This is a genomic window from Amycolatopsis saalfeldensis (genome assembly GCF_900110575.1).
Lineage (GTDB): Bacteria > Actinomycetota > Actinomycetes > Mycobacteriales > Pseudonocardiaceae > Amycolatopsis > Amycolatopsis saalfeldensis.
In genome coordinates, this window is record NZ_FOEF01000028.1 from 1 (window position 1) to 105,093 (window position 105,093).

The following is a 105,093-nucleotide window of genomic DNA, read 5'->3' on the forward strand; positions in this document are numbered from 1 at the left end:
CTTCACCCCGTTCCTCGACTATCCACCCGAACTCCGCAGGATCGTCTACACCACAAACCTGATCGAGAACATCAACTTCCAGCTCCGCAAAATCACCAAGAACCGCGGCCACTTCGACAGCGACACCGCCGCGGCAAAACTGCTCTACCTCGGACTCCGCAACATCACCAGCAACCGAGGCGGACCATCGGGAACCGGCACCCGAGGCTGGAAACAAGCACTAAACACCCTCGCCGCACTCTTCCCAGACCGACTCCCACTCCACTAGAATAGAAGAAGAAATCGTCCGTGGCTTACACGGAAATCATGACAGGGCCCGACGCCTGGGCTCCCTACGACACCTACACCCAGGTGACGCACGCGTTGTGCAACAGTCATCTGCTCCGCGAGCTGCAGGCCGTCGCCGACCTCGCGCCTGACGGTGAGCCGTGGTGCTGGGCCACGCAGGTCGCGGACGCGCTCCGCGAGCTCAAAGGACTTGTCGAGGCGGCGAATGAAGCGAACCTGCCGCAGGTCGATGCCGCTCTGGCGGCCGAACAGACCCGCTTGCTGCGCTCGGCGGCGCGCCTCGGTGTCCGCCAGAACAAGGCTCGTTCCACGAAGATCATGGCCACCCACCACGCCCTGGCTCGCCGCATACTCGACCGTCACGATGACTACCTGCGGTTCTCGACAGATTTCCGGGTTCCGTTCGACAATAATGCGGCAGAGCGGGAAATCCGGATGGTCAAACTCCGGCAAAAAGTATCCGGATGCGCCAGAACCCTTACCGGAGCCCGACAGTTCACCGCGATCCGATCCTACCTCGCCACAGCGGCCAAACATGGGATCACGTTCTTCCACGCCCTCGTCCAACTGGCCGAAGGCCGCGCCTGGCTGCCCACTACCTAACAACCTGACCAGTTACGCATCGGTCAGCAAGGAGACGGTTTCAATGATCACTGACAAAGTGGTCACGGAGACGCAGGACTGGTCCAGCAAGCCCCTCGACCCGACCCGAGTTCAACCGGTCGTCGCAACAGCTTATTGAAATGACAATAGCAGCTCGTTGAGCGCTTCAGCTGGCGTCTTCCAGTCGAGTGCCTTGCGTGGGCATCCGTTGATTCGCATCCCTTGCCGCAGTGGCACTCGGCCGGGCCTGCGTCCTCCCAAATGGACGGCAAGCGCCGGATCGACCGAGCCAGTTCCCGATCTCCACACCACGAAAGCCAGGTCGTCGGCGAACATGCCGGCCTGCCGTTGCCACCCGACCGGAACCAAGGCGACCCGCCGCGTGGAACCACCTGCACGGCCGTTTGCCACCACCGCGAACGATCTCGTACGGAGCGGGCATATCGCGGCGCGGATCTCAGCCGGCCCGTCGAGACACCCGGGCGAGTGGCGCACCAACTGTCGGCGGCGATGACGGCGTCCAAGCCGCCGTCATGCAACACCGAGCGGGTGACTACTGGTCGGGCTTGCGGCGACGCCGGAGTGCAACGACCACCTGCCGTGCGCGCAGGAGGAACCGACCTTGAACGGCAAATGCCGCAGCTTCCCCTAGTAGAGCAGAACATCATGCTACTATTTTCCCTAGTTTACGCGGGCGCCTCGGACGGAGTCGTCGCGCGACCAGGAGGGAGCCGGTGGATGACTGGCAAGCCCGCTCCTCACGACAGTGGCAGTCGCGCTGTCGCGCGTCTCGGTGCCGATCGGTCGTGGCACACCGAGCGGGAACATCTGGTCCGCGCGCAGTTCGACGACCGCTCCCGAGCCGCAGAGTACGCGGCATCGCACGAGGAGCCGGGACCGTCCGGACGGTACTTCTCTTCTCGAATGCATGCGGTCCTGGAGGCACTCGGCCATTGCCCTGGCGGCGACCTGGTCGATGTCGGTTGCGGTCCGGGGGTCTTCGCGCGACAGCTCGCCGATGCACGGCCTGACGAGTTCCAGGTCACGCTGGTCGACTCATCGCCTGCGATGATCGCCGAAGCGTCCCGAAGCCTCCGCGGCACCAATACGCGACTCGCGGTCGGCGACGCTGTCAACCTGCCGTTTCCCGAATCGAGCTTCGGCGTAGCGGTTGCCATGGGCGTACTCGAGTACTGCGCCGTATCCACGGTCCTCGAGGAATGCGCGCGCGTCGTGCAGCGGAATGGATTGGTCCTGGTAACCATGCTGAACCCGCTCAGCCCATACAGAATATTCGAGTGGGTTGTGTATTGGCCACTACTGCGCCTGCTCGGAAAAATCGAAGGCATGCTCGGCCGAGCTCCGGAAGCGCGCCACGGACCGCGCCCAAGCGGCATCCGCGCAGTGCCTCCTTGGAAACTGCGTCGGCTCTTGCGCGCCGCGGGGCTTATGCCGGTGGATATCGTCTACTATGACGTCACGCCTGTTGTCCCGCCGGTCGACCAAGTTCTGTGGAAATTGTCTCGGCGATGGCAAACGCGTCCAGAAAGCACGCTGGCCCGTCGCGGCTTCCGGAGATTGCTAGGCAGCGCCTACCTGGTCGTCGCATCCAAGAGTGGATAGACCGCCGAGAGCACGCAATCCGCCGCTTTCCCGCGGCGCAGTCATCGCTGACCGAGCGACGGCGCGCCCAAGCTCGGCCACCTCGATCGGCGGGAATGTCTGACGACAGCTTCGCCCCCGGTGCCATGCTCGAACTGCGTAGGCCTCATGCGGAGCCAGCTTCTCGTGGACGCCAGCGCCCGGAGACACCGCCGGGCAATGCTGCCTCCAGGACGGCCACTCCACCTCCAGTTCGGCCCGCCGACATCAGCCGCGGCGCGTTTGAGATCCAGCGACGATGGTATAGCCTTACCCCCTAGAGGTATATGCACCTGGCTCGCCCTGCCCGCTCGGGTCAAGGCAGCTACGCTCCCTAGCAGGTCAAGGCAACCGAGGAGGCTGAATGCTCGGCGCGCTCGCGGCCCTGGTCGCGGTAGTCCTGGTGGCGGCGGCGGTCTACGCGGTGACCCGGCTCGTCCGGCTCGCCGGCGCCGCGCGGGACGTGCTGCCCTTCCTGTCCGGAGGCTCGCCCGCGGAGCATGCCGTGTCCCGGTTCCACGTGCGGTGGTACACGATCACGATGGTGTTCCTGGCCTTCGATATGGAGATGGTGTTCATGTACCCGTGGACACTGGTCGTCGCCGAGGTCGGCACCACGGCGGTCGTCGAGATGTTCGCCTTCCTCGCGGTCCTGGTCGCCGGGGTCTGGTATGCCCGGCGGGAGGGGGTGTTCCGGTGGACCTGACCGCCTGGCTGCTCCGGCACACTCCCGTGCGGCCCCTGGTGGTCACGACGATCGGCGGCACGGCAGCCCGTCTCGCGGTCGAGCGCGAAATCCGCCAGCGCGGCTGGCGCTGCGCTCGGAACCCGGCCGAAGCCAATCTGCTGGTCGTCGCGGGGCCGGAGACGGATGCCATGGCTCCGTTCTCCAACGCGGTCTGGCAGCTCGTCCCGGTCCCGCGAGTGCGGGTCGAGATCTCCGGTGACGCCGGTGTGGCGGCCGCGCTCACCGCCGCGGAACGTCAGCTCCGTTCGGTGGAACGCCAGCGCGTCTCCGCCGCGCCCCCGACCGAACACCACGAGCCCGAGCCGGAAGCAGAATCCGCGCACACCGACCACGCGATACACGATCACGGTGCCCGCGAGCACGGCCCGCCACCCCAGCACGAAATGCCGCGCGAGGGCCACGGCGACCACACCGAGTCGCACGATCAGCACACACATCACGGCGGCCACGACATGAGCGGCCATGACATGGGCGGTATGTCGATGCCCGGCGGCATTCCGATGGCCGACCGCGCCGACGACCGCGACGGCCTGAAGCTCGATCGGCTCACCGTCCCCCTGGGGCCGATCCTGCCCGACTGGCCGGCCGGGCTGATCGTGCGGGTGACCCTGCATGGTGACGTCATCCAGGACGCGGAGGTGGAAACGGTCCAGGAGCATGGGCACGGGCCCGACCTGGTGCGGTTCTGGGACACCGTGTCCCCGGACCGCACCCGTGTCACCGCGCAGCGGCTCGACAGCTGCGCGCGGCTGTTGTCGGTCGCAGGTTGGGAGTATGCCGCGACCCTCGCGTATCGGTTGCGCGACGAGGCGCTCGCGGGACGGGACAACGCTCGTGAGCTGTCGAAATGGGCCCGGCGGATTCGCCGGTCCCGGACGCTGCGCTGGTCCCTGTCCGGGCTGGGCAGCGACCGAAGGGAGACAGGCAGAGGCGACGCGGCCGACCGGCTGTACCGCTGGCTCGACGAAGCACTGGGCGAAACTCCGGCGGAACCGGACGACCCGAACGCTGTCCTGGAAGCACTGCCTGCCCTGCTCGCCGGAACCGAGCTCGCGGCTGCGCGGTTGATCATCGCGAGTCTCGACCCCGATCTCGAACGGATGCAGGCGGCCCATGGTTGACGCGCTGCCGTGGTGGAGCGGCCTTCTCCTGCCGGTCCTACTGGGCGCCCTGGCCGCCGTCACTGCGTCGTGTGACGCGCTCCTGTCCGCCCGCGCCGCCGGAGCGCCGCCCGGGCGAGCTGCGTCGCTCCCGCTGCGCGACGTCGGCGGGCTCCTTGTGCAGCAACGTCGCCGCACGGTGGCTTCGGACGTCCTGCTGGGACGCAGCGGCGCGCTCGCGCTCCTGGCCGCCGCCGTGTTCGCCTCGCTCTGCACCCCGCTGGGCCGGTGGCCGGTGGCGGATTTCCCGATCGGGGTCGTGTGGTTCAACGCGATGGAAGTCGTGGCCTGGGCGGCTGTCTGGCTGGTCGGCTGGAGCGCGAACTCGGCGTACGGCCTGCTCGGCGGCTACCGGTTCATCGCGCAAGGGCTGGCCTACGAACTGCCGCACATGTTCGCCTTGATCACCGCGGCTCTCGGGGCCGGCTCGCTGCGGGTGACCGACATCGTCGCCGCGCAGGATTCGCTGTGGTTCGTGGTGTGGATGCCCGCCGCGTTCGTGGTCTACCTGCTGTCGGTGCCGGCGATGTCTTTCTGGGGGCCGTTCTCCCATCCCGTGGGCCCGGACATCGCCGGTGGCGCGGCCTCGGAACTGTCCGGCGTGGACCGGCTGGTTTTCGCAGCCGGACGGTGGCTGCTGCTGGTCTCCGGGGCGGCCTTCGCTGTGCCGCTGTTCCTCGGCGGCGGGTCCGGGCCGCTGCTGCCGGGCTGGTCGTGGTCGGTGGTCAAGACGCTCGCGGTCCTCGCGCTGCTGGTGTGGCTGAAGCGCCGGATCCCCACCGTGCGGATGGAGCGCTACCAGGAGATCGCCTGGGTCGTGCTGATCCCGCTGACGCTCTTGCAAGCGCTCGTCGTCGCCGTCGTCGTGCTGGTCCGGTGAGGGGGAAGTCGCATGTGGACACAGATCGTCTTCTGGGTATGTACTGTCGGTGCGGTCGGTGCGGGGATCGCGGTGTTCCGGGTCGATTCGATGGCCCGCGCGACGTTCGCGCTGCTGGCCTCCTTCGTCTTCGCGGCCGGCACTCTCCTGCTGCTCAACCTGGCCTACCTCGGGGTACTGGTCGTCCTCATGATGATCATGGAGATGGTCGTCATGGCCGTCTTCATGATCATGTTCATGATGAACCCGGCTGGGCTGATGCCGATGACGATGGTGCACAACCAGAAGGGGTCGCTGGTCATTGCCGGAGGAGTGTTCGCCGCGCTCGCCGCGGGCATTTTCCTGGTGCCGTGGCCGTCCTCGGACCGGTCCCGACCGGCCGATCCCACGCGGGCGCTGGGAGAAGCGCTCATGGGCTCGAAGATGCTGGTGATGATGGTGCTCGGGTTGTGCCTGTTCGCCACGATGGTCGCCACGGTCGTGCTCTCCACCCACCGCGGCCGTTACGACCGGTACGGCGACAGGCTGCGCGAGAAGCAGCCGCAGGACCCTGTGCGGGGCGGGCTGAACCGATGACTCTGCAGACGTTTCTCCTGCTGGCCGCGGCTCTGTTCAGCGTCGGGCTGTACGGCGCGCTCTCGCAGCAGTCCATTGTGATGATCATGATGGGACTCGAGTTGATGGCGAACGCGGTGATCGTAGCGGGCGCGGCGTTCTGGTACTTCGTCTCCCCCGACCGACCGGACGGCCAGGTCGTGGTGCTGGTCGCGGTGACCCTGATGGCGGTCGACATGGCCGTCGGGTTCGCAGTGGTCACCGCGATCTTCCGGCGCCGCGACGTCGACATGACCGACTCGGCCGCGGACTTGAAGGGCTGAGCCGGTGGTCCTTTGGGTTTTGATCGGGCTCCCGCTGTCAGCGGGTGCCGTGCTGCTGGTCGTAGGGCATGTCCTCGACCGCGCCGCACCCGCCGTCGGCGTGACAGCCGCGGCTGTCACGCTGGTGCTTGCCATCGCCGCCGCGTTCACGCGGCCTGCCGGGTCGGCGCCGTTGCTGGCGGGTCTGCGGGCCGAGGTCGGAGTGGACGGGCTGTCCGCGGTCATGGTTGTGACCGTCGCCGTCGTGCTCGTCGCGGTGCTGATCTTCGCGGCCGGTGAGTTCGCCGCTGAAGAATCGCGGGCTCGGTTCCACGGGCTGATGCTGGTGTTCGCCGCCGCCATGCTGGTCACGGTGACCGCGCGCGACCTTGTCGTGCTGCTGATGGCGTGGGAGGTCATGGGGGCCTGTTCGTACGCCTTGATCGGGTTCTGGTGGCGGGAGGATCACCACGTCGATTCCGGCGGGATCGCCTTCCTGACCACCCGGTCCGCCGACCTCGGCCTGTACCTCGCGGCCGGCGCGGCGTACGCGGGCGGGGTCCCCGGCCTGACGCTGGCCGAGCTGCCCGGCGCGGCGGGCGGGTGGCGGGATGCGATCACCGCCGGGCTCGTGCTCGCCGCGCTCGGGAAGTCGGCACAACTGCCGTTCAGCTTTTGGCTCTCGCGGGCGATGGACGGCCCGAGCCCGGTCTCCGCGCTGCTGCATTCCGCGACGATGGTCGCGGCCGGGGCGTACCTGCTGATCCGGGTGGAGCCGTTGCTGGCGGTCACTGGGTGGGCCGCGGGCACAGTGGCCTGGGCGGGTGTGCTGACCGCACTGATCCTGGGCGCGGTCGCGGTGGTGCAGCGCGACCTCAAGCAGGTGCTGGCCGCGTCGACCTGTTCGCAGATCGGGTTCATGGTGCTCGCCTCCGGCGCGGGCGGCGCGGCCGCGGGAACGGCCCAACTGGTCGCGCACGCAGCCACGAAGAGCCTCCTGTTCCTCGGTGCCGGTGCCTGGCTCGTCGCGCTGGACACGAAAGATCTCGCGCGGTTACGCGGCGCGGCGCGGCGATATCCGTTGCTGGGCACGGTGTTCACCATCGGTGCGCTCGCGCTCGCCGGTGTGCCTCCGCTGTCCATCTGGGTTACGAAGGACGCGGTTCTCGCCGCCGCGCTCGCGGACTCGCCGGCGCTGTACGTCGTCGGACTGGCAGCCGCGCTGGTCAGCGGAGCCTACGTCGGGCGAATCCTGGCTGTCCTCTGGGCACCGGCGGACAACATGTCAAACCCACGGCTGAACGCGGCTTTGCTCGTGCCGCTGCCGATCCTCGCCGCTGCGGCCGCATTGCTCGGGATCGGCGGCGTGCCGGTCCTCTCGCAGCGGTTCGCCGAGTTGGTGGGCGGTGAAATGCCCGAGCCGGGGTGGGCCGAGCTGGTCGCGTCCGGGTTGCTCGCCATCGGCGGGGTCGCCGGGGCCGCGGCCTGGACGCGCAGCCGCTCCCTGGTTCCTCGTGCGGGTTTGCTGGGCGACTGGCTCGGGCTGGAGCGGCTCGCCCACGCCGGCGTTGCCGTGCCGGCCGCCCGGCTGGCCGAGGGCTTGGCCCGGTTCGACGACCGGGTGGTCGACGGCGGCGTGCGCGGGGCGGCAGCCACCGGCGCGGCGCTGGCGCGGCTGGCTGACGTACGGGTCGAGCTTTCGCTCGAAGCCGCGGTGCGTGCCGTCGCGGGCGGCACCCGGTCGCTGGGCCGGCTGGCGCGCCGCCCACAGACCGGGCAGCTGCACCATTACTACGCCCAGGCGGCGGTCGCCCTGGGCGTCCTGGCCTTGTTGTTGATCTTCCTGTGACGAACGTGAGGTAGCGCGTGCTCAGCGTGGTGGTGTTCCTGCCCTTGGTGGCCGCAGTGATCCCGTTCGCGGTCCCGCGCGTCACCGACCGGTTCGTGCGCTGGTGGTGGCTCGGCGCGGCGGCCGCGGATTTCGTGCTGGTCGTCATCCTGTGGGCCGACTACCCAAACGGCGACGGCTACGGGTACGAGGTCAATCTTCGCTGGATTCCCAGCATCAGCTCGGGCTACCACATCGGGGTCGACGGCCTCAGCCTGCCGCTCCTGGCCCTCACCGCCGGGTTGTTCCTGGCCTGCGCGGTCTACTCGCTCCGGCAGGAGAAGCGGGTGCGCTCCTTCGCCGTCCTGTTCCTCTTCCTCGAGACGGTCAGCCTCGGCCTGTTCGTCGCGCTCGACCTGATCCTGTTCTTCGTCTTCTTCGATCTGTCCATCGTGGGCATGTACTTCGTGATCGCGGGCTGGGGACACCGTGATGCGGCACGTGCCGCGATGAAGTTCTTCCTCTACACCTTCGTCGGCTCGCTCGCGCTGCTCGTCGGCTTCATCGCGCTCTACGTGACGGCCTCGCCGCACACCTTCGACCTCGTCGAGCTGACCCGGCAGATGCCGCTCGCCGGCGGCGGCTGGGCCGCGGGGCTGGTGCTGCTCGCGCTCGGGGTCGGGTTCGCGATCAAGACACCGACAGTCCCGTTCCACACCTGGCTGCCACCGGCGCACACCGAGGCGCCCGCCGCCGGATCCGCGATCCTGGCCGGAGTGCTGCTGAAGATGGGCACCTACGGGTTCGTGCGGATCGCGATGCCGATCCTGCCCGATACCTGGCGCCGCTACGCGATCGTGTTCGTCGTGGTCGGGGTCGTCAGTGTCCTCTATGGAGCATTGGTCGCCCTGGGGCAACGGGACTTCAAACGGATGGTCGCCTACACCTCCGTCAACCACATGGGATACATCATCCTGGCGATCGGCGCGGCCGGGATAGTGGGCGGTTCGGCCGCCGAGGCCCGTCAGCTCGCGGTCACCGGAGCGGTCACCCAAATGATCAGCCACGGTCTCATCACCGGCGCGCTCTTCCTCCTCGCCGGAGTCCTCTACGACCGCGGCGGCACCTACGACCTGGACCGCTTCGGCGGGCTGGCCGCCAGCGCGCCCCGGTTCGCGGGCCTCACCGCGGCAGCCGCATTCGCGTCGCTCGGGCTGCCCGGGTTCTCCGGGTTCATCGCCGAGTTCCAGATCTTCACCGGATCTCTCGGCGCCGCGCCGGTCGCGACCGTGCTGGCGTTCCTCGGCATCCTGATCACCGCGGCCCTGTTCCTGCGGGCGTTCCAGAAAGTGTTCCTCGGCAAGCCGAACGCCCCGGCCGCGGACCTCACCGTCGCCGAAGGCGTGTCGATCGCGCCGCTTCTGCTGCTCGCCGTCGTGATCGGGGTTTTCCCGCGGTTCCTGCTGGATCTGATCGAACCCGCGTCGCGGTCGGTCCTGAATCTGCTGGCCCGGTGACCGCGACGTGGAGATGATGAACGAAGATCCGCTCGCCCTGCTGCCGGAGATCATCCTCGCGGTCGCGGCGGTCCTCGGCCTGCTGCTCGGCTCCTACCTGCCCCGGCAGCGGCAGTGGCCGGTCCGCCTGCTCACCGCCGTCGCCTGCGTCGCCGGACTCGTCGCGACCGTGCTGGCGTGGGGCGATCCGGTTCGGACCGTTTTCGGCGGCAGCTACGCCCTCGACGTCGCGACCAACGCCGGCCGGACCGTCGTGCTGGCCGCTGTCCTGCTCACGCTCGGCGTCAGCGCTCGGGAATTCCGTTCTTCGCCCCGCGAAAGCGAGTGGTACGTGCTCGTACTGCTCGCCGCGCTGGGCACCATCGTGCTCACCGGCGCGAACGATCTGCTGTTGCTGGTGGCCGCGTATTTGCTCGCCAGCATCCCGCTCTACGCGATCGCCGGCTTCGCCAAGGACGACCTCGGCACCGAGGGAACGCTCAAGTTCTACCTGCTCGGCGCGCTGCTCGGAATCACCATGCTCGCGGGTGCCACCGTGCTGTTCGGCGTCGCCCGCGGGACCGGATACCCGGAACTGCAAAGCGGCCTCGGACACGCTCCCGCAGCAGTGGTCGCCGTAGGGTTCATCGGCGTGCTCGCCGGGCTGTTGTTCAAAATGGGTGCCGTCCCAGCACACTTCTGGATCCCGGACGTCGCCGAGGGAACCCGGCCCCCGGCGGCGGCCTTTCTCACCACCGTGCCCAAAATCGGCGGAGTCATCGCCGCCTACCGGCTGCTCGCGGCCGGAATGACGGATGCGGGGGTCGATGCGGCCCTGCTGGTCGCCCTCGTCGCCGCCGCGACCATGACCCTCGGCAACCTCGCCGCGTTCTTCCAACGCGATGTCCGCCGGTTGCTCGGCTACTCCACGATCAGCCAGGTTGGGTACCTGCTCATGGCAGTCGCTGTCGCGGGCCGCGGCTCCCTGGCGTTGCCGAGCACGCTGCTCTACCTCGGCGCCTACGCCGTGACGAACCTCGGCGCCTTCGCGGTCGTGTGCGCGCTGCCGCAGCGCAAGACGATCGAGGAATACCACGGCCTGTTGCGGCAACGACCGTGGCTCGCGCTCAGCTTGGTCGTGTGCTTACTCGGCTTGGTCGGCACGCCGCCGACCGCGGTATTCGCCGGGAAGCTGACGATCTTCACGGCCGCCCTCGACGGCGGCTACGCGTGGCTGGTCGTCGTGGCGGCCGTGAACACCGTGGCGAGCCTGTTCTACTACCTGCGCTGGATCGCCCCGGCCGTCCGGCCCGCCGCGGTGCCGCCGACGGGCGGCTCGGAGGGCTGGGCGAGCCTTACGGCGTACGTCGCCGCTCTCGCCTCACTTGTGCTGGGCCCCTTGACCGGGCTCCTGCTCACCGCTTTCCGCGGCGGTCTGGCACTGAAGTGACGCCGACATCGAGGAGGCTGTTGCGTACGCGCACGTCACTCGATCGAGTGGAACTCGATGCCCCATGGAGTATGGGTCGACACTCTCCGGCAGGCGCCGAGACTAGCCGGCCGAGCCGCACCCACGAATACCAAGAAAATTCCCAGACACGGCCCGGGGCCACCCGATCCTCCTATACTGAATAGTAGAATCGGGGCTCCCTGCCGCGGACCAGAAGGTGAACGCCATGGAGCAGCACGAGGTCACGCACCCGAGGCTGATGACCCGGCTGGCGGCCGCCCTCCGCGGCGAGGTCTCCGCCCAAACGGTCGAGGCCTACCGCCGCGCCGGCGTGGCCGCGTACGAGGACCTGCTGGCCGCGGAAAAGCTCCGCGACCGCTTGGCCGGCTGCGGCACCTGCCTGTGGGAGGCTCGGCCGGGCGAGCTGAGTCAGCTGCTGTGCACCTGGAACGCGTTCGTGCTGCAGACTCTGGGCGAGCAGTTCGTCGAGGCCGACTACGCGGCCGACCCCCGCACCGTCGGTTACCTGCCACCGGTGACGGCCGAGCAGGCAGCAGCGTTCTTCGGAGAGGTCGAACAGTGGTCCTCGCTGGCTCGTCGCGCTGTCCGGGACCAGGCCTATGACGTCGGCGCCGACGTGAGCCTGCCGGCGGCGCTGCCGGGCTGGGTGGACGTCGAGCCCTGTCCCCGCCCTCATCTGGCCGCGATGCTCGCCGCCGCGCGCACGATGCGCGACCATGCCCAGGCGGCGCTGGCCGACTTCGTCCGCGCTGGTATTCCCGACGGCAAAGCAGGAGTCCCGGGCAAGCTCGACGGGATGGTGGCCGAGGCCGACGGCGCGGTGTCTCACGCGGAGTCGCTGTGGTCGCCCACTGCCACCGAAGCGGTTCACCAGCGCGTCGAAGCGTCGGTGAAGCACGGAATCGCCAGTTACCACTTGGTTGGCCAGCTCCTGGCGATGCCGACCCTGCTGGGCAGACCGGAGACCGAGGTCGCGCTGGTCACCGGTCCCCGGCTCCCGCTGCCGGGGCAGCCAGGTTTCGACCCTTGGTGCCTGACCGACCCGGGCAGCCGGGAGCGCTGGCAGCACGACCCTGCGGCCCGGCGCGCAATCGACGTCCTGTGGCGCAGCGACCCGGCCCCGGCCGCGACCTTGACGGTCCAGGACCAGATCGACGCCGCCCTCGGTTCCGGCACCGTCCTGGCCGGAACGACCCCGGGCGGCCAGCCGATCGGCCACTACTACTGCTGTCCCTGGCCGGCGATCTACCTCGTTCGCAAGCCGGTGCTGATCGCCGGACGCGGGCTACGTCCCGGGGACCAGTTCGCGTTCGAGGTATCCGCCGAGGAAATGTTCGAGGGCGGGGCCTTCAAGCGTGCCCTCGTGCTCGGCCCGTTCCATCCGACCACCGAGATCGACTACTGCGATCCCACCACGGGCGGACACCGCGATTAACCCAGAGGAGGACACGAAGATGGGGATCCACCAGACCGGTCCGGGCGGCACACCGCGATCTCGACTCCGGGCCGCCGCATTGATCGGAGCGGTCGGCCTCGTGACCACGGCCTGCGGAGGTGGGGGCAGCGGCTCTTCGGCGCCGAGTTCCTCGCCCGCCGCGGCACCGGCCGCGACCGCAGCGGGGGAGCCGGTCAAGGTCACGCTCACCGAGTTCAAGGTCAGCCTCGCCGACCAGACGCTCCCTGCCGGCACGTACACCTTCGTCATCGACAACAGCGGTCAGACCGCCCACGCCCTGGAGGTCAAGGGTCCCGATGGCCTGGACGAGAAGACAGCCACGCTGCGCGGCGGCCAGTCGGCCAACCTCACAGTCACTCTGCGGCAAGGCGCCTACGAGCTGTGGTGCCCGGTCGGCAACCACAAGGACCAGGGCATGGACACCACGATCACCGTCGACGCGGCCGCCACCTCGACCCCGACCGGCGGCGGAAGCTACTGAGACACTGCTCGGTAGCGCGGCAGTACCCCGGCATGCCGGGGTACTGCGGGCGCGGTGAGTCTCCTCCAGGCTGACAAAGCCTGCCGGCCAGCGGACCCGTCCGGATCACCGGGACTGCCTTGCCGGCAACGGCACCATCGGCTTCAGCGTTCTGCTGCTCCGGTCGGCCGGGCGGCTCGAACGGCAGCCCCTCCCAACCAGAAACTATGCGCAATAGTAGCCTGAGCCGTCCGCGGCGGACGCGGGGAATCAACGCGACTCGGGGGCTTTTGTGCATCCTTCGCTCGACAACAACGACTGGCCCACAGCCGACCCGGACCGGCAGGGCAGCGGAGACGGTGCTCGCCGGACGAACCGCCCGTGGTGGCGACGCGTGGCGACGATCGCCGCGGCCTCCGTGGCGGGCGTGCTGGCCGTGCTGTACGTGATCGGGGTGATCGTGACGGCCGGGGACGTTCCTGCCGGTACCTCGGTGGCGGGCGTCGCCATCGGCGGGCTGTCCCCCGCGGACGCGGCGAGCACGCTGACCACGGGGTTGGCGCCCCGGCTCGGCAAGCCGGTCCAGGTCTCCGCCGGGAACCGCTCGACGCAGTTCGTCCCCGCGTCCGCCGGGGTCCGGATCGACTACGCCGCCACGGTCGCGCAGGCCGGGACCCAGTCCGCGACCCCCTGGGCACTTCTGGGCTCGCTGTTCGGCAGTCGGGAGTTCGGCGTCGTCTCCAGCGGCGACGAGCAGGCCATCGCCCGGGTCGTGACCGGACTCCGCCCCGCGGTGGAGCAGGCGTTGGTCGAGGGCGATGTGCGGTTCGACGGCCTTACCCCGGTCCCGATTCAGCCGCAAGCCGGGCGGCAGCTGGACGAAGCCGCGGCCAAGAACGCACTCGTGAGCGCATGGGCCGGCCGCGACCGGATCGAACTGCCAATCCGGACCCTCCAGCCGAAGGCTTCACCCGAAAGCGTGCAACGAGCCATCGACCAGGTGGCCATGCCCGCGGTTTCGGCACCGGCGACAGTGCAAGGCGACGGACGCGACACCACACTCAGCCCAGCGCGCATCGCCGCCGCCTTGACTTTCCGACCAGGCGACGACGGAACCCTGGTCCCTACGCTGGCCAAGGACAAGCTCGGCTCGGTGATCGACAAGCTCGCTCCCACCGAGAATCCGGGCCAAGACGCCCGGATGGACTTCAGCAGCGGCCAGCCGGTGGTCACCCCTTCGTCCGGCGGACGGCGCATCGACTGGGACCTGACCCTCGCCCGGCTGCTGCCAGCGCTCACCGGATCGGGTGCGCGGACGGTGCCGGCCGACTACGTCGCCGCGCCCGCGGACGTGACCACCGACTCGGTGAAGTCGCTCGGCATCAAGGAGGTCGTCGGCGAGTTCGCCACAGCCGGATTCGCCCCGGACTCCGGCGTGAACATCCGTGTGGTCGCCGACAAGGTCAACGGCGCGATCGTCAAACCCGGCGAAACGTTCAGCCTCAACGGCTATACCGGCCCGCGCGGCGAGCCGCAGGGTTACGTCGAGGCAGGGGTGATCGAAGAAGGCGTGCCCGCGCGCGAGGTCGGCGGCGGTATTTCCCAATTCGCCACGACCACCTACAACGCCGCCTACTTCGCCGGCATGACCGACGCCGGGCACAAGGAACACAGCTTCTACATCAGCCGCTACCCCGCCGCCCGCGAGGCGACGGTGTTCCAGAACCCGGACGGCAGCAGCGTCATCGACCTGAAGTTCACCAACGACTTCCCCACCGGAGTCGCGATCCAAACCATCTGGACGCCTTCGTCCATCACCGTGAAGCTGTGGGGAACCCGACACGTCAATGTCGAGTCGACCCCCGGCCCGAAACACGACTACGTCAACCCGCCGACGGTCACGAAGCCGGACAGCTCGTGCAAACCGGTCCAGGGAAAACCCGGGTTCACCGCTTCCGATACCCGCGTGATCCGGGACCTCTCCGGCAAGGAAATCAGCCGCCGCACCCGCAACGTCCGGTACAACCCGGAGCCGAACGTGATCTGCTCCGCCAGCGGCTGATCGACCAGCCTATGTACTATCGGAAGCCGTAGCAGATCCGCTCGTCCAGCAGAGGAACCGATGACACCTGCCGAACGCTCGCCGATGATCCCGAACCGCCTGCTGAATCGCCGCGGGTTCCTCGCACTGGGTGCGGGCGCGACCGCGGCTTTCGGGCTGGCGGCCTGCTCGTCCGGCGGATCGTCCGCGTCGCAGCAGAAGAAAATCGGCCCGACCTCCCCGCTGGTCAACCGTGCCGAGGCGGCCCGGCGCCCGGCGAACGCGTCGGTCCACGCGATCGGCCTGACCGCTCAGCCCGGCGAAATCGACCTCGGCGGGGTCACCGTCAAAACCTGGAGCTACGGGCAGCTGCCCGGCCCGGAGATCCGGCTCAAGCGCGGTCAGGTGCTGCGGGCGAAGATCAGCAACCGGCTGCCGCAGCCGACCACGATCCACTGGCACGGCCTGGCGCTGCGCAACGACATGGACGGGGTGCCCGACCTCACGCAGCCCGCAGTCGCCGCCGGACGCGACTTCACCTACGAGTTCACCGCGCCGGAGGCCGGCACCTTCTGGTTCCATCCGCACGTGGGGGTGCAGCTCGACCGCGGCCTCTACGGCCCGCTCATCGTCGAGGATCCCGCCGACGGCAAGGACTACGACGCGGAACTCGTGATCGTGCTGGACGACTGGATCGACGGCGCCGGCACCGACCCGGACGCGGTTCTGGCCGGCCTCAAGAAGAACGGCATGTCCATGGGCGGCACACCGACGTCGTCGATGCCGGACATGCCTGGCATGGGCAGCTCACCATCGACCTCCATGCCCGGCATGGGCGAAATGCCGAAATCAGCGCTGCTCGGCGGCGATGCCGGCGACGTGACGTATCCGTATTTCCTGGCCAACGGCCGCAGGTCGATGGACCCGGCGAGCTTCGCCGCGAAGCCAGGGCAGCGCATCCGCCTCCGGCTGATCAACGCCGGCGGGGACACCGCGTTCCGGGTGGGCGTGCCGGGGGCCGGACTCCGGATCACCCACACTGACGGCTTTCCCGCCGCCGCGGCCAGCGAGGCCGCGGCGGTGCTGCTGGGCATGGGCGAGCGGGTCGATGCCGTGTTCACCGTGCCCACCAGCGGAGTCCCGGTATTGGCCGTCGCCGAAGGGAAAGGCGGCTACGCTCAGGTTCTCGTGCACGCGGGCGGCAGCCGCGCGAGCGCCGCGAACGACGGCGCGGTGGAACAGTTGAAGGCGGCGAAAACCTTGACGGTCGCGGATTTCACCGCGGCACCGCAGGTCTCGCTGGCGGAGAAGACCCCGGACGTCACCCACGACCTCAAGCTGTCCGGCCCGGGTGCCAAGTACGACTGGACCGTCAACGGCAAAGCGTACAACCCCAACGAAGACGGACTGCCCGTCCGGCAAGGGCAACGAGTCCGGCTGCGGTTCGTGAACGACACCGACATGTACCACCCGATGCACCTGCACGGGCACACCTTCCAGGTGCGGGGACAACGCTCCCCCGGCCCGCGCAAGGACACCGTGCTGATCCTGCCCCGGCGGACGGTCGAGGTCGACTTCGACGCGGACAACCCCGGTCAGTGGCTGAGCCACTGCCACAACGTCTATCACGGCGAAGCGGGGATGATGACCGTGGTGTCCTATGTGGAGTGACGTGCGCACGCGAGGGGCTGCCGCGCTCGCCGCCGCGGCGATGAGCGCGCTTGCGGTAGGCGTGCCGACCGACGTGATCGACACGTCGCTGTTCACCCGGATGACGCCGGTGCGCTGGTGGGAATACCCGGTACTCGCCCTGACCGCGGCACTGACCGGACTATGGGTGCTGATCCCGCGACCGAGTGGCGACGTCCGCGGGCGCGGAGGCGTACTCGGTGCCGTCACGGCGGCGGTGTTCGCGGTCGGCTGTCCGATCTGCAACAAGATCGTGGTCGGCCTGCTCGGCATTTCCGGCGCGCTCGGCATCTGGGCACCGGTTCAGCCGGTGCTCGCGGCGCTGTCCCTGGCCGCGTTGGCCGCAGCGGTCGTGCTCCGCTGGCGCCGGCGTTCGTGCACCGCGGAAACGTGTGCGGTCGACGTCACATCGGAGGCCAGCCCAGCCGGGCGAACACCGCCAGCATCCGGCCCATCAGCTGCGTCCAGCCTCCGGTAAGCATCGCGATCCCCATCGCGATCAGCAGGATGCCGCCGGTGATCTCGATCTTCCGGGTGTGCGCACGCAGCCACGCCAAGCCGCGCTGTCCTCGCGCGATTCCGATGGCGACGAGCACGAACGGCACCCCGAGTCCGAGCGAGTAGGCCGCCAGCAGCAACGCACCGGTGCCGACCGTGGCGGTGCCGGCGGCGGTCGCGAGGATCGACGCCAAGACCGGGCCCACACACGGCGTCCAGCCCAGCCCGAACGCCGCCCCGAGCACGACCGCGCCCGCCGGCCCACTGCGCACCCGGCGCAGGTCGAATCGCAATTCCCGGTGCAGCAACGGAATACGCACCGCGCCGAGGGAAACCAGGCCCATCGCGATCACCAGCACGCCGCCCGCGACGGAGAGGATCTGCCGGTGCTGCGCGAGCAACAGGCCGAACGCCGACGCGGTGGCTCCCAGTGCGACGAACACGATCGTGAAGCCCGCGATGAACAAAGCCGACGCAAGCCCGACCCGGGGTTTGACGCGCAGACTGGTCACTGCCTCGCTTTCCCGGCCGAGCCCCGAAACGTAGGACACATACCCCGGCAACAGCGGCAGCGCGCAAGGCGAAGTAAAGGAAATGATCCCCGCGACGATCGCCAGGGACAACGACGCATACAGATCCACGAGTGAGAAATCCTGCCGATGGGGGCCGGACCCCGGTGGCGCACCAGGGCTTGTAGTCTACGAAGGATGATAGTAGAACAACGGGAGCCGGTGATCGCACTGACCGGGCTCGGCGTCGACGTCGGTCGCACGCCGGTCTTGCGCGCGCTTGACCTCCTGGTGCGCGCCGGCGAGGTCTACGGCATCCTTGGCCACAACGGCGCAGGGAAGAGCACTCTGCTTCGAGTGCTCGCCACTCTCCTGCACCCTGCCTGCGGCCAGGGCACGGTCCTCGGCGCCCGGCTGGGCAGCTCCGAAGTCCGCCGCGTCCGCGCTTCGATCGCTCTGGTCGGTCACCGCCCGGCCGCGCATCCGCACCTGACCCTGGAAGAAAACCTGCGCCACGTCGCCGCGCTGACCGGCCGCCCGGAATCCGCGGTCATGGCGGCGCTGGAAGTGGTCGGCCTGCGGCGAGCGGCGGGCCGCCGCGCCGATCGGTGCTCGCAGGGAATGCTGCGGCGTGCGGATCTGGCCCGGATCGTGGTGACCGAACCGGCGCTGCTGTTGCTCGACGAACCGCACGCCGGGCTCGACCGGGCGTCGTTCGGGTTGGTCGACCTGGTTGTCCAACGGGTCCGCGCCCGCGGCGGTGCCAGCGTCGTGGTGTCACACGACGCGCCGCGGATCTGGGCGCTGGCCGATCGGGTCGGGGAACTCGCCGACGGCGGTATCCTCGCACGCCACCGCCAGCCGGAGCCCGAGAGCGAGTGGCAGTGAGCACCGCAGCGCCCACTCCCCTTGGGCAGGCCCGGGGAATTGCCCGCACTGAGCTGCGCACCGAGACCCGCGCCGGCGAAGCACTGTGGATTATCACTCCGTTCGGCGCAGTCGCCCTTCTGCTCGCTCCCATGGCCATCGGGGCCGACCGGCCGCTGCTCGCGCAGCTGGGCTTGGGCATGTACTGGGTGGTCGTCCTGCTGTTCGGCGTCCTGGTCGCGCTGCGCCAGACGACCACCGACTCCCCGGCCCACCTGGCCATGCTCCGGCTGACCGGCATCCCGGCGGCGGCACGGCTCGCCGGCCGGGCCGCCGCCACCACAGTCCTGCTGCTCGGATTCGAGGCCGTCCTGCTCCCGGTGATGCTCGCCCTGTACCAGCCGGATCTCGCGGGCTGGCCGTGGCTGGCCGCCGCACTGCCGCTGACGGCGACCGGGCTGGCCGCGCTCGGGACCCTCGCGGGCGCGCTCGTCCAGGGCATGGCCGGGAAGAGCACGCTCGGCCCGCTGCTCGTCTGCCCGCTCGCGCTGCCGATGCTGCTCGGCTCGACCGAACTCGTGACCGCCGCCGGATACGGCCGGGTGCCCTGGCTGTGGTTGCTGCTACTCGTCACCGTCGCGGCGATCGGCTGGCTCGCGCTGACCATCGGCGCCAACGCGTTGGAGGAATCATCGTGAATCTGTTCGGACGGTGGCTCCCGACCGCCACGATCACCCTGCTCGCGGCCGGGCTCGCCGGAGCCGTTCTCGCGCCCCCGGACCGTATTCAGGGGGATTACCAGCGGCTGATGTACGTGCACGTGCCGACCGCATGGGCGGCCTACCTGTCGTTCGGCCTCACCGGCCTGGCGAGCGCCGGGTGGCTCTGGCGGCGCCGCCCCGGGCTCGACCGTCTCGCCGCGGCGAGCGCCGAACTGGGCGTGCTGTTCACCGGCCTGACGATCGTGCTGGGCTCGTGGTGGGGCAAACCGGTCTGGGGCGTGTGGTGGACCTGGGACCCCCGGCTGGTCACCACCGCGCTGATGTTCTTCGTCTACCTGGGTTACCTGGCCCTGCGGCGGGCGACCCTCGATCCCATCGCCCGGGCGCGGCGAGCCGCGGTGCTCGGGGTCGTCGCGGTCGTCCAGGTGCCGATCGTGCACATGTCCGTCGTCTGGTGGCGGGCACTGCACCAGCCGCCGACCTTGCTGAAACCCGGCGATCCCACCATCGACCACCGGATGCTCGCGGTCCTGCTACTCAATGTGCTCGCCTACACCGTATTGGCGGGAATGCTGCTGCGCGCCAGGCTCCGGCTGGCTGCGCTCGAAGACGACCTGGCCGCGGCGCGGGCCGGCGAGGACCGCGAACTCGCGGGCGGCTTCATCGCCGCACCGCAGTTGGAAGGACAGGTACGCGATGTCTGAATGGGCCTGGGTGGCGATCGGTTTTGTCATCACGTTCGCGACGCTCGCGGGGTACACGTTCCGACTCCGCCGACGGGCGGAAGCGATCCGCCAGGAACGGGAACAACGGTGAAGCGGTACCGCCTGCTGGCCGTCTCCGGCATCGGCATCGTCGCCGTTCTGGTCGGCGTGCTCCTGTTCGGCAATCTCAACGGCAACCTCGTCTACTACCTGACCCCGGCCGAGGCGATCGCGAAGCACGCCGACTACCCGGACGGACGTCGGTTCCAGCTCGGCGGTTTTGTCGAACCGGGCAGCGTCACACACACCCCAGAGGGGCTGCGATTCGTCGTGTCCTCCGACGTGAAGCCCGGCGGCCCGGCCATCGCTGTCCTGCACACCGGACCGCTTGCGCAGCTGTTCCAGCCGGGCATCGGGGTCATCGTAGAGGGCTCCTGGCGCGGCAAGGACTTCGTCTCCGACACGATGATCGTCAAACACGACGCGAACTACCGGCCCCCGGCGAGCAAACCCTCGTCCTCCCCCGGGGGTGATCCGCGGTGACCGCCGTGCTCCCTGCCGCGGGCTGGGGCGGTGCCCTCCTCGGCCTCGCCGCCTCCCTGGTGCTCGTCTGGTACGGATTCCGCGCCCAGGCGCGGCCCGGCTCGATTCGCCTCGGCCAGCTCCGCGCCGCCACCATGGTGGTGCTCGGCGGTGCGGTCCTCTCGATGGCGGCGCTCGAAACGGCGCTGCTCACCGACGACTTCGCGATGTCCTATGTCGCGGAAACCCACTCGCGGGCGACGCCGCTGCTGTTCACGATCACCAGCGCCTGGTCGGCGCTCGGCGGCAGCATCGTCCTCTGGGCGCTGCTGCTCGCCGGCTTCGTCTTCGCCGCCTGCCGCAAGGTCCGCGACGCCGGCGACCGGCTGGGCACCGGTGCTCTCGGGTTCATGGGCCTCGTCGCCGCGTTCTTCTTCGGCCTGGTGACCACGGTCGCCAACCCGTTCCGGATCCTGCCGAATCCTCCCGCGGACGGTCCGGGCCCGAATCCCTTGCTGCGCAACGACATCATGGTGGCGATCCATCCCCCGCTGCTCTACCTCGGGTTCGTCGGGTTCACCGTGTCCTTCGCCTACGCCATGTCGGCGCTGCTCATCCGTCGCGGCGGGACCGACTGGCTGGTGCGGACCCGGCGCGCCAACCTGGTGGCCTGGACGTTCCTCACCGCCGGGGTCGTCGTGGGCGCGTGGTGGTCCTACGAGGTGCTGGGCTGGGGCGGGTACTGGGCATGGGACCCGGTCGAGAACGCGGCCCTGATCCCGTGGCTCGTGGCGACCGCGTTCATCCACTCGGCAGTCGTGCAAGTCAAGCGCGGAACGCTGCAGGCGTGGAATTTCGTGCTGGCGCTGGCCACCTTCGCGCTGACGATCCTGGGCACGTTCCTCACCCGGTCCTCAGTCGTGGCATCGGTCCACTCGTTCACCCAGTCCGGAGTCGGGCCCGCGCTGCTGGGCTTCTTCGTGCTCGTCCTCGCCGGCGGCTTCACGCTCTTCGCTCTGCGCGGCGAAGCCGTCGCATCCCGGACGCGGTCGCTGCGGCTCGCCAGCCGCGAGGGCGTCTTCCTGATCAACAACCTGGTGCTCTGCCTGTTCGCGTTCATCGTGCTGCTCGGCACGGTGTATCCGGTCTTCGTCGAAGCGTTCACCGGAGACCAGGTGTCCGTCGGACGGCCGTTCTTCGACCGGATGGCCGTCCCGCTGTCCTTCGCGCTGTTGCTCGCGATGGGTGCCGGGCCGTTCACCCCCTACCGCTGGGCCTCGGCGGCTGTGCTGTGGACCCGGCTGCGATGGCCGTTGCTGCTCGGCAGCGCGGCCGCGGCCGCCGTGGCCCTCGCGGGAATCCACTCGGTCGGCGTCGTAGCGGTGGTCTTGCTTGCCACGACGATCGTCGCGGCCAGCATCCGGCATCTCGTGGTCAGTGCACCGAGCAAGCGTCCCTCCGGGCTCTGGCGGCTGGTGTCGGGCCAGCGGGCGTACTGGGGCGGGCAGGTGGCCCACATCGGTGTCGCCGTCGCCGCGGTGGCCATCTCCGTCGCCGGAGCGACCGCGACCCGCGCCACCGCCACCCTCACGCCGGGCGCCACCGCGGAGTTCGCCAGTTACACGGTCACGTTCGTCGCCAGCGAACAACACGACGAGCCTGACCGCACCCAGCGGGACGCGCACCTCGAGTTCCGCGCGGACGGCAGGCTCGCCTGGACCGCGGAACCCAAACTGGAAACCTTCGCCAACCAGCCGCAGGCGGTCGGCACCCCCGACGTGTGGAGCACCTCGGGCCGGGACGTCTACGTCGCGCTGGCACAGCTCACGCCGGGCAGCGTCACCGTGAACCTCTACCGCTACCCGCTGATGTCCTGGCTGTGGGCGGGCGGCTTCCTCATGGCCGCGGGCGGTCTCTGGGCGCTCAGCGAACGACGAAGGCGGCGACCGAGCGAGATCGCGCCGGCGGAGGAAGCGGCAAGCCATGCGTAAGAACCTGCTCGCACTCGCCGGGATCCTCGTCCTGCTCGGCGTCGCCGCCAGCCTGCTCCTGGTCACCGGCGGCGAGCCCGTCGACCGGGCGCACGAGCTGGACCAGCGTCTGCGCTGCCCGGTGTGCAAGAGCGTGTCCATCGCCGAATCACCGTCGGAAACCGCGACCGCGATGCGGCAAGCCGTCCAGGACCAGGTCGCGGACGGGCGCGACGACGACCAGATCCTGGGCTTCTTCCGGGCGCGCTATGGCGACTGGGTACTGCTGGACCCGCCCGCGCGCGGGCGCACGCTCTGGGTGTGGCTGCTGCCCGCCCTGGGGATGCTCGGCGGGCTGCTCGTGCTGACCGGTCTCTTCCGCCGACGACGGGAGGCACCGCCGCTGGCCGAGGAGGACCGCGCGCGGGTCGAAGTCGCCCTCCGGAAGGCGCGCGAGCACGGCGGCAGCGAGGAGCCAGCATGACTGCGGCCGAGGAACGCGACCAGGCGCTGGGCGACATTCTCGCGCTGGAAGCCCAAGTCAAGGCCGGGGAGATCCCGCCGGAGGTCGGACGGCGTCTCCGTGCCGAGTACGAGCAGACCGCCGCCTCCGCGATCAGACGCCTCGAGGAGACCGCTCGGCAACCGGCTCGGCGACCCCGCGAACGCGGCTCACGAACGCGGACCGCCGCCTACCTCGTCACCGTGGCTGTAGCGGGGATCGCCGCCGCGGTGGTGCTCCCCGCCGCGGTGCAGCAACGCCCGCAGAACGGGTTCATCACCGGCAATGAGGTCGTGCCGGTCCCCAGGTCGTCGGCGGCTCCGCTCCCGTCCGGCACCGGAGCCGCCGCAACCGCGCTGTGGATGAAGGCGAACCTGCAACTGTTCGCCCAGAACGACCCGGCGGCGGCGCTGGAAACTCTGGACCAGCTCCGGCAACAGCCCGGCCTGCCGGCCCGGACGAGGCAGGACGTCGACACCATGATCGCCACTGCCCGGCGCGAACTCGCGAAGGAGGGACGATGAGCGCTTCCCCGGAAACCGACGCCCCCACGAGCACCATGCGCTGGCTGCGCTGGGCGGCTCTCGCCGTCGCGGTCGCCGCAGTGGCCCTCGGCGTGATCATCGGCACCCGCGTCGACGACGACCCGAACCTGGTCGACACCCCGCTGATCGGCAAGCCCGCACCGGACCTCACGCTGCCCTACCTGGAACGCGGCAGCGACCTCGCGGTGAAGTCGTTGCGCGGCCAGGTGGTCGTCGTCAACTTCTGGGCATCGTGGTGCGTCCCCTGCCGCGAAGAACAGCCGATTTTGACCGCGGCCGCCGACGCTTACCGCAACTCCGGCGTCACGTTCGTGGGCGTCAGCTACCAGGACCAGCGCAACAGCGCGGTCGGCTTCCTCAACGAGCTCGGCCGGGGCGAGAGCTACCATTACGTCACCGACCCCGGATCGCGCGCTGCCATGGAATTCGGCATCTACGGCATCCCCGAGACGTTCTTCCTCGACCGCAACGGCACGATCGTCGCGAAGATCACCGGCCCCGCCGACCCGGCATTGCTGGCCTCGACGCTCGACGACATCGTCGCCGGCCGCCCGCCTCGGTCTCGCACCGACGGCTCCGTCCAGCGGGCGCCCGAGCAAGGCCGATGACGAACCGGATCAGCTCGATTCAGGGTCCAGCACGGCGGTGTTGGCGAGCGTGAAAGCCGGCATCCCGGCCGACACGAGCCGATCGGGCGCGGCGCCAAGCACGAATTCCAGCAGGTACAGCAGGACAACCGTTATCGCGAGACTCAGATGAACGAGGGTCCCGGTACTTCGCGATCCTTGGAGAAGTCGGCAGACCGTCCACTAACCCAGCGAACGCGGCCACCGCGACGCCGAGCCCGAGCAACCACGTCGAGGCAGTGGCGAACTCCCGAGGGTCGCGTGCATGGCCCGCCACAGCGAACACCGCGCTTGCCAGCCTGCATCCGATCGGGACCGACACCAAAACCGGGTGCAGGCGCACCCGCGACCGGACCCGGACCCGGACCGGGTCGGGTGTCTCGGCAGGCTCCGTCATCGCTGCGCCCGGGCGCACTCGCGGCTCCGTACCGGAGCGGGCCGCCGGCTCCGGTACGGCGGGTTCGGACTCCCTAGCGACGCATCCGCACCCGCCACTCCAGGATGAGGTCCGCCAACGGACCTCATCCGTCAATACTATTGACCATAGTACAACGGTAGCGACCGTGCCACGCCTTCGGCGACGGCGCCGAACCGGAACGAGGAGCACACATGCCGGTGTTCGACACCAACGTGCCCGTATCCGGGTGGACACTGATCGCCCTCGCCGCCGGCACGGCGATCAGCGCCGTCCTCGCCCGGTCGCTGGCCCGGCGCACCGGATGGCCGCCGCGCGGCGTCCTCATCACCCTCCTGCTGCTGTCCGCGACGCTCGCGCTGACCCTGAAGCCCGGCAACGAGCGCCATGCGAACGGTCTGCACGCGTGCATTCCCGAAGACCCGCCGGGCCTGGTGGACAACCTGCTGTTCACCGGCGGCGGAGTGGCCGGCAACGTCCTCAACTTCGCGCTCCTGCTGCCACTGACCGCTGCCGCCGCGCTCACCTGCAGGCGGACCGGACCGGCGATCGCGCTGGCTCTCGCGACGCCGACGCTGATCGAGTTGACGCAGTCGCAGATCCCTGGCAGATACTGCAGCCTGTCGGACTGGCTCACCAACGCCGCGGGCGGACTCGCAGGCACCCTCGCCGGATACCTGATCCTCCGGCGCTCGAACGTCAAGCACCAAACCGGCGCCCGGCGAACACCGCGCCGATGAGGAACAGCACACCGGCCATCGGCCAGCCGATCAGCAAGTCCTGCAACCCCGTCGTCGGAAGCAGCGAAAACTTGCCGAGATGCGCTCCGATATGGACGACCGCCATGACGACCGCGACACCTATGAGCACGAATCCGAACGCGCGGACAACGAGCCACTTCCGGTAGCCGGCAACATAACCCGGCTTCTGTGGTCGGAGCGTGGCACGGCGCGCGCCGGCCTCGGCCGCACGTTCCCGTGTGCGGCGATCCCGCCCCCTTGCCGACACCTTGGGCATTCCGACCAGCTCCTCTGCAGTCCGCCACGTCTACTACATGCGATCGTAGTACGACGATGGATGCTGGTTGCCACTATCTACTATTTCACCTAGTATTTCGGCTAGGTCGCGCGGCACACGGAAGAATCCTCCGCGCGGCCGCGTCGGCCCCCTCCCCTCGGACGGCGCGCCATCACGGATGCGGGCCTCCTTCCCCCGAGGCCCGCATCCGTTTCCGCCACCGTGCCGGTTTCCGCCATCGCGAGTCGATCGGTCATCACAGCACGGAAGTCCTCGCACTGCGTGAAGTCCTCGTGATCACACTCCAGCGCGCACTCGATCAACCTCAATGACGCCTGCATCTCGGCTATCCGGCGCGCGAGCGTTGCCTGCTGGCGTCGGAGGACATCCCGGCGCGCCCCCACGTCCTTCGTCGCGATCATCCGCCCGATCTCCTCGAGGCCGAGTCCGGCCTCCTTCGCCCGCAGGATCACCGCGATCCGGTACACATCGTCCGGCCCGTATCGCCGCTGCCGCCCCTCGGCCCGCGACGGGGCCAGCAGCCCGACGGATTCCCAGTGGCGGAGGACGTTCGCCGGCAGGCCGAAGCGACCCGCGACCTCGCCGATGGCCTGAGCAGTTGACTTCATCCTGACATTAAGTCGCACCATGGCGCTCATGTCCACGAACGCCCTGGAAACCGAAACCCTTGTCGCGCTGCTTGAAAAGGCGGACTCGCTGCCTGGCGCCCCGGAGCTGCGAGCACGAAGCTACGACCTGCTGGACGTCCAGCCAGGGTCCACAGTCGCCGACGTCGGCTGCGGCGGCGGCCGTGCCGTCGCCGAAATGACCGCCCGCGGGGGCGCCGCGATCGGTGTCGACGTGAACGAGCACATGATCACAGCAGCGCGACGAAACCATCCCAAGCTCGAGTTCCGCCAAGGCACCGCGTGCCACCTGCCGATCAGCGACGCCAGCGTGCATGGATATCGAGCAGACAAGGTATTCCACGAGATCGCCGACCCGGTGCAGGCACTCGGCGATGCTCGGCGCGTGCTGATCCCCCGCGGCCGAATCGTCCTCATCGGGCAGGACTGGGACGCGGTCGTGATCGATTCCGACGATCCGGTACTCACGCGCACCCTGGTCCAGGCGCGCGCAGACACGGTTCCGAGCCCGCGCGCCGCCCGGGCATACCGGTCCCTGCTGCTCGACGCGGGATTCCTCGACGTCGCCGTCGAGGCACACACAGCAGTCTTCACGGATGCGGCGATGTTCCCCATGCTCACCGGGATCGCGCACGCCGCCCGGACGACCGGTGCGGTGGCCGAGCACGCAGCCGAGGATTGGCTCTCCGAGCAGGAGCAGCGGGCGACGACCGGGCGACTGTTCATCGCACTCCCGCTGTTCGTCGCAGCGGCGCGCACACCCCTTGCCAGATACCCATAGGGGGTATATCTTCGTCTCCAGCCCAGCCGCGGGCATTCGAGGAGTCTCATGATCACGCATCGACACGCCCCCGCCCTCGACGGACAGACCTCCGCCACGGGCCGCGCCCTCAGCACACGCCGGGAGGATCTCGGCGCCGCGCTGCTAGGACTGTGGCTCGTCATCGCGGTGTTCCTTGACGGCCGGGCGCACTGGCTCGGGCTCCCCGACTCCTTCTTCACCCCGTGGCACGGGCTGCTCTACGGCGGTCTGCTGGCGCTCGGCGCGTGGCTTCTCGCAATGGGCTGGCGGCGCCGCGGTACGGTGTCGGGCCGGCGTACGGTCTTCAACCCTCCGCCAGGGTTCGGCTGGCCCCTGACAGGAGCGGGAATCTTCGCCGCGGGCGGGGTGGCCGACCTCGCCTGGCATCAGGTCTTCGGGATCGAAGCCGGGATCGACGCACTGCTCAGCCCATCCCACCTGATGCTGTTCGTCGGAGCCGGTTTCCTGCTGTCCGGTCCAGTCCTGGCTGCCCGCGAGAAAGGGACCGGCGCCTCGACGCTGCCCGTTACGTTGGCAGTGCTCGCTTTGTCGGCCGTCGCCGCGTTCGCGTTGAGTTTCCTCTCCGGGTTCTTCACCGACGCCGCCACCTACGCGGTCGGGCACTTCCCGGAAGGCACGCCGGCCCACATCGCGGCCGAGACCAGGGCGGAGGCCGGGCTCGGCAGCTACGTCGTGACTTCTGTGGTCCTCGTCGTCCCGCTGGCTTACCTGGTCCGGAACTGGCGGATCCCGTTCGGAGTCGTCGCGGGTTACGTCACCGCGCATGCCGCGCTCGCATCCACGCTGGTCAATTTCGGTTTCACTGGCGCACGGATCGTCCTAGCGGCCGCCGTCGCCGGCGTCCTCGCGGACATCGTCCTCTCCGGCGCGCGCCGAGCCGGAATCTCCGCACGCGCCCAGTCGCTGGTCACCGCAGCACTGGTGCCGGTGCTGTTGTGGTCGTCGGTCCTGTCCACCGTCCAGCTGACCTATGGCGTGCAGTGGTCGGCCGAACTAGTCGGAGGAGTGGTAGTGGTCTCGGCGCTATTGGCCCTCCTCGTCGTTCTGTTGAGCCAGAACGGGAGGAACCAGGCGGCGCGTTAACCGCTCTTCATCGCGCAGCCCCCATCGGACGGAGCATCGACGGAAACCCGGGCCACGGCTCCTGCCGCGATCGTCACCTGGGTTCCGCAAATGCCCACCGCGCGACCGAGGTCCGCCTCGGTCGCGCCCTGGCAGGATCCGCTCACACACGAACGGAGCCAGGTGACCACGCGGTAGCGCGCCGCGGCGAGCGGTGCAGAGAGTTCCGCGGGAGACGTCCGGAGCTGCCGCTCGAGAACCGATCGCCCGGCGTCGTCTTCCACCCGGAGGTAGCGGACTGTGCGAGCACCTCGATCCGCAGGTTCCCGGACGACGACGTCGAGGGTTCCGGACGGGCCCCTCACCACCGACGGACGGTGCGACGGAACGGAATCGCCCGGCGCAGCGCCCGTGGCACACCCTGCCATCAGCACCGCGCCGCCCAGGAAGACAGCCATCGCCGACCACCTCATGAAAACCTCCTCGGGAGCTGGACGCAGGCCGGACCGGTAGATCCCGGCCCGGCCGGCGCGACGTCGTCAGTCCTTCCAGAGAACCGAGGTGACGACACCCCCTGCTACGATCTTCGATGCCCGACTGTCTGATCCGGCGGCCACCGCCGAGCTGTCCCCGTGGTTGTAGATGGACAGGAGTTCGCTGTAGTCGTGCGAATTGGGCGAGACATAAGCCGGATCGCTCTGCCCCGCGTAGTCCATGCATGAGCCCGCATTGGTGAACTGGTGGTCCAGTCCGAAGTCGTGCCCGACTTCCTGGCACGTCACGTGCTGCTTCGCGTAGCTGCCCATCGAATAGGAATCGTTGACCTTGGTCGTGCCCCAGGCGATGTGCGTTCCGCTGGACAGGTCGATCTCGGCGACACCCAGCCAGCCCGTGTCACCGTAGGTGTAGTTGCACACGCGCACCTTCCCGGACGCTGCCGGGCAGCTTTGCCGAGTGGTCGCGCTGCTGTCGCTTGTGGACAATGCGTTCTCGAACACCGGCGATCGGTTCCAGTCGGTGTTCGCCTTGCTCAGGTTGGCATCCCACGATGAGGTGACGCTGTCGAGAATCGTCAATCGCAGGGTTGAGTACGTGGACGTGCGCGCCCAGTGGTATCCGTTCCAGCTGTTACTCGCCGATGCTTCCGACGTCGAGGCCGCGAGTGCGGCGACCGCGAACGACGTGAGGAGAAGCAGCCGCCATTTGCGCATGGCAAACTCCTTGTTTCCGGTGGGGACCCGTCCGGGATCGCGGGCGGTACGAGGACGTTAACCCGGTGAGATCCGTTGCCCCAGCGACGAAAGTCGCGATCTTCCGAATTACTACTTCTCTACTTCGTAGGTTAGTAGAGGTGGGTCCCGGTAGCCGGAACACGTTGCGCCAACCAGTCCCGTCCGATCGTCGCGCGGGAGCGACAACTACGTTCAGTAGTAAACTAATCAATCGAGTGAATCACCTTTGTGGCAAGGCGATCCGGCCCCTGAGCCTGGCGAGAGCAAGATCATCACTGATACGGTCCGCGGACTGTGAGGGGTTCCAGCACGAGGCGTAGCACCGGCCGGCACGTCCTGATCGTGTGCGCGGCATTGCTCGGATTCCTGACTCTGCACCTCGGTCCTTGCTGCACGACCGAGCACGCGGAGCACGACAACCGTGCGGTCGCGACAGCTTCGGCGACCTCGCCCGACCACGGCTGCGCACCCGGGCACGACCACCGTTCGCACGGTGTCGCCGACACGGTCTGCCGGACACCGCGCAGCACTCCCAAGGTCGGCTGGCTGGCGGCACTCGCCGCGGCGGCCATGATCTGGGCAAGGCAGGAAATCCGCCTGGCACCGCGAAACGGCACTCGGCGACCGCGCCCGCCAAGAGTCCGGCCCGGGCCAGCCCTCTTGATCGAGCTCTGCATCTCGCGCACGTGATGGGCCGGGATCGCCCCGCCGCCGGCCGCTGCTTCCCATGCACTTACCGAAAGAGAACTCGATGAGGACCACCCTGCCCGCCACGCTCGCCATGGCCAGCTCTCCCCCGCAGCTGCTCACTGCCGCGGCGCGCTGCCACAACCCGGCCCGCGCGGTCGGCAACACCCCAGTGCTGTGGGTCGATCAGCCCTCAGCCACCGATGGCCGCGGATTCTGGGCGAAGCTCGAAGGATTCAACCCCGGCGGCATGAAAGACCGGCCCGCACTGCACATGGTCGAGCAGGCCCGCGTCCGGGGCGAGCTGGCCCCGGGCGCGCCCATCGTCGAATCGACCAGCGGCACGCTCGGACTGGGACTCGCGCTGGCCGGCATCGTCCACGGCCATCCGGTGACCGTGGTGACCGATCCCGGGCTGGAGCCGATCGTGCACCGGATGCTGAGGGCCTACGGAGCGCGCGTCGACCTCGTCACCGAGCCGCACCCGACCGGCGGCTGGCAGGAGGCACGCCGCGAACGGGTCCGGCAGCTTCTCGCCGAGCTGCCCGGCGCTTACTGCCCGGACCAATACCACAACCCGGACAACGTCGCGGCCTACGCCCCGCTCGCCCTCGAGCTCGTCGCCCAGCTGGGCCGGGTCGACGTGCTCGTCTGCTCGGTCGGCACCGGCGGCCACTCGGCCGGCGTCTCGCGGGCTCTGCGCGACTACTTCCCGCACCTCAAGGTCGTCGGCGTGGACACGGTCGGCTCCACCATCTTCGGCCAGCCGGCGGCACCGCGGCTCATGCGCGGGCTCGGCTCCAGCATCTACCCGCGCAACGTCGACTACGCCGGTTTCGACGAGGTCCACTGGGTCTCCCCCGCCGAGGCAGTCTGGGCGTGCCGCCGGCTCGCCGCATCCCACCACGCCACCGGCGGTTGGAGCGTTGGCGCGGTCGCGGTCGTCGCCGGGTGGCTGGCCCGCACCGAACCAGCCGATGCTCGGATCGCCGCGGTGTTCCCGGACGGACCGTATCGGTACTTCGACACTGTCTACAACGACGACTACTGCAGGCAGCACGAGCTCCTCGACACGCCACCTGCCGCGGAGCCGGACCGCATCGCCACTCCCGCCGAGCAGGTCGTGCGGCGCTGGACCCGGTGCACACAGGTCGTCGACCCGACCCCGGCGGTGGTCCGGTGACCTCGCTCATCACCCGGTACCGGTCCTTCGACCGGCCCGCCCGGCTGTTGATGCTCAACCAGCTCACCATCAACCTCGGCTTCTACATGCTGATGCCGTACCTGGCCTCCCATCTGTCGGCGGACCTCGCGCTGGCCGGCTGGGCGGTCGGGCTCGTGATGGGCGTGCGGAACTTCTCGCAGCAGGGCATGTTCCTCATCGGCGGCACGCTGGCCGACCGGCTGGGCTACAAACCCCTCATCATCGCGGGCTGTGCGCTGCGCACGGGCGGATTCGCCCTGCTGGGCCTGGTCGATTCGGTACCGGCGCTGATCATCGCCTCGGCCGCCACCGGGTTCGCCGGCGCACTGTTCAACCCGGCCGTACGCGCCTACCTGGCCGCGGACGCGGGCGAACGGCGGGTCGAGGCGTTCGCCCTGTTCAACGTCTTCTACCAGACCGGCATCCTGCTGGGCCCAGTCGTCGGGCTCGTCCTGACCAGCGTCGCGTTCAAGCTCACCTGCCTGACCGCCGCCGCGGTCTTCGCGGTGCTCACCGTGCTGCAGATCCGCGCGCTGCCGGCGCACTCGGCGGAGCACCCCGCGGGACCGCGCTCGATCCGGCAGGACTGGGCAGGGGTATTCCGGAACCGTTCGTTCGTGCTGTTCTCGCTCGCCATGATCGGCTCGTACGTGCTGTCGTTCCAGGTGTATCTCGCGCTTCCCTTGGAGGCGCGCCGGGTCGCCGGGCCCGGCTTCTCCGGCACGGCGCTGGTCGCGATCATGTTCGGACTGTCCGGGGCCCTCGCGATCGCCGGGCAGCTGCGGATCACCGCCTGGTGCCGGGGGCGATGGAATCAGGGCCGCTGCCTGGCCACTGGTCTGCTGCTCATGGCCGCGGCGTTCCTGCCGCCCGCGCTGACCACAGGCATCAACGGGGGCCCCGCCGCCCTGACGTGGCTCCCGCTGATCCTGTCCGCCGCGCTGCTGGCCCTGGGCACCCTGGTGGTGTTCCCGTTCGAAATGGACACCATCGTCGCGCTCTCCGGCAACCGGCTCGTCGCCACCCACTACGGCCTGTACAACACGGTGGTGGGAGTCGGGATCCTGCTCGGCAACCTCTTCACCGGGACAGTGCTGGACCTGGCAAGGGGAGCAGGAGTGCCCGCTGCGCCTTGGGTGATACTGGCCCTTCTGGGCGCGGCCTGCGCCTGGTGCGTCCGCGCTCTCGGCGCGGCCGACCGGTTGGCGCCGGTAGTGGGCTGACGCCCGGGCCGTCGACTACCCGGTTTCGTACTCCGTGACGTAGCACGCGGATGGGCTCGGCACCGCCGACGGACCGGCGTTGAGTACGGTTGGTGCATGGCGGCGACCACGTCCGGCAACATCCAGCGGATCCTTCTGCTGGGTGCGCTGGCGCTGTGCCTCGTCGCCATGCACCACGTCAGCCTGCCCGGCGGCACCTCGCAGGCCATGGCGCCTGCCGCTGCGCACGTCACGATGGCTGATCAGGGCACCGCGCCCACCGCCGGCTCGGGCGACGAACACCCCGGTATGCCGGACGGTGCTCACACGATGCTGCACCTCTGCCTCGCTGTGCTGTTCGCGGTCGGCGCCCTGTTCCTTGCGCTGCTGGCCCGCCGCCGATACTCGGCCGCGAGGTCCGCGGTCCCCGCCGCACCACGCGGCTCGCCCTCGCGTCCTCCGGACAGACGCGGCCGCCTGATCCTCACTTCTCTCTGCGTGCTGCGGACCTGATCGGCTGGGCCTGCCTGGTCCCCACCGGTCATTTCAGCAACTACTTTTCGAGAGAAGGATTTGTCGTGCGCAAAACTCTGGCGATCAGCGGTATCGCGGTGGCCTCGGCACTCGCGCTCAGCGCGTGCAACAGCAGCGATTCGTCGTCCGGGATGCAGATGGGCTCGTCGTCCGTCCCGGCGCCCGCATCGAGCCAGCAGGCCGCTGGACACAACAACGACGACGTCGCTTTCGCCCAGCAGATGATCCCGCACCACAAGCAGGCGCTGGACATGGCCAAGATGGTGTCCTCGCGCAGCACCAACCCGAAGGTCGTCGACCTCGCGAACCGGATCGAGAAGGCCCAGGACCCGGAAATCCAGCAGATGCAGGGCTGGCTGAGCACGTGGGGCGTCAGCTCCGCTTCGGCCATGCCGAGCATGAGCGACCACAACATGCCGGGCATGGGCTCCCCGTCGATGCCGATGCCGGGCGGGTCGATGCCGGGCATGATGTCCGACGCGGACATGGCCAAGCTCGACCAGATGAAGGGTGCCGAGTTCGACCAGATGTGGCTCGACATGATGATCAAGCACCACCAGGGCGCGGTCGACATGGCCAAGACGGAGCTGGCCAAGGGCAGCGACGCCGACGCCAAGGCGCTAGCACAGAAGATCATCGACGCCCAGCAGGCGGAAATCACCGAGATGCAGGGCCTGCTGCCGAAGGGCTGACCTCGCCGGTCGGGGCCACGGTCAACCGTGGCCCCGACACTTCACCCCGCGCTATTCGAGTCTCCATTGGCGACTGTGCGTTCTCTCACGCCGTCTCCGCCACATGCCTGCGTGCTTCACCGGGTGCCGACAACGTCATCGGTAGTACTAGATGACATAGTGGACAAGATCCGCGCGTTACCTTACTGTGACCGCGGGCCCGCGGGGCGGTCCACTCCGAACACCGGTCCTCATGACAGGAGAGTCAGTACCCGTGACACCGCAACGGCGTCGTGCCTTCCGACGTCCGATAGCCGCCACCGCCGCGCTCGTCGTCCTGGGCTTCGCCACCCTGCCGGCGGCCGCGCAGGCCGCGCCGCCCCCGAGCGGCGGCCAGGACCCGATGCAGCGATACCAGGAACTCGGCACGCAGGCAGCCAAGGCCGACGAAGACCTGCTGGGCGCTCAAGAGCAGCTCGCTGCCCGGCAGAGCGACCGCGCCAAGTCCGACGCGCGGGTGGCGGAAGCCAACTCCGAGGTTGCCGGGGCGCAAGCGGAGATCGATCGACTCCGTCCACAAGCGAACCAGGTCGCGAATGCGGCGCTCGAAGGCGGCCAGCTCAGCAATGTGGCGGTGCTGCTCGACAGCCGCAGCCGTCAGGAGTTCCTCGACCGCACGTCCATTCTTTCCCTGCTCGCGGAGCAGAAGAACGAAACGCTGACCCGTTTGCAGGGCGCGGTCGCCACCGCGGGCCAGGCCCGCGCCGCGGCCGTGAACGCGCAGAAGTCGGCACAACTGGCAGCAGACGACGCTGCCACCGCGCTGGAAGAGGTCCAGGGACGCAAGGCGGACCTCGACAACCAGATCGGCGAGGTCCGCAAAGCGCTGGCGCAGCTGCCGTCCTCAGATCGCAGCAAACTCGGTAAGGTGCAGGACAACGGTTCCTATCTCGGCCCGCCCGGCGCGGCGAACGACGCCCTGCAGGTCGCGCTGTCCAAACGAGGCTCCGAATACCAATGGGGTGCCACCGGCCCGAGCGAGTTCGACTGCTCAGGGCTGACGTCGTGGGCCTACAAGCAGGCCGGAGTCTCGCTGCCCCGCGCGAGCCGGCAGCAGTTCACCGCGGGCAAGGCCGTGCCGTTGGACCAGCTCGTCCCCGGCGACCTGCTGTTCTACGACGACGGCTCCGGCGACGCCGGCGCGATCCACCACGTCGGCATGTACGTGGGCGGCGGGAAGATGGTCGACGCGCCGACTGAGGGTCAGCTGGTCGACGTGCGGCCCATCCGCGGCGACGGACACCTGATGGGGGCACGGCGCATCGTCGGGTGACCTGGCGGAGGAAGTATCCTGCTCCTCGGAGGTGCCATGCTGAAACTGGGTGAGCTCGAGGCGTCGGTGATGGACGTGCTCTGGAACGTGGCGGAACCCATGCGGGTCCGGGAAGTGCTCGACGAGCTCAACCAGGACCGCAACCTTGCCTACACCACGGTGATGACGGTGCTGGACAACCTGCACCGCAAGGGCTGGGTCGAGCGCGAGATGCAGAACCGCGCGTATCACTACCGGGCGACCTCCTCGCGCGAGGAGGCGACCGCACAGACGGTGCGCGAGCTTCTGGACTCCACCGAGGACCGCGAATCGGTACTGCTGCACTTCGTCCAGTCGGCGTCCGAGGAGGAGTCGGACATCCTCCGCCGGGCGCTGCGCCGGAAGTCGCGGAAACGGTGATCGTCGCGGCGGCGCTCCTGCTCGGGGCCCTGATCGTGGGGTGGTGGTCGCCACGCCCGCTGAGCAGGCTGGCCGCTGGCCGGATCTCTCCGGCGACGGCGACCGCCTGGTGGCTGCTGACCGCCGTCGGGGTACTGGCGGGCGCCGTCGCGGGAGTGCTGCTGCTCGTGCTGCCCGGGCACGGCCCGGCCGACGCTGTGCTGCGGGTGCTGCACGACTGCTGGGCCGCGCTCAGCCACAGCGGGTTGCCGCTGCTCGACCCGGTCGTCGGCGCGAGCGCCGGAGCGCTCGCCCTCGCCGGGGCCGTCCGGCTGGCCGTGGCGTCGGCCGGGCGACGCCGGCATCGCAACCTTCAGTACCGCCGGCACCTGGCCGCGCTGCGGCTGTGCGGCGTGGCGGATGCCCAGACGGTGCCGACGCTGTGGCTGCCGCACGACGAGCCGGTGGCCTACAGCCTCGGCGGGCGGCGCGCGATGATCGTGGCCAGCGAGGGACTCGCCGCACGGCTGTCAGGTCAAGAGCTGGACGCCGTCCTGGCGCACGAGCGCGCCCACCTACGCGACCATCACCACCTGCTCACCGCCTGCGCGGACGTGCTCGGCCGCACGGCGCGCTTCGTCCCGCTGATGCGGGAGCTGCCCGCGGCCATCCGCTTGCTCGTCGAGCTGTCGGCCGACCACGTGGCGGCTGCCCAGTGCGGCACCGGACCGTTGCGCTCGGCGCTGCTCTCGATCCGCACCGAAGGCGGCCCCCGGCGAGCACTGGCCATGGCCGGCGGCGACACCGCCATCCGTCTCGATCGGCTCCAGGCCCGGCCACCACGCGCCCACCCGATGGCTGGCCGCGTCACCGCCGTGGCCGGCGGGCTCACCGCGTTCCTGGCCCCGTCGCTGGTCGCGGGAGCGCTGGTCGCGTTTACCGGTCTGGTGTCCTGCTCGTGACGGCGGCGCCCACCGCGCTGGTGGACGCCGCCGTCGAAGGGAATCTCAGCCGGCCGAGCGGAAGCCACGCAGGCGGATGCTGTTGCTGACCACGAAGACCGAGCTGAACGCCATCGCCGCACCGGCAATCATCGAGTTCAGCAGGCCCGCCGTGGCTAACGGCAGGGCGACGTTGCAGGCGAACGCCCAGAACAAGTTGCCCTTGATCGTCCGCAACGTCCGCCGCGGCAGCCGGATCGCGTCGACCGCGGCGCGCAGATCGCCGCGTACGAGGGTCCGGTCGGCCGCCGCGATCGCGGCGTCGGTGCCGGCGCCGGCGCCCATCACCAGCCCGAGGTCGGCCTGGGCCAAAGCGGCGGCGGCGTTCAGTCCATCGCCGGCCATCGCGATGACCTTGCCTTGGTCCTGCAGCCTGCGCACGGCGTCGACCTTGTCCCGCGGCAAGACCTCGGCGATGACCTCTTCAACGCCGGCCTCGGCCGCGAGTGCGGCCGGAGGCGGGTCGAAACCCCGGTCAGCACGGTCACCAGCAGGCGTGAAAGGGGCCAGGCGGCGAGGCCGCCGGTGAGCAGGCCGCCAGCGCCGAGCACAAGCACTTCGCCGAGCACGAACGAGCGCGGTCGGCGAGGAGTCACGCCGAGTGCACCGGCGATCGCGAAGGACCGGCGTCGTTCGGCGAGCCCGAGCCCGAGCCCGAGCGCGAGGGCCAGGGCCAGGGCCAGGCCGCCTGAGGCGGCGAGCACGAGGGCGAATCCGAGTTCGACTCGGGTCAGACCGGCGAGGTCAACCGCGGTGACACTGGAGCCGACGGGGGGTGCGCGTGTGCGCGATCTCGGTCAGGGTCGCGGCCGGACCGAGCCGGGTCTGGAGCTGGCGGACCACCGCGGTGGTCTTCTGTCCGCCGGTGTCGACCAGGAACACTCCGACGGCGTCGCTGCCAGTGCGTTGGGCGACATAGGCGGCGTTGGCGACGCCTGGTACCGGCACACATCACCCTGTCCATGCCCGCCGCCGCTTCCTCGCCGTCGCCACCCACACCGAACGCGACCGGGACGAAAAGGGCACAGCCGCCCAAATAGAGCGCCTGATCCCGTTGTCCTGCAATGAAATCTGCCCCTGGTCCGCTCTCACCGACCCTGCCCGCCCCGAAGCGCGCACCCATCACTGGTCACACTGGCGACGACGCCACCAAAACCCGCGCCAACCACAGCCATTGCCAGCGACAACGCGCCAAACATCCCCGACTGCGGCTGCCGTACCAGTCCCATCGGTCACAGACTTCGCCTCCCAGGTCGGGATAGCCGCCGGGCTCATACTCCTGACTCAGCGGCGCTCGCGCTGGCTCACGACACGACACCGCCCTGAATCCGCGCGGGAAGGCTTGATCAACTATCCATCCCGGCTCCGCACTCGACCGTTGAGAGCTCACAGTAGGGGGAATTAGGGGTTGAAGGTAACTCTCTGACCTGGTTAAAATCACATGAGCGGCAATTTTGCAAAATCAATAATCCCCTTGTCCGATTTTCACCGTCCGATCAGTCTCCGGCCGGTCGAGCATCGAGCGGTCGGACAACTCAGGAGTCCACGTTGACCACCGGCCTCAAACCAGACCAGATGAAAGAGCTAGATTTCCTGCTGGGAACTTGGAAGTGCGACGCGGAGGTCTCCATGCAAGGCCTACCTGCGAAAAGCCAGATGGTCGGTGTCATCCACCCGATTCACGACGGCAAATGGTACCAGTGGGATATCCAGTCCCTGGCACGAGCCGGGAGGACCACGTGGGTGGCCGGATGGAATCCCGCCGCCTCCAATTTCCAGGTCTACTTTTACGACAACCACGGACTCCATGGCAGCGAGGCGTCGGTGGGTTCGAGCTGGGAAAGCGGCAAGTTGAAATTCACCGGCACCATGTACACGCACGAGGGCAAGGTGGAAGTGATCGACGAGTTCACCCGCATCGACGAGAACAGCTTCCACGACGACTTCTACATTCGCGTAAACGACGAGTGGAAGCAGGTCGTCCACGGCGAGTGCTATCGCCTGGTCGTGTGACCATTCCTCGTTCTGGTGAAACCCGGCCGCTCGGTCCTGGTACCGAGCGGCCGGGTTTCACCAGGCGACCGGTAGGGACTGCACCCCGGAAGTGGCGGTGTTCTCCCGCATCGCCACAGCGCTGGGCGACACGGCCATGCGCAGTGACGGGAACTTCCGCAGCAACTCGGTGTAGCCGACCCTGAGTTCGGTCCGGGCCAGTTGCTGCCCCAGGCACTGGTGCACGCCGTGGCCGAAGGCCAGGTGGCCGCCCACCGGCCTGGCGAGGTCCAATTCGTCCGGGTTCGGGTGTCGCTCCGGATCGCGGTCGGCCACCGGCAGCGAGACGACCACGGTCTCCCCCGCCCCGACCGTCATCCCGTCCAGCTCCACGTCCTCCAGCGCGACACGCCGGACGCCGAGGTGGACGACCGATAGATAGCGCAGGAGTTCCTCGACCGCAGCCTCCACCAACGACGGGTCGGACCGCAGCAGCGCGAGCTGCTCGGGGTTGCGCAGCAACGCGTAGGTACCCAGGGTCAGCATGTTCGCGGTGGTCTCGTGGCCGGCGACGAGCAGCAGCAGCGCGATGTTGACGATCTCCAGGTCGGTGAGGCCTTCCTCTCGCGCCAGCACACTGATCATGTCGTCCGTGGGGCCGGCGCGTTTGGCCGCCGCGAGTTCGGCGAGGTACCCGCGAAGCGCGGACATCGCACCGGCAAACGCCTCACGGGAGATGTCCAGGGCGACCATGGTCGACGAGTGACCCTGGAAGAACTCGTGGTCGGCGTACGGAACGCCGAGGAGCTCACAGATGACCGTGGAGGGGATCGGCAGCGCGAATTCCTTGACCAGGTCCACCGGTGGCCCCAGTCGCCTCATCGCATCCAGACGTTCCCGGGTGATCTGTTCCACCCTCGTCGTCAGGTGCTTCATCCGCCGAACCGTGAAGTGCGCGGTCATCAGGCGCCGGTAGCGGGTGTGCTCGGGCGGATCCATCCTGGCGAAGAAGCCGGGCTGCGCCGGTTCCTCCGGCCGCGGAGAGGAACCACGGCTGATCAGTTCGTGCCTCAGCTCCTGCCGCACGCTGAACCGGCGATCGGCCAGTACCTTCCTAGCCGTCGAGTAGCCGGTCACGAGCCAGCCGGCGTGACCGTCCGGAAAGGACAGGCGGTGCACCGGTTCGTCCCTGATCCGCAGCAGCTCCGGTGGTGGGTCGAAGGGGTTGTCGCGCCTGGTCGGCAACGATGCCAGCGGCTCGCCCATGTCGGATGCTCCTGTCTGTTTCGTGGGTCCTGCGGCGCGGGACTGCGGGCGGTGCCACATCGGCGGATCCCAATCGCCGGAGCGCGTGTGGCGGTTTCGTCATTCCCAGCAACTCAGTCAGCGCGACCCCGCCGGAGCGCGGTGCTCAGCCACCGGTCGAGGACATCGGGAGACGCCTGCCCACGCCAGCCGAGGTGGGCGTCGGGGCGTACCAGCATCGTGTCCCCCTTGGGGGTCTGACCGGAGATCAGCGTGGTCGTGCCGTGTTCGCCGAGGTGTTTGACCGTGACCGCGGTGTGCTCATCCCCCATCTCCTGGCCGGAGACCACCAGCGCCCACTTGTTGCCGAGTTCGGCGTGCAAGCCGGTTCGCCCACCATCTTCGGCGCGCACGCACTCGATGTCCGGAACCCGGTCGCCGGGCCGCGGCCCCTTACCGGACAACCACTTCCGTGCCCGATGGCCCAGCGGGCCATCCTGGTAGGACACTTTCAGCTGGGAGACGTTCTCCCAGACGAGCCGTTGCATCGTCGCCCTGTTCATCAACGGGATGATGACTCGGTCACGCAGCAGGCGGGCGAAGAAGTGGTCCCCGAGGAGCAGGTTGCTGATCGCACCGGTCGACTTGAGCACCTTCGCCGCGATGGGCCGTCGTTCGGCTTCGTAGCTGTCCAACAGTGCGTGTTCGGCCGAGCCGTTGACGACCATGGCGAGTTTCCAGGCGAGGTTCTCGGCGTCGCCGATACCGGTGTTCATTCCCTGGCCACCGAACGGGCTGTGGATGTGGGCGGCGTCGCCGGCCAGCAGGATCCTGCCGTCGCGGTACGTGTCGGCCAGCCTCCGGTGGATCCGGAACGACGTGACCCACTCGGGCGAGCGAATCAGCGACCGGTGATAGCCGGTACGTTCCTCCGCCATGCGTGTGATGTCGGCGAGGACCGCCTCTTGGGTCGCCCGGTCGGTCTCGGTCCCGGGGTCGGCGGTCGGCGCCATCAGCCGCCACAAGTCCGGTCCCGGGAGTGGGAAGGCCCCGAACACGTTGTCGCCCTCGAGCCACGCGTAGATCGAATTCCGGGCCAGAGGGAGATCCGCGTGGACGTCGACGAGCAGGAAACGCTCCGCGAGCGGCACGCCGGGGAAACCGATGCCGGCGAGTTGACGTACGCGGCTGTGCGCCCCGTCGCAACCCACGAGCCACGCGACGCGTTTCTCGTCTCCATCCGCGAAAGTCACCAGCACACCGTGCGGATCCTGTTCAGCCGCAACCACTTCGCGGCCCCACTCGACGTGCCCGCCCAGTTCGACGACGCGTCGACGCAGCGCTGCTTCGACTTCCGCCTGCGAGATCACCAGGCCGGGTCTCGTGACCAGCGCCGTGCGCTGTCCGACGCGGATACTGGCCGCTTGCTCGCCGTTGAGGTGCACGACGATCCGCTCGACCTGCAGAGAGCGCTCGGCTAAGTCACTCAGCGCGCCGAGGCGCTCCACCACCTCGATCCCTCTCGGCTGGAGACCCAACGCACGCGACGTCCCGGCGGGTTCAGCCGCTCTGTCCACGACGCGAACGGTGACGCCGCTCGCGAGCAGTCCGCACGCAAGGGTCAGTCCGGTAGGGCCGGCGCCGGCGATCAGCACCTCGGGTTCGGGTTCCATCAGGACGCTCCTTTTGACCGGATCACGACTACCGCACGCACTCGGCTGCCCGTCGTCTGCGCCACCAGACGTAGCCGAGCGCTCCGACGACCAGGTGGGCTGCACCGAGGACGATCAGTGCGATACCGGCACCGGGACTGATCCACAGGTGCACGGCCGCGCCCGTCAGAACGACCAGGACCGTGATCACCGCCAGCGAGTGGCGTGCCCGCCCAGGTTTGCGCACCTGTCGCCCTCCAGAGTCGGATCGAGCTCAATGCCTGCCGTCGAGCTGGAAGTGCCGCCGCACCAGGTGACGCACCGGCGGGAACGAGACCATCCGCATCACCAGGTTGCGTGCGAAGACGTGGAAACGGCTTCCCGGCGCGTGTGCCGCGGTGTTACGCCTGCCCATCTTCTGGAGACGCTCGATGTCGGGACGGAGCTTCGCCTCCCAAGTATCAAGGGCGGCGGTGATGTCATCGCCGGCGCGGTCGAGCTCCGTGGCGAGCAGGTCCGCGCCGCCCACCGCCAGGGACGCGCCGTACCCGCCGAACAGGCTGACACACCACGCCGCGTCGCCGATCAGGACGACTCGCCCGTCACTCCACCGATCGGTCACCACCTGGCACACGCTGTCGAAGTAGAGCGAATCCGACGTGGTCACGAGATCCAGCAGATCCGGCACCGCCCAGCCGAGATCACCGAACCTGTCGACGACCGCCCGCGGTCCCTTCGCCAGCTCGGCGTCCGGGTCGCGCGTTCCGTAGGTGAAGAACGCCGCGGTGCGATCCGGGCCCAGATTGGTGATCGCGAGCGTGCGACCGGTCGAGGTGAGCGTGGTGGTCGTTCCGGATCGGGTTCCCGCGGGCATTGTCTCCAGCGGAATGGCCGCGACGATGTGGTTCAGGTCCCGACGGAACCGGTGCTCCGGTCCGAAGACAAGCTGGCGCACCTTCGAGTGCACGCCGTCAGCACCGATGAGCAGGTCCGCGTGCTCGGTCGCGCCGTCGCTGAGTCCGACGCGGACACCGGTACCGTCCTTGGTGATGGAGTCGATCGTGGTGCCGAAGCGGATCTCGACCTCCCGCCGGACCTCGTCGTACAGCACGGTCTCGATGTCACCGCGCAGCAGGGTGAGGTTGCGCTCATCGAGGATCGATTCCAGGGTCGACCTCGCCACCGAAAAGTGCCGGCGTCCGTCGGGCTTGACGTAGTCAAGGCGCGGGACTCCGGTGTGCCGTTGGCGAAGGCCCGGCAACACACCCATCCGCTCCGCTGCTTCGTAGCCGAGCCCGAAGAAGTTGAGCACGTAACCCGCCCCGCGCGGGTGCGGCGCCCGCTCCAGCACGAGCGGTTCCCAGCCGATCTGCCGCAGTCGCAGTGCCGTGGCCAGGCCCGCTATTCCCGCACCGACGATCACGGCCCGCTTGGGCACGCTGGTCATGTGGTCCCGGTATCCCTTCAGCTGTCCAACTCGGCCTTCTGGAGCGCGATCACGTCGACCTTCCCGCCACGCCCGTCCTCGCGGAACAGGAAGAGCGCCACGATCGCGGTGACCACCATCAGTGCCGCAGCCGCGATGAAGGCAAAGACGAAGCCGTCCACCAGCGCCTCGGACCCGGCTCGACCGGCTGTCTTCGACGTGGCCACAGTGGACAGCGCCGCGAGACCGAGCGCACCACCGACCTGAAGGCTGACGTTGAGCATGGCCGACGCGATACCGGTGTGCGCCTGGGGAACACCGGTCAGCGCCGCGACTGTGGAGGGCACCACCATGATCGCGAAGCCCAGCGCCACCACCACCGACGGCGCGATGACACTCCACATCAGCGATCCATCGGGAGTGATTTGGGTGAACCACAGCAGTCCGGCAGCGGCGACAAGTGCCCCGCCGAACAAGACGAATCTGATGCCGATGCGCTGCACCAGCATCGGACCGACGCCCGAGGCGACCACGAGGATCAGTGTGAGTGGCAGGTAGGCCAAGCCGGTCTTGAGCGCGGAGTAGCCCAGCACCTGCTGCTGGTAAAGCGTGGCGAAGTAGAACAGCGCGAACATAGCGGCACCGCGCAGGGCGGTGACGATGTTCGCCCCGGCCAGCGACCGCTCCCGAAACAGCGAGAACGTGACGAGCGGCTCGCGCGCAATCCGCGTTTCGTGAACGACGAAGTAGCTGAGCAGCAGGACAGCGGCGATCAGGACGACGACTGTCCTGGCGCTGCCCCAGCCGCCCGTGCTCGCGCTGAGCACGCCATAGGCGAGAAGTCCCACGCCGGCCGTGGAGGTTACTGCGCCGACGAAGTCGAAGCGCTGGTGCCGGCGGGCAGGTCGGTCTGGGCGCAGGTTGCGCAACGCCGCGACGAACAGGACCGCCGCGATGGGCACGTTGATCAGGAAGATCCAACGCCAGCCGGGGCCGTTCACCAGCAGCCCGCCCAGGACCAGACCGAGCGCACTGCTGAGGCCATAGGCCGCCCCCCACAGGACGAAGGCCCGGTCCCGCCCCTTGCCCACCGGGAAGTGCGACGCGATCAAAGCGAGGGTCATCGGAGCGATGAGCGCGGCCGCCAAACCCTGCACCGCGCGTGCGCCGACGAGCAGGCCCGCGTCCCGGGTCAGCCCGGCGACCAGCGAGGTCACCACGAACAGCGCCAACCCGCCCAGGAAAACCTTGCGGCGCCCCAACAGATCGCCGGCACGTCCGCCGAGCAGCAGGAACCCGCCGAAGGTCACCATGTAGGCGTTGACGATCCAGGACAGCGTGTCCGGAGAGAACCCCAGCTGGTGCCCGATCGACGGCAGAGCGACATTGACCACCGTGACGTCGATGCCGTCGAGAACCTGGGCCGCGCACAGGACGGCGAGGACGACGGTGTGCTTGGCCGTCCAGACGAACGGTTCGACCTCAGCGGATGGCTCGTGCTCGCGGTTGTCAGCCCTCGACATCCTGGCTTGCCTCTCCTCTTAGCTTCATCACACAAGTATGAACACTGCGCTCATAGTGTATGAGTGCGTGTTCATACCTGGCAAGTCCAGGACATACCGCGAGGTCGCAGGCCGACTCGGGAACGTCTAGATTGGTTCCCATGTCACCCCGTGGAGTCGCGATCACCGATCTCCGGCACCACCTCTTCCGGGCCGCCGAGCGCGTGCTGGCCCGGGAGGGGCCGGGCGGCCTCACCGGCCGAGCCATCACCCGGGAAGCAGGGTGCGCGACGGGGTTGCTTTACAACCATTTCGGCAGTCTCGACGACTTCCTCACCGAATTCGCCGTCGAACGGGCACGACTGGCGGCACGGGGAGCCGAGGAACTGCCCGCTCGGGCCGGCACCGGCACGGTCGCCGGCAACCTCACCGAGGCGGCCTTGGCACTGCCGGTGTCGGACCTGCCCGCGCTCGCCGCCCTCATGGCGTCGAGGCCGGCTCTGGCGCCCCGGGTACGCGAGGCGCTCGAAGCCGGCGCACCGGGGCTCGACGAGATAGAGAAGGCGTTCGGCAGGTACCTCGACGTAGAGAAGGCCCTGGGGCGGATCGCGGCGGACCTGGACACCGAGGCGTTCGCACTCGCCCTCGTCGGCACGGTCCACCACCTTTTGCACCGGTACTCGCCCGGCGGTCTGGCCCCCGCAGGGAAGGTGCGTCGGGTGGTGGCGGCGCTGGCCGCGAGGATGGCGCCTACGGACGGGGACCGGACGGTTCCAGGCGCAACTCCAGAGGCAGTTCCGCCCGGCCCGCCACGTTGAGTTTCCGGTATGCCTTGGTCAGGTGCTGTTCCACGGTGCTGATCGTCACGTGAAGCCGGTTGGCGATCTGCTGATTGGTCAATCCTTTGGAGGCCAGAGCCGCCACCTTGCGCTCCGCCGCGCTGAGGTCTCCGGGAACACGGGGTCCAGGTAACTCGTGCGGCGCGAGGTGACCCGCTTCCGGCGGCAGCGCGCGCAGCAGGTTCACCGCGCCGCACTCCTTGGCGAGTTCACGCGCACTGCGCGCGGCTTTCGACGCGAGCCGGTGGTCGTGACGGGCGTAGTGGGCCTGACTGAGGTCCGCGTATGCCAGGGCCGCCTCGAGCCGGTCGCCACTGTCCTGGAGCACGTCGATAGCCTCCCGAAGCACTGCCGGCCGGTCCACGACGTCCTCTGTCAACGCACGTACGCGCAGAGAGATCCCCCTCGCCCGCGAGTTGCCGGGTGCCAGCCGGACCACCTGTTCATCGACGAGTCGCCTTGCCTGGTCCGACTGCCCCAAACCGAGGTAGGCCATCGCGGAGTCGCTGCGCCACGGCACGAGCGCGGGCGCGTCCACATTCCATGAGGTCATGAGCTCACCGCAGGCCGTGAAGTCGCCCAGGGCAGCGTGGAAGTGGTTGTTCGCCAGCAGGTGCCTGCCGCGGGCATGCAGGTAGTGCAGGGCGAACGGCGTCTTGAACATGACGTCCGGCACCGGCATGCTCAGGTACGAGTTCGCCGCCGCGAGATCGCCGGTAGCGGTGGCTGCCAGCAAGGCGCCGGCCAACGGCAGTCCGACCCCGACACCCCAGCTCGCCGCGGGGATGACCGTCAGCGCACGGTGCGCCTGAGCGCTCGCCGCTTCCAGCCGTCCCTGCCGGAAGTTGATGACCGACCCGAGCGCCGCCAGCAGACCGTGCCACGTCGTCATCCGGCGGACCGCGGCCTCCTCGAGGAAGCTGTCGCACCATGACCTCGCACAACTCAATCGGTCGCTGTAGATCATCGCCACCAGTGCCGAGGTGATCGACACCGGGGTCATGTCGTCCATCCGCGAACTGTGCAGGATCTGCTCGGCCTGGATGAGGACCTTCTCCGCGTGGGCGCTGTCGTGCATATGGGCCACCAGCGACGCGCTCTTCAGCGGTTGCGGGGCCGAGAGCAGCGGAGCGCCCTGGTGCGCCTCGTCCGCGACCGCGGGGTGCGCGGCACCTGGGTACAGGTGGCCGACCCAGAACCGGAGTGTCCGGATGTCGACCGCGTCCGGGGGACCCGCGTCCTCGCCGGACTGGGCCCGTTGCACGTCTTCGAGCATGTCGAGCGCATCGGTGATGCGACCGTGCCAGAGCAGGTAGGCGAACAGCTTGACAATGCCCTGCCCGCCGAGCTGGTGCGCTTTGAAGGCGACGCGAAGGGCCGGGATGTGCCTCACTACCGAAGCCGGATCGAGTTGCCACTCAACCCACGCCAGGGCGGACCTGGTCGCGACGTCCAGTCGCCCACCGGCGGTGGACCGGTTGGCCAGTCTGAGGAAGCCGATGGCCGAACGCGGTTCCCCAGCGGAAAGCACCTGTCCCGCGGCCTCGTGCAGGACTCGGACCATCGAGGCGCTCGGCACGACGTCCGCGGCGAGCAACTGCTCGGCGACGGCGAAGACCGGGGCGCCGTACTCGTGCAACGTGGTCGCGGCACGGGCGTGCAGCGACGTTCGCTGTTCGGCCGGGATCCCGTACAGCACCACCTCTCGCATCGCCTCGTGGCGGAAACACCATCCGTTGAGCAGACCGGCATCCCGCAACGCGGTCAGTGCGTCCGCGACGAGCACATCGGAGAGGCCCAGCACCTTGCCCAGCACCATCGTCGACGCCTGGTCGCCGACGATCGCCAGACCGCGGGCGACCAATTGGACCGAGGCCTCGGACCGCACCACGCAGTTCTCGATCGCCCTCCGGAACGCGTCACCCACGGGGAGGGTCCCCTCCGACGCGGTACCAGCCGCCGCACAGTCCTCGGCGAGAGCCCATACCAGAAGCGGGTTGCCGCCAGTGACCGAGTGGCACACCGAAACCAGCGCATCGCCGGTGTCCTGGCCGAGTTCGTCGGCCAGGAAGCGCGCGATCCCCCGTTCGGACAGCGGCGCCAGCTCGATGAGCCGGGAGCGCAACTCGTGCAGCAACTCTTCACGAAGAACCGGTTTCGCCTGCCGAGCGGACGCGCGTTCACCGAGCAGCACGAGGATCCGCGCCGACCTCAACCGCCGGAGGAGGTACAGCAGGCACTGTTGCGACGCCGGATCGAGGTTGTGCGCGTCGTCGATGATCAGCACGACGGGTCGATCGATCGCCAAGTCACGCAGCACTTCCCACATCCGGGTGTGCCAACGACCGCGTGCCACCGCAGCCTCGCCGCCGGCGACCCGGGACTGATCGGAATGCCAGATCGTGTTGAGTCCCTCGTCGAGCAGTTCGGCAACGCGCTCGGCGAATTCAGCGGGCAGGCTGGTATCCCTGAGCAACTGGTCTATCGCACCCAGCGGATCCGCGTGTTCGACCCGGGACGCCGCAGCATGTAGGATATGCGCACCCGCAGAACGCGTACGCAGCTCGACCGCTTCCAGAAACACGGTCTTACCACTGCCCATAGGCCCACTGATCAAGGCGACATTGCTGCGACCGGAGGAACAATTCCGGAATAGTTGATCAATGACGGCCAGCTCTTCATCGCGTTCGACCAGGCCCACACTTCCCCCCGTGTCACCGACCCCCGACCCCTACAGGATCCACCCCCATCGAGGCCGAGCATACCCCTAAAGTGTGTTACTGGCCAACAGGTGTGGTTCGACGGTGTCCACGACCCAACCTGGCCGAAGCACTACCGATCCCCTTAGACGATGATCACCGCCCTCCCGACGCCGCCCGGATGTCCGCAGCGACAACGGGCAATACGTCACCGATCGATTCAGCTACGAAGAAATGCCCGCCCGGAATCATTCTCACGACCGCCCCAGCCGTGGTGTGCCGTTTCCATCCGTCAAGTTCTTCAAAGCTCGTAGAATGGTCTCCTATACCACCGAGAATGGTGATCGGGCAATCCAGGGGCGGTTCCTCACGGCAAGTGTAGGTTTCCACCATCGTATAGTCGGCGCGCAAAGTCGGCAGGATCGAGGACAACGCCGACGGGTTGTTCAGGAGTTCGACCGGGGTTCCGCTCAGCTCCTTGAGCTTGGCGACGAACTCGGACGCCGGCGCTCCGGGAGCGAGACCCTCGCGCGGGGGCACGTGGGGAGCGGGGTTGCCGGACACCACCAGGCACGTCGGCTCGGCCTGGCACAGCCGTCGCGCGGCCCGGCACGCCTCGAACGCGACCAACGCGCCCAGGCTGTGCCCGAACCACGCGTACGGGCGGTCGATCCACGGCCTGATCGCCGCCATCAGTGCGGGAACGAGATCGTCGACACTGGTGAAAGGGATTTCCCCGCGCCTCGTCTCCCGGCCAGGCAGCCGGATCGCGATCACCTCGATCTCGGGCGCCAGATACTGTGCCCACTGCCGGAACACGGTCGCGCCCCCACCGGCGTGGGGCAGGCAGAACAACCGCAACCGGGCACCTGGCACGCGCCGCCACCGCACGCACCAGGAATCCGACCCCTCGCTGGGCGCGGTGTTCAAGCTTTGCCGGACTCGGCCATCCATTCGGCCACCCTTTCCGCGAGCATGATGCAGGTGAGATTGGTCGGCGCGCTGGGGATCGACGGCATCACCGATGCGTCGGTGATCCACAGACCCTCCACTTGGTGCACCCGGCAGCATTGGTCGACCACGGCCAGGTCGTCGGTTTCCGGCCCCATTCGCGCGGTTCCCGACGGGTGCAGCGTGGGCGCGGCGAACGTTTCGACCATCCTGCGCAAGGTCGAATCGTCCTCGACCATTCGGTCGGTCCACACGACCAGGTGCTTCAGCAGTTCGGCGACCCGCGACGACCTGACCACCGCCCACGCGAGCCGCGCGCCGCACATCAGCGATTCCACGTCGCCCGGATTCGTGACGAGCCTGAGCACGATCGTCGGATCGGCGTCCGCCTCGGTCAGGAAAACTTCCCCTCGCGACGCGGGTGAAACCAGCATCGCGGACAACGAAACGGCCTTCTCCTCCGCCACCATCTGGCCCAGGGCCGGAACGGCCGAGGTGGACACGTTGTTCGCCAGGAACAAGTTGAGGTCCGGATGCCCGCCAGCTCCGGATGCCACCCTAGCCATCGCCTCGTGCCAGGGCTCCCCGTCCTGGCAGACCCCCGGATTGGGCACCGCCCACATCGCCACCGCCACGTGGTCGGCGAGGTTGCGCCCGACGCCGGGGAGATGGGCAGTCTGCCGGATTCCCAACCGCCGCAACCGTTCGGCGTCGCCGATTCCCGACCTGAGCAGGATGGCGGGCGTGTTTACGGCCCCGGCAGACAGGACGACCCGGCCTGCGAGTACCTCGTGGAGCCTGCCGTTCGACACCACCTCGACGCCGGTCACCCGCCGGCCGTTCCGTACGAGTGCGACCGCTCGACAACCTGTCCGGACGGTGAGGTTCGGGCGATCCACCGCCGAGGCCAGGTACGTGGCCGCGGTGGACATCCTCGTGTTGCCCCTGGCGTTGCTCGGTACCAGCCCCACCCCGGTGCCCGGCCCGCCGTTGAGGTCGGGCACCTCGAGCAAGCCGTTGTCCGCGCAGGCGCGGAGGAACGCGGAAGTGATCACACTGAGCTCGTCGTGGTGCGGACGCCTGATCGGGATCGGTCCACCCACCCCGTGGCCCGGAGCGCCGGCACCCGGGTCGTCCTCGATCCGGACGAAGTAGGGCTGCACGTGCTCCCAGGCCCAGAGCGGGTTGCCCGCGTCCGCCCAGCCGTCGAAGTCGGCGGGCAAGCCGCGCAACGCGATCGCACCGTTGACGGCGGAGGAACCCCCGAGGACCTTGCCGACGGGGTAGGGATACCGCCGACCTCGCCCGGCACGCGAGCCGACGTGTGCCGAATAGTCCCAGTTGTAGCCGGTCACGACCGGCGTCCCGAGCGTGTCCGGCTCATCGCCGGGCGGAATCCCGCCGCTGCCCGCCTCGATCAGGAGTACCTGGCGTTCGGGATCTTCCGAGAGCCGCGCGGCGAGGACAGCCCCGGCGGACCCGGCGCCCACGATCACGTCATCCCAGCCGCCTCGCGGCGCGAAGGAAGTCACTCCCTCACCGCTCCATCGACTTTTTGCAGCACCGCGGCGAACCCCGCGATCGTCGGGTTGTCGAACAGCATCCGCAGTCCGTCGTCGGCACCCTGCTGTATCCCGAGTTCGTCGTTGAGCCGGCCGAAAATACGCACGGCGTGCAGCGAATCACCACCCAATTCGAAGAAGTCGTCCTCGACGCCGAAGTCGTCGCGTTCGAGTGCCTCGCACCAGATCTCGAAGACCTTGTGCTCGACAGGATCGCGCGGCGGCACGGGTTCCGCCGCCCGGACGTTGTCCCACGGCGAGGGCAGCGCGTTGCGGTCGACTTTGCCGTTGGCGGTCAGAGGCACCCGGTCGATGAGCAGGTAGTGCTGCGGGACCAGGTAGCCGGGCAGCTCGCTCTCCAGAGCCGCTCGTAACCGCCCCGGCTCCACACCGGTGTGCTCCCCCGGCGCTCCGGCTAGCAGGACCCGCTGGTCGAGGTCCTCCGCCGGCACCTCGTCACCGGGGAGGGCGGTGAATCCCACGAACCCCGAGGAGTCGAGGTGCCGCTGCCACTCGGCGACGGACAACAACGGCAGCTCATGCTTTCCCTGGTGGTAGGTCAACCCTTCGATGAATCCGACGGTGACGGCTTGGAAAGGCGAGTTCACCGTGCTCTCTATCAGCACCAGCACTCCGCCCGGGGTGAGCAGTGAGCGGAGGTGGCCGAGGGTGCGATCGAGATCCTTGGCGTCGTGCAGGACATTCGCGGCGAGGATGACGTCGGCCGTTCCCGGCTCGAAACCCTGCCCGGCAGGCGGCTCGTCGATGTCGAACCGGCTGCAGCTGACGAACGGGTAAACGGAAAACTCCCGTTTCGCCCGCTCGGTGAAGTAGGTCGAGACGTCGGTGAAGCGGTAGCGGACCCGATCTGCCGGCAGACCCGCCAGCACCTGCGTCGTCGTCGCCCCCGTCCCCGCACCCACTTCGACGACGCGCACCGGGCTGGTGCCGCCGATGCCGTCCACTACGGCTCGGACGACCGACGCGGCGACCTGGTTCTGCAGCCGGGACACGGGATTGTCCGCGTACAGGGCGCTGGTGACCCGGTCGCTTCCGCTCGGCATCAGGAGTTCCAGCGGGCTCATCTCGCCGCGCAGCAGTTCGACCTGGTTGTCGGCACAGTTCCCGAAGTACTCCAGGAGGGTCCGCAGTGCTCCCTCGACACGGAGTACGCCGAGTCCGGACCGGATGCGGTCGTCCAGTTCACCGGGGTCAAGCGGAGTGTCGCAGGTGTACTCGTCCGGAGCACCGGTCGGGCTGAGGAAGCCGGTCGCCGCCATCGTGGCCATCCACCGCCGGACCAGAGCGAGGTACCCGGGCTTGAGCCCGCAGCGCTGGACGATCTGCCCGGCGGTCGCCGTGCGTGCGGGAGCGGTGAACTCGCCCAACCGGGATAATGTCCGTGCCATGATCAGCGGGCTCAGGCGTTCCGTGGCCTGGCCGAGATCCCGGTACGCCGACAGCTGTTCGGCGTCCTCGTCCATCCCGCGGCGGAACCGGACCTGCCCCGCCTCGGCGACCTCGTGCCAGGGGATCGACAGGGGCTCGGCTTCCGGCCCTTCGGCGTCGCCGGCGGTCACCACGTGCGCGACCAGCTGGCGCCTGCCCGTCGTGGGGTTGGTGTCGACGCCGACCAGGGCTTCCCCCACACCGGGCTGCCGGCGCAGGACCGAGGCGATCTCGCCCAGCTCGATCCGGTAACCGTTGATCTTGACTTGGAAGTCCTCCCGGCCGAGGAACTCGATGTCCCCACCCGGCAGGTAACGGCCGAGGTCACCGGTCCGATACAGGCGTTCGCCGGTCCGCGGATGGACGACGAACCGTTCGCCGGTCCGTTCCGGGTCCGCCCAGTATCCCCTGGCCACTCCGGCCCCGCCGAGGTAGATCTCCCCGATCGCCCACACCGGACAGGGCTCCAGCGCTTCGTCGTACACGTGCAGCCGCTGATTGGCGAGCGGCGTGCCGTACGGAATGCTCGTCCAGTGCCCGGGGACTTCGCCGATCGGGTAGTGCACTGACCAGATGGACCCCTCGGTGGCTCCCCCGAGACTGATCACCGATGCCCGTGGGTGGGCCGCTCGGATCGCGTCCGGAAGGCCGACCGGGATCCAGTCCCCGCTGAGCATGACCAGGCGCACAGCTGAACCGTCGAACGCGGCGGCAGTCCCGCTCGCGTCGACCCACGCCTGCATCAAGGCCGGCACCGAGTTCCAGATCGTGACGCCGTGCCGGCGGACAAGGTCGGTCCAGTGCGCTGGGTCCTGCGCCCGTCGGGGCGACAGGCACACCATCGTCCCGCCGGCGGCGAGGACGCCGAAGATGTCGTACACCGAGAGGTCGAAACTCAACGCGGACACGGCGAGCATCCGGTCCGCGGGGCCGACGTCGAAGCGGCTATTGATGTCCTGGACGGTGTTGGCGGCCATGCGGTGATCGATGGCGACCCCCTTCGGGCGTCCGGTCGATCCGGACGTGAAGATCACGTACGCGAGGTCGTCCGGCGAAGGCTCGGGCAGCGGTGCCCGGGCTCCGGGTACATCACCGTCTTCGAGCGTGACGACCTCGACGCCGTCCGGCCAGACCAGGTCGTCACGGAGGCGTGGGGACGTAACCACGATGGCGGCACCACCTTGGGCGAGGAGCTCATTCCGCCTCGCCTCCGGCCAGTCGGGGTCGATCGGCAGGTACGCGGCTCCCGACCGGACGACGCCGAGGACCGCCGCGACCTGCTCGGTCGACCTCTCCAGCACCACCCCCACCAGGGTGTTGGCGGCGGCGCCGACGGAGACCAGCCGACGGGCCAGCTTCTCGCTCGTCCCGGACAGCTCGCGGTACGTGACCGCTCCCGACTCGTCGACCGCCGCCGTCGCGTCCGGTTGCAGCCGCGCCCTCTCCTCGATGAGCGAGTCGAGCGTCCGCGCGGGGATGTCGCTCGCGGTGTCGTTGACCCGTTCCCGCTCCTCCGCCTGCCAGGACGGCAGCGTGACCAGCGGCCGCGCCCGGTCCCAGGCCGCAGGGTCCGCGCTCAGCCGGGCGAGGATGTCCTGGTAACTGGCGAACATGTCGTCGAGCATGCCGTCAGGGAACAACGCCTCCACGGCGTCCCAGTCTAGGTAGAGGTCGCCGAGTTCCTCGGTGACCTGGTGGTCCAGCCAGACCTGCGGAGTCTGGCTCAACGCGTGCACGAACTCACCGAAGAATCGCATTCCCTCAGCCGAGTCGTCCTCTTCCGAGGAGAGCACGAGCGCGCTGGTGAACACGACCGGCATGGTGGCCGCGGGTCCGCCGCCCACCCGCCGGGCGCGCTCGCGCAGCACCCGGACACCGCTGAAGGACGCGTGTTCGAGGTCACGCATCAACTGCTGCTGGACCCGCTGAGCGCGAACCACGAACGCGTCCTCCGGCTCGGCGTGCACGGCGAGCATCGTCACCGAGGTGAAGTCACCGACGACCTCGCCGATCCTCGGGTGCATGGGCGGGCGGTTGAACAGGGTCAGGTTGAGGGTGAAGTCCGGCTGCTTGGACCACTTGCGCAGGACGTCCGAATACGCGGTCATCAGAACCACGGACGGTGTCAGCCCCCGGCTCTTGGCGATCGCCTTGATCTCGCGCCACTCCTCCCTCCGTATCCGGGTGCGGCGGCGGGTGAACCGCATCTCAGCCACCTGTGAGGGCTGGGTCGCCAACGGGAGTTCAGGCGGTGGCAGCAGGTCGTCGAGCCGGTCGCGCCAGTAGCGCTCCGCGGCACGGTACCGCTCCGTATCCCGGAGTTCCTCCCCCGCCACGACGTAGTCCCGGTAGGTCACCGGCAGGGACGGGAGGACCGCGTCCGGCTCCTCGTAGTACCGGCGCCAGTCCTGGAACACCAGGTAGAGACTGGCAGCATCCATGATCAACACGTCGAGGCTGATGTGCAGCCGGAGCCTGCGGTCGTCCAGCCGGCTGGCGCGGATGTCGAACAAGGGCCACCGGTCGGCGGGCAGCACCTGGTGGTCCATCTCCGCCCGGGCCTGTTCGATTGCCGCGTCCTGCTTCGCCGGTACCAGCCCACGCAGGTCGTTGACGACGAGGTCGTACGGTGGCACGTCGGGCAGAACCCGCTGCCGGCCGTCCGGCTGCACAATCGCCCGCAGCATGTCGTGGCGCGCGATCACTGCGCGCAGGCTCTCCTGGAGACGCGCGGTGTCGAGGTCATCGCCGGCCAGTTCGAAGTAGAAGTGCGTGGCGACACCTCCCAGTTCGACCGCCGGGTTGCGACCGACCCAGTACGCGTGCTGGATGTCGGTCAGTGGGAAGGGCTCGTAGCGCTCGCCGGGTCGAGGCTTGATCTCCGGCAGCTCGTCGCCGCCGGTCCGGCGGAGCAACGCGATCAGGTCGTCACGCCGCGAACGCAGTTCGTCGCGCAGTTGCGGGGTGAGCGAGCCGGGTGGTGCGAGCACGTCGAGACGACCGTCGACCAGCCGCAACTTGATGCCGCGGTGGTGCAGGTCGTGAAGCAGGTCTTGCGCCATGTCGGGTTCCCCTCTGCCGTTGGCGGCCTGTCCTGGTCAGTTGCCCGACCGGTGCCGGCGCAGGTGGTCTTCGATCGTTGCGGCCACGCCGGCCACGCCGGGGTCGCTCAGCAGCGTGTGGTGGGTGCCCGGTACCGCGATCGCGGTGACCGTCCCGGTGCTCACCGAACCCCAGCCCCAGTCCGGTGAATCGGCGTACGGGTGGTCGGCGAACTCGCCGACCCTGCCGTCCTGAGCCCGCAGGACCAGCACGTCGGCGTTGATCCGGGGCGCCCGGTAGCGGTTGCACGCCCGCACGACGCCGCGGAAGACCGCGAAGGTCTCGGCCAGTCCGGTGTGCTCGACGTCCGGGAAGCCGCTGCCACGGGCGAGGTCCAGCACGCGGGCCAGCCGGTCGTCGTCACCAAGCGTCGCCAGGTCCCGTTTTCGGGCGTCAGTCAGCAGACCCGGGTCGAAGCCGACGTCCAGGTCCTCCAGGAACCACAGGACGGTTTGCATGTCGTCGATGGATCGGGAGGCCAGCGGCGCCGGGGAGTCGATCACCACCAGCCGCTCGACCAGCTCGCCCCGTTGTTCGAGCCGGTGTGCCAATTCGACCGCGATCACGGCACCCGACGACCAGCCGCCCAGCAGGTACGGACCGCTCGGCTGGACGTCGAGCAGCGCCTGGAGGTACTCGTCGGCGAAGCCCTCGATCTCCTCCCACGGCCTGCGGCCGACCGCCGGGCCAGGGGCCTGGAATGCTCGGACCGGCCGGTCGACCAGCTCGGTGAGCCGCCGGTAGCACAGCACGTTGCCGCCCGCCGGGTGCACGAGGAAGGCCGGCCGGCCGGCGGCCTCCTGCCGGAGCGTGACCAGGGGCGACCAGTCGTCCCGTGCCGAGTCCAGCCACGTCGCGAGCTCGGCGACGGTGCGGCGACGGAGTAGCTCACCCAGGGGGACCCGCCTGCCGGTTCGCTGGGTGAGCAATCCGACGACCCGGAGCGCGGCAAAGGACTGGCCACCGAGTTCGAAGAAGTCGTCGTCGGCACCGACCGCCTCGACCGAGAGGACTTCCTGCCAGATAGCGGCAAGCATCTCCTCGGTCGCGGTCCGGGGCTCGACCCGCCGGCCCGCGCCCTGCTGGCCGGCGGGCTCCAGAGTCTCCAACGCCCGGCGGTCCAGTTTGCCGTTGCCGGTCAACGGCAGGTGGTCCAGCACGGTGAGGTAGCTGGGGACCATGTAGGCGGGCAGCCGCTCCGCCAGGAACGCGCGCAGTTCGGGGATCGCCGGGGCCCGGTCCCGGCCGACGACGAACGCGGCCAACTGCTTGCCCGACGCCGTATCGCGGGCCACGACCACCGCGCGACCCACGTCCCGGTGGTCCAGGAGCGCCTGCTCGATCTCGCCGGGTTCGACGCGGAAACCCTGGATCTTGACCTGGAAGTCCGATCGGCCGAGGAACTCGATGTCCCCGCTGGGCAGGTACCGCCCCAGGTCGCCGGTGCGATACAGCCTCTCCCCGGCGCGGGGGTGCGACACGAACGCGGCACCGGTCCGCTCCGGGTCGTTGAAGTAGCCGAGAGCGACGCCGGCGCCCCCGATGTGCAGGTGGCCCGGCACCCAGGTCGGCGCGTCCCTGCCCGTCTCGTCCAGGATGTGCCAGGACTGGTTGGCCAGCGGCCTGCCGTAGGGGATGCTCGTCCACCCCGGCTCCCGGCGCTCGATCGGGAAGCAGATCGACCAGATCGATCCCTCCGTCGCGCCGCCCAGACTGATCACCTTCGCGTTCGGGGCGACCGCCTTGATCCGCTCCGGCAGGTTCACGGGTATCCAGTCGCCGCTCAGCAGCACCGTGCGCAATGAGGGCAACTCAAGCGACGAGGACTCCGCTTCGTCAACGGCGAGCTGCATGATCGCCGGCACCGAATTCCAGACGGTCACCTCGTGCGCGCGCACCAGACCGACCCAGGACGCCGGTGTGGTCTGCGCGGGAGAGGGCAGCACGAGCGTCGCACCCGCGACGACCGCTCCGAACAGGTCGTACACCGAGAGGTCGAAGCACAGCGACGAGATGCCGAACAGCACGTCGCCCGGACCGACCCCGAACCGGCGGTTGATGTCGGCGATCGTGTTGGCGGGCCCGCGGTGATCGAGCATCGCGCCCTTGGGTTTGCCTGTCGATCCAGAGGTGTAGATGACGTAGGCGAGGTCGCCTGGCTCCCGTTCCGCCGGGCCGGGCTCGGCTCCCGCCGGTGCCTCGTCCGGGTGCTCCACCGTCAGCACGGGGATGTCAAGGTCCGCCAACGCGCCGCCGGTCTCCACATCGGTCAGCACTGCCACGGCCTTGGTGTCGCCGATCAGGTAGCGAATACGGTCGTGCGGCCATGCGGGATCGATGGGCACGTACGCACCGCCGGCGGTCAGCGCGCCGAATACGGCCACCGCTTGCTGCCACCCCTTCGGCAACATGACCGCCACCATGTCCCCCGGCCGGCAGCCCTCGGCTCGCAGCCGCACCGCGAGCTGGTTAGCGGCACGGTGCAGGGCGTCGTAGGACAGGGCGCCGTCGTGGGTGATCACTGCCGGTTTGGCACCGTGGGCCGCCGCCTGCCGCGGCAGCGGGTCGTGCAGCAGTACCGTCGTCAGCTCTGAGCCGGGCCGATTCAACTCGTCACGCTGGTCCCGCTGGGAGGCCGGCAGCAGGTCGAACGCCTTTTGCCGCCAGGCGCTATCGCCCTGTGCCAGCAACGACAGGGCCGTATTGAACCCCGCGAGCATGCCGTCCATCAGACCGGCCGGGAACATGGCCTCGATGACGTCCCAGACGACCCAGAGGCTGCCGTCGCGCTGCTCCCAGAACTCGCAGTCCAGCAGGACCTGCGGCGTCTCCAGCACGCTGTAGACCGGGCGGTCCGCTTGCCCCACGAACAACGCGCTGCCGACGGCGAACGGGCACACGGCACGCCCCGGTGTTTTCCGCACCTGGTTCAGGGTCTGCAACACCTTGACCCCGCTCCAGTAGACGTGCTGCATGTCGGCCAGCACCTGGTTCTGCAACCGGCGGACCCGCTCGTGGAACGGTTCGTCGTGCCGCCAGTCGACCTCCAGGGGGTACAACGAGGAGAAGTTCCCGAGAACCTCCCGGATCTGCGGATGCAGCGGCAACCGGTGGGTCATCATGTTGTTGAGCAGGAAGTGCCTGGACCCGCTCCAGTAAGCGATCACCTCCGCATAGATCCCGCACAGCACGTTGGTCGGCGTCAGCCCGAACTTCCGCGCCGCCGCCTTCACCGCATCCCACTGCTCGGCGGGGAACACGATCTCCCGCCGCTCCAGCCGAGAGCGTCCGCGGGAGTCCGCCCCCGGGGCCAACGGCAGGTTCGGCGCGCTCGGCCAGTCGGCCATCCGGTCGCACCAGTATTTCCGGGAAGCCCGTCCCAGAGCCGACTCCTCGAGTTCGGCAAGCGCCGTGACACAGTCGCGGTAGCTCAGCTCCAGCTCCGGCAGGACCAAGTCCGGATCGTGGTATAGCCGGAGAACCGTACCGAGCAGCCCCCCGGTCGCCGGCGCGTCGGTGAAGAAGTTGTTGTTGTTGTAGTGCAGGCGGGCTCGACCACCTGCGTAGAGGCAGACGTGCATCGTCAGCCACGGCCACCGGTCCAGCGGAAGTTCCGCGCGGCACATAGCGGCGCGCACGCGTTCGATCTCCCGTTGTGCCTCGTCGTCGGGCAGGTGCCGCAGGTCGGTAACCGGCACGCGGACGGGCGACGGGTCCCGGACGGTCTGGAGCATCATGTCGTCCCGGACGACCACGAGGTTCGCCCGCTGCCGCCGGATCGCCCGGTTCAGCGCGTTCTCGAAGCGCACCGGGTCCAGGTCGTCGAAGTCCATCTCCATGTATTGGTGCGGCCGGACGTGGTACTCCAGTCCTTCCCGGCTGCCGATGAGGAATGACATCTGCAGATCCGAAGGGGAGAACGGCTGGTGAAGGCCGTCGCCGTCAGGCACGATCACCGGCAGTTCGGCCGGTTCCTCGGGATCGCTCCGCTGGGCGGTCAGCCATTCGACGATCTCCGCCTTCTGCCGCATGATGGCGGCCCGCAGTTCGTCGGCCAACTGTCCTCTGGGTGCGGTCACCTCGAGTCGATCGTCGCCGACGAGCCGCAGCTTGACGCCGGCCTGCGCCAGCTCGGTCAACAAGGGCGTGACCGTTGTCATGACTTCCCCCACAGAGCCGGCCTCGAACGATGTACCCGTGTGCGGTAGCTGATCACAGCGTCAGCACCTCCATGTCTTCGTCGTCAGCGGTGTCGACGCCCGCAGCGATCACGCTCCTGACGGTGAGCTGCTGGCAGACGAGGTGGACGATCTCCTCCGCAGTGGCTCCACCGAACAGCTGATCCGGCGGGATATCGGCGCCGCAGTCCGCCTGCAGCTCGTTACGGAGCTGGACGGTCGTCAACGAATCCAGCCCCAGCTCGTTCAACCGCACCTGCCGGAAACGCGGCCGTAGTTCGGCGCGCGCCGCCGCGGAAATCCGCAACAGCAGCGCGACCCGGTCCAGCAGGCCGTCGAGCAACGTCTCCCGCGCCTCGGCCGGGTCCTCAAGCACCAGCCTGGTCAGCTCGTCCGGATCCCACTGCCGCAACGCGCCGGTCTCGTCGACTCCTTCTGTCACGAGGTCCTCTAGCAGCGTGTAGGCGCGGCGGTGCTGGACAGCCGCAGCGAACCTGCGCCAGTCCATCCTCGCGACGCCGACGTGTGGCGCGGTCCCGGCCATCAGCTCGCCGAGGACTTCCAGCGCATCGCCGGTCCGGATGGCGTCGACCCCCATGGCCGCCAGTCTGGCCAGCAGCTCGGGCTGCGCGGCCATCCCTGCTTGCCTCCACGGACCCCAGCTCACGCTCAGCGCGGGCAGGCCGCTGCGCCGCCGGTACAGCGCGAGGGCGTCGAGGAAGGAGTTGGCGGTGACGTAGTTCGCCTGCCCGGCGGAGCCCAGCAATGACCCCATGGCGGAGAACAGGACGAAGAAATCCAACTCGGCGCCGGCGAACGCCCGGTGCAGGTTCCAGGCTCCCCGCACCTTGGGATCCAGGACTGCGCTGAACCGGGGCCAGTCGAGGTCCTCCAGTGCTGCGTCGTCGAGCAGGCCGGCGGCGTGCACGATCCCGCGCAGCGGCGGCAGTCCCCGCTGCCCAACCTGACGGCAGATCCGTTCCACGGCGGCGGAATCCGCCACGTCCGCCTGAAGACCGGTCACCTCGATGTGTCGTTTTCGAAGATTCTCAAGGGCTTCCGGCTCCGGGTCGGGAATGGTGCGCCCTACCAGCAGGAGCGATCGGGCGCCATGGTCGGCGAGCCAGGCCGCGGTTGCCAAGCCGAGACCGCCGAATCCGCCGGTGACGAGGTAGGTGCCGTCCGGCCGGATCTGGAAGGCACCGGACGACACGTCGGCGATGTCGCGCTCTTCCAGCCGCGCCTCGAACCAACGGTCGCCGCGCACCGCCGCGTGACCGGCACCGACCAGCGCGGCCGCCCGGCCGAGCACCGACGGCAGGGACGGCACCGGGCCGGCCGGGTCCAGATCGATCTGGACGCATTTCAGGTCCGGGTACTCAGCGATCACGGTCTTGGCCGCCGCGGTCAACGCGGTCTGCGACAGGACCGGCCGCTCATCGGCAGGTGCCGCCGCCCCGGTCGAGCAGATGATGACATCGGGGCGATTCGCCGCACAGGTGCGGAGGAAGTTCTTCAGGACCAGGAAAGCCCTCCTCGCGGTTCGGTAGGTGTCGTCGACGGTCAGGTCGTCGTCGCCAGCAACCGCACCGACACCGGCGTGCAGCACCAGGCCCGCGAACCGTGCACCGCCCTCGGACATGCCCGCGAACAACCTCTCCACCTCGGACGCGTCGTCCAGGTCGACGAAGTCCGCGTTCGCGGCCGCTGCGATACCACTCCCATTCTGCCGGGCCGTGACGACGCGGATGCCCCCGTCGGCGATCTGCGCGCACCAGTCCGAGGGGATGTCCTCGCCGAGGCCGACCACGAGCCAGTTCTCGCCTGCCTGTACCCCGGGGACGGTGCTGCTGTCCGTCGCACGGCGCCAAACGGCTTCGTACCGGAGCGGCCGGCCGGCGTTGAGCCCGGCGATGGTGGCGACAGAAACGGGCCGCAGACGCAATCCTTCGATGGTCGCCAGCAGCCGTCCCGAATCGGCCAGTAGCTCCAGGTCCACCGCGCGGTCCCCGGACGGCTGCGGACCACGCCAACGCGCGTGGCACCACACCGTGGCAGGCAAGGTGTCATGAACGGTCACCCGATCGACGGCGGCAGGCAGCAAGAGCAGATCTTCGGTGTCCACGAATGCCGAAACGACGTGGAAGCACGCGTCGAGCAGCACCGGGTGAATCGCGTACCCGTCATCGCCCTTCGTGGTCTCATGCGCTTCCACGAGTCCCAACGCCTCGTCCCCGGCGTGCCAGAGTCGTCGGAGTACCCGGAAGACCGGGCCGTAGTGAATGCCCATCTTCGAGAAGCGCGGGTACAGCGTCCCGATTTCCCGTTCGCGCATCCGGCCGCGCAGGTCTTCGATCTCGCGGACTTCGGTCCCGACGGACGCGCCGGGAGTGGCGACCTCGATCGTCGCGTGCTCGGTCCAGGCCGTCTCGGCATCGCCTTGCCCACGGCTGTAACAGCTGACGCGGTACCCGTCATCCTCGGCCCGGACTACCGCCTGCGTGTTCACCGCCCCCTCGTCGGCGAGAGGCAGGAACTCGGCAAAGGTGATGTGGCGCAGCGTCCACGGCGCGGACGGCTGCCTCGCCGCAGAACGCGCGGCGGCGAGGGCCCATTCGATCATCGCCGCCGCGGGGAGCACCGCGGTATGGTGCAACCGATGTTGCGCAAGGAATGAGGGCTGTTCCGCGGTCACCGTCTGCTCGAACCATCGGGTGGCCGGGTCCGCGAGTTCCAGTGCGGCGCCCAAGAGCGGGTGCTCCCCTGTCCCCTGCCGTGTCCTCGACGCGGTGGGCCGCAGCCAGTACCGCTGGTGCTGAAAGGCGTAGGTCGGCAGCGGGACCCCGCATGCCCCGTGTCCGGCGAGGGCTTCGGTCCAGGCGGTCCGCCGCGCCCGATGGACGTGCAGTTCGGCCAGCGCGGTGAGCAGTTGCCGGACTTCCGGCCGGCCGCGGTGCAGCGCCGCCGCCACGAGCAACGGCGGATCCGCCGCTTCCGCGCCGAGGGTGGCGTGCGCGAACGCCGTGAGGGTGGCGTCCGGCCCCAGTTCCAGCAACGTGGTCACACCGGCCTCACGCAGGGACTCCAGGCCCTCACGGAAGCGGACAGTGCGCCGGATGTGGTCGGTCCAGTAGCCGGGAGAGCGGAGCTGGTCCTCGGTCGCCGGACGACCGGTCACGTTGGAGATGATCGGTACCTGCGGCGACCGGTAGTCGAGCCCGCCCGCGATGCGGCGGAACTCCTCCAGCACCGGCTGCATGCGCGCCGAGTGGAACGCGTGGCTGACGTCGAGCCGCTTGGTTTTCCGGCTCTGCTCGGCAAAGCAACGCACGATCTCGGCCACCGCGTCCTCGTCGCCCGAGACCACGGTCGACTCCGGGCTGTTGACCGCTGCGATGCCGACCCGGTCGCCGTACCCGTCGAGTGCCTCGGCCACCGCGGCTTCGCTGGCCTGGAGGGAAGCCATCGCGCCACCGGCGGGCAGGGCCTGCATGAGCCGTCCCCGGGCGGCCACCAGGGCACAGGCGTCTTCGAGCGTCAGCACCCCGGCGACGTGGGCGGCGACGAGTTCACCGACGGAGTGTCCGATCAGGTGGTCCGGAACGACGCCGAAGGACTCGACGAGTCTGAACATCGCCACCTCCAGCGCGAAGAGCGCCGGCTGGGCGTAGGCAGTGCGGCTGAGCAGTTCCTGGTCATCACCGAACACCACGGCGGCCAGTGGCCGATCGAGATTGCGGTCGAAGAACGCGCAGACCTCGTCGAAGGCGTTCGCGAAGCTGGGGAACGCGTCGTACAGGTCGCGCCCCATCGCCAGTCGTTGGCTGCCTTGCCCGGTGAAGAGGAAGGCCGTCCTGCCGCCGGTCGCTGTGGTTCCGCTTACGACACTCGGTGACGACCCTCCCCCAGCCAGCGCTTCGAGCCCGTCAAGGGCCTCCTGCCGGTCCTCAGCGATGACGACGGCGCGGTGGCCGAGCGCCGCTCGACCGGTCGCCAAGGAGTGCGCGACGTCGGCCGGGAGGTGGTCGGGATGGTCGAGGAGGTGCTCGCGCAAGCGCCGCGCCTGTGCTCTGAGGGCACCAGGGCTTACGGCGGAGATCGGCCAAGGCAGCACGGCGGGTTTCGCCGGCGTCGGCGGCGCGTGCTCGGTGTCCGCCGGTGGCGGAGCCTGCTCCAGAACGATGTGCGCGTTGGTGCCGCTGATCCCGAACGACGAGACCGCGGCACGTCGCGGGCGGCCGTTGTCGGGCCACGCGGTCGCCTCGGTCAGCACCGCTACCGAGGCCGCGGACCAGTCGACGTGTGCGGAGGGCTCGTCCACGTGCAGGGTCTTCGGCAGTACGCCGTTGCGCATGGCCATGACCACTTTGATCACACCGGCGACTCCCGCCGCCGCGGTGGTGTGGCCGATGTTGGACTTCACCGAGCCGATGAACAGCGGTCTGTCGTCCGGCCGGTCCTGCCCGTAGGTGGCGATCAGCGCCTGCGCTTCGATGGGGTCGCCCAGGGCCGTGCCCGTTCCGTGCGCTTCGACCGCGTCGACGTCGGCTGGTGAGAGGCCGGCGTTGGCGAGGGCGCGGCGGATGACCCGCTCTTGCGACGGGCCGTTCGGTGCGGTGAGACCGTTGCTTGCGCCATCCTGGTTGATCGCGGAGCCGCGGATGACCGCCAGGACCGGGTGACCGTTGCGGCGGGCCTCCGACAAGCGCTCGATCAGCACCATGCCCGCGCCCTCTGCCATGCCCATTCCGTCGGCGGCGGCCGAGAACGCCTTGCACCGCCCGTCCGGTGCGAGCACGCCCTGGCGGGAGAACTCGACGAACACTCCGGGACCCGGGATGACCATCACCCCGCCGGCCAGGGCCAGGGTGCTCTCGCCGCGGCGTACCGAGTCGGCAGCCAGATGCAACGCGACGAGGGACGACGAACACGCGGTGTCCACCGACACGGCGGGTCCTTCGAGCCCGAGGGAGTACGCCACCCGCCCGGAAGCGACGCTCGTGGTGTTTCCGGTGACGAGGTATCCCTCGACGTCACGCGGGGCCGCCGATAGCCCGGACCCGTACTCCTGGGCCTGGCAGCCGACGAACACGCCCGTCTGGCTTCCACGCAACGAGTGCGGGTCCACCCCGGCGTTCTCCAGGGTCTCCCAGGCGATCTCGAGCAGCACTCGCTGCTGCGGGTCCATGGCGAGCGCTTCGCGCGGGCTGATGCCGAAGAAAGGCGCGTCGAACCCGGCCGCGTCGTGCAGGAACCCGCCGTCGCGAACGTAAGTCGTGCCGGTGTGACCGGCGTCCGGGTGGTACAGCCGCTCGACATCCCAGCCGCGGTCGGCGGGAAAACCTGCCACCGCGTCGGTCTCCTGGCGCAGCAGTTCCCAGAGGTCGTCGGGCGAGCTGACGCCACCGGCGTAGCGGCACGCCATGCCGACGATGGCCAGCGGTTCGTCGTCGGCCGCGGGCACCGCGCCGGGTTGCGGCCGGTCGGCCGCCGTCCGCTTGGTGAACCTGGTGAGGAGGTGTCCGGCGATCGCGCGGGCGGTCGGGTGGTCGAAGACCAGCGTGGCGGGCAGCGTCAACCCGGTCGCCGCACCGATCCGGTTGCGCAGCTCCACCGCGGTCAACGAGTCGAAACCGAGTTCCTTGAAGGCACGGTCCGCGTCGATTCCGAGCAGGTCGCCGTGCCCGAGCACGGCTGCCGCCTGGCTGCAGACCAGGTCGCGCAGGGTCTGTTCCCGTTCCCGGGCCGGCAGCCTGGAGAGGCGGTCCGACCACGGCGAGGCCCCGTCCCGGTCGGGCTCCTCCACCGACGACGCCACCACCTGCCCGACGTCGGGCAGGTCGTCGAACAACGGGCGGGTTCTGGCTGAGGCGAACACGGGCAGGAAGCGGTCCCACTCGACGTCGGCGATCGCCACGCACGTCTCGTCGTAGTCCAGCGCCTGCCGCAGGCCCGTGACGGCCAGGTCCGGTGACATGAAACCGAGTCCTCGCCGGCGCAGCCGGGTGCTCTCCGCGGTGTCGCCCTGCTCTGTGTCGAAGACGTCCCAGATGCCCCAGGCGATCGAGGTCGCCGTCATCCCCCGGGCCCGGCGCCGCTGCGCCAGGGCGTCGAGGTGGGCGTTCGCTGCGGCGTAGGCGCCGTGATCGGCCACGCCCCATACCCCGGAGATCGACGAGAACAGCACGAACGCGTCCAGTGGCGTTCCGGCCAGCAGCGCGTCCAGATTGTCCGCTCCCTCGACCTTCGCGCGCAGCGTCGCGGAGTAGTCGTCCAGCGTCGATTCCCGCACCGGGCTCAACTCGGTATGAACCGCGAGGTGGAACACCTCCGTGAGCGGGTGGTCGGCCGGGATCGAGTCGAGGAGCGCGGCGAGGGCGTCGCGGTCGGAGACGTCGCACGCGGCAGTGGTGACTCGCGCACCGAACACGGTCAGCTCGGTTTCCAGTTCCTCCGCGCCCGGTGCGTCTCGTCCGCGTCTGCTGACGAGTAGGAGGTGCTCGGCACCGCCGCGGGCCAGCCAGCGGGCCACCCGGGCGCCGACCAGGCCGGTGGCACCCGTGACGAGCACCGTTCCCCGCAGGCGCCGGCTCCCGCGTTCCGGCCGCCCGGCGACCGGCGCGCGCTTCAGCCGCCGGACCAGCAGACCCGTGGGCCGGACCGCCACCTGGTCCTCACCACCTGGGTCGGCGAGCGTCGCCGCGAGCCGGGCTGCCGCATCGGCGTCCAGGGTGCCGGGCAGGTCGATCAAGCCTCCCCAGAACGACGGGTGCTCCAGGGCGATGACCCTGCCCAGCCCCCACGTCTGCGCCTGTGCGGGCCTGGGGCCGTCGTCGTGCTGGTTCACCGCGACGGCGCCGGCCGTGCCGAGCCACAGTGGCAGGTCGAAGTCGGCGTCGACCATTGCCTGCGCCAAGGCGAGGGAACCGGCCAGCCCCCGCGAGATCGCGCGGTGTTCGGGGTGCCCGCGCTCGTCCAGGCCGAGAAGCGACAGCACGCCGGTACAACCGGGTTCGGTGGCCGCCTTCCGGAGCCGATCCGCCAGTTCGGCGCGATCAGCGCGGCCAGCGTCGACCGGTAGCGGGACCACTCGCGCGCCGTGGCGCTCCAGTGCCCGCACGCACTCCTCGACCAGCCCGGTGTCGTGCCAGCCGTCCGGTGTCGCGACAATCCACGTGCCGTGCATCGCGGCCGCGCCGGTCATGGCGACCGGCTTCCAGTGAACCTGGTAACGCCACTCGTCCAGCCTCGCCTTTTCCTGGCTGCGCCGGTGCCACTGGGACAGCGCGGGCAGGACCGCGGAGAGCGCATCGCGGTCGCCGTCCTCGGCACCGAGCGTCGCCGCCAGCCCCGCCGCGTCCCCGGCGTCGACTGACGACCAGAACCGCTGCTGGTCTGGGGTGAGGCCGGACTCGGCAGTCGTCCCGGTCTCCGGTTGCCACCAGTAGCGCCGCCGCTGGAACGGGTAGGTCGGCAGGGCTACCCGTCGCCCCGCGGGCAGCGTGGTCCGCCAATCGACGGCGGCTCCCCGGGTGAACAGCTCGGCAGCCGAAACGAGCAGCCGTCCCATCTCGCCGTGATCACGCCGCAGTGTTCCGGTGACGATCGGCCGCGTGCCTTCCGCGGCGGACGCTTCGAACTCTTCCTCGATGCTGGTGGTCAGCACCGGATGGGGGCTGACCTCGACGAACGTGTGATGCCCGTTCGCCAGGAGCGTGCGCACCGCGTGGTCGAACCGGACGGTCCGGCGGAGGTTGCGGAACCAGTAACGGGCGTCGAGCGCCGTGGCGTCCAGCAGCCCGCCCGTGACCGTGGAGCAGAACGGGACTCGCGCGGGTCGCGGCCTGATCGAGGACAGCTCGGCGAGCAGCCGATCCTGAATGCCGTCGACGTGTCGCGAGTGGGAGGCGTAGTCCACCGCGATCCGGCGTACCCGCTCGCCGCGTTCCGCGCAGTCGCCGATGAACTCGTCGAGCGCCGCGACGTCACCCGAGACCACCGTCGTGGCAGGGCCGTTGACCGCGGCGACGGACAGGCTGTCAGCCCATCGCGCAAGGCGGGGTTCGACCTCGGTGACCGGGAGGGACACCGAGGCCATGCCGCCTGCACCGGCCAGACCGAGCAACGCTCTGCTGCGCAGCGCGACGACGCGCGTCGCGTCCTCCAGAGACAGCACTCCCGCCACACACGCGGCGGCGATCTCGCCCTGAGAGTGGCCGACCACCGCGTCTGGGTGGACACCGGCGGCCTGCCACATCCCGGCTAGGGACACCATCATGGCGAACAGTGCGGGTTGGACAATGTCCGGCCGTTCGAGTTCCGGCGCGCCGGGCGCACCGCGGAGAACGCCGACCAGCGACCAGTCCACGTACGGAGCGAGGGCGCTCGCGCACGCCGTCACCTTGTCCCGGAACACCTCCGAGGTGTCCAGCAGCTCCTGTGCCATCCCGCTCCACTGGGAGCCCTGCCCGGGGAACACGAACACCGTCTTGCCCGGGGTGACCGCGGTGTCGCGGATGACCTGGGACGACGGTTCGTCACGGGCCAGCGAGTCCAGCGCGGCCAGGAACTCGCCCCGGCCGCCTGTGACGAGGACGGCGCGATGGTCGTGGGTCGCGCGGGTGGTGAGCAATGAGGTGGCCACATCGGCGTCAGTCGCATCCGGGTAGGTCGTGAGCGCCTCGCGCAGCCGCACCGCCTGTGCCCGCAGCGCGGCGTCGTCCCTCGCAGACAGAACCCACGGCATCGCGGACGGCACGGCGAGCAGTCCAGCCTCGGACACCGACGAGGTGACTGGCGGCGCCTGCTCGAGGATGAGGTGACCGTTGGTGCCGCTGATGCCGAACGCCGAGACCGCGGCCCGGCGCGGCCTGCCGGTGTCGGGCCAGGGGGTTTGCCCGGTCAACAGCGCGACCGTGCCGGAGGACCAGTCGATGTGCGGTGTCGGCCGGTCCAGGTGGAGGGTCTTGGGCAGCAGGCCGTGACGCATCGCCATGACCATCTTGATGACGCCCGCCACCCCGGAGGCAGCCTGTGTGTGACCGATGTTGGACTTCAGCGACCCCAGCCAGACCGGCTGCTCGGCCGAGCGCTCCCGCCCGTAGGTGTTGAAGAGCGCCTGTGCTTCGATCGGGTCGCCGAGCGTCGTCCCGGTGCCGTGTGCCTCGACGGCGTCGACGAGGTCGGGGGTCAGCCGGGCGTTCGCCAGCGCCTCCCTGATGACCCGTTCCTGCGACGGTCCATTGGGCGCGGCGAGGCCGTTGCTGCCACCGTCCTGGTTGATCGCCGAGCCGCGGATGACCGCCAGGACGGGGTGCTCGTTGCGCTGCGCGTCCGACAGGCGTTCCAGGACGATCAGCGCGGCGCCTTCGCTCCACGAGGTCCCGTTCGCCGCCGCGGCGAACGGTTTGCACCGGCCGTCGGGGGCGAGGCCCCGCTGGCGGCTGAACTCCACGAAGCCCATGGGGGTGGACATCACGGTCACGCCACCGGCCAGCGCGAGGTCGCACTCTCCTCGGCGGAGCGATTGGGCCGCCAGGTGGAGTGCCACCAGGGACGACGAGCAGGCCGTGTCGATGGTGACCGCCGGCCCTTCCAGGCCGAGTGCGTAGGCGACCCGGCCGGACACGACGCTGCCCGAGTTCCCGGTGACCCGGTAGCCCTCGATGTCCGGGGAGCCTTCTCCGATGCGGGTCAGATAGTCCTGCGACACCACGCCCGTGAACACGCCGGTCTTGCTCTCTCGCAGCTGCGCGGCGTCGAAGCCCGCTCGTTCGACCGCCTCCCAGGCGACTTCGAGCAGGACCCGTTGCTGCGGGTCCATCGCGGACGCTTCCCGCGGCGAGATGCCGAAGAACGGAGCGTCGAAGTCGGTGGCGTCGCGGAGGAAGCCGCCTTCGCGGACGTATGACTTGCCCGACCGCTCCGGGTCCGGGTCGTAGAGGCCGTCGACGTCCCAGCCGCGGTCGGTCGGGAACGCGGAGATCGCGTCGGTACCTTCGGCGAGCAGGTGCCACAGGTCGTCGGCGGACTCCACCCCACCGGGGAAGCGGCAGCCGACGGCCACCACGGCGATGGGCTCGTTCGCGGCGGACTCCGCCTTGGACAGCAGCTCGCGGGCCTGACGCAGGTCGGCCGTCGCACGCCTGAGGTAGCTACGCAGATTCTCTTCGTTCGTCATTGTGCTCCGCCCAGTCGGGATTGCCGTACCGATCCGTTCGAGTGCACGGGCCCGCGCCCGGCGACTCCGTTGTCGAGTTCCTCGAAGAGCTCCTCGTCGCTCGCAGACTCCAGATCCGCGTGCGGTACTCCGTCGCCCCCGCCGGTCCTCCGGTGGCCTTCGAGCTTCCACAGCAGGTCCTTGACACGGTCGGTGATCCGCGCCAGTCGCTCGTCGTCCTCGGCGATCTCCGGGACCGCGGCCGCCACGGCGTCCAGTTCGGCCGCGAAGTCCGCGGCCGGCGCGGGCGCTGCCAGGAACAGGTGTTCTTGCAAGTGGCGGGCGAGGGCGACCGGGGTGGGATGGTCGAACGCGAGCGTGCTGGGCAGCCGGAGACCCGTTGCGGCGGCGAGCCGGTTCCGCAGTTCGATGGTGGACAGGGAGTCGAAGCCGAGGCCTTTGAACGCCTGGTCCGGCGGGATGCCGCCAGGCCCGCCGTGGCCAAGCACGGTGGCCGCGGTCGCTCGGACCAGGTCGACCAGCGCGCGTTGGCGCTCCGGTTCCGGGAGTGCCGTCAGGCGCTCCACCGTCGAGCCGGATTCGTCCACTGTCGCGGCGCGTGTGGTAACCGCGCCGACCAGCCTGAGCAAGACCGGTGGCAGGGATCCGGCCCTGGCCCGTGCACGCAGGGCCGCCATGTCCAGGCGGGCCGGTACGACGACCGCATGCTCGGTGGCTCTCGCGGAGTCGAACATGGCCATGCCCTGGTCGTCGCTGATCGGAACGATGCCGCCGCGCGCCAAGCGTGCCCGGTCGGCGACGGTCAGGTGCCCGGTCATGCCCGTGGCCCGCTGCCAGTACCCCCAGTTCAGGCTCGTGCCGGGTAACCCGAGGGCACGACGGTGGCGGGCCAGGGTGTCGAGGAAGGTGTTCGCGGCGGCGTAGTTCGCCTGCCCGGGCGTTCCGACAGTCCCGGTCAGGGAGGAGAACAGCACGAAGAAGGCGAGGTCCGCGTGACCGGTGAGTTCGTGTAGATGCCAGGCAGCATCGACCTTGGGGGCAAGCACGCGGTGCACCTGCGCGGGGGTCATAGCGGTGACGGTGGCGTCGTCGAGCAGGCCGGCCGCGTGCACGACGGCCGTGAGCGGGTGTTCACGGGGCACGGAGGCGAGCAGGGCGGCCACCGCGTTCCGGTCAGCCGCGTCGCACGCGGCAACGGTGACCGTCGCGCCGAGGTCTGTCAGCTCGGCCGACAGACGGGCGGCGTCCGGGGTGCCGAGGCCACGACGGCTGGTCAGCAGGACGTGCCTGGCACCGTGCTGGGTCACGAGGTGGCGAGCGGTGAGCGCGCCCAGGCTTCCGGTGCCCCCCGTGACGAGCACGGTCCCGTCAGGGTCGAGCGGAGCGGGCAGAGTGAGCACGATCTTGCCGGTGTGCCGCGCCTGGCTGAGGTGTCGCAGCGCATCCGGCGCGTTCCGGATGTCGAACGCCGTTACCGTCAACGGCCGGAGCGCTCCCCGCTCGAACAGACCGGCCAGCTCAGACAGCATCCGCGCCAGTTCGTCGGTGCCGGCGTCCATCAGGTCGAACGCCCGGTAGGCGACGCGGGGATGGGCGGCGACGACCTCCTCGGGGCCGCGGATGTCGGTTTTGCCCATCTCGACGAACCGGCCGCCCTCTCCGAGCAGTCGCAGGGAGGCGTCGACGAACTCGCCGGCCAGCGAGTTGAGCACCACGTCGACGTCGCCGCAGACTCGCCGGAACCGGTCTTCGAAGTCGAGCGACCGGGAGGAGGCGATGTGCGCGTCGTCGAGACCGGCCGCGCGCAGCGTGTCCCACTTGGGCGGGCTCGCCGTCGCGAAGACCTCGGCGCCCCAATACCGCGCCAGCTGCAACGCGGCCGTCCCGACACCACCGGTCGCCGCGTGTAGCAACAGGCGGTCTCCGGGCCGGAGCCCGGCCAGGTTCTTCAGGCCGTGGTAGGCAGTCAGGAAAGCGATCGGCACCGTCGCGGCGTCAGCGAAGCTCCACTCCGTGGGCATGCGGACCAGCAGACGGTGATCGGTAGTCGCGACGGGCCCGGCCCCCGTCTCCAGCATCCCCAGGACGCGGTCACCCGGTGTGAGCCCGCAGACGTCGGGCGCCACCTCCAGCACGACTCCCGCGCCTTCACCGCCCGGTGGGCGGTCGTCGTCCACCATTCCCAGCGCCACGACGACGTCGCGGAAGTTGACCCCGACCGCGCGGACCCCTACCCGCACCTCGCCCGGTCCGAGCGGCCGGTCGAGCTCGGGGTGCGCGACGAGTTCCAGGCCGTCCAGGCTGCCCGGCGACGTGATGTCAAGCCGCCACGGCACCCGCTCGTCTGGGCCGACCAGGGAGGTGCCGCCGCCCGCGCGCACGAGCCGGGGCGCGAAGGCCGAGCCATCGCGCAGGGCCAATTCCGGTTGGCCGGAATCGACCGCGCCGGGGACCGCGCATCGCGACGCGACGCTGTCGTCGAGATCCAGCAAGACGATCCGGGCCGGGTTCTCGGCCTGCGCCGTCCGGACCGCACCCCACACCGGTGCGGTGACGAGGTCGCCGATCCGCTCACCGGCACGGGCGGTGACGGCGTGCCGGGTGAGGACGACCAGCCGCGATCGCGCGAACCTGTCGTCGGCAAGCCAATCCTGCAGCACGCACAGGACCCGTTCGACCGCCAGGTGTGCGGCCGATTCCGTTGACCCGGCAGGGGTTTCGCACCCGAACACGACCGTCTCCGGGCACACGTCGCCGTCGGTGAGCGCGTCGGCCAGCGCCGCCAGATCCGGGTGCGGGAGCACCGTGACGCCTGCGTCGGCGAGGTCGTCGACGAGGCCGGCCGAGGTGAACCCCAACACCGCCCACGGCTGCCCTGACCGGCCGGCCGGCACCGGCAGAGGCTCGGGGACCCAGTCGAGGAGGAACAACCAGTCGGCGCGGCCGGCACCGGCGGCGCCCAACCGGGTCGGGTCGACGGCCTTCGTCGTGAGCGAATCGACAGTCAGGATCGTCCGGCCGGACGAGTCGCCGAGGGTCAGCGCCACCTCGTCGCGTCCCTTGGGGCGGACCCGGACGCGAAGCCGCCGGGCGCCGGTGGCGTGCACGGTGACACCGGTCCAGGAGAACGGCAACGCGATTCCGCCGTCGTTCTCCGATTCCCCGCCGCCGAGGACGGCGGGGACACCCAGCGCGTGGAGTGCGGCGTCCAGCGCGGCCGGGTGGACGGCGAAGGCACTCGCGTCGACGTGTTCGGGCAGCTCCACCTCGGCGTAGATCTCGTCGCCGTGCCGCCACGCGGCGCGGAGTCCCCGGAACGCCGGGCCGTACCGGTAGCCGCGATCGGCCACCAGGTCGTAGTAGTCGCTCACATCGACCGGGGTGGCGTCGGCGGGAACGACGCAGTCGTGGTCTCCCGCGTCGCGATCGAGCTGTCCGAGGAGGCCGGTGGCGTGCCGCGTCCATGTGGCCTGGTCGGAGTCTTCGCCGTCCGGACGGGAGTGGACACTGATGCCCCGGTGGCCGGAGTCGTCCGGTGCGGTCACGATCACCTGGAGCTGAACCGCCACGGCGTCCGGTAGGACGAGCGGGGCTTCGAGGGTGAGTTCGAGGACGGCGGAGCAATCGACCCGGGAACCGGCGTACACCGCGAGTTCGACGAACGCGGCGCCCGGCAGCAACACGGTATCCGCCACGGCGTGGTCCGCGAGCCACGGGAAGCCGGCGAGCGACAGCCTGCCGGTCAGCACCAGCTGGCCGCCATCCGCCACTGCCACCTCGGCTCCGAGCAGCGGGTGTGTCGCGGTGGCGAGCCCCGCGGCGCCGACGTTCCCGGTCAGCCGGCCGTCCAGCCAAAAGTGCTCGCGCTGGAAGGGGTACGTCGGCAGGTCCACCCGCTGGGTGCCGGCGTCGAACAGCGTGGGCCAGTTCACCGGAATGCCGCGTACGTGGACCTCGGCGACCGAGGTCAGGAATCGTTTGAGACCACCGCGCCCGCGGCGCAGAGTTCCGGTGACGACGACGTCGCGGGCGCGGTCATCGGCGTGGTTCTCCGCTGTCTGTTCGACGGCCGCGGCGAGCACCGGGTGCGCACTGCACTCGATGAAGACGCCGTGCCCATCGTCAAGCAACCTGCTCACGGCATGTTCGAAGTGGACGGGGCGCCGCAGGTTCTCGTACCAGTAGGCGGCGTCGAGGCCGGTCGTCTCGACCGGCCCGCCGGTGACGGTGGAGCAAAACGTGGCGGTGCCCGCGTGCGGGTTCGTCGCGGCGAGTTCCGACAGCAGTTCCGCCCGGATCTCCTCGACGTGGCGCGAGTGTGACGCGTAGTCGACGGGTATCAGCCGACCGCGCACATCGCGTCGGTCGCAGTCCGCCACGAGTTCGGCGATCGCATCCGGGTCGCCCGAAACCACGGTGGACGACGGCCCGTTCACCGCCGCCACGGACAGCCGGTCGCCCCACTCGGAGATGAGGCTCGCTGTCTCGTCGGCCGGCAGCGCGACGGCGGCCATCCCGCCCTCGCCCGCGATGCGCAGAAGCGCCCTGCTGCGCATCGCGCTGATCCGCGCGGCGTCCTCCAACGTCAGCGCTCCGGCCACGTAGGCGGCCGCGATCTCGCCCTGCGAGTGTCCGACCACGGCGTCGGGCTCCACTCCCAGGGAACGCCACAACCCGGCGAGCGAGACCATCGTGGCGAACAGCGCCGGCTGGACGACGTCCACCCGCTCCAGCGAAGGCGCGTCCGGTGCGCCGCGGAGCACGTCCTGCAGGGACCACGGCACGTGCGGTGCGAGCGCGTCCGCGCACGCGTCGATGTGCTCCCGGAACACTGTGCTGGTTTCGAGTAGTTCGCGGGCCATTCCCTCCCACTGCGATCCCTGTCCTGGGAACACGAAGACCGTCTTGCCCGGTATGGCCGCGATTCCGCGCACGACGTCGTCGTGCGGTGCCTTGCGCGCGAGGGCATCCAAGGCGGTCATGAACTCCGCACGGGTCCGTGCCGTGATCACGGCACGGTGGTCGAACGTCGCCCTGCCTGCGGCCAGTGAGTACCCCACTTCGGCGGGCGTGGGTTCGGGCGTCCCGTCCAGGAAGGAGACGAGTTGGGCCGCGTGCGCGTTCAGCGCCGTGTCGTTCCCGGCGGAGAGTACCCAGGGGCAGAACTGCCGCTCCACTGTCGGTGCGGCGGTCGCGGGCTTCCAGGGCGGCGCTTGTTCGAGAACAACGTGGGCGTTCGTGCCGCTCATGCCGAACGACGACACCGCCGCACGGCGCGGCGCGCCGGTCTCCCGCCACGGCACGGGTTCGGTCAGCAGCGATACGGCGCACGATTTCCAGTCCACCCGGGGCGAGGGCTCGTCGACGTGGAGAGTCTTCGGCATCAGCCCTCGCCGGATGGCCTCCACCATCTTGATGACCCCGCCGACACCGGCGGCGGCCTGGGTGTGGCCGATGTTCGACTTCAGCGAACCCAGCCACAGCGGCCGGTCGGTGGTGTGCTGCGCGCCGTAGGTGGCGATCAGCGCCTGCGCCTCGATCGGGTCTCCCAGCATCGTGCCAGTGCCGTGCGCCTCCACGAGGTCGACCTCGGCGGGCACGACGCCGGCGTTGGCGAGGGCCTGCCGGATCACGCGTTGCTGCGCGGGCCCGTTGGGGGCGGTCAAGCCGTTGGACGCGCCGTCCTGGTTGACCGCCGACCCGCGCAGCAGGGCCAGTACCCGGTGGTTGTTGCGCTGCGCGTCCGACAGCCGCTCCAGCAGGAGCAGGCCGATCCCCTCGCCCCACCCCGTGCCGTCGGCACCGCCGGCGAAAGCCTTGCACCGGCCGTCCGGCGACAGCCCGCGCTGCCTGCTGAACTCGATGAACGAAGCCGGACTGGACATCACGCTCACCCCGCCGGTCAGGACGAGGTCCGTTTCGCCGCTGCGCAGTGCCTGGCCGGCCAGGTGGATCGCCACCAGCGAAGAGGAACAGGCGGTGTCGACGGTGACCGCCGGCCCCCGGAGGCCGAACGTGTACGAGACCCTTCCGGACGCGACGCTCGTGGTGTTGCCCGCGAGCAGGTAGCCCTCAAGGTCGCCCGGGGCGTCGTAGCGCGCGTAGTGGTTGTCGATGACGCCGGTGAATACTCCCGTATTGGTGTCACGAACCGAGGTGGGGTCAATGCCCGCGTGTTCGAAGGTCTCCCAGGCGACTTCGAGCAGTAGTCGTTGCTGGGGGTCCATGGCCTTGGCCTCGCGTGGCGAGACCCGGAAGAAGGCCGCGTCGAACTGCCCGGCGTCGTGGAGGAAGCCGCCTTCCCGCGTGTAGGTCTTGCCCGGCTGCTCGGGATCCGGGTCGTAGAGGCCGTCGACGTCCCAGCCGCGGTCGGCCGGGAACCCGGAGATCGCGTCCCGGCCGCTGGCGACCAGGTCCCACAGGTCTGCCGGCGAGCGCACGTCGCCGGGGTAGCGGCACGCCATGGCCACGATCGCGATCGGTTCGTCGCCGGCCGACGCGGTCTTGGCGGGCGCCTGCTCGGAATCGGGCCCGCCGAACATCTCGCCCGCGAGGTGCCGAATCATCTCGCGGATCGTCGGTCGGTCGAAGACCAGGGTGGTCGGGAGGGCCAAGCCGGTGGCGGCAGCCAGCCGGTTGCGGATCTCCACGGCGGCGAGCGAATCGACACCGAGTTCGCGCAGCGGCCGTTCGACATCGACTCCGTCGGCCACGGGGTGGCCGAGCACGGCGGCCACGTGGGCGCGAACCAGGTCGGTCAGGCGCTCGTTCCGCTCGGCCTCCGGGAGTCCGGCCAACCGCCGCGCCGGCGACGGGCCTGCCTCGGGCGGGCCGGAAAGGTCCGGGGTGAGCGATGCCAGGACCGCCGGCAGCGTCCCAGCCCCGGCGCGCTCCCTCAGTGCCGCCTCATTCAGCCGCGCGGGTACCAACACCGGGCTCTTCGAGGTCAGTGCGGCGTCGAATAGCTTCAGCGCGGTATCCACCGGCAGCCGGTCGAGGCCGGCTTGTTCCCAGTGCCCCCACGCGATGCCGGTGGCGGGCAGGCCGACCGCACGGCGGTACACCGCCAGGGTGTCGAGGAAGCCGTTCGCCGCCGCGTACGCGCCCTGCCCCGGCGTGCCGACGGCAGCCGCGACGGACGAGCACAGCACGAACGCCGACAGGTCCATGCCGCTGGTGAGCTCATGCAAGTACCAGGCGGCGTCCACCTTGGGCCGGAGAACAGCATCGAGCCGCTCAGGACTCACGTGCTGGACGACACCGTCGTCCAGCACGCTCGCGGCGTGCACAACCGCCGTCAGCGGGTGTTCGGGTGGAACGGCTGCCAGCAGGTCGGCCACGGCCTTCCGGTCGGCGACGTCGCAGGCCGCCGATGTCACGTGTGCGCCCAGGCCGGTGAGTTCCGCCGCCAACTCGGCGTCCCGTCCCTTCCGGCTGGCAAGAAGCAGGTGTCGCACCCCGTGCTCGTCGACCAAGTGGCGCGCCAGCAACCGGCCCAGGGCGCCCGTGGCCCCGGTGATCAGGACGGTGCCCGCGGTGTCGAGGACGGGCGCGTCGTCCGTCGCGTCGTCCTCCTGTTCGAGTCGCGGCACGAACAGGGTGCCCGCGCGTACGGCCGACTGCGCTTCCCCCGAGGCCACTACGCCCCGGATCACGGGAGCGAACGCCTCGGGCGCATCGACGTCCACGAGCACGATTCGACCCGGGTGCTCGGACTGGGCGCTGCGCACCAATCCCCACACCGGGGCGCACGCGAGGTCGTGGACATGCCCGGTCGCACCGGTCGCGCCCCGGGTCACCACCACCAGGCGCGAGTTCTCGAACCGGTCCTCCTGGAGCCACGCCCGCACCAGTGCGAGCATGGCCTTGGCGTGCTCGTGGGCCGCCCGTGCCGGGTCGGCCCCAGCGTTCGCGAAGACGGGTAACACCACGACATCGGGTACCTCCGCCCCGTGGGAGACGGCCTCTTGCAACGCCGCCAGGTCTCGGTGGCGTTCGGCACCGTCGATCAGCAGAATGCCGTCGTCCGCGGGGCCTAAGAGCACCCAGTGCCCGTCGGGAGACGCCTGCTGGACGTCCTTCGGCAGCCACTTGATCGTGAGCAGCGAGCTGTCGTCAGCGGCCGCACGGCCGGCGGTTCTCGCGAACGGCTGGTCGAACCAATGGCGCTGCCGTTGGAACGGGTAGGTGGGCAGCTCGACACGACGACCTTGTCCTTCGAAGAAGGCGGTCCAGTCGACGTCGACGCCGAGCACGTGGGCACCTGTCAGCGCCCTCGTCACGCTGAGGGATTCCCGGCTGTCGGAGCGGATCGCGGCGATGACGGCGCGGTCGGTCGAATCCACCAGGCTCTGGCGAGTCATCCCGGCGAGCACGGCTGCCGGCCCGATCTCCAGGTAGGTGTCGACACCCGCCGACTCCAGGGCCTGGATGCCCTGGTGGAACAGGACGGTTCCCCTGATCTGCCGGACCCAGTACTCCGGCGATTGCAGCAGTCCGGGTTCGGCGAGCTTCCCGGTCGCGTTCGAGGCCAGGGGGATCCGGGCCGGATGCAGAGTCACCTGCTCCGCGACGCGGCGGAACTCGTCGAGCACCTGTTCGGTGTGCCGGGAGTGGAAGGCGTGGCGAACCGGCAACCGCTTGGTCTTGCGGCCTTGGTCGGCGTAGGCCCGCGCGAACTCGATCACGTGTTCCCGGTCGCCTGACACAACGGTCTCGCGAGGTCCGTTGACGGCGGCGATGTCCACGAGCGCGCCACTCTTGCCGGCCAGGTGGGCGAGGACTTCGTCCGCACCGGCTTCGATGGACGCCATCGCCCCGTCCGGCAGGGACTGCATGAGCCGGCCGCGGGCCGAGACCAGCGCGCACGCGTCCCGTACGTCGAACACACCGGCCAGGTGAGCGGCGATGAGCTCGCCGATGGAGTGCCCGATGAGGTAGCCGGGCCGCAAGCCCCACCGCTGGAGCAGGCGGAACAACGCCACCTCGAAGGCGAAGAGCGCGGGTTGGGCATAGGCCGTGTGATCGAGCAGTGCGGCGTCGGCGGAACCCGGGGCCGCGAACATCACCTGCGCCAGCGGCCGGTCGAGGTGTTCGTCGAGATGACGGCAGATCTTGTCAAGGGCCGCGGCGAACACCGGGAACTCGCCGTACAACTGCTTGCCCATCTCGGGACGCTGTGCGCCTTGTCCGGTGAGCAGGAATGCCATCGTGCGGGACCTCGCCCTGGTGGGCTCGACAACGTGCGGTCCCGGCTCCGCCGCGACCAGTGCGCGAAGTCCGGCCCAGAAGTCGTCGGCGTCGGCGGCGACAACCGCGGCGCGGTGGCCGAAGGCGTGCCGGGTGGTCGCCAGAGACGCCCCGATGTCGGCAGCGGTGTAGTCCGGGCGCCTTTCGACGTGCTCGAGGACTCGCCGGGCCTGGTCGCGCAGGGCATGCTCGTCCTGGGCCGACAGGATCCACGGCACGGCGGAGAGCGGCGAGGACTCGACGACCTCCGGGGTACCCGGTGGCTCCTGTTCGAGGATGAGATGTGCGTTGGTACCACTGATCCCGAACGACGAGACTGCGGCCCGGCGTGGTCGTGCCCGTTGCGGCCACGGCACCGCGTCGGTGAGCAGCGACACCGCGCCGGCCGACCAGTCGACCTGCGGTGTCCGCTCCTCGACGTGAAGCGTCTTCGGCATCAGTCCGTGCCGCATCGCCATGACCATCTTGATGACGCCCGCTACCCCTGCCGCCGATGCGGTGTGGCCGAGGTTGGACTTCACCGAACCGAGCCACAACGGCTGGTCGGCCGGGCGGTTCCGGCCGTACGTGGCCAGGACGGCCTGAGCCTCGATCGGGTCCCCGAGGGCGGTTCCCGTGCCATGCGCTTCGACGATGTCGACGTCGGACGGGGTGAGCCGGGCGGTGGCCAGCGCCCGGCGGATGACCCGTTCCTGCGCGGGGCCGTTCGGCGCGGTGAGCCCGTTGCTGGCACCGTCCTGGTTGACCGCCGAGCCCGCGATGACCGCCAGCACGGAGTGCCCGTTGCGCCGGGCGTCCGACACCCGCTCCAGGAGGACCAGCCCAGCTCCCTCGCCCCATCCGGTGCCGTCCGCGGAGGCGGCGAACGCCTTGCACCGCCCATCCGGTGCCAGCCCGCGCTGCCTGCCGAACTCGACGAAAACTCCCGGGTTCGCCATCACGTGGGTGCCGCCCGCCAGCGCCAGGTCGCACTCGCCGTTCCGCAGCGACTGGCTGGCGAGGTGGATGGCGACCAGGGACGAGGAGCACGCCGTGTCGATCGTGACGGCCGGGCCCTCGAAACCGAACGTGTAGGCCAGCCGGCCGGACGCGACGCTGGTCGTGTTGCCGGTCAGCAGGTACCCCTCGAACTCCTCCGGGGCCAAGTCGAACCGGGAGCCGTAGCCGTTGTCGGCAAGCCCGGTGAACACCCCGGTGCCGGTTCCGGCGAGCGAGGCCGGGTCCAGCCCGGCTCGTTCCAGCGTCTCCCAGGCGACTTCGAGGAGCACCCGCTGCTGCGGATCCATCGCGGTGGCCTCGCGCGGTGAGATCTCGAAGAACGCCGCGTCGAAGCGGGTCGCGTTCCGCAGGAATCCCCCTTCCCTGGCGTACGTGGTGCCGGCTCGACCGGAGTCGGTGGCGAACAGCTCGTCGAGGTTCCAGCCACGGTCCCCGGGAAAGGGGCCGATCACGTCCCGGCCGTCCAGCGCGATCCGCCAGAGGTCCTCGGGAGACTGGACGTCCACCGGATAGCGGCAGCCCATCGCGACGATGGCGACCGGTTCGTCGGCGCGGTCGAGCCTGTCCTCCACCGCACGCAGGCGTTGCCGTGTCCGGTGCAGCTCCTCGGTCACTTGCTTGAGGTAGCCGACCAGTTTTTCTTCGTTCGTCATCCGGCCACCCCGTGGTCGTCCGGCTGCTGGTTGATCAGTTCGAGGATCTGTTCCGGTGTCGACGTCCGGATCCGCTCGGCGAGGTCACCGTCCGCCGGTCGCCGGTCGGTGAGCATCCACAGCAGGTCTTGCAGGCGATCGACGATTTCGGCGCGTACGCGGTCGTCGGCCGGCGGCGCCGTCTCCAGCGTCTCGGCCAGCCGCTCCAGGTCCGCGACCGGTGAGGAATCGCCGGCCAGGTCCGTCGCGCGGTTCCCGGACAGCTTGTCCTGCAGGTAGCCGGCGACCGCCTGTGGCGTGGGCTGGTCGAAGGCGAGTGTGCTGGGCAATCGCAGTCCGGTGGCCGTAGCCAGTCGGTTGCGCAGCTCGACGCTGGAGAGGGAGTCGAAACCCAGCGCTTTGAAGGGACGGTCCGCCGGAATGGTGTCCCCGTCGGCGTGGCCGAGTACCGCGGCGGCGGTGGCCCGGACGACACGGGCCAGCACATCGCGTCGGTCCGCTTCGTCAAGTCCCGCCAGCCGCTGGGCCAGCGGGACCGTCTCCACCGTCGGCTGAGGAGACGTCCGGCCTTCGACGAGGTGGCCCAGCATGGCCGGGAGGCCGCCGTCCCGGACACGCAGAGCAGCCGTATTCAGGTGGGCCGGTACGAGCACCGGCCGACCCGCCTGAAGGGCGATGTCGAGCATCGCCATCGCCTGGTCGTTGTCGAGGGGCACGATGCCTTCGCGGGCGAGTCGGGACACGTCCGCTTGCGAGAGGTGGCGGGTCATTCCCGACTTCTGCCGCCAGTAGCCCCATGCCAAGCTGACCGCCGGCAGGCCACGGCTGTGCCGGTACTCAGCGAGGGCGTCCACGAAGGTGTTCCCCGCGGCGTAGTTGGCCTGGCCGGGGTTGCCGAGCACGCCGGCGATCGACGAGAACACCACGAACGCGGACAAGTCCAGGTGCCGGGTGAGTTCATGAAGATTCCATGCGGCGTCCACCTTGGGCACCAGCACCTTGGTCAGCTGTTCGGGGGTGACAGCGGGGACGGTGGCGTCGGCGAGCACGCCCGCGGTGTGCACGACGGCGGTGAGCGGGTGTTCCAGTGGTATGCCCGCGAGCAGACCGGCGAGGGCGTCACGGTCCGCCACGTCGCACGCGGCGACCGTGATTGTCGCGCCCAGGTTCGTCAGCTCGGCGCTCAGTTCGGCGGCGCCGTAGGCATCTCGCCCTCGGCGGCTGGCGAGGATCAGGTGTCGCACGCCCCGTTCGGCGACCAGGTGCCGGGCAGTGATGGCGCCGAGTGTGCCGGTGCCGCCGGTGAGGAGGACGGTTCCCGCCGGGTCCAGGGGCGCAGGCAACACGAGGACGACCTTGCCGATGTGCCGCGCCTGACCGAGGTGGTGCAGGGCCATCCCGGCGTCGCGGATGTCGAACGCGGTGATCGGCATGGGATCCACGGCACCTGAGCGGAACAACGGGGTCAGCTCGTCGAACAGCCGGCAGACGTGGTCCGCCGGCAGAGTCGTGAGGTCGAACGCCTGGTAGTCGACGCCGGGGTGCTCGCCGGCGACCTGCCGCGGATCGCGGATGTCGGTTTTGCCGATTTCGATGAACCGGCCGCCGGGGCCGAGCAGGCGCAGGGACGCGTTGACGAACTCACCGGTCAGCGAGTTCAGCACCACGTCGACCCGACCAGCCGCACCCGCGCCGAAGGACCGTTCGAATGCCATGGTGCGCGACGAGGAGACGTGCTCGTCGTCCAGGCCGGCGTCCAGTAGCGCGTGCCACTTGCCTTCGCTCGCGGTGGCGAAGACCTCGACGCCCCAGTACCGGGCCAGTTGCAGGGCGGCCAGGCCGACGCCTCCGGTCGCGGCATGCAGCAACAGCTTTTCGTCCCGCTTGATCCCGGCCAGCTCACGGAGGCTGCGGTACGCCGTCAGGAAGGCGATCGGCACACTCGCGGCCTCGGCGAAAGACCACCCTGCTGGAATCGGCGTGAGCAGGCGGTGGTCGGTCACCGCGACCGGCCCTACCCCGCCGAGGAACAACCCCATCACCCGGTCGCCGGGGACGAAACCGGTCACGTCGGGTCCGGCTTCGAGCACGATCCCGGCGCCTTCACCACCCGGCGGGGTGTCGTCGGAGACCACGCCGAGCGACACGACGACGTCGCGGAAGTTCAGTCCCACGGCGCGCAGAGAGAGCCGGACCTGTCCGGGTCCCAGCGGCAGGGTGTGCCGCTCCCCGTCAGTGGCGACGAGCTTGTCGCGCAGCCCGGGACCGGCGAACCCCAGCTGCCAGGCCGACGGCTCCACGGGCAGCGCCAGCCGGTCCGGATCGTCCGCACGGACGATCCGGGGTAATAAGACTTCCCCGTCCCGGATGGCGAGTTCGGGTTCTCCGGTCGCGATCGCGGACGGGACGGCACAGCAGGACGCTGTGCGCCCGTCGATGTCGACGAGGGTGAACCGCCGTGGGTTCTCCGACTCGGCGGTCCGGACCAAGCCGTGCACCGCCGCGCCGGCGAAGTCCTCGACGTGTTCCCCCGGCCGGGTCGCGACGGCCTTACGGGTGAGGAGCACGAGTCTGGGCGCGGCCAACCGGTCGTCGGCCAACCAGCCCTGGAGCGAACGCAGGACACTCAGGGTCGTCCGATGCACCCGTTCGACCACACCATCGGCGTCGCAAGGCGGGCAGGACATCAGCACGACGTCCGGCGCCGGGCCCCCTGCCCGGATCGCGTCGGCGAGCGCCGAGGGGCCGGAGTGCGCCTGAGCCGTCAGGCCGCAGGCCCCGAGTGTGGCGGCGACGTCCCCGGCGTCCTGGCCGATCACCGCCCACAGTCCGCTCGGTTCGACCGGCTGCGGCGACGGCCGCGATGGCAGCCAGTTCACCCGGAACAACCGGCCGTGGTGCCATGCGGACTGCCTGCCCAATTGCGCGGCGGTCACCGATCTCGTGACCAGCGATTCGACCGCGAGCACAGGGTTGCCCGCGACGTCCGTGACGGCGACCGAGACGGCGTCCGGCCCGGTGGGGCGTATCCGCACGCGCAGTCGGGTGGCTCCGCCGGCGTACAGGGAGAGCCCTAGCCAGGAAAACGGCAGCCGGATCGAGTCCCGATCGTGCTGCAACCCGATCACGTGGAGCGCGGCGTCCAGAAGGGCCGGGTGGACGCCGAATCCCGTTGCCGGAACGTCGTCCGGGAGGACGACCTCCGCGTAGAGGCACCCGTCGTCGCGCCACGCCGCCCGCACGCCCCGGAAAGTGCGCCCGTAGCCGTAGCCGCGCTCGGCGAGGTCGTCGTAAAAGCCGGACACATCGACGTGCGCGGCGTCGTCCGGCAACGGCGCCGGATCCGCTTGCGCCGGGGGTTCTGCCGCCGTGAGCACACCCGTGGCGTGCCTCCGCCACGGAGCCCCGTCGCCGTCCGGCCGCGAGTGGACGGCAAGGGTGCGACGACCCGCGTCGTCAGGTCCGTCGACGACCACCTGAATGCGGACCGCTCCACGCTCCGGCAGGATCAGGGGGCTCGCCAGCGTCAGCTCGCCGACTGTGTGGCATCCGCTCCGGGCGGCCGCGTGCAGAGCGAGTTCGGCGAACGCCGCGCCCGGCAGCAGGCAGGTGCCGAACACGGTGTGCTCCGCCAGCCATGGGTGCGCGGCGGTCGAGAGGCGACCGGTGAGGATAAGCCTGCCGCCGTCGGCCGACTCGACTTCCGCGCCTAGCAGGGGGTGGCCCGCCGAGTCCAACCCCATCGCGGCCGCATTCGGTGACACCGCCGGATCGAGCCAGTAGCGGCTGCGCCGGAACGGGTATGTCGGCAGTGGAACCCGTCGTCCTCCGGGAAGGACCGCCGGCCAGTCCACTTCTCCCCCGCCGGCGAACAGCTCCGCCGCCGAGGTGAGGAACCTGTCGCGCCCACCATCGTCGCGCCGAAGAGAACCGAGAACGATGGCGTCGTCCACACCGGCCGCGCCGATGGTGTCCTCCACTCCACTCGTCAGCACCGGGTGCGCGCTGACTTCGACGAACCTGCGGTAGCCGTCGTCGAGCAGCGCCCGTGTCGTCTCCTCGAAGCGCACGGTGCGGCGCAGATTGCGGTACCAGTAGCCGGCGTCCAGCTGCGCGGTGTCGAGTAGGCCCGCAGTGATCGTCGAGTAGAACGGAACGCTCGCGGAGCGGGGTTCGACGGACGCGAGTTCCGACAGCAGCCGGTCCCGGATCGCCTCGACACGCGGTGAATGCGAGGCGTAGTCAACGGCGATTCTTCGAACGCGAACGTCCCGTTCCGCATAAGACGCAACCAGTTCGTCGAGTGCGGGCCCGTCTCCCGAGACGACCGTCGAGGCGGGTCCGTTGACCGCGGCCACGGTGAGCCGCCCCTCCCACCCGGAGAGGTGCTGTTCGACGTTGTCCCCGGGCAGTGCGACCGAGACCATCCCCCCGCTGCCCGACAGGTCCAGCAGCGCCTTGCTGCGCAGGGCGACGATGCGCGCGGCGTCCTCCAGGGACAAGGCGCCGGCGATGTGGGCGGCCGCGATTTCACCCTGTGAGTGGCCCACCACCGCATCCGGCTCGACACCCCAGGAGCGCCACACCGCGGCGAAGGAGACCATGATCGCGAACAACGCCGGTTGGACCACGTCGACGCGATCGAGCGCGGCCTCGTCGTCCAGGACGTCGACGAGGGACCAGTCGACGTGCGGTGCGAGGGCCTGGGCGCACGCGTCCATCTCCGCACGGAACACCGCGTCGTCTGCCAGCAGGGCGCGGGCCATTCCCGCCCACTGCGCACCCTGCCCGGGAAAGAGAAACACCGTTCGCCCGGACGTCATCGCCCTCCCGCGGACGACGCGAGGATCAGGCACGTCCCGGCACAACGCACGGAGACCGTCGCGCAGCCCCGGGGCATCTCGAGCGAGGACTACGGCGCGGTGCTCGAACGTCGCGCGAGTGGTGGCGAGCGAGAACGCGATGTCCACCGGGGCGAGGTCGGGATCGTCGGCTACGAATGTCGACAACCGCTCCGCCTGGTTCCGGAGACCGGCTTCGGACGCGCCCGAGATAACCCAGGGCACTACGCAGTCAGTCGGCTCGGTGCGGATCGGCGCCTCTCTCGCGGGGACCTGCTCCAGTACCAGGTGCGCGTTGGTACCGCTCACGCCGAAGGACGAGATCGCGGCGCGCCGTGGTCGGTCGGCTTCGGGCCACGGAACGGGTTCCGTCAGGACCGACACCGCGCCCGCCGACCAGTCGACATGCGGTGTCGGCCGGTCGACGTGCAGTGTCCGGGGTAAACGCCCGTGCCGGATTGCCTCCACCATCTTGATCACGCCGGCCACTCCGGCGGCCGCCTGGGTGTGGCCGATGTTCGATTTGAGCGAGCCCAACCACAGAGGCCGGCCGGCGGGCCGTCCCTGCCCGTAGACGGCAAGCAACGCCCCGGCTTCCACCGGGTCACCCAGCGTCGTGCCGGTTCCGTGTGCTTCCACCGCGTCGACGTCGGCCGGGGACAGGCCCGCATTCGCCAGGGCCTTGCGGATGACGCGCTCCTGCGACGGGCCGTTCGGCGCGGTCAACTGGCTCGACGTGCCGTCCTGGTTGGTCGCGGAACCGGCGACGACGGCGAGCACCTGGTGCCCCAGCCGTTCCGCGTCGCCGAGTCGTTCAACGAGGAGGAGCCCGGCGCCTTCACCCCACGCCGTGCCGTCGGCCCCGGCGGCGAACGGCTTGCACCGCCCGTCCGGGGCCAGGCCTCGCTGCCGGCTGAACTCGACGAACAACCCGGCTGCCGGCATCACCGTGACACCGCCGGCCAGGGCCAGGTCGCAGTCGCCGTTGCGGAGTGCTTGGGCGGCGAGGTGCAGGGCGACGAGCGAGGACGAGCAGGCGGTGTCGACCGTCACGGCTGGGCCTTCCAGCCCGAAGACGTACGAGATGCGGCCGGATGCGACGCTGCTCGTTTTCCCCGTCGCCAGGTAGCCGCCGAAGCCGTCGGGAGCCTCGGCCAGCACCGGCCCGTAGTCCTGTGCGGTCAGGCCGACGAAGACGCCCGTGCCGCTGTTGCGCAGCGAAGCGGGGGCGATCCCCGCCCGTTCGAAGGTTTCCCACGCGATTTCCAGTAGCAACCGCTGCTGCGGGTCCATCGCCATCGCCTCGCGCGGCGAGATCCCGAACAGCTCCGCGTCGAACTCCGCGGCGTCGTGCAGAAACCCGCCGTGCCGCGTGTACGAGGTGCCGGGGTGGCCTGGGTCCGGGTGGTAGAGCCGGTCGAGGTCCCAGCCCCGGTCCGCGGGGAACGCGGAGATCGCGTCCGTGCCGGTGTCCACCAGGTGCCACAGGTCCTCGGGCGATCGCACCCCGCCGGGATACCGGCAGGCCATGGCGACGATCGCGATCGGTTCCGCCGTGCGCGCCTCGGCCGCCTGCAGGCGTTGCCGTGTCTCGTACAGGTCCGCGGACACCTTCTTGAGGTAGCCGAGGAGCTTTTCCTCATTCGCCATCGACGCTCACCCTGCCGCCGTCGAAATCGTTGTCGATCAGGTCGAAGATCTCTTGTGGCGTGGCGGCAAGGATCTTCGCCGGCACGTCGTCCGCGTCGTTGTCCGGTACACCGATGTCGAGCTGCCGCAGGAGGCTCCGCAATCGGTCCGCCACCGCCTGTCGCAGTCCTTCTCCGTACGCCGGAGTTCCGGCGAGGCTGTGGACCAGCCTGTCGAGTTCGGCGAGGACGGGAGGTGCGCCGTCCGATCCGTCCGGCGCGAGCTTCACGTCCAGGCAGCCGGCCACCGCCTCGATCGTGGGGTGGTCCAAAGCGAGCGTGGCCGGCAGCTGAAGACCGGTGGCGGTGTCAAGCCTGTTGCGGAGTTCGAGGATCATCAGCGAGGTGAACCCCACGTCGAGGAGGCCGCGGTCGGCGTGGACGGCGCCGGGGTTCGAAGCGCCGAGGACAGCGGCGGCGTGGTGGCGGACCAGGTCCACCAGGTCGCGACGGCGTTCGCCTTCAGACAGGGTGGCCAGCCGCCGGCGCAGGTCCGGTACACCGTTGGCGGCGGGCCGGCGGCGACTGCGGACGAGCCCGCGCATAACGTCCCGGAGGACGCCGTCTTCCGCCTGCGTCCGCAGCGCGGCGAAGTCGATGCGCACCCCGAGAAGATGCGGTTCCTCGGTCCCCAGGATGCTGTCCAACAGGGCGAGGGCTTGCTCGGCGGGCAGGGGTGCGATTCCCGCCTGGGCCAGGCGGCCACGATCAGCCACGCTCAGGCGGTCCGCCATACCACCCGTGCCCGCCCAGGCTCCCCAAGCGATGCTCGTGGCCACCAGACCTCGAGCGCGCCGGTGATACGCGAGCGCGTCCAGGAACGCGTTGGCCGCGGCGTAATTCGCCTGTCCCGCCGTGCCGATGACACCCGCCACCGAAGAGAACAGTACGAACGCGGACAGGTCCATCTCCCGCGTCAGCCGGTGCAGGTTCCAGGCGGCGTCCACTTTCGGCCGCAGAACGGCGTCGATCTGCCGGGGTGTGAGGGTCATGAGCACGGCGTCGTCGAGCACGCCCGCGGCGTGGACGACCGCGGTCAGCGGTCGGTCCGCGGTGATGGCGGCGACCAGTTCGCCGAGGGCATCGAAATCTGCCGCATCGCAACGGGCGACGGTGACCTCGGCGCCGAGCCGGCCTAGCTCCGCCGTCAGTTCTTCGACGCTGCTGGCGTCACCACCACTCCTGCTGATGAGCACGAGGTGGCGCGCGCCGTGCTCCCGGACAAGGTGGCGCGCGGTGAGCGAGCCGAGCGCACCGGTTCCACCGGTGATCACAACGGCTCCGTCGGGGTCGAGGCGCAACGGGTGCGACGACGTCGTGACGCGGGCGATCCGAGGCACGAACACCCGGTCGTCGCGTACGGCCGCCTGCGGCTGTCCGGCGGTCACCGCCGCGACCAGCTGCTCCGCCGAGGCCGTGCGTTCGTTGACGTCCAGGAGGGCGAAGCGGCCGGGGTGCTCTGTCTGCGCCGCGCGCACCAGTCCCCAGACGGGCGCCGTTGAGACAGCGGGCTCGTCATCCGCCGGCCCGACCGAGACGGCCTGCTCGGTCACCACCACCAGCGCCGTCGACACCAGCCGGTCGTCGGCCAACCACCGCTGCAGTAACTCGACAAACCGTGTCGTCTTTTCGTGCGCCGCCCTGACGTCCGCCGTTCCGGGCAGGCGCGGGCAGGGCACAACCACGACGTCGGGCACCGGAGTCCCGGCATCGAGTTCGTCCGTCAGCGTGGCCACGTTCCGGTACGACCGGTCGGCGAGAGCGAGGAACGCCGGCTCATCGCGCAGGCCGGAGTCGGAGATGTCGAGCACGGCCCACACACCAGGCGGCGTCCCGAGCTCGACCGGGACCTCCTTCCAGTCCAACCGGAACAACGCGCCCTGGCCGGGCGACGGGGCCCCGCGGAGTCGAGTTGCAGCAATCGGCCGCGTGTCGACCCGGGCTGCGGTCAGGACGAGCCCACCGTCTGGGTCGGTCACGGTGAGCGCGACCTGGTGAAGTGCCGTGACGGACACTCGCACCCGCAGCGCGCTCGGGTTTGTCGAGTGCAGCCGCAGATCGTGCCAGGTGGCCGGTCGGTTCCCCGTTTCGCTGGTGTAGGCGTGGAAAACGGCGTCGAGCAGAGCGGGGTGGATGTCAAACCCGTCCGTGATCAGGCTTTCCGGCAGCGCGATGTCGGCGTAGACGTCCACGCCGTCCCGCCACGCGGCGCTCACCGTCTGGAGGTCGCCCGCGTAGTCCTGGCCATACTCGGCGAGCCGGTCGTAGATCCGGTCGACGTCGATCTCGGTGGCCGTCGCCGGCAGCCGGTGCTCCTCATACCGGAGGTCGACCTGCTCGTCGACCGGTCCCAGGACGCCACGCGCGTGCACCGTCCAGCCACGACCGGGTTCGACCAGGCCCGCCGACCGGGAGTGGATGCCGATCCGCCGGCTGCCGGACGGATCCGGCGCCTCCACGACCACCTGCAATTGGACGGCACCTTGCTCCGCCATGATCGCCGGCGCGTCGACGGTGAGGTCCAGGACCCTTCCGCCCGCGATCCGGTCGGCCGCGAACAGGGCGAGTTCGACCACAGCTGCGTCCGGGAGTGTGACTGCGCCGCCGGCCTGCCACCGGTGATCCTGCCGGGACACCCTGCCCGTCAGCACGACACCTCCGTCGGTGGCCGTGTCGACGCCTGCGCCGATCAGCGGGTGCCTCACCGTCCGCTGGCCGAATTGTTCGGCGTTGCCGGAGCTCGTCGCGGTGAGCCAGTAGCGCCGGTGCTGGAACGGGTAGGTGGGCAGCTCCGCCGCGGGGGCGCCGTGACCGGCGTACATCGAGGACCAGTCGACCCCGACGCCGCGAACGTGCGCTCGGGCGAGTGCGGTGAGCAGGCTCAGGCTTTCGGGCTTGCCCTGTACCGACACCGCGACAACCTCGGGGGAGGTGCCCGAGCCCGGATGCGCGGCACCGTGCGCGAGGGCTGCGAGCACTCCGTCCGGCCCGATTTCCGCGTAAAGGCCGACGCCGTTGTCAGCGAGGTGGCGGAGGCCGTTGTGGAAGCGCACGGTGCCGCGGAGATGGCGGACCCAGTAGTCGGGCGACCGGAGTTGTTCGACGTCGGCGGGTTCGCCCGTGACGTTCGAGAGCACGGGAACGCGCGGCGCCCTGAACCGGATCTGTCCCACGGCCCGACGGAACTCGTCGAGGATCGGGTCCATGTGCGAGGAGTGGAACGCGTGGCTGGTCCGCAGTTCCTTTGTCTTGCGTCCGGCCGCGGCCAGGTCCGCAGCGACCGCCATGACCAAGTCGTGGTCACCGGAGATCACCGTCGCGCGTGGGCCGTTGACGGCCGCGAGGCTCACCTCGTCGCCGTACTGGGCGAGCAACGGTCGCACCTCGTCCTCGCCGGCCTCGAGCGAGACCATGGCGCCGTCGGACCTGGCCGCCTGCATGAGCCTGCCGCGTTCCGCAACCAGGATGCAGGCGTCTTCGAGCGCCAGCGCCTCGGCCAAGTGCGCGGCGGTGAGTTCGCCGACCGAGTGCCCGATCAGGTAATCGGCCGTGATCCCCGTCGACTCCAGCAGGCGGTACGCCGCCACCTCGAACGCGAACAGCGCGGGCTGTGCGTAGGCAGTCTGGTCGAGCAGAGCGGCATCCGGTGAGCCGTTGTCCGCGAACATCACGTCGAGCAGCGGCCGGTCGAGGTACGGCCGGAAATGGGCGCAAACCTCGTCGAGGGCAGCCGCGAAGACCGGGAATGCGGCGTGCAAGTCGCGGCCCATGCCAGGGTGCTGCGCCCCTTGGCCGGTGCACAGCACGGCTGTCCCGCCCTGGTGCACCGCGATTCCGAGGACGGTTGTCGGGGTAGTCTCTCCCCTGCTCAGGGCCTGCAGATCGGACATGAGGTTCGCGCGGTCGCCCGCGAGAACGACGGCGCGGTGATCGAACAGGGCGCGGCTGGTCGCGAGCGCCGCACCGAGGTCGGCCGGCGAACGATCCGGGTGGCCGTCCACCCAGGTTCGCAACCGCCGGGCCTGATCACGTAGCGCCGCCTCGCTCTTGGCCGAGAGCACCAACGGCACGGCAGGGCTGGCGGGCGCTGTTCCGGTCGGCGCTTCGTCCGGCACCGGCGCCTCCTCGATGACGAGGTGGGCGTTGGTGCCGCTGATCCCGAACGACGAGACGCCGGCCCGGCGCGGCTCGTCACCCGGCGGCCACGGGCGAGACTCGGTGAGCAGCGCGACCGAACCCGCGGACCAATCGACGTGCGGGGACGGTTCATCGATGTGCAAGGACTGGGGCAACCGGTCGTGCCGCAGCGATTCGACCATCTTGATGACGCCGCCGATCCCCGCGGCTGCCTGCGTGTGGCCGATGTTGGACTTGAGCGACCCGAGCCACAGCGGGTGATCCGCCGGTCGGTCCTGGCCGTACGTCGCGATGATCGCCTCGGCCTCGATCGGGTCGCCCAGGGTGGTTCCCGTCCCGTGGGCCTCGACGACGTCCACGTCCGCGGGGCGGAGCCCGGCGTTGGCGAGGGCCTGCCGGATCACCCGCTCCTGCGCCGGACCGTTCGGCGCGGTCAACCCGTTGCTGGCACCGTCCTGGTTCACGGCCGAGCCGCGGACGACCGCGAGCACGCGGCGGTCTTCGCACCGGGCGTCCGGCAGTCGTTCGAGCATGACCACTCCGATGCCTTCGCCCCAGCCGGTTCCGTCCGCCGCCGCGGCGAACGCCTTGCAGCGGCCGTCGGGGGCAAGTCCGCGTTGCCTGCTGAACTCGATGAAGCCGCCGGGAGTCGGCATCACGTGGACGCCGCCGACCAGCGCCCGGTCGCACTCCCCTCGGCGGATCGACTCGGCCGCCATGTGCATCGCCACCAACGACGACGAGCAGGCGGTGTCGATCGAGACGGCCGGTCCCCGCAAGCCGAGGGTGTAGGCGATGCGGCCCGAGGCGACGCTCGCGGTGTTGCCGGTCAGCAGGTAGCCCTCGTATCCCTCGGGCGCCTGGTCCAGCCTGGGACCGTAGTCATTGTCGATGATGCCGACGAAGACCCCGGTGCTGGTGCCGCGGAGCGAGGCCGGGTCGATGCCGGAGCGTTCGACGGCCTCCCAGGCGACTTCGAGCAGGAGCCGTTGTTGCGGATCCATCGCGGTGGCTTCTCTTGGCGAGATCGCGAAGAACTCGGCGTCGAAGCCCGCCACGTCGTCGAGGAAACCGCCTTCACACACGTAGGACCTGCCCGCCTGCCCGGGGTCTGCCGCGTACACCCGGTCCAGGTCCCAGCCGCGATCGACGGGGAACGCGGTGATGGCATTGGTGCCGGAGGCGGCAAGGCGCCACAGGTCTTCCGGGGTCCGCACACCTCCCGGGTAACGGCACGCCATCCCGGTGATCCCGATCAGGTCACCGGCGTCAACGGTGGTGGCGGCCGAGGTCGTGCTCCCGGCGCGCTCACCGCGGATCCGAGTCAGCAGGTGCTCGGCGAGTTCGGTGACCGTCGGATGGTCGAAGACGACCGTCGTGGGCAAGCGGAGGTCCGCGGCCGCCGCGATCCGGTTGCGCAGCTCGACCGCGGTCAGGGAGTCGAGGCCGAGGTTTTTGAAGGGTGTGTCGGGATCGATGTTCTCCGGTGCGTCGTGTCCGAGAACGGCGGCGGTGTGTGTGCAGACGAGGTGCACGACCGCGTCGTGGTGGACGAGGTCGCCGGTGACGGCGGGGTGCGGATCGGCGGTGGCGAGCCGGGCTGCGGGCCGGGCTCGGACAAGACCCCGCAGGATCGACGGCACGGGTGCGGACCGCGTCGACGTGAGGTCGAGGCGTGCCGGTACCAGGACCGGGCGGCCGGTACCCATGGCCGCGTCGAACGAGATGAGCCCGTCGTCGTCGGACATCGGGGTGATACCGCCACGTCCCAGCCGCACGACGTCACCTTCGGTGAGATGGCCCGTCAGGCCGGTGGACCTGCGCCAATACCCCCAGGCAAGGCTGGTCGCGGGCAGGCCGGCGACGTGCCGGTGCTGCGCGAAGGCGTCGAGGAAGGCGTTCGCCGCCGCGTAATTTCCCTGGCCGGGCGTCCCGAGCACACCCGCGACCGAGGAGAACAGTACGAACGCGGCGAGGTCGAGGTGCCGCGTGAGCTCGTGCAGGATCCACGCGCCGTCCACCTTGGGGCGCAGCACGCGGTCGACCTGGCCTGCGGTCAGAGCCGTCACCGTCGAGTCGTCGAGCGCGCCCGCGGTGTGCACGAGAGCGGTCAACGGGTGTTCGTCGGGAATTGCGTCCAGCAGGTCGCGCATCGCCTTCCGATCGGCCACATCGCACGCCACGACCTCGACGTCGGCACCGAGTTCGGTGAGCTCCGCGCGTAACTCGGCGGCACCCGGTGCGGCTGCGCCTGACCGGCTGGCCAGCACCAGATGGCGGACGCCGCGGCTGGTCACCAGATGCCGTGCGGTAAGCGCGCCCAGGCCGCCCGTGCCGCCGGTGACGAGGACCGTGCCGCCGGGATCGGGCGGGGCCTGCGGGGTGAGCACGACCTTGCCGACGTGCCGGGCCTGGCTGATGTACCGAAGCGCCGCGACAGCCCGGCCCGGGTCCACGGCGGTGACCGGCAAGGGGCGCAACGTCCCCGAGGCGAACAAGGGGACCAATTCGGCGAACATGCCCTGCACGTGCTCGGGGTCCAGTGTCGTGAGGTCGAACGCCTCATAGGTGATCCCGGGATGGTCTGCCGTGACGACCGCCGGATCACGCGGGTTCGTCTTGCCCATCTCGATGAAGCGGCCTCCTGCTTTCAGCAGGCGCAGTGAGGCGTCCGTGTACTCGCGGGCCAATGAATTGAGTACGACGTCGACGCCACCGCCCGAACCCGCTCGGAAGCGCTGTTCGAAATCGAGGGTCCTCGACGAGGCGATCCTGGTTTCCTGCAGGCCCGCTTCGCGAAGGGCTCGCCATTTCGGCTCACTCGCGGTCGCGAAGAGTTCGACCCCCCAATGCTGGGCCAGTTGCACCGCGGCCAGGCCGACACCGCCGGTCGCGGCGTGCAGCAACAAGTTCTCGCCGGAGCGGATCTCCGCGAGTTCGGCCAATCCGTGGTAGGCGGTCAGGAAGGCAATCGGGACACCCGCGGCCTCGGCGAAGGACCACCCTTCCGGGATCTGTGCGAGCAGGCGGTGATCGGTGACGGCGACATTCCCGGCGCCGGTCGGGAACATGCCCATCACCCGGTCACCCGGCGTCACCTCCGCGACATCCGGTGCCACCTCGGTCACGACGCCGGCGCCTTCGCTGCCGATCGGCGCCTCTCCGGGGTACATGTCGAGCGCGATCAGGACGTCGCGGAAGTTCAGGCCGATGCCACGCAACGAAACCCGTACCTGCCCCGGCACGAGAGGCGCGGCCGCATCATGGCTCGCGACCAGCGTGAGCGTCTCCACCCGGCCGGGAGTGTCGATGCCCAACCGCCACGGAACATCCTCCTCGGGCGGGCTGAGGACCTCCTCGGCCGAAGTGCGTACGAGACGGGGGACGAGAATTCGTCCAGCGCGCAGGGCGACATCGGCCTCCCGCGCGTTCACCGCCTTGGGGAGAGCGAGGCCCGACGCTTCTGACCCATCCGTGTCCACCAGGGTGAACCGGTCCGGATGCTCGGACTGCGCACTCCGGACGAGCCCACGCGCCGCGGCGCCGCCGAGGTCCGCGACGTGGTCGCCGAACTCGGCGGAGACCGCGTTCCTCGTAAGGACGACGAGTGGCGTCTGGGCGAACCGATCTTCGGTGAGCCACTGCCGCAGCAGTTCCACGGTTCTGCGCGTCGCCGTGTGGACGTGATCGGCCGTCTCGGCGTTTCGCGGGTCGGGGAACACGACCAGCACGACGTCGGGGTCCGTCGTTCCGTTCGCGAGTGCGGTGAGGTCTGCCTGGACGTCGACCACGACGCCGGCCTTTGCCAGCGCGGATGTCAGATCGTCCGCCTCCTCGCCGAGCACCACCCAACGGCCGGCGAGTGCGGTGATGTCCCGAACCGCACTCGTCCACAGCACGTGGAAAAGCGAGTCCCGTTCACGTCCCTGTGTCGGGCCCAACGCGGCCGGGTCGACCGGCCTCGTGGTTACCGAGGCCGCCTCGGCTACAGGTGCCCCGTCGGCGTCCGTCGCGATAATGCGGAACTCATTGGGCCGCAACCGCGTCACGCGGACCCGGAGGCTGGTGGCGCAGGTGCCGTGCACCCGCACCTCCGACCATGAGAAGGGCAGCAGGAGTGCCCTGGTCCTGTCGTCTGCCGGCAAGGTGCCGAGTGCAACCTGGAGGGCGGCATCCAGCAGCACCGGGTGGAGGACGAACCCATCGGTGGGGAGGTTCTCGGGCACCCGGATGTCCGCATAGACGTCGTCACCACGCCGCCACGCCGCGTGCACGGCTCGGAACGCCGGGCCGTAGTCATAGCCCAGGTCGGCCAGACCGTCCTGGAGCGCGACCACGTCGAGCGGTGCGGCGTCGGGCGGGATCGACGTACTCTCCGCAGCCGGCCGGGACGGACCTGTGCCGAGGACGCCGAACGCGTGCCGGGTCCAGCCTGTCCCGTCGACGTCCGTGCTGGAGTAGACAGTGAACCGGCGGCGCCCGGTCTGGTCCGCACGCTCCACGATCACCTGGATCCGAGCCGCCTCCCGCTCGGTCAGCCCCAAGGGCGCCTCGATGGTCAGCTCCGCGACGACGTCGGAACCGACCCGCCCGCCAGCGCACAGGGCCAGCTCGACGAACCCGGTGCCGGGCAGCAAGACCGTGCCCGAGACCGCGTGGTCCGCCAGCCACGGGTGCGTCGTCAACGACAGTTTCCCGGTCAGGACCAGGCGGTCACCGTCTGCGGTTTCCAGCGCCGCGCCCAACAGCGGGTGGTCCGCGGCGGAGAGCCCCGCCGCGGCCACGTCCACGACCGCGGTGGCCGCGTCGAGCCAATAGCGCTGCCGCTGGAACCGGTACGTCGGCAGGTCCACCCTGCACGGATCAGATCCGAACGCCGTCGACCAGTCGACGGCGACGCCGCGCAGGTGTGCCCGAGCGGCCGACTGCACGAAAGTCCCGAGATCGCCGCTGTCCCGCCGCAGCGACCCGAGCACCAACGGCTCGTGACCGCCGGAACCGACCGGATCCGCGATGTCCTCGATTCCCGGCGTGAGCACCGGGTGCGCACCGCACTCGATGAACACGCCGTGCCCGTCCGCCATCAGGCCGCGGACAGCCTGGTCGAAGAGAACGGGATTACGGAGGTTCCGGTACCAGTAGCCGGCATCGAGCTCCGACGTGTCGACGGACGCCGCGGTGACCGTGGAGTAAAAGGGAATCTCACCGACGCGGGCGGTGATGGGCGCCAGGTCCGCCAGCAGCCGGGTTTCGATCGCTTCGACGTGCGGCGAGTGGGATGCGTAGTCCACCGGGATCATCCGGGCGCGGACGTCCTGCTCGCCGAAGGCCACGACGAGTTCGCGGAGAGCGTCCGGGTCGCCGGAGACCACGGTGGCCGATGGACCGTTAACGGACGCGACGGTCAGTCGGCCTCCCCATTCGGCCAAGCGGGCCTCGACCTGCCCCGCAGGCATCGCGACCGACGCCATCCCGCCCGTACCCGCCAGCGAGAGGAGCGCCTTGCTGCGCAGTGCCACGATCCGCGCGGCGTCGTCCAGCGACAGCGCCCCGGCCACGTGCGCGGCGGCGATCTCGCCCTGGGAATGCCCCACGACCGCGTCCGGCCGTACTCCGAACGAACGCCACAACGCCGCGAGCGACACCATCATGGTGAACAACGCGGGCTGAACGACATCCACCCGTTCCAGTGCCGCCGCGTCACTGTCCCGCAGTACGTCGACCAGCGACCAGTCCGTGTACGGCGCGAGCGCTTCCCCGCACGCCTGGACCTGGTCCCGGAACACCGGGCTGGTGTCCAGCAACCCGGCCGCCATGCCCGGCCACTGCGATCCCTGGCCGGGGAACACGAACACTGTCTTGCCCGGCTCCGCTCCGGTCGACTTCACGACGGCGGGCCCGGGCCGGCCGTCGTGAAGTCGGTCGAGACCGTCGAGGGCCTCGTCCCGGCTGCTCGCGACGACGACGGCGCGGTGGTCCAGCGACGCGCGGGTCGTCACCAGAGAGAACCCCACATCGGCCAGGTCGAGTTCGGGCCGCTCCGCCACGAACTCCTTGAGCCGCCCGGCCTGCTCCCTCAGCGCCGTTTCGTTCTTCGCGGACAGCAGCAACGGCACGGGAGCGGGCCGCGTCACCGGTGCAGGTGGAACCGGCGGCCGCACCGGCGGTGCCTGCTCGATGATCAGGTGGGCGTTGGTACCACTGATGCCGAATGACGAGATCGCGGCTCGCCTCGGGCGGTCCGTGGCCGGCCACGGCAACGCCTCGGACAGGAGGGATACCGCGCCTGTCGACCAGTCCACGTGCTCGGTGGGCTTATCGACATGCAGCGTCCGGGGCAACTGCCCGTTCCGCATCGCCATGACCATCTTGATGAGGCCACCGACCCCGGCCGCCGCCTGCGCGTGACCGATATTGGACTTCAGCGAGCCGAGTCGCAGCGGTCGGTCCGCCGGGCGTTGCCCGTACGCGGCGATCAGCGCTCGTGCTTCGATCGGATCGCCCAGCCTGGTGCCCGTCCCGTGCGCCTCGACCGCGTCGACGTCGGCCGGGGACAGTCGGGCGCTGCTCAGTGCCTGGCGGATGACGCGCTCCTGGGCGGGGCCGTTGGGAGCGGTCAAGCCGTTGCTCGCACCGTCCTGGTTGACGGCCGAGCCCCGGATCACGGCCAGCACCTCGTGCCCGTTGCGACGGGCATACGACAACCGCTCCAGCAGGACGAGCCCGGCACCTTCGCTCCATGCGGTGCCGTCCGCCGCGGCCGCGAACGGTTTGCACCGGCCATCGGGCGAGAGCCCTCGCTGACGGCTGAACTCGAGGAACATGCCCGGGGTCGCCATGACCGCGACACCACCGGCCAGAACGAGATCGCACTCGCCATTCCGCAGCGCCTGGACGGCCAGGTGGATCGCCACCAGCGAGGACGAACACGCCGTGTCGACGGTCACCGCCGGACCGGCGGTGCCGAACGTGTACGCCAGACGGCCCGACGTGACGCTCGTCGTGCTGCCGGTCAGCAGGTAACCCTCTAGCCCGTTGGCCGGCTCGTGGAGGCGTGGCCCGTAGTCCTGCGGCATCGCACCCACCAGGACGCCGGTGTTGCTGTCGCGCAGCGAGGTCGGGTCGATCCCGGCCCGCTCGAACGCCTCCCACGCCACTTCGAGCAGCACGCGCTGCTGGGGATCCATGGCCAGGGCTTCCCGGGGCGAGATCCCGAAGAACGCCGGATCGAAGTACGCGGCGTCGTGCAAGAACCCGCCGCCGGCGGCATAGCTCGTGCCGACCCGGTCGGGGTCGTCGTCGAACAGCTCGTCGAGGTTCCAGCCGCGGTCGGTGGGGAATCCCGACGTGGCGTCCCTGCCCTCGGCCACCAACCGCCACAGGTCCTCGGGTGAACGAACCTCCCCCGGGTAGCGACACGCCATCGCCACGATCGCGATCGGCTCGCCGTCCGCGACGTCCTTCACCGCGGGTGCAGTGGTGCTGAGATCGCTCTCACCCGATGCCGCGGTTCTCAGGTGCTCGGCGAGCAGCGTCGGTGTCGGGTAGTCGTAGACGAGGCCGGACGGCAGGGGGACACCGAGCGCTGCACCGAGCCGTTCGCAGAACTCCGTCCCGGTGATCGAGTCGAAGCCGAGCTGCTTGAAGGTCCGGGTGGGCTCGATGGCGTCCGGGTTCAGCTGGCCCAGCACGGCGGAGGCGGTCGTCCGCACCGCGTCCACCAGCATTCCGCGCTGCTCGGTACCCGGCAGCCCATGCAGGCGCTCGGCCAGGGCGGGACGACCCCGGGTTCGCTCCTCCTCAGGCTGCCGGGCGCGTGCCGGTCCGGGTGTGTCGAGCGCGACGCGACCTGCCGTCATTTCCGGTCCGTCGAGCCAATAACGTTTGCGCTGGAAGGCGTACGTCGGCAACTTCACCTGCTGCCTGTCCGGCCCGTAAACCGCGTGCCAGTCGACACCTACTCCGCGGACGTGCGCGCGCCCCAACGAGTCGACGAACCGGTCCCACCCGCCGGAGTCACGCCGCAGGGAACCAAGCGCGGCCACCGGGACCGGTTCCTCCGCGGAAGCAGCCACGTCCCGCAGGCTTCCGGTCAGCACCGGGTGGGGGCTCATCTCCAGGAAAATCCGGTGCGCCCCGTCCAGCAGGGAGCGCGTCGCGCGCTCCAGGCGCACGGTGTGCCGGAGATTCCGGTACCAGTAGTCGGCGTTCAACGAGGCAGTGTCGTGCAGGTCGCCGGTGACCGTGGAGTAGAACGCGATCTCCGCAGTGCGCGGTGTGATCCCCGACAGCGCGTCGAGCAGTCGTTCGCGAACGGTTTCGACGTGCGGCGAGTGCGAGGCGTACGCGACCGGCAGCTTCCTGGCGTCCACGCCTTCCGCGGCGTACTCGGCCGCCAGCTCGTCCAGTGCCCCTACGTCGCCGCTCACGATCGTCGAGACGGGTCCGTTGATCGCCGCGATGGTCAACCGCGGCTCCCGTTTCGCCAGTCTGGGCGCCACTCGGTCGGCCGTCACCGGGACCGACAGCATCCCCCCGCGTCCGGCGAGTTCGGCGAGCAGGCGGCTCCGCAGTGCCACGACCCGCGCCGCGTCGTCCAGCGACAGCGCGCCCACCGCGGTCGCTGCCGCGATCTCTCCTTGGGAGTGGCCGACCACGGCGTCCGGGCGTACCCCGACCGAGCGCCACAACGCGGCGAGCGACACCATCACCGCCCACAGCACGGGCTGGACCACGTGATCGCCATGGTCCAAGGTGGGCGCGCCGTCCACGCCCCGGAGGACGTCGGGCAGGGACCAGTCCACGAACGGCTCCAGCGCCGCTGCGCACGCCTCAATGCTCTCGGCGAACACCGACGAGGAACTCAGCAACTCCGTCGCCATGCCGGCCCACTGTGAACCCTGCCCGGGAAAGACAAACACGGTTTTCGCGTTGCTGTCCGCGACACCGGAGACGACGTTCGCCGCCTCGCGCCCGTGCCCCAGTACGTCAAGTCCAGCGAGGAAGTCGTCGTGCCGCGCGGCGAGCACGACCGCGCGGTGTTCGAACGCCTGGCGTGTCGTGGCAAGGGAGAAGCCGACGTCGGCCGGGTCGAGATTCGGTGTCTCCGCCATGAAATCCCGCAGACGCAGAGCTTGGGCGCGGAGCGCGGCGTCGGTCCGGCCGGAGAGCAGCCACGGCGTCGCGCGCGGTGGCGCGTCGCGCGGCCCGCCCGCGGCGCGTGACCGGGCCGGCGGTTCTGACACGACGAGGTGGCAATTCGTGCCGCCTACGCCGAAGGAGCTGACTCCGGCGACCAGTTCCCGGTCCGGCTCCGGCCAGGGAATGAGCTCCCGGTGTACGTCCAGGCCGAGGTCCCGCAACGGGATACGGGGGTTAGACACCTCGAAGTTTCGGCTCGGGGGTATCTGCCGCCGCTGGACGCAGAGCAGGACCTTGAGGAGGCCGACGATGCCGGCGGCGCCTTCGAGGTGACCGACGTTGGTCTTGGCCGAACCGACGAGCAGTGGAAGTCCCGCGGGCCGGGGCCTGCCCAGCACGGCACCGAGCGCTTCGGCCTCCAAGGGGTCGCCGACCTTGGTCCCGGTGCCGTGCAACTCGACGTACTGGACATCCGCCGGGTCGACTGCGGCATTGCAGTACGCCAGCCGCAGCACCTCCTCCTGCGCCAGCGGGTTCGGCACGGTCAAACCGTCGCCGGCGCCGTCGTTGTTGACGGCGCCGCCACGGATGACGCCGTGGATGAAGTCACCGTCCACCAAGGCTCGCGCGAGCGGCTTGAGCAAAACGACACCGCCGCCTTCGCCGCGCACGAAGCCGTTGGCCCGCTCATCGAACGTGAAGCACTCGCCATCCGGGGAGAGTCCGCCGAACGCGGCCACGCTCAGCGCGCTCTCCAGCGCGAGGTTGAGGTTCACCCCGCCGGCGAGCGCCAGCTCGGACTCACCGTGGCGCAGACTTTCGCAGGCCATGTGCACAGCGACCAGCGATGACCCCTGGCCGGCGTCGACAGTCAGGCTCGGTCCCCGCAGCCCGAGGGTGTACGAGACCCTGTTGGCGATGATGCCGCGCTGCAGGCCGGTCATTGTGTGCCGGGTGATCTTGCCGGGGCCGCGCCCGAAGGTCAGTGCGGCGTAGTCGTCTTGAATCGCACCGACGAACACGCTTGTCCGGCTGCCCGCCAGTGTCGCGGCGTGCAACCCGGCGTCCTCGACCGCCTCCCAGGCCAGTTCGAGCACCAGCCGTTGCTGCGGGTCCATCGCGGCCGCTTCCCGTGGCGAGATGCCGAAGAAGTCCGCGTCGAACTCGCCGACTTCGTCGAGGAAGCCTCCGTGGGTCACCGCGCGGGGCAGGTCCCCGTGCGTCTCCGACGACCACCGGGCCTCGGGAACCGGGCCGAGCCCGCTCGAACCGCTGCCGAGAAGTTCCCAGAACGCGTCGGCGTCCGGCGCACCGGGCAGCCGGCAGGACAACCCGACAACAGCGATCGACTCAGCCATCTTCGTCCCGTATCCCCCGTCGTAGGCCAGAAGGAAGTTGATCAGCCAGCTGCCAGCGAGTGCACGCGCGGTCGGCGACGACAGCATCGGCTGTTCGCACCGAATTCATGTCTCTTCGACATAAACCCCGCAAGAAAGCGATTCCCAATGACACCGGTGCAAATCCGAGAGCTATCGGATCAATGCCCAAAAACTCGCGCCACATCCAGTGCGAATGACCACCGAGACCCCGCAAAATCTGCCACGCTTAATTCGAACTAATCGCACGCTACCGGTAGCTCAACCCCTCACCAACCCCTAAGCGACCAGTAAGATCAACACATACTGTGATACACGATCACCCTAAGTGGTAGCTTCGTGCGGTGGCGACATGCTCCGGCCGCGCCCCCACACGCACCGGCAGTACGGCCACGCAACCGCTTCAGTGAAGCGAAGCGCCTGCAGCACACCTGAATACCGAAGCACGTCAACAACCCACGTCAAACACACGACGGCGTAGCAGCTCAAGATTTCCTCGCAAGAGCGACAAAGTGCCGTGACACCGACACGGTGCAGCCGACCGGCACCGGGGTCGACCCGACACGCCCGAAAATCGACAGTAAATACGCGGCCACAGCTCACAACGTAGAAGCTAGTGGTCTCGCCTGTCAGTTCGTCGGGGTTGCCAGGCGATGGTGTCGTTGAGGTAGAGGCCGCAGGCCCAGTCGAGCGTTTCCTGTGGTGTGCCGAAGGGCAAGCCGGCGGGCAGGATGGAGTCTTCGTAGTCGTCGTGGCTGGCCCGGTAGCTGGCGAACCCCCAGCCGCTGGCGGATCCGTTGTATCGCAGGCACACCAGGGGCAGGGTGGTGCCGTCGGCGAGTTCACCGGTGACATAGGCGAACGTGCCGTCGTGACGCACTTCGGCATCATCGAGAACACTGTGCGCAAGTGGCGCAAGCGATTCTGCCTGGCCGCCACTGACGGGCAATCCAACGCCGGTATCACCGGCGAGCTCTGGACGGTGGCCAGTTGGGGCGAGCGTTCCCGAGCGCGGGCCAGCCGCCGCGGGTCTTCCCGGCCACGGTCGTGGCCGAGGTAAAGGCGCTGGCCGCCCACTGCGCGCCCGGTCAGCCAGTCCTGGCAGCCCTTCGCGGGCCTGCGAGCTGCCCGCCCAGGCGGAGCTGCCCGGAACTGGCCCGCGGCATCGTGCCGAGCATCGGCAGGTGCTGCGGGCGCGGATCGTGCTGCGAGGCGGTCACCCGGGGCATCTGTGAGCGGGTGTCGACCTCGCAGTGCGTCGGTAGCTGGCCGAGGACGCGATCAAGCCATGGGGGCATCGCTCGTGGATCTTTCCCCGCGACTCGTATTACGCGGTCAAGGCAGCCCGGGCGCTCGACCTGTACGCACGCGTCTGGAAGGACGAACTACTGGGCGAGAAGGATTTCGTGCTCAGTGCCGATGAGAAACCCGGCATCCAAGCCCGATATCGCACACACGACCCCCTGCACGCCGGCCCGCGCAGGCCGATGCGGGTGGAATCCGAGTACGCTCGTGGCGGCACGCCGCCTATTTCGCCGCCTACGACGTCCAACTTGCCCACGTGATCAGCCGGTGTGAGCCCACTACCGGCATCGCCCCGTTCTCTCGCCTGGTGAACCAGGTCATGACCAGCGAACCCTACGCCAGCGCGCGCCGCGTGTTCTGGATCGTGGACAACGGCGCTTCACATCGCAACTGGGCGGCCACAGCACGAAGGAACAACGCGTTTTCCAACGCTCACATGGTGCACCCACCGGTCCACGCCTCCTGGCTCAACCAAGTGGAAATCTAATTCTCCGCAGTGCAAAGCAAAGCCCTCCTCCCGGACGACTTCGAAGACCTGGACAAGATCGCCGAACGATGCTGACCTTTCAGGCCCGCTACCCCACCACCGCCCACCCATTCGACTGGACTTTCACCCGCGACGACGCCAACCACGGACAGCATGCTCACCCCCGACGAACCAACAGGCGAGAACCACTAGCCGAATGCCTGCACCGCCAGCGCGCCGACCAGCGCCAGCCCGCACACCGCCATCGTCGCCGCCCGGCCAGTTGGCGTGTGCGGGTCGCTGCGCAGCGGGAACAGCAGCTGCCGAGCGAAGGTGTACGCAGCGAGCGCGCCCACGAAAATCGCGCCGTGCACCGACGGCTCGGCGACGAAAACCAGCACCAGAGAAACCACACCGATCACCAACGCGACGGCAGCTTCGATCAACTGGACCGGGAACCTGCGGATCGTCAAGCGACGATCAGACGAAACCAGACCCCACCGGGACACCGTCGGCCTGCCCGCGCAACACCCCGTGAGGAAACACCCGGGCCGGCCGACAGCCATGCCCAAGAAGATCCCCGGGGCCGTGGCGTCCAGCAATGTCCCGACGGGATACCCGGCCAGCAATGATCCGATCACCACGACGGTAAGAGCGGCGAGGAGAAAGCCCTGAATGCAGGCACCCGTGGTGAAGAGATCCCGCAGCGGCTTGCGGTGGAGCACCACGTACCAGGCTTTCCCACCGATGAAACCGAGCAAGCAGCCGATGGCCGAAATCGCCAGCACGACGCCGCTGTTCATTCCCCAGCGCGCGGACAGCGCCGCCTGCAGAACCAGCGCCAGCACCGCGCCGAGCCCGACCAGCACCGGCCAGGAGAGCAGATTCACGCTGGGCCCCTGAGCGAGCACGCCGAACCGGGTATTCGTCGTGACGGTCTGGCTCGGCAGCACACCGGGCGAACCCTTCTGCACCGCGCTCGCGGTGACCTGCCAAGCGCCCGGATTCAGCCGCTCCACCCGCGAGGTGACCCCGATCCTGCCACTGCTGGGCAAGATGTTCTCCACCCGTTCGATTACGTCGAACCGGTCCTGCGCGGCGCGTTTGCCGCGCACCCCTTCGCGCACCCCGGTAAACCGGATGTCGACTGAATAGGGCCGGCCGGCCGGCGCGGCGTCGAACCAATAAGTTGCGGCCGCGACCTGGGATCCCGTATCGGCAGTCGCGCGGTCAAGACACCCCATGAACCCCTCGCGGCCCGGCTCGACCTGGAGCTCATCCGCAACCGCAGCACCCCCCTGCCTTGGGTTTCCTGCCGCACGGACGTCCGCTCGCGGCTTCGGCCGCCCCGCAAGAGCAGGGGGCACGCCGCCGGCCGCACGCTGCTTATCCGGCGAAACCGTGCGGCCGGTTGCTGGCTCAGTCGCCCCGCGTACTGCAGAACCACTTCCGGTTCGCGCGCCGGCTGCGCTCCTGCGCGCCTTCTTTCCCACGTCAAGCTCCTCGACATCGATCTACTACCTTACATAGTACTAGTATCCATAGTCTACTGGCCATGAGTCGCGGGCACCTGAGACTCACCGGATTTCCGGCCGCCGCCGCGGCAACCGCGACGAACATGTCTGTCGCGCTGACAACGCTGCCCGTTGGGTCGATTGACCCGCCTCGGCTTGTGGCCGGAGTACCTGCCGGCCCTCCGCGCTGACGCCGCTGGTCGCGGCTACCACCACCGCATGACCGGTGTTCAACGGCACGCAGCCTCGACATCATCAGCTGCTGGAAAGTCACTTCAGCACGGCCATACCACGGGTTGTTGGCCCGCACGGACCGCGCCACGGGTCGGGTCGCCGTAGGCGATCTCGTAGCAAATCGCCGACCCGATCACTGAGGTTCACCCCGGGTAGTGGACACCGAGTTAGCAGGACCAGCTGTCCTGCTGAAAGGATGTCCCCATGCCTCCTCGCAAGCGCCGGTCCTACACGGCCGAGTACAAGGTCGAGGCTGCCCACAGGGTGATCGATTCCGGCCGCACGATCACCGAGGTCGCCCGCGAGCTGGGCATCGACGCGGGCATGCTCAGCGTCTGGGTCAAAGACGAACGACGCCGGATCACCGCCGCCGAGGTCCACGGCGACAAGCCTCTGGAGGCGGCCGAGCGGGCCGAGCTGCAAC

Annotated in this window: 62 protein-coding genes; 39 read left to right on the forward strand and 23 right to left on the reverse strand. The window is 69.6% G+C overall.

The window, feature by feature from the left end; genetic code table 11:
- The 16 genes from BMY97_RS40365 to BMY97_RS40440 all read left to right on the forward strand — a co-directional run.
- A partial coding sequence (locus BMY97_RS40365) for a transposase (RefSeq protein WP_143086407.1) occupies window positions 1-268 on the forward strand: 268 nt, incomplete at its 5' end.
- 20 nt (window positions 269-288) lie between these two features.
- Window positions 289-891 (forward strand): IS66 family transposase, encoded by a 603-nt coding sequence (locus BMY97_RS40370; RefSeq protein WP_143086408.1) that lies wholly within the window; start codon window positions 289-291, stop codon window positions 889-891.
- Between the two features lie 738 nt (window positions 892-1,629).
- Window positions 1,630-2,514, forward strand: coding sequence for a class I SAM-dependent methyltransferase (locus BMY97_RS40375; RefSeq protein ID WP_091628249.1), 885 nt, complete (start codon window positions 1,630-1,632; stop codon window positions 2,512-2,514).
- A gap of 382 nt (window positions 2,515-2,896) precedes the next feature.
- Window positions 2,897-3,238 carry an NADH-quinone oxidoreductase subunit A gene (locus BMY97_RS40380; RefSeq protein ID WP_091628251.1) on the forward strand — a complete coding sequence of 114 codons (342 nt, stop codon included), beginning with the start codon at window positions 2,897-2,899 and terminating at the stop codon, window positions 3,236-3,238.
- On the forward strand, window positions 3,229-4,401 hold the full coding sequence (locus tag BMY97_RS40385; protein WP_091628253.1) for a hypothetical protein: 1,173 nt from the start codon (window positions 3,229-3,231) through the stop codon (window positions 4,399-4,401). The genes BMY97_RS40380 and BMY97_RS40385 overlap by 10 nt, the downstream gene beginning before the upstream one ends.
- On the forward strand, window positions 4,394-5,320 hold the full coding sequence (locus BMY97_RS40390; protein ID WP_091628255.1) for an NADH-quinone oxidoreductase subunit H: 927 nt from the start codon (window positions 4,394-4,396) through the stop codon (window positions 5,318-5,320). Before BMY97_RS40385 ends, BMY97_RS40390 begins: the two co-directional genes overlap by 8 nt.
- 12 nt (window positions 5,321-5,332) lie before the next feature.
- Entirely contained in the window at window positions 5,333-5,896 is a 564-nt protein-coding gene (locus BMY97_RS40395; RefSeq protein WP_091628257.1) for an NADH-quinone oxidoreductase subunit J, read from the forward strand.
- The gene (gene nuoK / locus BMY97_RS40400) at window positions 5,893-6,198 is read left to right on the forward strand and encodes an NADH-quinone oxidoreductase subunit NuoK (RefSeq protein WP_091628258.1); all 306 of its coding nucleotides are present in this window, start codon (window positions 5,893-5,895) and stop codon (window positions 6,196-6,198) included. The genes BMY97_RS40395 and nuoK overlap by 4 nt, the downstream gene beginning before the upstream one ends.
- Before the next feature lie 49 nt (window positions 6,199-6,247).
- Window positions 6,248-8,026 (forward strand): NADH-quinone oxidoreductase subunit 5 family protein, encoded by a 1,779-nt coding sequence (locus BMY97_RS40405; RefSeq protein WP_245787756.1) that lies wholly within the window; start codon window positions 6,248-6,250, stop codon window positions 8,024-8,026.
- Window positions 8,027-8,043: 17 nt separating this feature from the next.
- Entirely contained in the window at window positions 8,044-9,522 is a 1,479-nt protein-coding gene (locus BMY97_RS40410) for a complex I subunit 4 family protein (protein WP_091628262.1), read from the forward strand.
- 16 nt (window positions 9,523-9,538) lie between these two features.
- On the forward strand, window positions 9,539-10,951 hold the full coding sequence (locus BMY97_RS40415; protein ID WP_091628335.1) for an NADH-quinone oxidoreductase subunit N: 1,413 nt from the start codon (window positions 9,539-9,541) through the stop codon (window positions 10,949-10,951).
- A 226-nt stretch (window positions 10,952-11,177) separates the two neighbouring features.
- Window positions 11,178-12,407 (forward strand): hypothetical protein, encoded by a 1,230-nt coding sequence (locus BMY97_RS40420; protein WP_091628263.1) that lies wholly within the window; start codon window positions 11,178-11,180, stop codon window positions 12,405-12,407.
- A gap of 100 nt (window positions 12,408-12,507) precedes the next feature.
- Window positions 12,508-12,909 (forward strand): cupredoxin domain-containing protein, encoded by a 402-nt coding sequence (locus BMY97_RS40425; protein WP_218156995.1) that lies wholly within the window; start codon window positions 12,508-12,510, stop codon window positions 12,907-12,909.
- 373 nt (window positions 12,910-13,282) lie between these two features.
- Window positions 13,283-14,950 (forward strand): VanW family protein, encoded by a 1,668-nt coding sequence (locus tag BMY97_RS40430; RefSeq protein ID WP_245787757.1) that lies wholly within the window; start codon window positions 13,283-13,285, stop codon window positions 14,948-14,950.
- 60 nt (window positions 14,951-15,010) lie between these two features.
- A complete protein-coding gene (locus tag BMY97_RS40435; RefSeq protein ID WP_218156996.1) occupies window positions 15,011-16,600 on the forward strand; it encodes a multicopper oxidase family protein in 1,590 nt (529 codons plus the stop codon).
- Between the two features lies 1 nt (window position 16,601).
- A complete protein-coding gene (locus BMY97_RS40440; protein WP_143086410.1) occupies window positions 16,602-17,096 on the forward strand; it encodes a hypothetical protein in 495 nt (164 codons plus the stop codon).
- Here the strand turns inward: BMY97_RS40440 and BMY97_RS40445 are convergent.
- Window positions 17,023-17,757 (reverse strand): cytochrome c biogenesis CcdA family protein, encoded by a 735-nt coding sequence (locus tag BMY97_RS40445; protein ID WP_091628271.1) that lies wholly within the window; start codon window positions 17,755-17,757, stop codon window positions 17,023-17,025. The two genes, BMY97_RS40440 and BMY97_RS40445, sit on opposite strands and share 74 nt — an antisense overlap.
- Window positions 17,758-17,823: 66 nt before the next feature.
- On the opposite strand from BMY97_RS40445, the gene BMY97_RS40450 reads away from it, so the two are divergent.
- From BMY97_RS40450 to BMY97_RS40485, 8 genes are all read left to right on the forward strand, one after another.
- Window positions 17,824-18,513, forward strand: a complete 690-nt coding sequence (locus BMY97_RS40450) for an ABC transporter ATP-binding protein (RefSeq protein ID WP_245787758.1) — start codon at window positions 17,824-17,826, stop codon at window positions 18,511-18,513.
- Complete coding sequence (locus BMY97_RS40455; RefSeq protein ID WP_091628274.1) at window positions 18,510-19,190, forward strand: heme exporter protein CcmB; 681 nt, start codon at window positions 18,510-18,512, stop codon at window positions 19,188-19,190. The genes BMY97_RS40450 and BMY97_RS40455 overlap by 4 nt, the downstream gene beginning before the upstream one ends.
- Entirely contained in the window at window positions 19,187-19,918 is a 732-nt protein-coding gene (gene ccsA / locus BMY97_RS40460) for a cytochrome c biogenesis protein CcsA (RefSeq protein WP_091628276.1), read from the forward strand. Before BMY97_RS40455 ends, ccsA begins: the two co-directional genes overlap by 4 nt.
- A 108-nt stretch (window positions 19,919-20,026) precedes the next feature.
- Entirely contained in the window at window positions 20,027-20,461 is a 435-nt protein-coding gene (locus BMY97_RS40465) for a cytochrome c maturation protein CcmE (RefSeq protein WP_091628277.1), read from the forward strand.
- Complete coding sequence (locus BMY97_RS40470) at window positions 20,458-22,431, forward strand: heme lyase CcmF/NrfE family subunit (RefSeq protein ID WP_091628279.1); 1,974 nt, start codon at window positions 20,458-20,460, stop codon at window positions 22,429-22,431. The genes BMY97_RS40465 and BMY97_RS40470 overlap by 4 nt, the downstream gene beginning before the upstream one ends.
- Window positions 22,424-22,894 (forward strand): cytochrome c-type biogenesis protein, encoded by a 471-nt coding sequence (locus BMY97_RS40475; protein ID WP_091628281.1) that lies wholly within the window; start codon window positions 22,424-22,426, stop codon window positions 22,892-22,894. The genes BMY97_RS40470 and BMY97_RS40475 overlap by 8 nt, the downstream gene beginning before the upstream one ends.
- Window positions 22,891-23,436 (forward strand): hypothetical protein, encoded by a 546-nt coding sequence (locus BMY97_RS40480; RefSeq protein WP_091628283.1) that lies wholly within the window; start codon window positions 22,891-22,893, stop codon window positions 23,434-23,436. Before BMY97_RS40475 ends, BMY97_RS40480 begins: the two co-directional genes overlap by 4 nt.
- Window positions 23,433-24,065 carry a TlpA family protein disulfide reductase gene (locus BMY97_RS40485; RefSeq protein ID WP_091628285.1) on the forward strand — a complete coding sequence of 211 codons (633 nt, stop codon included), beginning with the start codon at window positions 23,433-23,435 and terminating at the stop codon, window positions 24,063-24,065. The genes BMY97_RS40480 and BMY97_RS40485 overlap by 4 nt, the downstream gene beginning before the upstream one ends.
- Before the next feature lie 19 nt (window positions 24,066-24,084).
- Here the strand turns inward: BMY97_RS40485 and BMY97_RS49725 are convergent, their stop codons facing one another.
- Window positions 24,085-24,480: a DUF2231 domain-containing protein gene (locus BMY97_RS49725; protein ID WP_425425402.1), complete on the reverse strand. Its 396-nt coding sequence runs from the start codon at window positions 24,478-24,480 to the stop codon at window positions 24,085-24,087.
- A 212-nt stretch (window positions 24,481-24,692) separates the two neighbouring features.
- Between BMY97_RS49725 and BMY97_RS40490 the strand changes: the two genes are divergently transcribed.
- Window positions 24,693-25,238, forward strand: coding sequence for a VanZ family protein (locus BMY97_RS40490; protein WP_091628286.1), 546 nt, complete (start codon window positions 24,693-24,695; stop codon window positions 25,236-25,238).
- On the opposite strand, the gene BMY97_RS46515 is transcribed toward BMY97_RS40490, so the two are convergent.
- On the reverse strand, window positions 25,198-25,515 hold the full coding sequence (locus tag BMY97_RS46515; RefSeq protein ID WP_143086411.1) for a hypothetical protein: 318 nt from the start codon (window positions 25,513-25,515) through the stop codon (window positions 25,198-25,200). The two genes, BMY97_RS40490 and BMY97_RS46515, sit on opposite strands and share 41 nt — an antisense overlap.
- Window positions 25,516-25,616: 101 nt before the next feature.
- Window positions 25,617-26,174 carry a helix-turn-helix domain-containing protein gene (locus BMY97_RS40495; protein ID WP_245787759.1) on the reverse strand — a complete coding sequence of 186 codons (558 nt, stop codon included), beginning with the start codon at window positions 26,172-26,174 and terminating at the stop codon, window positions 25,617-25,619.
- Here BMY97_RS40495 and BMY97_RS40500 point away from each other — a divergent pair.
- Both BMY97_RS40500 and BMY97_RS40505 read left to right on the forward strand, forming a co-directional pair.
- Window positions 26,173-26,943, forward strand: coding sequence for a methyltransferase domain-containing protein (locus tag BMY97_RS40500; RefSeq protein ID WP_091628338.1), 771 nt, complete (start codon window positions 26,173-26,175; stop codon window positions 26,941-26,943). The two genes, BMY97_RS40495 and BMY97_RS40500, sit on opposite strands and share 2 nt — an antisense overlap.
- 48 nt (window positions 26,944-26,991) lie before the next feature.
- On the forward strand, window positions 26,992-28,068 hold the full coding sequence (locus BMY97_RS40505) for a hypothetical protein (RefSeq protein WP_091628288.1): 1,077 nt from the start codon (window positions 26,992-26,994) through the stop codon (window positions 28,066-28,068).
- Here BMY97_RS40505 and BMY97_RS46520 read toward each other — a convergent pair.
- Window positions 28,065-28,505, reverse strand: a complete 441-nt coding sequence (locus BMY97_RS46520) for a hypothetical protein (RefSeq protein WP_143086412.1) — start codon at window positions 28,503-28,505, stop codon at window positions 28,065-28,067. The genes BMY97_RS40505 and BMY97_RS46520 overlap by 4 nt on opposite strands.
- 81 nt (window positions 28,506-28,586) lie before the next feature.
- On the reverse strand, window positions 28,587-29,258 hold the full coding sequence (locus BMY97_RS40510) for a zinc metalloprotease (protein WP_091628290.1): 672 nt from the start codon (window positions 29,256-29,258) through the stop codon (window positions 28,587-28,589).
- A 363-nt stretch (window positions 29,259-29,621) separates the two neighbouring features.
- Between BMY97_RS40510 and BMY97_RS49785 the strand changes: the two genes are divergently transcribed.
- From BMY97_RS49785 to BMY97_RS40545, 8 genes are all read left to right on the forward strand, one after another.
- Window positions 29,622-29,969 carry a hypothetical protein gene (locus BMY97_RS49785; RefSeq protein WP_483860489.1) on the forward strand — a complete coding sequence of 116 codons (348 nt, stop codon included), beginning with the start codon at window positions 29,622-29,624 and terminating at the stop codon, window positions 29,967-29,969.
- Window positions 29,970-30,030: 61 nt separating this feature from the next.
- Window positions 30,031-31,149, forward strand: coding sequence for a PLP-dependent cysteine synthase family protein (locus BMY97_RS40515; protein ID WP_091628291.1), 1,119 nt, complete (start codon window positions 30,031-30,033; stop codon window positions 31,147-31,149).
- Window positions 31,146-32,393, forward strand: coding sequence for an MFS transporter (locus BMY97_RS40520; protein WP_245787760.1), 1,248 nt, complete (start codon window positions 31,146-31,148; stop codon window positions 32,391-32,393). The genes BMY97_RS40515 and BMY97_RS40520 overlap by 4 nt, the downstream gene beginning before the upstream one ends.
- A 96-nt stretch (window positions 32,394-32,489) precedes the next feature.
- On the forward strand, window positions 32,490-32,885 hold the full coding sequence (locus BMY97_RS40525; RefSeq protein WP_091628293.1) for a DUF6153 family protein: 396 nt from the start codon (window positions 32,490-32,492) through the stop codon (window positions 32,883-32,885).
- A 65-nt stretch (window positions 32,886-32,950) separates the two neighbouring features.
- Window positions 32,951-33,598, forward strand: coding sequence for a DUF305 domain-containing protein (locus tag BMY97_RS40530; RefSeq protein WP_091628295.1), 648 nt, complete (start codon window positions 32,951-32,953; stop codon window positions 33,596-33,598).
- A gap of 253 nt (window positions 33,599-33,851) precedes the next feature.
- Window positions 33,852-34,910: a C40 family peptidase gene (locus tag BMY97_RS40535; protein WP_091628297.1), complete on the forward strand. Its 1,059-nt coding sequence runs from the start codon at window positions 33,852-33,854 to the stop codon at window positions 34,908-34,910.
- Between the two features lie 36 nt (window positions 34,911-34,946).
- Window positions 34,947-35,309 (forward strand): BlaI/MecI/CopY family transcriptional regulator, encoded by a 363-nt coding sequence (locus BMY97_RS40540; RefSeq protein WP_091628299.1) that lies wholly within the window; start codon window positions 34,947-34,949, stop codon window positions 35,307-35,309.
- Window positions 35,306-36,250, forward strand: a complete 945-nt coding sequence (locus BMY97_RS40545; RefSeq protein ID WP_091628301.1) for a M56 family metallopeptidase — start codon at window positions 35,306-35,308, stop codon at window positions 36,248-36,250. The genes BMY97_RS40540 and BMY97_RS40545 overlap by 4 nt, the downstream gene beginning before the upstream one ends.
- 45 nt (window positions 36,251-36,295) lie before the next feature.
- Here the strand turns inward: BMY97_RS40545 and BMY97_RS49730 are convergent, their stop codons facing one another.
- Window positions 36,296-37,003, reverse strand: coding sequence for an HAD-IC family P-type ATPase (locus BMY97_RS49730; protein ID WP_425425403.1), 708 nt, complete (start codon window positions 37,001-37,003; stop codon window positions 36,296-36,298).
- 30 nt (window positions 37,004-37,033) lie between these two features.
- Window positions 37,034-37,237 carry a hypothetical protein gene (locus BMY97_RS47465; RefSeq protein WP_091628303.1) on the reverse strand — a complete coding sequence of 68 codons (204 nt, stop codon included), beginning with the start codon at window positions 37,235-37,237 and terminating at the stop codon, window positions 37,034-37,036.
- A 600-nt stretch (window positions 37,238-37,837) separates the two neighbouring features.
- On the opposite strand from BMY97_RS47465, the gene BMY97_RS40560 reads away from it, so the two are divergent.
- Window positions 37,838-38,302, forward strand: a complete 465-nt coding sequence (locus BMY97_RS40560; RefSeq protein ID WP_143086413.1) for a DUF1579 family protein — start codon at window positions 37,838-37,840, stop codon at window positions 38,300-38,302.
- A 57-nt stretch (window positions 38,303-38,359) separates the two neighbouring features.
- Here the strand turns inward: BMY97_RS40560 and BMY97_RS40565 are convergent, their stop codons facing one another.
- From BMY97_RS40565 to BMY97_RS40580, 4 genes are all read right to left on the reverse strand, one after another.
- A complete protein-coding gene (locus BMY97_RS40565; RefSeq protein WP_091628308.1) occupies window positions 38,360-39,547 on the reverse strand; it encodes a cytochrome P450 in 1,188 nt (395 codons plus the stop codon).
- A gap of 113 nt (window positions 39,548-39,660) precedes the next feature.
- The gene (locus BMY97_RS40570) at window positions 39,661-41,199 is read right to left on the reverse strand and encodes an FAD-dependent monooxygenase (RefSeq protein ID WP_091628310.1); all 1,539 of its coding nucleotides are present in this window, start codon (window positions 41,197-41,199) and stop codon (window positions 39,661-39,663) included.
- A 253-nt stretch (window positions 41,200-41,452) separates the two neighbouring features.
- Complete coding sequence (locus BMY97_RS40575) at window positions 41,453-42,625, reverse strand: FAD-dependent monooxygenase (protein ID WP_091628311.1); 1,173 nt, start codon at window positions 42,623-42,625, stop codon at window positions 41,453-41,455.
- Between the two features lie 17 nt (window positions 42,626-42,642).
- Complete coding sequence (locus BMY97_RS40580) at window positions 42,643-44,127, reverse strand: MFS transporter (protein ID WP_091628313.1); 1,485 nt, start codon at window positions 44,125-44,127, stop codon at window positions 42,643-42,645.
- Between the two features lie 140 nt (window positions 44,128-44,267).
- On the opposite strand from BMY97_RS40580, the gene BMY97_RS40585 reads away from it, so the two are divergent.
- The gene (locus tag BMY97_RS40585; RefSeq protein ID WP_091628314.1) at window positions 44,268-44,924 is read left to right on the forward strand and encodes a TetR/AcrR family transcriptional regulator; all 657 of its coding nucleotides are present in this window, start codon (window positions 44,268-44,270) and stop codon (window positions 44,922-44,924) included.
- On the opposite strand, the gene BMY97_RS40590 is transcribed toward BMY97_RS40585, so the two are convergent.
- From BMY97_RS40590 to BMY97_RS40635, 10 genes are all read right to left on the reverse strand, one after another.
- The gene (locus BMY97_RS40590) at window positions 44,857-47,646 is read right to left on the reverse strand and encodes a helix-turn-helix transcriptional regulator (protein ID WP_091628316.1); all 2,790 of its coding nucleotides are present in this window, start codon (window positions 47,644-47,646) and stop codon (window positions 44,857-44,859) included. The genes BMY97_RS40585 and BMY97_RS40590 overlap by 68 nt on opposite strands.
- Window positions 47,647-47,800: 154 nt before the next feature.
- Window positions 47,801-48,505, reverse strand: a complete 705-nt coding sequence (locus tag BMY97_RS40595) for a thioesterase II family protein (protein ID WP_177231775.1) — start codon at window positions 48,503-48,505, stop codon at window positions 47,801-47,803.
- A gap of 65 nt (window positions 48,506-48,570) precedes the next feature.
- Window positions 48,571-50,127: a GMC family oxidoreductase gene (locus BMY97_RS40600; RefSeq protein WP_091628319.1), complete on the reverse strand. Its 1,557-nt coding sequence runs from the start codon at window positions 50,125-50,127 to the stop codon at window positions 48,571-48,573.
- Entirely contained in the window at window positions 50,124-54,668 is a 4,545-nt protein-coding gene (locus BMY97_RS40605) for a non-ribosomal peptide synthetase (protein WP_091628320.1), read from the reverse strand. Before BMY97_RS40605 ends, BMY97_RS40600 begins: the two co-directional genes overlap by 4 nt.
- A 36-nt stretch (window positions 54,669-54,704) precedes the next feature.
- The gene (locus BMY97_RS40610) at window positions 54,705-58,868 is read right to left on the reverse strand and encodes a non-ribosomal peptide synthetase (protein WP_091628322.1); all 4,164 of its coding nucleotides are present in this window, start codon (window positions 58,866-58,868) and stop codon (window positions 54,705-54,707) included.
- A gap of 52 nt (window positions 58,869-58,920) precedes the next feature.
- Window positions 58,921-69,099 (reverse strand): type I polyketide synthase, encoded by a 10,179-nt coding sequence (locus tag BMY97_RS40615; RefSeq protein ID WP_425425404.1) that lies wholly within the window; start codon window positions 69,097-69,099, stop codon window positions 58,921-58,923.
- Window positions 69,063-79,967, reverse strand: a complete 10,905-nt coding sequence (locus BMY97_RS48880; RefSeq protein ID WP_091628325.1) for a type I polyketide synthase — start codon at window positions 79,965-79,967, stop codon at window positions 69,063-69,065. The genes BMY97_RS40615 and BMY97_RS48880 overlap by 37 nt, the downstream gene beginning before the upstream one ends.
- Window positions 79,964-86,419 (reverse strand): type I polyketide synthase, encoded by a 6,456-nt coding sequence (locus tag BMY97_RS40625; RefSeq protein ID WP_425425405.1) that lies wholly within the window; start codon window positions 86,417-86,419, stop codon window positions 79,964-79,966. The genes BMY97_RS48880 and BMY97_RS40625 overlap by 4 nt, the downstream gene beginning before the upstream one ends.
- Before the next feature lie 28 nt (window positions 86,420-86,447).
- Entirely contained in the window at window positions 86,448-101,132 is a 14,685-nt protein-coding gene (locus BMY97_RS49260) for a type I polyketide synthase (RefSeq protein ID WP_143086414.1), read from the reverse strand.
- A gap of 631 nt (window positions 101,133-101,763) precedes the next feature.
- Window positions 101,764-102,030 (reverse strand): hypothetical protein, encoded by a 267-nt coding sequence (locus BMY97_RS40635; protein WP_091628331.1) that lies wholly within the window; start codon window positions 102,028-102,030, stop codon window positions 101,764-101,766.
- Window positions 102,031-102,762: 732 nt separating this feature from the next.
- Between BMY97_RS40635 and BMY97_RS46530 the strand changes: the two genes are divergently transcribed.
- Window positions 102,763-102,942 carry a hypothetical protein gene (locus BMY97_RS46530; protein WP_143086415.1) on the forward strand — a complete coding sequence of 60 codons (180 nt, stop codon included), beginning with the start codon at window positions 102,763-102,765 and terminating at the stop codon, window positions 102,940-102,942.
- Window positions 102,943-103,130: 188 nt separating this feature from the next.
- Here BMY97_RS46530 and BMY97_RS40645 read toward each other — a convergent pair whose 3' ends face one another.
- Complete coding sequence (locus tag BMY97_RS40645) at window positions 103,131-104,165, reverse strand: prolipoprotein diacylglyceryl transferase (protein WP_091628334.1); 1,035 nt, start codon at window positions 104,163-104,165, stop codon at window positions 103,131-103,133.
- A 708-nt stretch (window positions 104,166-104,873) separates the two neighbouring features.
- On the opposite strand from BMY97_RS40645, the gene BMY97_RS40650 reads away from it, so the two are divergent.
- A partial coding sequence (locus BMY97_RS40650) for a transposase (protein ID WP_143086416.1) occupies window positions 104,874-105,093 on the forward strand: 220 nt, incomplete at its 3' end.

Coding starts and splice junctions, on each gene's coding strand:
- BMY97_RS40540 (WP_091628299.1), top strand. CDS start 34,947: ATGCTGAAACTGGGTGAGCTCGAGGCGTCGGTGATGGACGTGCTCTGG.
- BMY97_RS40515 (WP_091628291.1), top strand. CDS start 30,031: ATGAGGACCACCCTGCCCGCCACGCTCGCCATGGCCAGCTCTCCCCCG.
- BMY97_RS40395 (WP_091628257.1), top strand. CDS start 5,333: ATGTGGACACAGATCGTCTTCTGGGTATGTACTGTCGGTGCGGTCGGT.
- BMY97_RS40485 (WP_091628285.1), top strand. CDS start 23,433: ATGAGCGCTTCCCCGGAAACCGACGCCCCCACGAGCACCATGCGCTGG.
- BMY97_RS40420 (WP_091628263.1), top strand. CDS start 11,178: ATGGAGCAGCACGAGGTCACGCACCCGAGGCTGATGACCCGGCTGGCG.
- BMY97_RS40375 (WP_091628249.1), top strand. CDS start 1,630: ATGACTGGCAAGCCCGCTCCTCACGACAGTGGCAGTCGCGCTGTCGCG.
- BMY97_RS40390 (WP_091628255.1), top strand. CDS start 4,394: ATGGTTGACGCGCTGCCGTGGTGGAGCGGCCTTCTCCTGCCGGTCCTA.
- BMY97_RS49725 (WP_425425402.1), bottom strand. CDS start 24,480: ATGACGGAGCCTGCCGAGACACCCGACCCGGTCCGGGTCCGGGTCCGG.
- BMY97_RS46520 (WP_143086412.1), bottom strand. CDS start 28,505: ATGGCTGTCTTCCTGGGCGGCGCGGTGCTGATGGCAGGGTGTGCCACG.
- BMY97_RS40585 (WP_091628314.1), top strand. CDS start 44,268: ATGTCACCCCGTGGAGTCGCGATCACCGATCTCCGGCACCACCTCTTC.
- BMY97_RS40450 (WP_245787758.1), top strand. CDS start 17,824: ATGATAGTAGAACAACGGGAGCCGGTGATCGCACTGACCGGGCTCGGC.
- BMY97_RS40605 (WP_091628320.1), bottom strand. CDS start 54,668: ATGGCGCAAGACCTGCTTCACGACCTGCACCACCGCGGCATCAAGTTG.
- BMY97_RS40610 (WP_091628322.1), bottom strand. CDS start 58,868: ATGACAACGGTCACGCCCTTGTTGACCGAGCTGGCGCAGGCCGGCGTC.
- BMY97_RS40380 (WP_091628251.1), top strand. CDS start 2,897: ATGCTCGGCGCGCTCGCGGCCCTGGTCGCGGTAGTCCTGGTGGCGGCG.
- BMY97_RS40500 (WP_091628338.1), top strand. CDS start 26,173: ATGTCCACGAACGCCCTGGAAACCGAAACCCTTGTCGCGCTGCTTGAA.
- BMY97_RS40645 (WP_091628334.1), bottom strand. CDS start 104,165: ATGGGGTGTCTTGACCGCGCGACTGCCGATACGGGATCCCAGGTCGCG.
- BMY97_RS48880 (WP_091628325.1), bottom strand. CDS start 79,967: ATGACGAACGAAGAAAAACTGGTCGGCTACCTCAAGCAAGTGACCGAG.
- BMY97_RS40475 (WP_091628281.1), top strand. CDS start 22,424: ATGCGTAAGAACCTGCTCGCACTCGCCGGGATCCTCGTCCTGCTCGGC.
- BMY97_RS49260 (WP_143086414.1), bottom strand. CDS start 101,132: ATGGCTGAGTCGATCGCTGTTGTCGGGTTGTCCTGCCGGCTGCCCGGT.
- BMY97_RS40505 (WP_091628288.1), top strand. CDS start 26,992: ATGATCACGCATCGACACGCCCCCGCCCTCGACGGACAGACCTCCGCC.
- BMY97_RS40415 (WP_091628335.1), top strand. CDS start 9,539: ATGAACGAAGATCCGCTCGCCCTGCTGCCGGAGATCATCCTCGCGGTC.
- BMY97_RS40435 (WP_218156996.1), top strand. CDS start 15,011: ATGACACCTGCCGAACGCTCGCCGATGATCCCGAACCGCCTGCTGAAT.
- BMY97_RS40565 (WP_091628308.1), bottom strand. CDS start 39,547: ATGGGCGAGCCGCTGGCATCGTTGCCGACCAGGCGCGACAACCCCTTC.
- BMY97_RS46515 (WP_143086411.1), bottom strand. CDS start 25,515: ATGCCCAAGGTGTCGGCAAGGGGGCGGGATCGCCGCACACGGGAACGT.
- BMY97_RS40510 (WP_091628290.1), bottom strand. CDS start 29,258: ATGCGCAAATGGCGGCTGCTTCTCCTCACGTCGTTCGCGGTCGCCGCA.
- BMY97_RS40495 (WP_245787759.1), bottom strand. CDS start 26,174: ATGAGCGCCATGGTGCGACTTAATGTCAGGATGAAGTCAACTGCTCAG.
- BMY97_RS40575 (WP_091628311.1), bottom strand. CDS start 42,625: ATGACCAGCGTGCCCAAGCGGGCCGTGATCGTCGGTGCGGGAATAGCG.
- BMY97_RS40580 (WP_091628313.1), bottom strand. CDS start 44,127: ATGTCGAGGGCTGACAACCGCGAGCACGAGCCATCCGCTGAGGTCGAA.
- BMY97_RS40490 (WP_091628286.1), top strand. CDS start 24,693: ATGCCGGTGTTCGACACCAACGTGCCCGTATCCGGGTGGACACTGATC.
- BMY97_RS40525 (WP_091628293.1), top strand. CDS start 32,490: ATGGCGGCGACCACGTCCGGCAACATCCAGCGGATCCTTCTGCTGGGT.
- BMY97_RS40480 (WP_091628283.1), top strand. CDS start 22,891: ATGACTGCGGCCGAGGAACGCGACCAGGCGCTGGGCGACATTCTCGCG.
- nuoK (WP_091628258.1), top strand. CDS start 5,893: ATGACTCTGCAGACGTTTCTCCTGCTGGCCGCGGCTCTGTTCAGCGTC.
- BMY97_RS40570 (WP_091628310.1), bottom strand. CDS start 41,199: ATGGAACCCGAACCCGAGGTGCTGATCGCCGGCGCCGGCCCTACCGGA.